This is a genomic window from Pseudomonas sp. NPDC087690, assembly GCF_044743175.1.
Classification (GTDB): domain Bacteria; phylum Pseudomonadota; class Gammaproteobacteria; order Pseudomonadales; family Pseudomonadaceae; genus Aquipseudomonas.
Window position 1 is genome coordinate 115343 of record NZ_JBIUVX010000002.1, and the last position, 113840, is coordinate 229182.

Consider the following 113840-nt stretch of genomic DNA (forward strand, 5'->3'; position numbering starts at 1 on the left):
GATATCCACCGACAGCGAGGCGATGACTTTGCCGTTGACCATCAGCGGGAAAACGATGCTGGTCATCAGCACGTTGTGGCCGTCGATGACATAGAAGTACGGTTCGATCACACATGGCTTGAGCGTGGCGCGCGGGCAGGTGAACCAGGCATTGGCCGCCTGCCCGCTGGGGCCGGTGCTGGTGTCGGCCATATCGCTTTCCGGCAACGCCATCGAGGTGACTTTGCCCGGGGTCGGCTGCGACCAGTACAGCGCGAAGCGGCCTTTGTCGTTGCTGCCCAGTTCCGCCTGGCCGGCAAACAGTTCGTCCTTGCCGTCCAGCGCGTTGGCTTCGAACACCAGCGACAGGCCGAGCAAGTCCGGGTTGGCTTGCAGCGCCGATTTGACCTGACGGGTCATGTCTTCGCGCAGGTCGAAGGCATCGAGGAAACGCTTCTCGGCCTGTTCGCGCAGGAACAGCACCTGCCGCGAGAAACCGTGGCCGTACTGATAGGCGTCCATGAACTGCTGGCGAATGCCGGCGGCTTGCACTTCACCCTGGGATTCGATGCGCGCCTGGGCGGATTCGGTGAGCATTTCCATGCTCGAAGCTTTTACCAGTTCGGAACTGTGCTCCATGCGATACAGCGATAGACCGACCAACAGGGTCACGATACCGGCCAGGCAGAGCCCGGCGAGCAAGGTGATTTTCCATTGGATGGAAAGTTGTCTGAGCGACATGGAGACGTCCTTATTCGATAAATATCTGAGACTTTGCACTGTAACGGCCGCAAATCGGCTTTCTTTATCCTTGAAACACAATTGCCACAGGTTGACCCTGTAGGAGCTGCCGAAGGCTGCGATCTTTTGATCTTGCCTTTAAAAACAACATCAAAAGATCGCAGCCTTCGGCAGCTCCTACAGGGGCGTGGCTTTGACAAGGGGAGTTCGCTGCGGCACAGTGCGCGCCCTTCTAATAAGACCCTCTTTGCAAATCCGCCGATTAAGATTGGCGGACTCATTCTGTCTGGCGGTCGGTTTTCCACCGCGGTGTTTTTCGAGGAAATGAAATGAATGCAGTCATAGCGGCAGTCGGCGTCATGCTGATTCTCAGCCTGTCCCGCGTGCACGTCGTGATCGCTTTGATCGTTGGCGCGCTGGTCGGCGGCCTGACCGGTGGTCTGGGTATCGACGCCACGCTCAAGGCCTTCAACAGCGGCTTGGGCGGCGGTGCCACCGTGGCGTTGTCCTACGCGTTGCTCGGCGCTTTCGCCGTGGCGATTGCCAAGTCTGGCCTGGCCCATGCGCTGGCCGACAAGGCGTTGGCCATGGTTGATCGCCAGCATGCGACCGGCGGCGGCAGTGTCAAATGGCTGCTGATCGGCCTGTTGTGGGTGGTGGCGATCGCTTCGCAGAACATCCTGCCGATCCACATTGCGTTCATTCCGCTGCTGGTGCCGCCGCTTTTATATGTACTGACCAAGCTGCAACTTGACCGCCGCTTGATCGCCTGTGTGATGACGTTCGGCCTGATCACGCCGTACATGTTTCTCCCGGTAGGCTTCGGTAACATCTTTCTCAACGAAATTCTGTTGGCGAATGTTGCGCGCAGCGGCGTCGACATCAGCGGCATCAATGTCACCCACGCCATGGGCATTCCGGCGTTCGGCATGTTGGTCGGGCTGGGCATTGCCTTTATCAGCTATCGCAAGAAGCGCGTGTATGACCTGGCGAAAATCGAGCAGGTCGAACAGGTCGCAGTGCAGTACAACCCGTTGAGCCTGGGGATTGCCGGGGTGGCGATTGCCGCCGCGTTCATTGTGCAGTTGCTGCTGGACTCGATGATTATCGGGGCGCTGGTCGGCTTTTTGATCTTTTCGGCCTCCGGTATCGTCAAGTGGCGCGAGACCGATGATCTGTTTACCGAAGGCATGAAGATGATGGCGATGATTGGTTTCATCATGATCGCCTCTTCCGGTTTCGGTGAAGTGATCAAAGCCACCGGGGAAGTGCAGACGCTGGTGCAAGCTTCGGCAGCGTGGATCAATCACAGCAAGGGCATCGGCGCGTTGATGATGTTGCTGGTGGGTTTGCTGGTGACCATGGGCATCGGCTCGTCCTTCTCGACAGTGCCGATTCTGGCGGTGATTTTCGTGCCGCTGTGCGTGCAACTGGGCTTCAGCCCGATTGCGATCGTGTGCATCGTCGGTACTGCCGGTGCATTGGGTGACGCCGGTTCGCCGGCTTCGGACTCGACCCTCGGCCCGACCTCCGGCCTGAACATCGACGGCCAGCATCACCATATCTGGGACACCGTGGTGCCGACGTTCCTGCACTACAACCTGCCGCTGCTGGCATTCGGCTGGGTGGCCGCGATGGTTCTCTGAACCCCGCGGGTGATCGTTCCCACGCTCTGCGTGGGAATGCCTCTTGTGACGCTCTGCGTCAAGTTGTTGGACGCAGAGCGTCCGGGGCTGCATTCCCACGCAGAGCGTGGGAACGATCCTCATACCGAAGCTCAACTTTTGATCTGGCGTGCCGTTAAAGCCTTTAACCACGCCAATAAAATCAAAAGAGTGAGCCCCAAAATGCGCCTGAGCCTCAAGGCTAAAGTCCTGTCCCTCGCCGTTCTCCCGGTGTTGCTCTTTGCGCTGGTCATCAGCCTGACCACGCTGTTCATCCTCCAGGAACAAGCGCACAAAGAGGTCGAACAGACCCGCGAGCGCCTGCTCGGCGATGCCAAAGCCACTCTGCAAAGTTACGTCGCCGTGGCCATGACCACGATCAAACCGCTGTACGACGCGGCCGCGCCGGGTGACAACGAGGCGCGGGCGCAGGCGATCAAGTTGCTTTCGGGTATTCGCTACGGCAAGGACGGCTACTTCTTCGGCTACGACTCCGAGACCGTGCGCCTGTTCAAGGCCAATGACCCCGAAGGCGTGGGCAAAAGCTTCAAGGACAACCGCGATCCGAACGGCGTTTACGTCAATCTCGGGCTGGTGAAAGTGGCGAAGGACGGCACGCACTATCTGCAGTACAGCTCGCCACTGCCTGGCAATGCCAAGGTACTGGTGCCGAAACTCGGCTACACCGAATACCTGGCGAAGTGGGACATGGCAGTCGGCACCTCGGTCAACCTCGACGGCATTGAAGCGCAAGTCGCACAGGTCGAAGCACAAGTGCAGGAACGCATGCAAGGCGTGGTGCTGAGCATCGTCGGCGTGGCAGTGGTGGTGCTGTTGGTGATCGCGGCGGCGGGGATGCTGCTGGCCAATACCATTCTGCGTCCGTTGACCCTGATGAAAGCCAACCTCGACGACATCGCCGCAGGCGAGGGCGATCTGACCCGCCGCTTGAACATCACCAGCCAGGATGAACTCGGCGAACTGGCCGGTTCGTTCAATCGCTTCGTCGACAAGATCCACGGCCTGGTGCGGCAGATCACCGAAATGACCACGCAACTCACCGGGCTGGTGACGCAGGTATCGGATCAGGCGCAGCGCTCGGATCAGGCGATGGAGCGTCAACGCCACGAAACCGACCAGGTCGCCACGGCGATCAATGAAATGTCCGCCGCCGCGCAGGAAGTCGCCAAGAGCGCACAGAACGCCGCCGTCGCCGCCCAGCAGACCGACGAAGAGGGCCAGAGCGCCAAACGCGTGGTGGCTGGCAGCATCAAGCAGATTCATGCCTTGGTCGATGACATTCGCAGCAGCGGTGTCTCGCTCGACAGCCTGCAGCAGGACGTGACGTCGATTGTCGGTGTGCTCGGGGTGATTCGTTCGATTGCCGAGCAAACCAACCTGCTGGCGCTGAACGCCGCGATTGAAGCAGCGCGCGCTGGTGAGGCCGGACGCGGCTTTGCCGTGGTCGCGGACGAGGTGCGGGCGTTGGCCAGTCGCACGCAGATCAGCACGCAGGAAATTCAGGGCATGATCGATCGCTTGCAGGCTGGCACCCAGCAAGCGGTCGAGGCGATGCGCCGTTCCAGCGAGGCCGGTGACGGTACTTCGCAACAGGCCAATCAGGCCGGCGCTTCGCTGGATGCGATGGCATCGTTGATTGCTACGATCAACTCGATGAACGCGCAGATTGCCAGCGCGGCGGAGGAGCAGACGGCGGTGGCCGAAGAGATCAACCGCAGCGTGCATCAGATTGCGGTGGCGGTGGATAACGTCGCCGATGAAACGCAGTTGGGTGCGCAGACTTCGCGTAGTCTGGCTGAGCTGGGGCAGCGGTTGGGCAAACTTGTGGGTCAGTTCCGTATTTGACCGCTTGAAAAGCCCCTCACCCTAACCCTCTCCCCGAGGGAGAGGGGACTGATTGGGGGATATTTGCAGAAATGCGCCGACCTGAAAGCTCTGCTGTGAATCCATAATCGACTCGATATTTCAGGTCGATGTAAGGCGCGAGACATCTCGGTCAGTCCCCTCTCCCTCGGGGAGAGGGCTAGGGTGAGGGGCTTTTGATTTTCAGCTTTTAGGGAAGATCCCAATAGGGCACTTCACCAAAGCATTCGACAAAGAAATCAATCACCGTGCGCACCTTCACCGACAACCTCCGGCTCCCCGGCCACAGCACTGCAATCTGCTGCGGCTCCAGGCTGTTCGACACCTGATACTCCCCCAGCACCGGCACCAGCGTGCCTTCACGCACCGCTTCACCAATCAACCACGACGGAAACATCACCAGCCCCAAACCTTGCTCGGCGGCTTGGGTCAGGGTGTCGGCGTGGTTACCGGTGATCGGGCCTTTGACCGAGTAGGGCGTCCAGTCCTCGCCCTCGCGGCGGAAAAACCAGCGCTGCAGACCGGCCGCGCCTTTGTAGGCCAGGCACTGGTGCTGGGTGAGGTCGTCGGGGTGTTGCGGTGTGCCGTGGTGCTTGAGATAGGCCGGGCTGGCGGCGACCTGAAAACGGTGCGGCGCCAGAATCCGCGCCTGCATGCTCGAGTCGTGCAGCGCGCCGATGCGAAACAGCAAGTCCGCGCCTTCCTGCAACGGGTCGACATAATGGTCGGTCTGTTGGATATCCAGTTGCAGCTTTGGGTAGCGCGTGCACAACTGGCCGAGCCACGGGGTGAGGTGGCGCTGGCCGAACACCACCGGGGCGTTGATGCGCACCAGGCCTGTGGGTTCGCTTTGCTGTTCCTGCAAGGCCTGTTCGGCTTCCTCCAATTGCACCAGCACCAGCCGCGCATGATGGCCGAGCATGCGCCCGGCCTCGGTCGGCGTCACGGCGCGAGTGTGACGGTAGAGCAATTGCTGATTGAGCGCCTGCTCCATCAACTGGATCTGCCGCGAGATCGACGAGGGCGCCACGCCTTCGCGGCGTGCGACTTCGGAAAAGCTGCCGTGGTCGAGCACCGCGACAAACAGTCGTAGTGCCTTGAATCCGAGTTCGTTGAGCCCGTGCATGGTTTGCCCTGCTGTGCGTGTTGCGCAAAGGTGTTGTCCGGATGCTCCCATTTATCGCACAGCGACACCAGCCGATAATCCGCGCCATCGTTAATCTGTGGAAGTTGGTTATGCAAACATTGGATGAAGTGGCTGTTGAAGCGCCGGTGGCAAGGTCGTGGTTGCGCTTGTTGCTGCTGCCGCTGGTGATCCTGGCGGGCATGGGCTTGTCGGTGGAGGCGGGATTGCTCGGGCCGTTGGGTGTGCAGGTCGGGCACCTGTGGGCGACGTTGAGCATCTTTGGTGTGGGCTCGGCGATTCTGTTTTTGCTGCTTCTATTCGCCGGCCCGCAGAAAGGCCCGGCGCTGAACACGTTGCCGCGCTGGCAGTTGATCGGCGGCTTTCTCGGGCCGATCTACGTGGTGGTCCTGACGCTGGCCACGCCGCACATCGGTATCGCCATGACGATGATCGCGATCCTCTCCGGGCAGGTCGGCAAGAGTGTGTTGATCGACCATTTCGGCTGGTTCGGCGCGGTGCGCAAGAAGGTCAATGCTGAGCGCTGGCTGGCGTTGGGGTTGATTGTGGCGGCACTTGTTCTGATTGCTCGGGGTTGATGATGAGTCTGATTATTTTGTTGGCCGTGGTAGTCGCGGCAGGCGCGGTGTTGAGTGTTCAAGCGGCAATCAATGGTCGTTTGGGTGAATCCGTTGGGGTGTTGCGCAGCAGTCTGCTGACGTTTGCCGTTGGGGCTGTGGTGACCGGGTTGCTGATTTTGTTTTTCGAGCCGGCGCATTCGGTGGGGTTGCTTGATGTGCCGAAGTGGCAGCTCAGCGGCGCGTTGTTTGGCGTGGTGTACATGATTGTCATGGTTGGCGCGGTGCCTCGGGTCGGCACGGCGGTGGCGACGGTGGCGGTGATTGTCGGGCAGTTGGGGATGGGGATGTTGATCGATAATTTCGGTTGGCTCGGCAACCCGGCGATTGAGCTTTCTGGCTCGCGGATTCTGGCGATGGTTTGTTTGGCGCTGGCTTTGGTGTTTATGTATCGGAGTAGTGTGCGTTCGGTTGATTGATTGATTGATTGATTGATTGATTGATTGGGTTTGGGGGGCATATCCGTTGCTGCGGTAACGGCTGCTTGGGGTTCCGCCCTTACGGCGGGTCACTTTTGGCAAACGCCCCAAAAGTAACCAAAAGGGCTTGCTCCTACGTGCGGCCCGCTCGCTGGGGCTCGGGGTTCCTTCGCTGCGGGATCGATCCGGGCGCAGCGCCTACGGTTTGCTTCGCTGCACCTCCTCTCGCTGTGTTTGGCTGCGCCAAACGGTCGCTGCGCTCCCACCCCCGGATCAATCCCTCCACTCAGCCTTCCGACGTCGCCTTACAGATCAAGAGCTGCAGCCGAGCTAACGCTCATCCTGTTGAGTGGTGAAGAGCGGGTGTTCGGCTTTTGATTTGTGGTGTATTTGCCCCTCACCCCAGCCCTCTCCCCGAGGAGAGGGAGCCGATTTGTGGGCTTTTCAAAGCCTGAGTTCACCGCGCTATCGCACGTCGGCGTATCTCTTCCAGTCTACCCGGCCAGTCCCCTCTCCCTACGGGAGAGGGCTAGGGTGAGGGGCTTTTGATCTGTTTCAGAATCTGAATTCGACTCGGTATTTCACGTCGGCGTAGCTCTCCCAAACACCGCGATCAGTCCCCTCTCCCTACGGGCGGTCCGACGTTTCGGGAGGGCTAGGGTGAGGGACTCTTGATCTGGCTTGTGATCTTGATCTGGCTTTGGCTTCGGCTTTTGATTTTTTGCCCCTTCGGCAGGCCGAGCGTAGGTGTTCATCCGGGGGTAGGCGCGCAGCGCCGTTCGACGAAGTCGAACACATCGAGAGGAGGTGCAGCGAAGCAAACCGTAGGCGATGCCCCCGGATGGACACCGTAGCGAGGGAACACTGAGCCTCAGCGAAGTGCCGTACGCAGGGGCAAGCCTTTTTGGTTACTTTTCGCTGGGCCGGCACTCCGGCGTCTGGAAAAAGTGACTCGCTGTAAGAGCGAAACCGCCAGCGGCAGCACCCGCAGCAACGGATATGCCCCCAAACCCAAATCCAAATCCAAACCCAAACCCAAACCCAAACCCAAACAAAATCAAAAGATCGCAGCCTGCGGCAGCTCCTACACTGGTTATCAAGGCTTGCCTATAAAGCCCCAGACAACCACCCAAAAAGGAGTCTGTCCCATGCCCGATAGAAAATGCGACTGCCCCGGCTGCAAATGCACCATCAAGGAAGGCGATCATGCCTACGCCGTCCACGGCAAACACTACTGCTGTGAAGCCTGCGCCCACCACCACAAAAGTGGCGAAGAGTGCTCAAGCAAAGGCTGCCATTGCGCCCATCCGAAATAACCGCGCGCATAAAAAAGTGGAGCCTAATCAGGCTCCACTTCCAGTTTCAAGCTTGCATCATCCATGCGTTCGGTATGCCGCACCGTACCCTGTAACCGCCGGCCCTCAACCTGAACAACCACGGTTTTGGCCTGGTCTAGATCTTGCGGTAAAGGCGCGGGCACTTTCAGGGCAAAGCGATATGGATCATCTTCCACGGCTTCCAGGCCGACGCGACAGTCCACGCTCTTGGTGATTCGCCCGAACAGCGTATCGAGTCCGTAGTCCAGATGCGCCGGGCTGATGATGTTGCTCATGATGATTCCCCCGAATGATACCGATGGCCACGCTGAGCTTAGCTGGTCGGTCGCCACACGACGTTTTCCACGCCGAATTTTTCTGCCATCGGTTTGCTGGTCTTCTGCACCTTTTCCCGGCCAAATCGCGGGATCCGACCGACACCGGCATCGCAGCTAGCCCAGTGCCAAGCCTCGGCATTGTCCATTTTGTCCGAGCGGATAATGAACGACTTGGGCGTGCCGTGAAGGGTGTAGTCGATGACATAGAGTTTTGCGTTGTTCATAAAGCCCGTATTCCTCCCTGTGGTAATAGAGGGATCGCGGCGCTGCGGGAAAATTCACTCGGATTGTCCGACGGTATCTATCGTTGGCGACGTGTGGGTGCACTGGTTACCATGGCGCCTCCGCCAACCTCAATGAATGCTCGTCATGGTTCTTGCCGCGCCCCCCGATCTCAGTGACACCGATGTGCCCGTGCAACGTGTGGCGCGTACCTATCCGCGCGGGTTGTTTATCGAGCCGCATGAGCATGTCTGGGGGCAGTTGCTGTATGCGGTGAGCGGGGTGATGTGGGTCGAGACGCCGCATGAGGCGTTGGTGGTGCCGCCGCAGCGTGCGGTGTGGTTGCCGCCCGGTGTGCCGCACGGGATTCGCGTGGTGTCGGATTTGCAGATGCGCAATATCTACCTGCGCCCGGCGCTGGCGGCGACGCTGGATCAGACGGTGCAGGTGATCGAGGTCGGTGGTCTGCTGCGCGAGTTGATTGTAGGGCTGGTGGAGCAGGGCGACAGTGGTGATCCGCAGTACTACGAGGCGCTGGTCGGGCTGGCGTTGCTGGAGCTGAAGCGCGCACGGCGTTCGCAGTTGAAGATTCCGCTGCCGGATGACTCTGATCGGCGTTTGATGAATTTGTGTCAGGCGGTGATGGCGGCACCGTCGCTGGCGATTCCCTTCGAGCAGCACGCGGAAAATGCCGGCGCCAGCGTGCGCACGCTGGCGCGGTTGTTCAAGGACAGCCTCGGCATGGGCTTCGCCGAGTGGCGGCGGCAGGTGCAACTGGCGACGGCGGTGGCGGAATTGATTCAGGGCGTGGCGGTGAGTGTGATTGCCCGGGAGCTGGGGTATTCACCGAGCAGTTTCAGTGACATGTTCCGCCGCGAACTCGGCGTCGCCCCCTCACAATTCATGACTCACAACGGTTGAGCAGACTGGCGTAATACCTGTAGGAGTGAGCCTGCTCGCGATAGCGGTGTGTCAGCTGGTGCATAGTTGAATGACACAACGCTATCGCGAGCAGGCTCACTCCTACAATGGATTGTGGTGGCTCCAAAGGTTTGTCCGAAATTCAGAAGTCCTTGGCCGATGCCATCCCCGCCGGTTCCCTAAACTTTGCCCATTCCTTTCAACGGGCGGAGTTACCCCCATGAACTACCTGATTTCGCTGGCCATCGGTCTCGGCGTCGGCCTGCTCTATGGCGCGCTGGATTTCCGTTCTCCGGCGCCACCGGCCATCGCGCTGGTCGGCTTGCTCGGCATGCTCGCCGGTGAACAGTTGTGGCCGATGGGCCGGCAATTGGTCGCGGGTTGGCTGTCCTGAGTTTCCTTTTCTCCTTCGGTGGATGTCCCCATGAAAGCACTGCAATTCGATAAAACCGGCGACCTGTCTTCCCTGCGTTACGTCGAGGTGCCGACCCCAATACCCGGCGCTGACGAAGTGCTGGTGCAGATCAAGGCTGCCGGCCTGAATCCCAGCGACGTGAAGAACGTGCTCGGGCGTTTTCCCTACACCACGCTGCCACGGATTCCCGGTCGGGATTTCGCCGGTGTCGTCGTCGAAGGCCCGCAGGCGTTGATCGGTCAGGAAGTCTGGGGCACCGGTCGTGAGCTGGGCTTTTTTGCCGACGGCTCCCACGCGCAATTCGTCAAACTGCCGGCCAATGGTGTGGCGCACAAACCCTCGCATTTGAGTTTCACCCAGGCGGCCAGCCTCGGCGTGCCTTACACCACCGCGTGGGATGCGCTGGAACGCAGTCTGGTAAAGGCCGAAACCCGTTTGCTGGTGATCGGCGGCGGGGCGGTGGCCACCGCTGCTTTGGCGCTGGCGAAAGTGCGTGGCGCGCAGTTGCTGGCGGCGGCGCGGCGCCCGGAGCAGGTGGCGGAGTTGCAGGCGCAGGGTTATCAGACGATTCAGTTGGATAAGCCCGAAGACCTCGGTGCGCAGGTCAACGCGGTGTATCGCGGCGGCGCTGATGTGATTTTCGACACCACCGGTTTCTGGCTGCCGGCGTCGGTGGCGGCATTGGCCACCTTCGGACGGATCTCGATCATTGCCGCGCCGGTGGACGGCCACGTGCAATTGCCCGCGCTGGCGCTGTATCGCAAGGGCGGTTCAGTGGTCGGGATCAATTCGTTGCTATATGGCGTTGAAGCCTGTGCGGCGATGCTGGAGCAGTTCGGGCGGTTCTTCGATGAAGGCTCGCTGCCGTTGCCGCAAGGGTTGGTTGAGGTGCCGTTGGCCGAGGGACTACAGCGTTATGCGGATGTGAATCAGGGCAGCGGTGACAAGGTCATCCTAATTCCCTGACCCACCGCAAAACCCCTGTAGGAGTGAGCCTGCTCGCGATAGCGGTGTGTCAGTTGATACATAGGTAACTGACACACCGCTATCGCGAGCAGGCTCACTCCTACAGTAGATCGGTGTAGGGCTCAGGATTGCGGGACGCCATTTTCCCACGCCGACCAGTTTTTCAGGATGTCCTGCACCAGTGGGTTGCCCGCGCGATAAAGGTTTTCCAGCGCCGGAACGAAGCCGCCCTGATCGGCGTACTTAAGCAGGTTGTCCACTTCACTGCCGCCCGGTTCCGGGCGGTCGAAGTCGGAGCCGGCGCGCACCACGGCCAGGCGTTGCACATCGACCAGACCTTCGCGACTGGCACGCAACAAGGCCTCATAGGTCGAGTTGTCTTCCTGCTGCGTCGTGCAGTATTCGCCCTTGTTGTCGGTCAGCAGTTTGGTCCAGACCTCGGCGCGCTCGCTCAGGCGCGTGCCGGAAAACCAGGTGTTGCCTGCCAGCGTGTCGCAGCGGGTGACGACGGGCGGCTGATTGGCCGGTGCCGACGGATATTTCAGGCGCCACGCCGCCGATTCCTTGCTCTCGCTCAATTCAACCTTGTGGCTGAGGGCGAAGGCTTTGTCCTGCAGCTTCGCATTCAGCTCGAACACTTCGGTCTTGTAATCCAACGGCGGTTTTTCGTTCGGCCCCTTGGTGTTGATGCCCAGATAACCGGTCGGCCAACCTGACGGCGCATCGCGCGAATCGATCTCCCATTGCGTGCCGAATTCCACCAGATAATGCGCCCACGCAGCAGTACCGATGGTCCCGTGCTTCGGGCTGATCCCGGCGATACCGGCGATCAGGAAGTAACTTTTGCGCAGGTCGAATTTCGGCGACAAGGCCAAGGCCAGGGTCGAGGCGGTCGCATTGGTCTGGCCCATGCCGGTGGTCAACAGACACACCTGCTGCGCGTTGCAGCGGATGGTCGGGTACTCGGCAGACAGGCCCGGCACGCGGATTTCCTGTTTCAGTTCCAGGCGATCAATCCAGTTTTGCGCCTCGGGGGCGAACATGGTGATCAACACCACTTTCGGTTGGATCGGCGCTTCGCCCGCCCAAACGGTGGAGGAGAGCAGGGCCACACCGGCCAGGGTCAAACGCATCATTGCTTGCATGGAAAACTCCTTGATTCAGAACTGATAACCGACGCCGGCGTAGTAACCCCAGCCGTTGGAGCGCGCACGGAAATTGCCGTCGCCAAAATTCAGCTCGCTGCCGTCCTCCCAGTTGCCACCGTTGTGGAAATAACGGCCGACCAGGGTGAAGCGCAAGTGGGTGAACGAGTAGAGCAGCACGTTGGTCGCCACCGTGGCGTTAGCGGTACGCGCCGGGTTGTCCTTGTGGATATCCGAGCCGAAATCGAAGTTGGTGAAACCGATGTAGGTCAGCGAAGCACCGTTGCTGAATTTGTCGATGGGGATGATGTACTTGAGCTGTGCGCGGTAGCCGTCCCATGAGTATTCGTTGCTCGCGCCGTAGTTTTCCCACTGATAGCGACCGTAGAGGTTGGCCGATAGATTGACCCGCGAATGGGTGTCGATGTCGGTGCCGAAGCCGCTGTAGAGCGTATTGGCGCGATTTTCCTTGCGGCTGCCGTGATCGTAGATCCAGTCGAACGCGACGTACCATTCCTTGAACGGACCGATGGCCAGGCTACGACCGGCGAGGTAGTCGATGGAGATACGCGGTTCGTGTTCCATGAACACCGGTGAGCCGTGATCCCACACGCCTTTGTCGTGGCTGTTGCCTATGTTGAAGATCTTCGGAATGTCGATGTAGCCGTACAGTTCGAACGGGCCTTTGCGGCCGAAATATTCGTACTCCAGATAGATATCGTCGGCCGGTTGCGGGCCGAAACTGATGTCTTTGCTGCCGATCAACATCAGGTCCTGGTTGTACCAGTCTGACAGGTACGCGCCTTTTTTCGGTGGGCTGGCTTCCGGGCTGAGCGCTTCGCCCTGGGCGGATTCCTCGGCAGGCGACGGTTGCGCCAGAACGCTTTGGCTGAGAAGTCCGGTAACGCCGGTCAGTAGCAAGGAAACGGCAAGCGTGCGCACAAACAGTGCGCGAACAGGAGATGCGGCGTGCATTGAAAGTCCTTTTTTGCGGATCGAGGCCCGTGTTCCGTGGGCTTGTACGGTTTTGTGGTGAAAACGCGGGGATTGACGTTACGCAAACGTTTGCACAAGGCGTACCAGTTTTTTCAATGCCATGAAAAATCGATGAATTCGTAAATTTAACTGACGGACTGATCAGGTATACCTGTTCACCGCAAAACCCTGTAGGCGTGAGCCTGCTCGCGATGGCGGTTTATCAATAAAACGTGGGCTGACTGACACACCGCCATCGCGAGCAGGCTCACTCCTACAGGGAGTTGCGGCAGGCTGAAGGCCCGTGGATATGGGCTGAAACGCTTATTCCAGACCCCTCTAGTATTAAAGTATTAACACCATTTAATCCGTGCCCCATTGCCGGGCGTCTACTAGCTTTGTCCCCAATAACGCGGTTTTGTGATGACCGTCGCAGTCTTGATTCGCGCGTGGAATAAGCACGGCTCTGCGCGCCTTCAAGGAAGAAATTGGCCACGACAAGGAGTAGCCCGTGGAAGCAAGGTTTGGTGTCGCCCTCGTTTCGCGTTTTTCCCCACTTTCCCTTGCTGTGCATCTGAGCGTCGCCGGGCTGCTGTTCGGCGGGGTCAGCGCACCTGCGCTGGCCACGTGCTCCACGGCCGGTTCAATCGTGACGTGTACGGGGGTGCCGCCACTGCCACTGGTTCCCAACGACTTTGCCAGTGCCTCTAACAACCTGACGGTCAACGTCAACAGCGGCGCGCAGATGAACGCGACCCTTGGCGGGCATGTCATGGACCTGACGGGGGTCAACATCACCCTGAACAACTCCGGCATCATCGACCCGGCAGTCCTCGGTCTGGTGTCGGTTTTGAGTGGCGGGGCATTCATCGGCAGCGGCGCTACCAGCACGGTCAGCGTGCTCAACAACGCTGGCGCGATCATGCGGGGCACCGGGATGTTACTGGGGCTCAACCTGACGAGCATCGACGGCCTGGCCCTTTCGGTTAACAACGCGGCAACCGGCACCACCAGCATCACCAACAACGGCACCATCACCTCGACAGGACTCTCGATCGGCGGCATCACATTGGCGGATACCCCGGTGATCGGTGTCTACGGTGGTTCGCAGGTCAACATGACCAACAGCAACACCGGCGTCATCAACGGCCGAATCGCCTTCGAAACGTCGGCGGCGGGCAACACCTTCACTAACGCCGGTGCGATTACCGGCGGTGTGTCGATGGGCGCGGCGAGCACCAACACCTTCACTGCGGTGACCGGCTCCAGCGTCAACGTCGGTGACGGTGTACAGATCAGCGTTGGCCTTGGTGGTCTGGTCAATATCAACCTGACCTTTGCGCCAACCGGCACGGTCGATGGCGGTGCGGGCGGCACCAACAGCCTGGTCCTGCAAAATCCGGCTGGCGTCGGCGGTGGTATCACCGGGACTGGCACGGCATCGAGCGCCACCTACATCAACTTCAACAACCTGACCCTCAACAGCGGCACCTGGACCTTGCAGGGGCCATTGGTCAGTGGCGCGACCACGCTCAACGGCGGTATCGCCAATTTCAACAACAACGCCACCTTCGGCAGCGGTGTGCTCACCTCCAACGGCGGGGTTCTGCAGGCCAGCAATGCCGGGTTGAACATCAGCAACCTGATCTCCCTCGGCGCCGGCGGCGTCACGGTACAAGGCGGCAACGCCACCACCCTGAGCGGGGTGATTTCCGGTAGCGGCGGTTTCACCAAGGCTGGCACCGGCCAACTTAACCTCAGCGCCGCCAACACCTACCTGGGTAACACCACGCTCAATGGCGGCACGGTGCAGATCGGCAACAATCAGGCATTCAGCACCGGCACCCTTAACGTCACCGGCGCGACGACCCTGAGCGCACCGGGCACGATCAGCCTGGCCAACGCCATCAACCTCGGTGGCACCTTGACCGCCGGTGGCACCGGCGCGCTGACCCTCGGCGGCTTGATCAGCGGCAGCAGTGGCTTGACCAAAACCGGCAGCGGCAGCCTGACGGTCAGCGGCGTCAACACCGGGTTCACCGGCACCACCACCCTCAGCGCCGGCAGCCTGTTGGTGACCAATAACAACTCGCTGGGCAGCGGTGCGCTGAACACTGCCGCCGGTACCAGTCTGGACAGCACCACCAACGTCACCCTGGCCAATAACATCGGCATGACCGGCGCGCTCAATGTGCTCGGCAGCAATGCCCTGACCCTCGGCGGCGTGTTGAGCGGCACCGGCGGCATCACCAAATCCGGCACCGCCAGCCTGACGTTGACCGGCAACAACACCAACAGCGGCAACACGCTGCTCAATGCCGGCAGTCTGTTGGTGGGTAGCAACACCGCGCTGGGCACGGGTGCGCTGAATACCGCCGCCGGGACCACGCTGGATGCGACGGCGGCGGTGACCCTGGCCAACGCGGTCGCGGTGACCGGGGCGCTGACCCTTGGCGGCACGCAGGCACTGGGCCTGAGCGGTATCGTCAGCGGCACCGGCAACCTGATCAAGAACGGCACCGCCAACCTGAGTCTCAGCGGCAACAACACCTTCTCCGGCGGCACCGCGCTGAATGCCGGCACGCTGATTGTCGGCTCCAACACCGCGCTGGGCACTGGCGCGTTGACCACAGCGGCGGGCACTACGCTCGACGCCAGCACGGCAGTGGCGCTGACCAACGCGGTCTCGCTCGGCGGCAATCTGAACGTCGGCGGCAGCGCCAACCTGACCCTCGGCGGCATTGTCAGCGGCAGCGGCGGATTAACCAAAAACGGCGCGGCCAATCTGATTCTCAACGGCGCCAACACCTTCCTTGGTGCCGTCGCGTTGAACGCGGGCACGATTACGGCGGGTGCCAACGCCGCGCTTGGTAGCGGCAATATCACCGTCGGCGGTGTGGCAACCCTCGACAGCAATGCGGCGGTGACCCTCAACAACGCGGTCATTCTCAACAACAGCCTGGGCATTGGTGGCAGCAACGCGCTGACCCTCGGCGGGGTGATCAGCGGCGCCAGCCAACTGGTGAAAAACGGCGCGGCCAATCTCACGCTCAATGGCACCAATACCTACAGCGGCGGCACCACGCTGAATGCCGGCAGCCTGACTGTCGGCAACGGCGCGGCACTGGGCACCGGCGCCTTGTCAGTGGAAGGCGCGGGCACCCTCAACGGCAGCTCCGCCGTGACCCTCAACAACAACGTGATTCTCAACGCCAACCTCACCGCTGGCGGCGCCAATGCGCTGACCCTCGGCGGGGTGATCAGTGGCGGCAACGGGCTGATCAAAACCGGCGCTTCGAGCCTGACCCTCAACGGCAACAACACCTACACCGGCACCACGGCGCTGAACGCCGGTTCGCTGGTGGTCGGCTCCAACACAGCACTCGGTACCGGCACACTAAACGCCTCGAACGGCACTTCGCTGGATGCCAATACCGCCGCGACGCTGGCCAACAACGTCAACCTCGCCGGCACCCTGACCTTGGGCGGCAGCAATGCGCTGACCTTGGGCGGCGTGGTCGCCGGTATCGGTGGGCTGACCAAGAACGGCGCTGCCGATCTGACCCTCAACGGCGCCAACACTTATTTTGGCAACACCGTGTTGAACACCGGCAAACTGACCGTCGGCAGTAACACCGCGCTGGGCTCCGGCACGTTGAACGCGGCGGCCAACACCACGCTGGACGCCAACACGGCGGTCAGCCTGAACAATGCGTTGGCACTGGCCGGTGCGCTGAACATCGGCGGTACGGCAAACATGACCCTGACCGGGCTGGTCAGCGGCGCCGGCAGTCTGGTGAAAAACGGCGCGGCCAATCTGATTCTCAACGCGGCCAACAATTACCTTGGCGGCACCACGCTGAACGCCGGCACCCTGACTGTCGGCAACAGTTCGGCACTCGGTTCCGGTGCTCTGACTGTCGCCGGTGCGGCGACGCTGGACAGCAACTCGCCGCTGGTCAGCCTCAACAACGCCGTGGCTCTGAATGCGGCACTGAGCGTGGGCGGCACGCAGAACCTGACCCTCGGCGGCGTCACCAGTGGCACCGGCCAACTGATCAAGAACGGCGCGGCCAACCTGACCCTTAACGGCAACAACACGTTCAGCGGCGGCACCACGCTCAACGCCGGCACGCTGACTCTGGGCAATGCCAACGGTCTGGGCAGCGGCGCATTGGTCGTCGGTGGCGCGGCAACGCTGGATAACAGCGCCTCGTTTGGCATCGGCAACGCCATTACCCTGAATGCCGGACTGACCGTCGCCGGCAACAACGATTTGAGTTTGAACGGCATCATCGATGGCGCTGGCAGCCTGACCAAAAATGGTCTGTCGGATCTGACCCTCGCTGGCAGCAACACCTTCACTGGTGCGCTGAATATCGTGTCCGGCAGCGTCACTACCCTCAACAGCAATGCGCTGGGCAACACTTCCGGGGTCAACATCAGCGCCGGCGCCGGGCTGAATCTGGGCAGCGATGCCAGCCTCGGCGCGCTGACCGGCAGCGGCAGTGTGCAACTGACCGGCAGTAACACCCTGACCGTCGGCGCCGGCAACGTCACCAGCACGTTCGACGGTGACCTCAGCGGCAGCGGCGGCCTGGTCAAAGTCGGCACCGGCACCTTGAACCTCACCGGGATCAACGGCATTACCGGCAACACCGCGATCGATGGCGGTATCGTGAATCTCAGTGGTTCGCTGGGCAGTGCGCAAGTCAACGTCAATACCGGCGGCACCCTGACCGGTACCGGCTCGGCGCTCGGCGCGATCAACATCAACAACGGTGGGCATCTGGCGTTGTCGTCGGGCAACACCTTGTCGGCGAGTGCTCTGACTCTTGGCGCCGGCAGCAACGTTGATGTGGCCCTGGGCACACCGTCGACCGCGTCGCTGATGAACGTCGGCGGCAACCTCACCCTCGACGGCAATCTCAACGTCACCGATGCCGGCGGCTTTGGCGTTGGTGTATATCGCCTGTTCAACTACACCGGCGCCCTGACCAACCTCGGTCTGGACGTGGCCAGCGTGCCGGTCGGTTATGGTCTTGGCGATCTGCTGGTGCAGACCGGCGTGGCCAATCAGATCAACATTCAAGTCTCCGCGCCGAACAGCAACATCCGTTACTGGGACGGCAGCCAGACCATCGCCAACGGCGTGGTCGATGGCGGTAGCGGCACGTGGAATGCGGTCGGCACCAACTGGACCGACGCCAACGGTCTGGTCAACCAACCTTGGGCCGGCGACTTCGCGGTGTTCCAGGGCACTGCCGGCACGGTGACGGTGAACGGCACGCAAGCGTTCACCGGCATGCAATTCCTCACCGATGGCTACAACGTGGTCAACGGCGCGGCAGGGCAACTCACGGCGGTGAACGGCACCGGCGGCACCACTTCGTTGCGCGTCGATCCGGGCGTGACCGCGACCATCAATGCCAATATCGATGGCAGCGGCATCCTCAATAAACTTGACGCCGGCACCTTGGTGCTCGGCGGTGCCAACACCTATACCGGCGGCACGCAACTGGACGGCGGCAAAATCATCGTCGGCAGCAATACCGCGCTCGGCACCGGCACATTGACGGCGAATGCCGGTACGCAACTGGACAGCAACGCGGCGGTGACACTGGCCAACGCCGCGACGCTGAACGGCAACCTGACCATCGTCGGCAGCAATGCACTGACCCTTAACGGCGTGATTGGCGGCACCGGTGGCCTGATCAAAACCGGCACGTCCAACCTGACCCTCGGCGGCAACAACGCCTTCCTTGGCCCGGTAGCCTTGAACGCCGGCGGACTGATTCTGGCGTCGAACTCGGCGCTGGGCTCCGGCACGTTGAACGCGGCGGGCGGCACCACGCTGGATGCGAGCACTGCGGTTTCGCTGAACAACGCAGTCAATCTGGCCGGCAACCTCGGCATCAGCGGCACGGCGGATCTGACCCTGGCCGGTACGGTCAACGGCGCCGGCAGCCTGAGCAAAAACGGCGCAGCCAACCTGACCCTCAGCGGCAACAACAACTTCCTCGGCGGCATCACCCTCAACGCCGGCACCCTGACCGCTGGCAGCAACTCGGCACTGGGCCTGGGCAACCTGACCGTGGCGGGCGCCTCGGCGCTGGACAGCAACAGTGCGCTGAGCCTGGGCAACAATGTGGTGCTCAACGCCAACCTGAGCAACACCGGCAGCAACAACCTGACCCTTGCAGGTGTGGTCAGCGGCGCGGGCGGGTTGATCAAGAACGGCGCGTCGAACCTGACGCTCAATGGCATCAATACCTACTCGGGCGGTACCACGCTGAATGCCGGCACGCTGACTCTCGGCACGGGTGGCTCTCTGGGCAGCGGCGCGCTGACCGTGGCCGGCGCCTCGACCCTCGACAACACCGCGCCACTGGTGCTGGCCAACAACCTCAACGTCAATGCCAATCTGGCCCTGGCCGGAAACAACAACCTGACCCTCGGCGGTGTGATTGCCGGCGCCGGTACGCTGAGCAAAAACGGTCTGGCCGACGTGACCCTGAGCGGCAGCAACACCTTCAGCGGCACCTTCGATGTAGCGTCCGGCAGCCTGACCACGCTGAGTGGCGCGGCGCTGGGCAACAACGCCACGGTCAATCTCGCGAGTGGCGCGGCGCTGAATCTCGGTGCATCGGGCAGCCTAGCCAGCCTCACTGGTAGCGGCACGGCGCTGATCGGTACGGGCAATACGTTGAGCCTCGGTGGCAACAACGTCAGCAGCACCTTCGCCGGCATCCTCAGCGGTGACGGCAGCCTGAGCAAACTCGGCAGCGGCACGCTGACCCTCAGCGGTATCAGCGACCTGACCGGCGACACCAACGTCAACGCCGGCACCCTGCAGGTCAACGGCTCGCTGGCCAGCGGCAATGTGCTGGTCAACAGCGGCGGTACGCTCGGTGGCAGCGGCACCTTGACCGGTGCCGTGACCGTGGCCGATGGCGGTCATCTGGCGGGCGTCACCGGCAGTACGCTGAACGTGAGTTCGCTAGTGTTCAACGGCAATTCCAACTTCGACGTCGGCCTTGGCACTCCGGTGTCCGGCGGCGGCAACGCGCTGGTCAGTGTCGGCGGCAACCTGACCCTCGACGGCACCCTCAACGTCAGTGACATCGGTGGTTTCGGCAGCGGCGTCTATCGCTTGATCGACTACACCGGCGGCCTGACCGACAACGGCATGCTCTTCGGCACGTTGCCGGGTAGCGTCAGCCCGGGCGATCTGCAACTGCAAACCGCACTGGCCAATCAGATCAACCTGCTGGTCACCGCACCGGGCGTCACCGTGCAATTCTGGGACGGCAATCAATTGGTGGCCAATGGTTCGGTGGAGGGGGGCAGCGGCACCTGGGGCACCGGCACCACCAACTGGACCGACGTCAACGGCACCACCAACCAGGCCTGGACCAACAATTTCGCGGTGTTCCAGGGCGCGGCCGGCACGGTCACCGTCAATGGCGCGCAAACCATCACCGGCATGCAGTTCGTCACCGATGGCTACAGCCTGGTGAACGGCACGGCGGGCTCGCTGAATCTGGTCAACGGTTCGCTGGGCAATGCCACGGTGCGGGTTGACCCGAACGCCACGGCAACCCTCGGTGTGGCGATCAATGGCAGCGGCACGCTGGGCAAATACGACACCGGTACGCTGGTGCTCAACGCGGCCAACGGCTACACCGGCGGCACGGCGCTCAACGGCGGCAAGATTGTCGTCGGCAACAACGCCGCGCTCGGCACCGGCGTCCTGACCGCCGCCGATGGTACCGCGCTGGACAGCAACACCGCCGCGACCTTGGCCAATGATGTGCTGGTCAACGGTGGCTTGACCGTCGCCGGTTCCAATGTGCTGACCCTGGATGGCGATGTCAGCGGCAGCGGCAGCCTGATCAAGGCCGGCGCTTCGAGCCTGACCCTCAACGGCAATAACAGCTACAGCGGCGGCACGCAGCTCAACGCTGGCACGCTGATTCTCGGCAACAACAGCGCGATCAGCAGCGGTGCATTGAACGTGACCGGCAATGGCAGTCTCGACAGCACCTCGGCGCTGCAACTGGCCAACGCGATCAATCTGGGCGGGCAGTTGACCCTCGCCGGCAACCAGAACACTACGCTGATCGGCGCTGTCACTGGCGCGGGCAGTCTGGTGAAAAATGGCGCAGGCGATCTGACCCTCAGCGGCGCCAACACCTACAGCGGCGGCACCACGCTGAACGGCGGCAGCACATTCGGCGACACCAGCAGCCTGCAAGGTGCAATCGTCAACAACGCCACGCTGACCTTTGAGCAGAATGCCGATGGCAGCTACACCGGCAACCTCACCGGCGCGGGCACGCTGAACAAAACCGGCAGCGGCGATTTGCTCCTGACCGGCAACAATGGCTTCAGCGGCAACACCTCGGTGCAAGCCGGCAGCCTGCTGGTCTATGGCACGCTCAACAGTGCCAACGTCAACGTTGCCAGCGGCGCAGGCGTCGGCGGCAGCGGCCAGTTCGGCGGCGCTGTGCAACTGGCCGACGGTGCGACGCTGGTCGGTGGCGCTACAGCAACGCCGTTGTCGGTCGGTTCGCTGGCACTGTCCTCGGGGACCAATCTGGACTTCAGCCTCGGCTCGGCGACCAGTTCGACCACCGTGGTCAATGTCGCCGGCAATCTGACCCTCGACGGTACGTTGAACATCAGCAACGCCGGCGGCTTCGGCACCGGGGTTTATCAACTGTTCAGCTACGGCGGCAGCCTGACCGACAACGGTCTGGTGTATGGCAGCCTGCCGGTGTCGGCGGCCAATCTGACCCTGCAAACTGCGATTGCCAATCAGATCAACCTGCTGGTGCAAGGCACCCCGGGTGAGGTGCAGTTCTGGAACGGTGGCACCACCAATCCGGACGGCAGCATCGGTGGCGGCAGCGGTGTGTGGGGGCCGGACACCAACTGGACCGATCCGAGTGGTACTCAGGCCCTGGCTGCAAATGGTCAGTTCGCGGTGTTCGGCGGTCAAGCGGGTACGGTTACCGTGCAGGGCAATCAGAACTTCACCGGTCTGCAATTCCTCGCCGGCGGCTACAGCCTGGTTCCGGGGGCTGGCGGTACGCTGACCCCGGTCAACGGCGCGGACGGCAGCCTCGCGCCAGTGCGGGTCAATGCCGGTGGGAGTGCGGAAATCTCCGCGCCGCTGGTGGGCACGGGGGGCATCGAGAAGCTTGATTCCGGCACGCTGGTATTGAGCGGCGCCAACACCTACAGCGGTGGCACCACGGTCAGCGGCGGTACGCTGGTCGGTAACACCACCAGCCTGCAAGGCAACATCCTCAACAATGCTTCGCTGTTCTTTGTGCAGAACTTCAATGGTCAGTTCAACGGATCGTTGCGCGGACTTGGCGCGATGCTCAAACGCGGTACCGGCACCTTGCTGTTGACCGGCGATAATCCGTTCAGCGGCACTGTGGCGGTCGATCAAGGCGTGCTGCAAGTCGGCAGCCGGTCGGCGCGGGCTTCGCTGGGCGGGCAAGTCACCGTGGCCAATGGCGCGGGGTTGAGTGGTAACGGCAGTGTCGGTTCGGTGGTCAACCATGGCGTTGTCGCCTCGGGCTCCGAAGCAGGCACCCTGAGCGTGGCCGGTAACCTGACCAACGCCAGCGATGGTGTGCTGGCCCTGACGGTCAGCTCGCCAACCGCGACGCCACTGGCAATCGGCGGCACCGCAACGCTGGGCGGCGCCTTGCAAGTGAACTCGCTGGCACCGTTCACCGGCAACACCACGTATTCGCTGATCACCGCGGGTGGTGGCGTGAATGGCACCTTCAGCGCCGCAGACCTGCCGCAATACGCGTTCCTCAACACTGCACTGGTATATGACACCAATGCAGTGAACCTGGTGGTCAGCCGCAATGGCAACTCGTTCGCCGATGTCGCCGCCACCGGCAACCAGTTCAGAACCGCCACCGCGCTGTCGAACAATGGCCCGGCGGGCGCGGCGTTGCAGAACGAGATCGTTAACCTCAGTGTTGCCGGTGCGCGTAATGCCTTCGACAGTCTGTCCGGTGAGATCCACGCCAGCACCGCCAGCGCCATCCTCGAGGATTCGCGCTATGTGCGCGACGCGGTCAACGATCGCATGCGCCAACCGTCATGCAGCGCGGCGGATGATCCACGCCGTGCCCTGGCGCCAGGTGGCAACCAACTGAGCAGCAACGGTTGCCACGGCGAAATGGTTGGCTGGGCCCGCGCTCTCGGCGCCTGGGGTGAGTCGGATGGCGACAGCAATAGCGCCAGCCTCGACCGTAACCTCAGCGGTTTCATGCTCGGCACCGACAAGCAACTCGATGACCAGTGGCGCGTGGGCATGGCCGCTGGTTATACCCGCAGCGACCTCGACGCACATGATCGTCGCTCGGATGCCACCGTCGAAAGCTACCACTTGGCGGCGTACCTCAACTCGCAGTTCGATGCACTGGCGGTGCGCCTCGGCGCGGCTTACAGCTGGCACGACATCGAAACCAAACGCGACGTCAGCGTCGGCAGCTACAACGACCGTCTGAAGGCCAATTACGACGCTCGTAGCGCGCAGGTGTTCGGTGAAGTCGGTTACACGATTGAAGCCGGCGGCATTGCCCTTGAGCCTTTCGCCGGGCTGGCCTACGTCAACTACGACAGCGACAAGGCCAAGGAGAAAGGCGGAGTAGGGCGCCTGGAAGCCGATGCCGATCAGGACATCACCTTCTCGACCCTCGGCGTGCGCGCCGGCAAAGTCATCACCCTGGCCAACGGCGGGCAATTCACCCCGCGCGCGGCCATCGGCTGGCGGCATGCCTTCGGCGACACCAAGCCTGACGCCGACCTGACCTTCATCGACGGCGGCGCCTCGTTCAGCACCCAAGGCGTGCCGATTGCCAAGGACAGCGCGATTGTCGAAGCCGGCGTGGACTTCCAGATCAGCCCGACCGGCAAACTCGGCGTCGGCTACTCGGGCCAACTGTCGAACGACAGCAACGATCATGCGATGACCATCAGCTTCAGCCTTGGCTTCTGATTTAGGGTCGAAGCACTTTTAGCCGCCCGTGAGGGCGGTTTTTTTTGCCTTGCCTCAAGCTGCTCGTTCCCACGCTCTGCGTGGGAACGCCTCCAGGGACGCTCCGCGTTCCGGCTCCGTGAAGGGACGCGGAGCGTCCCGGGCTGCATTCCCACGCGGAGCGTGGGAACGATCGGATAGACCCGGCGCGCTCTGCTAGAATCGGCCCCATTAACTGCCTGAGACTCCCCCATGAGCGAGCCGATTCGTCTGACCCAATACAGCCACGGCGCCGGTTGCGGCTGCAAGATTTCCCCGCAGGTGCTGGAAGTGATTCTGGCCGGCAGCGGTGCGCAGAACCTCGATCCGAAACTGTGGGTCGGCAACGCCTCGCGTGATGACGCGGCGGTCTACGAGATCGATGCCGAACGCGGCGTGGTCTCGACCACGGACTTCTTCATGCCGATCGTCGACGACCCGTTCGACTTCGGCCGCATTGCTGCGACCAACGCGATCAGCGACATCTACGCGATGGGCGGTGATCCGCTGATGGCCATCGCGATCCTCGGCTGGCCGGTCAATGTGCTGGCGCCGGAAGTCGCGCGCGAAGTGATTCGCGGCGGCCGCGCCGTTTGCGACGCGGCGGGCATTCCGTTGGCGGGCGGGCATTCGATCGACGCGCCGGAGCCGATTTTCGGCCTCGCCGTCACCGGTCTGGTGGAAAAACGCCACATGAAGCGCAACGACACCGCGACCGCCGGTTGCCTGTTGTACCTGACCAAACCGCTGGGCATCGGCATCCTCACCACGGCCGAGAAGAAGGGCAAATTGCGCGCCGCCGATGTTGGCGTGGCCCGCGACTGGATGTGCACCCTGAACAAACCCGGCAGTCGCTTCGGCAAACTCGCCGGCGTCACGGCGATGACCGACGTCACCGGTTTCGGTCTGCTCGGGCATCTGGTGGAAATGGCGGACGGCAGTAAGCTGACGGCGCGCATCGCTTATGACCGCGTGCCGCGTCTGGACAGCGTCGAGTACTACCTCGATCAGGGCTGCGTCCCGGGCGGTACGCTGCGCAATTTCGACAGCTATGCGAGCAAGGTCGGCCGCGTGCAGGAACTGCACAAACGCGTGCTCTGCGACCCGCAAACCAGCGGTGGTCTGCTGATCGCCGTTACCCCTGAAGGCAATGACGAGTTCCTTGCCGTCGCCGCTGAGCTGGGTCTGAATCTGGCGTCAATCGGCGAACTGGTTGAGCGACAGACGAACGCAGTCGAGGTGATCTGATGCTCCGCGACTGCACTGACTATCGAGACATTTTCCTCAACGACCGGCCGCTGATGGATGCCCGCGCGCCGGTCGAGTTTCACAAGGGCGCATTCCCCGGCGTGATCAATTTGCCGCTGATGAACGACATCGAGCGGCAGAAGATCGGCACCTGCTACAAGCAACACGGTCAGCAAGCGGCCATCGAGTTGGGCCATCAATTGGTGGCCGGCGCGGTGAAAGCCGAGCGCATCCAGGCCTGGGCCGATTTCGCCCGGGTCCATCCTGATGGTTTTATCTATTGTTTTCGTGGCGGTCTGCGGTCGCAGATCACCCAGCAATGGCTGCGTGACGAGGCGGGCATCGACTATCCGCGCGTCGGTGGTGGTTACAAGGCCATGCGTAACTTCCTCATCGATACCACTGAACAGGCCATCGCGCAGTGTGATTTCGTCCTGCTGGGCGGCATGACCGGCACCGGCAAGACCGAAGTGCTGGTGCAGTTGCGCAATGGCCTTGATCTGGAAGGCCACGCCAATCATCGCGGTTCCAGTTTCGGCAAGCGCGCCACCGGGCAGCCGTCGAACATCGATTTTGAAAACCGTCTGGCCATCGACATCCTCAAAAAGCGCGATGCCGGGATCGAGCAGTTCGTGCTCGAGGACGAAAGCCGGGTGGTCGGCAGCTGTGCCTTGCCGCTGCCGCTGTACCAGGGCATGCAGCAATACCCGATGGTGTGGCTGGAAGACCGTTTTGACGATCGCGTCGAGCGGATCCTGCGTGATTACGTGGTCGATCTGTCGGCGGAGTTTGCCACGGTGCACGGGGAGGAGGGCTTTACGCTGTTCTCGGAGCGCCTGCTCGAGAGCCTGAATAACGTGCAGAAACGCCTCGGCGGCGAGCGGCATCAGCGCATGTTGCTGTTGATGGAAGAGGCATTGATTGAGCAGGCGCGCAGCGGCGCAGTGGATCTGCATCGTGGCTGGATCGAGGGCTTGCTGCGCGAGTATTACGACCCGATGTATGTGTTTCAGCGCGAGAAGAAGGGCGGGCGGATCGAGTTCGCCGGGGAGCGTGGGGCGGTGCTTGAGTATCTTCGCGAGCGGGTGAACCAGAAAGATTCATAGTGTTTTTTGCCGGCCTCATCGCTGGCAAGCAAGCTCCCACAGGTATTGTGGGTGGACACAGATATTATGGATATCCACGATAACTGTGGGAGCTGGCTTGCCAGCGATGGGGCCTGTAAAGGCAACGAATGACTCAGGTCGGACAGGTTTCCTTGCCATGATCCAGCCCCTGCTTGTAGCTGTGGCTCTGCAGACTGGCCTTGCCGTTGTGCCAGGTCAGGGTCAGCACATACAGCGAGTCGAAATCATCGCCTGACCAGTCATCGGTAATGTTCTGTTTGCCGCCGACCGCTTTGCCCGCGACCTTGTTGATCAATTCCGGCAGATAGCCGTGCGACCACGCGGTATAAATCGTCGAGTTGTGATACTTGTCGTCGAGCAGTTCGCGGGCCAGGTCGCTGGTGTCATTGGCGGAGAACTCAATGTTCACGGGCAGGCCGAGCTTGATCGCCGCCGGGCTGATGGTCATCAGCGGACGAATGTAGCTGTAGGAGTTGTCCAGTTCGCCTTCCTCGACGTTGCGCGTCGGGTTCGCGGCGAACACGTAATCGGCCTTGCCGAATTTTGCCGGCAGCAGCGTCGACAGGTCGATCGCGCGGTTCAAGCCCTGGCAGTTGAGCTGGCCGAGACCGCCCTCCGGCTTTTCCGCGTGGCGCAGGAACACCAGGGTCTGGGTGCCGTCGACCGGTTGCGCGCGACTTTCGCTGGACTCCAGCGACAGGAACAATGCACTGACCGCCAGCAGCGAGGGCAAGACCACATAGGCGCGATGTTTGAAGCGTTTGGCGAATCTCAAAAGGTTCGTCATGTAATAAAGGATTCTTCAGCAAATTCGGTTAAGGCTGACAAACCTTTGCACCGCGGGCTCCCAGCACCGGGTGATTTCCCTGTCGTGAACGGCTTCCTCTGCGAGAAAGGCATAGCTCAGAGTCCCCTGAGGCCCATTTGGTTCGATCCGGGCGAATGCGCAGCACTTTAACGGCTCGTTCCAACGGCTTGGTTGCAGGTTAACGACAGGATGTTACGGTTCGTGTAGGAGCTGCCGCAGGCTGCGATCTTTTACGCTTGTTCAAAGGCTCAAAATCAAAAGATCGCAGCCTGCGGCAGCGCCTACATTATGATCGGGGTTCAATTTGTGACTGGATGCTTCCCATGCCCGATCTGTCCGCGTTCCCGATCACCCAAAAATGGCCGGCGCAGTTCCCTGACTGGATTCAGCTCTACTCGTTGCCGACCCCCAACGGCGTCAAAGTCTCGATCATGCTCGAAGAGATTGGCCTGCCGTATGAGCCGCACAAGGTCGCTTTCGACGCCAACGATCAGCATTCACCCGAGTTCCTGTCGCTGAGCCCGAACAACAAGATCCCGGCGATCCTCGACCCTCACGGCCCGCAAGGCCAGCCACTGCCGTTGTTCGAGTCCGGCGCGATCCTGATTTATCTGGCCGACAAAAGCGGCCAATTGCTCGCTCAGGAAGGCGCGTTGCGCTACGAAACCATTCAGTGGCTGATGTTCCAGATGGGCGGTATCGGCCCGATGTTCGGCCAGTTGGGGTTCTTCAACAAATTCGCCGGCAAGGATTACGAAGACAAGCGCCCGCGTGATCGTTATGTCGACGAAAGCAAACGCCTGCTCAAAGTCCTCGACGGTCGCCTGGAAGGACGCGACTGGATCATGGGCGAGCGCTACACCATCGCCGACATCGCCACGTTCCCGTGGGTGCGTAACTTGATCGGCTTTTATGAAGCGGGTGATCTGGTCGGCATCAGCAACTTCCCCAATGTCACCCGTGTGCTGGAGCGCTTCCTCGCCCGCCCAGCAGTTATCCGAGGGCTGACCATTCCCTCCTGACTAAACACAAACCCTTGTAGGAGTGAGCCTGCTCGCGATAGCGGTGTGTCAGTCAACATTGATATCGACTGACACACCGCTATCGCGAGCAGGCTCACTCCTACAAGAGATGTGCACAATCCGGTGAGATTATTGCGCACTCAGTAACGCTCTCTTGATTGATCCAGGTTTGTACCCCAACCCCCGCAAGGCATAAGCTTCGCCCCCTACGACTTTCGTCTCATCTGCCGATTTCAGGAAAGCCCCATGTCCAGCCAGTTCCCCGAAGCACGTCCCCGCCGTCTGCGCCGCAATGCGAGCCTGCGCAGCCTGTTCCAGGAAACCGAATTCAGCCTGAACGATCTGGTCCTGCCGATCTTCGTCGAAGAAGAAATCGACGATTTCGTGCCGATCAAGAGCATGCCCGGTGTGATGCGCATTCCCGAGCGCAAACTGGCCAGCGAAATCGAGCGCTATGCCCGCGCCGGCATCAAGTCGGTGATGACCTTCGGCGTGTCGCATCATCTGGATGGCAACGGCAGCGACACCTGGCGCGAAGACGGTCTGGTTTCGCGCATGTCGCGCATCGCTAAGGACGCCGTGCCGGAAATGATCGTGATGTCTGACACCTGCTTCTGCGAATACACCGATCACGGCCACTGCGGCGTGATGCATAACCATGAAGTCGACAACGACCAGACCCTGATCAACCTCGGCAAACAAGCGGTGGCAGCAGCCAGCGCTGGCGCTGATGTGATTGCGCCCTCGGCAGCGATGGACGGTCAGGTGCGGGCGATTCGCCAGGCGCTCGACGCCGCCGGGTTCACGCAGATTCCGATCATGGCGTATTCGACCAAGTTCGCTTCGGCGCTCTATGGCCCGTTCCGCGAGGCCGGTGGCAGCGCGCTGAAAGGCGACCGCAAAAGCTATCAGATGAACCCGATGAACCGCCGCGAAGCCCTGCGCGAGTCACTACTTGACGAACAGGAAGGTGCCGATGCGCTGATGGTCAAACCGGCCGGCGCCTACCTCGACATCATCCGCGACATTCGCGAGGCCTCGAACCTGCCGCTGTCGGCGTACCAGGTCAGCGGCGAGTACGCGATGATCAAGTTCGGCGCACAGGCTGGTGCGATTGATGAAGATCGTGTGGTGCGCGAAAGCCTCGGCGCGATCAAGCGTGCGGGTGCTGATTTGATCTTCACTTACTTTGCGATGGATCTGGCCTTGGCCGGGATCTAAAGACCAACGCACAACCCTGTGGGAGCTGGCTTGCCAGCGATAGCGTCAGCACAGTCAAAATCAATCTTGACTGATCCACCGCTATCGCTGGCAAGCCAGCTCCCACAGGTTCTTGTGGTTTCCTTGGGTCAGAGGCAGGCAAAGAACGGGCGGATCCCGTGATCGCGTAAGTAACGTTCGATCACCTTCGGATCTGCACTGTTATCCGCAATCGCCACATAGGTATCCGGGCGCAGCAGGTAGAAACCGTTACGCCCCAACCCCGCCGTTTCAAACGCTGGGCGCCAATCGAACACATGCAGCGGCAAGTGATGTTCGTGGCACCAGGCGATCATTTCGTCGCTGGTGTCGCCGTACACATGCACCTGCCAGCACGGCTGGCGCAGCGGTTCGTAGTTATCCCCCTCACCATCATGCGCCCACGGCAAGCGGTCGCCGCCGTGCACGTGGCCGGCGGTGCCCTGGCTGAGCGGCATGCCGCGATAGTTGAGGGTAACTTGCGAGACCGTGCGAAAGAGAAATTCGCGGCTGGCTTCGAACGAGGCCATTTTCGGGATCAGAAATGGCGCCACGCGCATGCGCAGCAGATCAGCCATGCGTCCCTCGGCGGTGACGAAGCTGAAGACTTTATCGGTGGTCGAAACCAGTCGGCGGGCAAAGGCAATGCGCTCGGTTTCATAGCTGTCGAGCAGGTTTGATTCAGCGCCGCCGCTGAGTACCGCGGCGAGTTTCCACGCCAGATTGATCGCATCGCCGATCCCCGTGTTCATCCCTTGTCCGCCGGCCGGGCTGTGCACATGGGCGGCATCGCCGAGCAGAAAGGCGCGACCACTGCGAAAGTGCTCGGCCACGCGATGATGCACGCGGTAGGTCGAAAACCAGTGCACGTCTTCGATGTGCACTTTCAGGTGTTCGATGGCGCGGCTGCTGACGTCGGAAAATTCCAGAGTTTCGGCGCGATCCGCGCGCTCGTCACGCACTGTGCCGATCAACCGCGCGCGGCCGTCGCCGGCCAGCGGAAACACGGCGAGAAAGTCCGCTTCATCCAGATCCAGATGCAACTCGCCGTTCATCGCCGGGCCGCTGGCCTTGACGTCGGCGACGTAGAAAATCTGCTGATAGGTGCCACCGGGAAACCCGGCGTCGAGGGTTTTGCGCACCACTGAGCGGGCGCCATCGCACCCTGCGAGGTAGCAGGCCTGACAGATTTCCTGCTCGCCATCGGCCAGGCGCAAATGCGCGGTGAGACCGTCGCCGCTTTCTTCGAAACTTTCCAGCGTGGTGTTGCGTTCAACCGTCACGCCATAGTCTTCGAGGCGCTCGATCAGCAGCCGTTCGTGCTGATCCTGCGGGAAGATTTCGACGAATGCGTAAGGCGTGAGGCCTTCGCCGATGCGATTGAGCGGCAACTGCGCGACCGGTTTGCCATTGACCCAGAAATTCGCCGCTGCGACCCGATGGCCGTTGCGTACCACGGTGTCGGCCAGATCGAGTTGCCGATACAACTCAAGGGTGCGCGCCTGCACTGCCAGCGCCCGTGAGGTGGTGCCGGGCGCGGCGGTTTTATCGATGATGCGCGCGCGCACGCCGAGTTTGCTCAGCCACAGGGCCAACACCAGTCCGGTCGGGCCGGCGCCGATGATCAATACGTCGCTGCGGTGCATGGGCCTGTCCTCCGTTTGCTGTGCAGCAAGTATGGATCAGAAGGCGAGGGTGGCCAGTGGATCGGCCAGACGGAACAAGGCCCCGCAGCGGTGAGGCTGTGGGGCCTTTTTTCGGGTGTTCGGCAGGAGATTTTGGTGACAGTGAAATTTACCCCCTCACCCCAGCCCTCCCGAAACGTCGGACCGCCCCCAAGGGGGCGAGGGGAAAGGGAGCCGATTGGGGGCCTTTCAGAACCTGAGTTCGACGCGATGGTACACGTCGGCGTAACTCGAAAGAACACCGCAATCAGTCCCCTCTCCTTTGAAAGGTGAGGGGGAAAGGGAGCCGATTTGGGTGCCTTTCAGAACCTGAGTTCGACTCGATGGCACACGTCGGTGTAACTTGCAAGAACACCTCGGTCAGTCCCCTCTCCCTTTGGGAGAGGGTTAGGGTGAGGGGCTTTTCAGCCTTAGAAATCAATAGTCCCGGACAACTTCGCAACCCGCGGCTCACCCTGAGTCAGATATCCACCCTGAGCCGATTCCCAATACTTCTTGTTCGCCAGATTCTCCACGCCCAGACGCACGGTCACGTCCTTCTCCGAGACCTTGAACGCATAACGCGCACCCGCATCGAAGCGGTTCCAGGTCGGCAGGCTCAGGTTGTTCGCCGCATCGGCGTATTGGCCACCGGTGCGCAGCATCCGCGCATTCAGCGCTACGCCTTGCAGGCCCGGTACATCCCAATCGGCGCCGGCGTTGAACTGGAAGGTCGGCACGCCGATGGCGTGGTTGCCGTCATTGGCGCCGTTGAGGGTATTCTTCAGTTCGGTGTCCATCAACGTCAGGCCGCTGATCAGGCGCAGGCCCTGGATCGGCTCGCCGAAGACGTTCATTTCCACGCCTTTGTTGACCTGCTCGCCTTCACGCACGTAGGTGCAGGTGGTGGCGCTGTCGATTTCGCAGTAACCATCGCTCGGCTGTTCGATGCGATAGACACCCAGGCTCGCGCCGTAAGTGCCCATGTCGACCTTCACCCCGGCCTCGGTTTGCTTGGAGCGGGCCGGTGCGTAAACCTCGTTGCCGTTGGTCACGCGGAAACCGCCGGAACTGGTCGGCGAGGTTGGGCCTTTCGCCAGACCCTCGATGTGGTTGGCGTAGAACGACACGTGTTCCCACGGTTTGAACACGATGCCGTAGACCGGCGTGGTGATCGATTCGTCATAGCTCGAAGAACGCGGGCCGCTGCCGTAGCTGGCGTAGCTGTAACCTTGCACGACCAGTTGCTGGCGACGCAGACCGGCGGTGATCAGCAGGCGATCATCGAAGAAACCGAGGGTGTCGGAAATCGCCACGCTGCGGTTGAAGGTCTTGCCGACGATGCCCGGATCGCTGTTGTCGCCACCGGCGAAGTTGCCGACCGGCGATGGTGTTTCCACCGGGTGGTAGATGTTGTTGGCGTATTTGGTCAGGTCAAAATCGTAGGCACTGCGCTGCTCAGCCCAGATGCCGGTCAGGCCGAAGTTCAGCTTGTGGCTGACCGGGCCGGTATTGAACTTGCCATTGAGGCCCGCCATGACGCTGGTGTTGTCCTCATCGTGAGGAATGAACGAGCCAGTGGTGAACGACGCGCCGTTGTTGCCGACCAGTGTGGTCGAGTTGTAGCGACCGACTTCACGGGTGTGCTTGGCGCCGCCAGCGGCGTAGGCAGTCCAGTTGTCGTTCAGGTCGTATTCGGCGCGGAGCATGCCGAAGGTGTCTTCGATGTCGGTGTAGCCCCACTTCGGCGCATAGTTGGTATCAGCCGATGGCGCATCCGGAATGTGCGTGGCGGTGCCGAGGTTGACCGAGTTGCGGCCACCGTTGACGCGTTCTTTCTGATAGGCGAAGTCGCCGGAAACACGCAGAGCGTCACCGCGATAATCGAGGCCGATGGAGAACAGTTTCGAGCGCTGGTTCTCGTGATCGATGGCGGTATCGCCTTCGCGCTGGGACAGGTTGACCCGCGCACCGAAACGGTTGTCTTCGCCGAAACGCTGGCCGATGTCGAAGTGCTGACCGACGCGGCCTTCGCTGTTGATGTCGGTGGTGAAGCGACGCAGCGGCTCGTCGCCAGCGCGTTTTGGCTGCAGGTTGACGCCGCCACCGATGCCCGAGCCGGTCGGGGTCACGCCGTTGATGAAGGCGTTCGGGCCTTTGAACACTTCCACGCGCTCCAGGGCGTCGGTGGAAATGATCTGCCGTGGCAGCACGCCGTAGAGGCCGTTATAGGAAATGTCATCGCCGGTCAGCGGCAGACCACGGATCATGAAGATCTGCGCCTGGTTGGAGAAACCGGACGCCTGACGCACCGACGAATCGTTGAGCAGCACGTCGGCGACGTCTTCGGCCTGCTGGTCCTGGATCAGTTGTTCGGTGTAGGACGCGGCGCTGAACGGCACGTCCATCATGTCCTGATTACCCAGCACGCCGAGCTGGCCGCCACGGGCGACCTGGCCACCCGAGTAAACCGGGGGCAGGGCGTTAGGCGTCGGGGCCTGGGCATTGACGTTGACGTCGTCCAGCACCAACGCCTTGGTATCGCCGTCGGCGGCGTGGGCGGTGACAGTCAGGGAGCACAGCAGGGCGATAAGCGTCGGGCGAAACGGGACGGCGAGTCGAGCTGAAGCGGGCATGTGGGGACCTGGAGGCGCGCGGCCGGTTGGAAAAAGTAAGGGCGGCGCGGAACTCCTTGCGCAAATGCGACTCCAGGCGCAAATGATAGATTTTCTCAGTAACGTTTTGCAATCAGTTTGTCATCACTCTCTCAAAACACACATCACCTGTAGGAGCTGCCGCAGGCTGCGATCTTTTGATCTTGTTTTCTAGAATCAAAAGATCGCCGCCTGCGGCAGCTCCTACACGGATTGTGTATGGTGGTTTGGGCTTAACGGACTGGATAAAGCTTCATGCACAACTTTCAATTACCGATCACCATCGCCGCACTGCTGGTGCTCGCCGGTTGCGCGGGCCAGCGCAGCAATGAACCGGTACCGCGTCCGCCTGCCGAAGTGAAGGCAGAAATCATCCGGTTGATGCCGACGAAAACCGCCGACCGCCAAGGCTGGGCCACCGATATCTACGCCGCATTTGCCGCGCAGAACATCAGCCCGACCACGCAAAACCTCTGCTCGGTACTGGCTGTCGCCGAACAGGAATCCACCTTCCAGGCCGACCCCACCGTGCCCGGCCTGGGCAAAATCGCCCGCGACGAAATCGACCGTCGCGCCGCCAAAGTGCACATCCCCAGCCTGTTGGTCAGTGGTGCCTTGCAAGTGCGCTCCACCACCGGCAAGACCTACAGCGAACGCCTGAATGCCGCGCGCAGCGAGAAAGAGTTGAGCGCGATCTTCGATGATTTTATCGGCAGGGTGCCGATGGGTCGCACCTTGTTCGGCGGCTTCAACCCGGTGCACACCGGCGGGCCGATGCAGGTCAGCATCGAGTTTGCCGAACAGCACGCCAAGGATTATCCGTACCCGGTGGACGGCACGATCCGCCGCGAAGTGTTCAGTCGGCGTGGTGGCATGTATTTCGGTATCGCCCACTTGCTTGGCTATCCGGTGAGTTATCGCGAGCCGCTGTATCGCTTCGCCGACTTCAACGCCGGTTGGTACGCCAGCCGCAATGCGGCGTTCCAGAATGCCGTCAGCCGCGCCTCGGGCATCCCGCTAGCGCTTGATGGCGACCTGATCCGCTACGACTCGATCATGCCCGGCGGCACCGAACTGGCAGTGCGTACCCTCGGCAAGTCGCTGGGCATGCGCAACCCGACGATTCGCGATCAACTGGAGAAGGGCAAAACCCTGGAATTCGAGGAGACCAAGCTCTATCAACGAGTGTTTGAATTGGCGGAGAAAGCCGAGGGCAAAACCCTGCCGCGTGCGGTGTTACCGGGGATCGTTTTGCAGAGCCCGAAGATCACTCGCAAGCTCACCACCGCATGGTTCGCCAAGCGTGTGGACGAGCGCTACAAACGCTGCATGGCCAAGGCCGGTTGACGCTTGCTCACAGCACTTTGACCGCGCGGCCGATCGCCTGAATCGGCCCGGTCGGTTTGCCGATCGGCGAGCCGTTGGCACCCTCTAGCGTCAGTTCGAACAACTGGTTCGGTTGCAGCGGCGGCAGTTTATCCAACGGCACTGACAGCGCCTGCCCAGGCTTGACCAGACCCAGCGACACCGGGCCTTGCCAGCCGTCAGCCTTGGTCCAGAACTCCAGCGCCTTGTCTGCCGGCACCTCGACCACGCCCAGCGGAATCAACTGAATCTCCCGCGAATTGCTGGCCTGGATCACCCAGCCCGGCGCCTTGTCCTGCGGCGCGACCAGCACCACCAGATAACTCGGCTTCGGCGTGGTCTGGGTCAGCAGGATCGAGCCCAGTATCAAGGTCGCGGCCAACCCGGCAGCACTCAGCCCGCGCCAGAGTGGCAGCAGGTTCCACCATGAGGTCGACACCGTTTCAGGTGTGAGTCGTTCGAGGCTGCGTTCGATGCGTGGCCACAGCAGCGCCGATGGCTGTTGCGCGGGCGCCAGATCGCTCAGCTCGAGCAGACGCCGCTCCCAGGCATCCACCGCTGCGCGCAGTTCTGGATCATTGGGTAAGCGCCGTTGCACCTCGATTCGCTGCTCGGCAGGCAGGGTGCCGAGCACGTATTCGCCGGCCAGTTCATCGCGTTCCTGCGCCGATTCAGTGGTCATCCCATGCACTCCCGCAAGGCGTTGAGGCTGCGTTTGATCCACGCTTTGACGGTGCCCAGCGGCGTGTCGAGGCGTGCGGCAATCTGCGCGTGGCTGTAGCCGTCGACGTAGGCGTGGAGGATGCAGTGGCGGCGTTGCGGCTCCAGTTGTTCGAGGCAACGATGAATGCGCGCCGAATGCGCGTGGGCGTCGAACTCGTCAGCATCGCCGGCCGTTTCGTGTTCAACGCCGAGCGACGTCTCACGACTCTGATCACGCAGCAGATTCAGCGCCAGATGCCGCGTCACCGTGAACATCCAGCCGCGCGCCGAACCCCGCGTCGGATCGAAACCCGCCGCGCCGTTCCAGATCTTGATAAACGCCTCATGAACAATGTCCTCCGCCAGTGCCGTATCGCGCACCAGCCGCTTGGCCACGCCGAGCAGACGCGGGCCTTCCTGCACATACAAATCGCGCAGGGCCGAGCGCTCACCACGGGCACAGGCGGCGAGGCGGGCTTCGTAATCGAAAGCGGATTCGGCTAAAGGCATGTCGTGCAATCTAGCTCACATTCTCCAAACATCCACACTACCCAATTCCCCTTGTAGGAGTGAGCCTGCTCGCGATAGCGGTGTGTCAGTCAAGAAATATGCCGGCTGACACTCCGCTATCGCGAGCAGGCTCACTCCTACAGGGGGTTAGGATAAGTCTTAGGGATCAGTTCGCTGCCCAGAAAATGTAATCGGCCTGGTACTTCACCACTTCCTGCTTGCCCTTGTTCGCCGCGGTGCATTCACTGCCCGGCGCGACGCCGCCCTTGAGCGCGACGCGCTGGATGTAGCTGACGCCCGTCATCGCGCCTTTGCCCTCGGCGGGATTGGCCTTGACCAGTTGATAGGGCAGGTTGCCCGGCGTCGACGGTGCCACCGCCAGTTGCGTACCGGTGACTTTCGAACCGTCCTTGGCCTGCCAGGTGGCCGGCGGACCGAAGTAGGTGCCGACCTGTTTGCCGCTGCGGTCATTGAGCACCGCTTTCGGGCCGACGAAGGTCCACTCGGTCTGCCCCGGCGTATTGGCTTTATCGCGGCATTCGTAAGTGATCTCGCCGACGCCGGTGGTCTCCATCGCGATCTTGTGGCCATCCGGGACTTTGATCGCGTCGGGATAGTTGCTTTGGGCGAAGGTTGTCGACGACAGGGCGAGCAAACCGGTGAGGCCAATCAGCTGGGTGATGTTCATCAGTATGTTTCTCCAAAAAGGGTAAACCGCTGACAGCCGAAGGGGGCTGTTATAAGGACTACCCGTGGTGGAGGCGTTTGGATGCAGTGCCTGAAAAATAAATTTCAATGACCCACCCCAATCCCTTGTAGGAGTGAGCCTGCTCGCGATGGCGGTGGGTCAGTCAAAACTTATGTCACCGGGATACCGCTATCGCGAGCAGGCTCACTCCTACAGGGGGGGGCGTTGGGCTTGAGGCCGGAGGCGTTCAGCAGTTCCTGGGTGTAGGGGTGTTTGGGCGCGGCGAAAATCTCCCGCGACGAACCCTGCTCAACCACCTTGCCATCCTTGATCACCATCAAGTCATGCGCCAACGCATGCACCACCGCCAGATCATGGCTGATGAACAGATACGTCAGCCCATGCTTGATCTGCAATTGCCGCAACAACTCCACCACCTGCTTCTGCACCGTGCGATCCAGCGCCGAGGTCGGTTCATCGAGCAAAATCAGCGCCGGTTCCAGCACCAGTGCGCGAGCGATGGAAATGCGCTGGCGCTGGCCACCGGAAAACTCGTGGGGATAACGATGGCGGCTCTGCGGGTCGAGGCCGACTTCCTCCAGCACCCGAATCACCGCCGCCTCCCGTTCGGCCTCGGTGCCGATGCCATGGGTCAGCAAGCCTTCGGCAATGATCTGCTGCACCGACATCCGTGGGCTGAGGCTGCCGAACGGGTCCTGGAACACCACCTGAATCTGCCGGCGCAACGGCCGCATCAAGCGCTGATTGAGCAGGCTCAACTGCTTGTTGCCGAAACGGATATTGCCCTCGGACTCGACCAGCCGCAGGATCGCCTGGCCCAACGTCGACTTGCCCGAGCCGGACTCACCGACAATCCCCAAGGTCTTGCCGCGTTTCAGGGTGAAACTGACGCCGTCCACGGCTTTGATGTAATCCTGCTGGCGGCTGAACAGCGCTTTCGGTAAGGGAAACCACACCTTCAAATCATCGACTTCGAGCAGGTTGTGCTCGTACTCACTGGGCACTGGCGCACCGCTCGGTTCGGCCTCGATCAGCAGGCGGCTGTAAGGATGCTGCGGCGCCCGAAACAGCGCTTCGCATTCCGCCTGTTCGACGATTTCGCCGTGGCGCATCACGCACACCCGTTGCGCGATACGCCGCACCAGGTTGAGGTCGTGGCTGATCAACAATAGCGACATGCCGAGGCGCTGCTGCAACTCGATCAGCAACTCGAGAATCTTCTGCTGCACCGTCACATCCAGCGCCGTGGTCGGCTCGTCGGCGATCAACAGTTCCGGCTCGTTGGCCAGCGCCATGGCGATCATCACCCGTTGCCGTTGACCGCCGGAGAGCTGATGCGGATAGGCTTTCAAGCGCTGCAAAGGTTGGCGAATGCCAACCAGCTCCAGCAGCTCCAACGTCCGCTCGCGGGCGGCGCGACCCTTGAGCCCCTTGTGAATCTCCAGCACCTCGCTGACCTGCTTTTCCACCGTGTGCAAAGGGTTCAGCGAAGTCATCGGCTCCTGAAAAATCATTGCAATGCGGTTGCCACGCAAACCGCGCATCTGCTGCTCGCTGGCGTGCAATAGATCCACGCCGTTGTAGCGGATCGAGCCACTGCTGCTGACGCTTTTGCCCGGTAGCAAACGCAGGATCGAATGCGCCGTGACCGACTTGCCCGAGCCGGACTCACCGACCAGCGCCAGGCATTCGCCACGACCAATATCGAGGTTCAAACCGTGCACCACTTCCTGCCCGGCGAAGGCCACGCGCAGATCGCGAATTTCAATCAGGTTGTCGTTCATCTCAGCTCCTTGGCTCAAGATCGTGGATCGAATGCATCACGGCAGGCTTCACCGATGAAAACCAACAACGACAGAATCAGCGCCAAGGCAAAAAAAGCCGTCAGCCCCAGCCACGGCGCTTGCAGATTGCGCTTGGCCTGACCGATCAATTCGCCCAGCGACGCGGTGCCCGCCGGCATGCCGAAACCGAGAAAATCCAGCGCAGTCAGGGTGGCGATGGCGCCGGTCAGAATGAACGGCAGGTAGGTGAGGGTGGAAGTCATCGCATTGGGCAGGATGTGCCGGCACATCAGCTCGTTGTCGGTCAGGCCCAGTGCCCGCGCGGCTTTGACGTATTCCAGATTGCGCCCACGCAGGAACTCGGCACGCACCACATCGACCAGTGCCAACCAGGAAAACAGCGCCATGATCCCCAACAGCCACCAGAAACTCGGCGAGACAAACCCGGACAAAATGATCAGCAGGTACAACACCGGTAACCCCGACCAGATCTCCAGCACGCGCTGCCCGAGCAAGTCGACCCAACCGCCGTAATAACCCTGCAATGCCCCGGCAACGATGCCGATAAACGCACTGATGCCGGTAAGGATCAGCGCAAACAGAATCGAAATCCGCGTGCCGAAGATCACCCGCGCCAACACGTCGCGCGCCTGATCATCGGTGCCCAGCCAATTGCTCGAGGACGGCGGGCTCGGCGCTGGTTCGCTGAGGTCGTAATTGACCGTGTCGTAGCTGAACGGAATCGGCGGAAACAGCATCCAGCCGCCCTGATCCTCGATCAGCTTGTGCACGTAGCCGCTGGCGTAATCCGGTTGAAACGGCAGCTCACCACCGAAGTCGGTTTCCAGGTAATCACTGAGGATCGGGAAGTAGAAAGCGTCGTGATAACGGACCACCAGCGGCTTGTCGTTGGCGATCAACTCGCCGCCAAGGCAAATCAGGCACAGACCGAAAAACAGCCACAACGACCAGCGCCCGCGCCGATTGGCTTTGAATTGCGCAACGCGGCGCTGACCGAGAGGAGACAGTGTGAACATCAGGCAGTCCTCGCCGAGAAGTCGATGCGCGGGTCGAGCAGGGTGTAGCAGAGGTCGCCGATCAGCTTGATCAACAGCCCGAACAGGGTGAACAGGAACAGCGCGCCGAACACCACCGGATAGTCGCGCGACACTGCCGCCTCGTAACTCATGCGCCCGAGGCCGTCGAGGTTGAAGATGGTTTCGATCAGTAAGGAACCGGCGAAAAACACCTCGATCAGTGCCGACGGCACACCGGCCACCACCAACAACATGGCGTTGCGAAACACATGGCCGTAGAGCACGCGGCGCTCGGTCAGGCCCTTGGCCCGCGCGGTGATCACGTACTGGCGGCTGATCTCGTTGAGGAAGCTGTTTTTCGTCAGGATCGTCAGCGTGGCGAAGCCGCCGATCACCAGCGCCGTCACTGGCAACACCAAATGCCAGAGATAGTCGCCGACCTTGCCCAAGGTGCTGAGGCTGTCGAAGTTGTCCGAGACCAGCCCCTGCACCGGAAACCAGTTGACGTAGCTGCCGCCGGCAAACACCACGATCAACAGAATCGCGAAGAGGAACGCTGGCATCGCGTAACCGATGATGATCGCCGTGCTGCTCCAGACATCAAACGCGCTGCCGTTCCTGATCGCTTTGCGAATGCCCAGCGGAATGGAAATCAGGTAAGTGATCAGCGTCGCCCACAAGCCCAGCGACAGCGACACCGGCAACTTCTGCACGATCAGGTCGGTGACCTTGGCGCCGCGAAAGAAACTGCTGCCCAGATCCAGCTGCGCATAGTTTTTCAGCATCAGCCACAGGCGTTCATGCAGCGGTTTGTCGAAGCCGTAGTGGTGTTTGATTTCCTCGATCAGCGCCGGGTCGAGACCCCGGCTGCTGCGCCCGGCACCGCCAATTGCGGCGACCTCGCCACCGCCGCCCATGCTGTGTCCGCTGAAGCCTTGCAGACGGGCGATAGCTTGCTCGACCGGACCACCCGGCGCGGCCTGCACGATGAGAAAATTCACCACCAGAATGCACAGCAGCGTGGGGATGATCAGCAGCAAGCGTCGACTCAGATAACGCAACATGTCACTGGCCCCCTGCAAGCTGGCTGTGCATCTGCTGGCTGGTCAGCGCCTTGGCCGATACCTCCCACCAAGTGCTGAGGCCTTCGTCATACGCCGGTTGCACGGGGGGTATGCCGAAGCGGTTCTGGTACACCGTCGGCGTGCCTTTGGAGTAATAGTTGGGAATCATGTAGTAACCCCATTGCAGCACCCGGTCGAGGGCGCGGGCGTAATGCACCATGGCTTCGCGGGTGTTGGCCTGAACGAGCCCGTCGATCAATTGATCGACCGCCGGATTGGCCAGCGCCATCGAATTGGAACTGCCGACTTGCGTGGCACTTTGCGAGGCATACAGGCTGTACAGCTCGCGGCCGGGGGAGACGATCGGGTCGCCGCTGCGCGGGAAAGTGGCGACGATCATGTCGTAGTCACGGGCGTTGAGGCGGTTGATGTATTGCGCCGAGTCGATCCGCCGCAGGTTGAGGATGATGCCGATCTGCGCGAGGGTGCGTTTGAACGGCAACAGCATGCGGTCGAAGCCGCCTTGGCCGTCGAGAAAAGTGAACTCCAGCGGCTCACCGGCAGCGTTGACCAGACGATTGTGGTGCGGCGTCCAGCCAGCCTCGGCGAGCAGCTTCAGCGCTTGCAGTTGCTTGTCGCGGATGTAGCCGCTGCCATCGGTTTTCGGCGCCTCATACACCTTGGTGAAAACTTCGTCGGGGATCTGCCCACGCAGCGGTTCGAGGATCTTCAATTCCTCGGCATCAGGCAGCGCGGTGGCGGCCATTTCGCTCTTTGGCCAGAAGCTGTTCTGACGCACGTAGAAGCCGCGCATCATCTGCTTGTTGGTCCACTCGAAATCCCACAACAGGCTGATCGCCTGGCGCACGCGGCGATCCTGAAAGATCGGGTTCTGCAGGTTGAAGACGAAACCTTGGGCGGTGGTGGGTTTTTCCGGCGCCAGAATCGATTGCTGCAAACGTCCATCACGCAGTGCCGGGCTGTCGTAGCCGACCACGTAACCGGACGAAGAAAACTCGCGGTTGTAGTCGAACGCACCGGCCTGCAGCAGTTGACGGGCGACGTCGGTGTCACCGTAGAAATTCACCGTGAGCGTGTCGAAGTTGTACATCCCGCGGCTGACCGGCAGGTCCTTGCCCCACCATTCCGGATCGCGTTGAAACCTGATGCTGCGCCCGGCGTCGACCTTGCTCACCCGGTACGGGCCGCTGCCCAGCGGTGGCTCGAAACCGCCGCCATTGGCGAAGTCGCGGGTTTGCCACCAGTGCTCGGGGACGATGCGCATCGTCGCCAGATCCAGCGCCAGGGTGCGGTTGAGGTTGTTCTTGAAGGTGAAACGCACCTGCCGTGGGCCTTCGATTTGCACGTCCTGGACGTCGGCGTATTGCTGGCGATAACTCAGGCTGCCCTTGGTCATCAGCAGGTTGAAGGTGTAGCGCACGTCTTCGGCGGTGATCGGCGTGCCGTCGGCGAAGCGTGCTTTCGGATTGAGGGTGAAACGCACCCACAAGCCTTGCGGGTCGCGCTCGATCTGCTGCGCGACCAGCGCGTAAACGGTGTACGGCTCGTCAAGCGAACGGAACGCCAGCGGCGAGTACACCCAGTCATTGACCTGCACCACGGAGATGCCCTGATCGGCATACGGGCTGATGTAGTTGTACTGGCCGATTTCCATCGACGCGCGACTCAGCGAACCGCCCTTGGGCGCTTTGGGATCAACGAAATCAAAGTGCTGAAAGTTCGCCGGATACTTCGGCGCCTCGCCGTACACCGTCAGCGCATAACTGCCGCCGGCCAACGCCGAGGTGCCGGTGCACAGCAGCGCACTGCCGAGCAGCAGAGCAGCCATGTTGCGCAAAAAACTCATGAAGTCACTCCTTAATTCCTGAATGCACACAGATCAAAACTGTAGGAGTGAGCCTGCTCGCGATGAGGCCAAGTCAGACCCTGCAAGGTTGACTGAATAAACGCTATCGCGAGCAGGCTCACTCCTACAGGAGTTGCGGTGCTCTCGGTTAGAAGTGGTAAGTCATGCGCGCAAACAAAGTACGGCCCAGCGGGTCGGTGTAACGCGGGTCATAGCCGCTCTGGAAGTTGTAGGCCTGGTTGGAGAACGGTGGGTTGCGGTCGAACATGTTTTTCATCCCGGCATCGACATCCAGCACCTTGTTGAAGGTGTAGCCGGCCGACAGATCCCACACCGAATACGACGCCACGCGCGCGTGGGTATCGCGGTCGTAGTCGTTGTAGCCGGTGGTGAAGCGGTTGGTCAGCGACGCCCGCGCCGCGCCGAAGGTCCAGCTGCCGGTGAGGTTGTGTTTCCAGCGCGCGATCACGCCGTCACCCTGGAAGTCGCCGACCTTGTCGGTGAACGGGCCTTTGATCGTGCTCTGGAAGTCGTACTCGTCAACATAGGTGCCTTGCAGGCCCAGACCGAACTGACCGTACGGCGTGTTCGGGAAGCGATAATCCAGCGACACATCGACACCGTTGGTTTCGACGATGCCGAGGTTGGCGTTGCCGGTGACGATGTAGTTGAGCGTACCGTCGGCGTTGCGCACGAAGCGGTCCGGGTAGGAACCGGACTGATCAAACACGGTGGATTCGGGGAACGGCTGGATCTGGTTGGAGATGTGAATCCACCAGAAATCCAGACCCACCGAGAGGTTGTTGATCGGCTGATAGACGAAGCCCAGCGTTACGTTTCGTGCCTTCTCCGGGGCCAGATCTTCGTTGCCGCCAATCTGATTGAGGAACTGCTGACCGCAATCGCGGCCACCGTTGCCGCCCGGTTGCACCACGCCGCCGGTACACAGCACCGGGTCGTTGTAGTAGCCCTGGGTGAAGGTGATGCTGCGCGGCGAATACAACTCATACAGCGACGGCGCACGGAAACCTTCGCTGTACGCACCACGCACCACCAGCTCTTTCAATGGCTGATAACGGAACGAGTATTTCGGGTTGGTGGTGCTGCCGAAGTCGCTGTATTTGTCGTGGCGCACGGCGGCGGACAGTTCGAGGCTGTCGAGTACCGGTACGTTGATTTCCGCGTAGGCGGCTTTCACGCTGCGGTCGCCCTCGACGCTGCCGGCCGGGTCGATACCGAGGCTCTGGATGTCACCGGCGAACGACTCGAAATCCTGGTGGAATTTCTCTTTGCGGTATTCTCCGCCCAAGGCCAGGCCGGACGGGCCTGCACCGAACCAGTCGCCGATTTCACGGCTGATGCGCCCGTCAAAACCGGCGACCCGGCCGACGGCGGTGGTGTAGGCACCGTGGTACGCCGCGTCATCGATATACTGCTGACCGGCAGCGGACTGCGGACCGAACGGGTTGAGCAAACCGCTGGCCAGACCATTGATCATCGCTTGATCACTGACATAACCGCTGGTAACGCTGGAGACGATTTTGTTCTGGTTGTACGAAGCGCCGACGTTGTAGTCCCAGCCGCCAACCAGACCATCGAAACTCAGCAGAAAGCGCTGGCTGGTGTTTTGGTCTTTCGATTCGCGCGGGCCGGCGGCGGTTTCGCGCCAGTTCACATCGACCGGTTGGGTCGGGTCGAGGGTGAAATCGGTCGGCGCTGGAGTGATGCCGTTGCCAGGGTAGTAGGGCGACGAGCCGTCGAGAGTCAGACCGGTCAACGGCGCCGGGCCGACAGCGGTGGCGTTGTTGTTGCGCGACCAGAAGTATTCGAGATTGACGTTGTGGTCGTCGGCGAGTTTGCCGGTGGTCTTGCCGAAGAACGAAGTCTTTTCGGTTTGCGGAATCAGGTCGATGTATTCGCGGGTGCTGAAGCGGCACAAGCCGTCGCGCGCGACCAGGTTCGGCCCGTTGCAATTGCTGTTGGCCAGCGGGTTGGTGGCGTTGCCGTTCTGGCTGTAGTTGCCGGGGAATGCAGTGCCGGAGGTCTGATCGAGGCCGCGACCGGGATCGTAGTCGCGGGCGAAGGAGCGGTCGTTGGCGTCGAGGTTTTGCTGCTTGTTGTAGTTGAACACGCCGAGGACGTTGAAGCGGTCTTCTTGCAGATCGCCGTAGCCCCAACTGGCGCTCATGTCTTTGGTTGCACCGCCACCGCTGTGGGTCGGGGTTTCGCCGCCGAGGGTCAGTTGGCCGTCGGTCATGGATTTCTTGGTGATGAAGTTGATCACGCCGCCGATGGCGTCGGTGCCGTACAAGGCCGAGGCGCCGTCGCGCAGGACTTCCACCCGTTCGATGGCGGCAAACGGGATCATGTTCAGATCCACCGCACCGCCGGCCGAGTTGGTGCCCGACAAGGCGTTGTTGGCCAAGCGTCGACCGTTGAGCAAGACCAGCGTCTTGTTCGCGCCGATGCCGCGCATGTCGGCGAACGAGGCGCCGCCCGTCGCCGCGCCGACCGAGCCGGCACTGTTGTTGATCGACTGGCTGCCGGTGATGCGCTGGACCAGTTCGGCGGTGGTGGTCACGCCCTGTTTGCGCAGCTCGTCAGCCTTGAGAATGGTGATCGGCACCGCTGTTTCCGCGTCGACCCGGCGAATCGCCGAACCCGTCACTTCGACCCGTTGCAGTTGTGTGGTCGGCGCAACCACTGCCGCCGCAGCGGGCACGGCCGCGCTGTCTTCTTCGGCGGCTTGCACGGTCCCGGCGCCCATCCCCATGGCCACCAGATACAACGGAACAAAACGGTGACGAGAAATCGTTGCCACCAAGGGTTTGAGCGTGAAGCGTGGAGTGTTCATCAGCATGGTTATTTCCGACTTTTCAGACGTTATCGAATTGGCCTTGTGAGCCCCTCATTGCTCCGCTATCGGTGATACCGCGTGCGGAAAACCACTTTCTTCAAGCAAGCCGATCCCCTCCGAAGACGCGTGGCGTTTTTTCGGTCGGCTGGTTGCGACAGGATTCAGCGGGCGGTGGCGGGCGCGTCTTTCACTGCGCGCCCGGCACCGCACTCAGTGGGTGGTCATCACCGAAATCTTGGTGATGCCCGAGCGTTCGATCGACGCCATAGCCTTGGCGACCTGGCCGTAATTGACGGCGGAATCGGCCTGCAACTGCACGCGTACTTCGGCGTCCTTGGCCTTGACTTCCTTGAGGCTGGCTTCGAGGGATTCCGGGGCCAGTTCGGTTTTCGCCAGATAGAACTTGCCGTCCTGATCGACGCTGACCACCACCGGGTCTTTTTTCTCGGCGGGGGCGACGGCGTCGGTTTTCGGCAGGTTGACTTTGATCGCGTTGGTCATCAGCGGTGCGGTGACGATGAACACCACCAGCAGCACGAGCATCACGTCGACCAATGGCGTGACGTTCATTTCGCTGAGCACTTCATCGCTGTCCTGAGTAGAAAAAGACATCAGCTGGCCTCCCGCACGGCGGTGGTGGTTTTGCTGGCGATGGCCTGACGACTGATGGAGAACGCGCTGCGCGAGGCGAGGGCGTCGAAGTCGTGGGCGAAGTCATCCATGTCGGCCGAGGCGAGCTTCAAGCGGCGCAGGAAGAAGTTGTAAATCAGCACCGCCGGCACCGCGACAGCGATACCGACGCCAGTGGCGATCAGTGCGTGACCGATGGGGCCGGCGACCGCTTCAAGGCTGGCAGAACCGGTTTCGCCGATGCTTTTCAGCGCTTCCATGATTCCCCACACGGTGCCGAACAAACCAATGAACGGTGCGGTGCTGCCGATACTGGCGAGGATCGCCTGACCGTTTTCCAGCGAACGGCGTTCCTTCTGGATCTGCTGGCGCAGGTTGCGCTCCAGGCGATCCGAACGGTTGATGGTGTGCGCCAGTTGTTGCGTGGTGCGCGGCGAATCTTCCACCAGCAGCGCCTCGAAACCACTGCTGGCGATGCGCGCCAGTGCGCCCGGATACTGGCTGGCGTGTTCGGCGGCGGTGAGCAGATCCGGCGCGCCCCAGAAGGCTTTGCTGAACTGTTTGTTCTGCGCTTTCTGGCGCAGGTACTGCGCCGACTTGACCAGCAGGATCGCCCAGCTGACCACGGAAAACAGCACCAGACCCCAGAGCACGCCGGGGACAATCATCGAAGACAAATCGTTCATGGTGATACCTCGCTTGCGTTATTCGGTTGTGCGTTGATTGAGCGTTCGTTATTGCGGCAATTTGAAATCGATGGTTTGGGTGGCGAAGCCGTCGATCGGCGTGTCACCGCGTTTGGCCGGAATAAACTTCCAGTTCTTCACGGCGGCGACGGCGGCGTCATCCAGTTGTGGCTTGCCGCTGGATTTGGTCACCGTCACCGAACCTGCGCGACCGTTGGCCAGCACCTGAATGCGCAACACCACGCTGCCTTCCCAGTTGCGCCGCAGGGCCAGCGACGGGTATTCCGGCGGCGGGTTGCCGAGGCTGGCGAGGCCGGAAACGGCGGCCGATTCCTTGACCGGGCCCGGCGCGGCTGCAGGCGCTGGCGGCGCGCTCGGAGTGGCCGGTGCAGCGGGTGCAGCCGGTTGCGCCGGCGCGGGTGGGGCTTTCGGCGGCTCGACCTTTTTCAGCGGCTTCGGCTTTTCGACTGGTTTCGGTTTTTCGATCGGCTTGGGTTTCTCCACCGGTTTCGGCGGAGGCTTGACCGCGTCCTCGTCTTCCACCGGTTGTTCAGGCTCCGGTGGGGGCGGCGGCGGTGGTGGCGGTTCCGGGGTGGGCGGTGCCGGTGGCGTCGGGCTGGTCAGCTCGACGGTCATTTCCGGAATCTGCGGCGGCGTTGGCAATGGCTCGGTTCTGGACTGCTGGAGAAACCACCAGGCACCACCATGTATCAGCGCCGACACAGCGACCAACAAGACCATTTGCTGTTTGTTCAAACCACCGGGTTGCGAGGTATTGGCCTTAAAGGCCGGCCTGTCCGAGGGCGACGGGATCGGTGCTTCCCGCAACGGCCCTGGCAGGGTTCTGTGCTTTACCGCATCGTTCATTAAAGCTCCCTCGGGTTGATGAAGGGCAATAAGGTGCCGTCCGAACATCCGGGGGATGTTCGAGTGGGTGGGTGCAACTTTCTTCAAGGTGAGCAGAAGCCGATAGTTAGTTGAACTATCCGGTTAACAAGGCTTGTGCAAACTTACTGGCTTAGCGCCATCGACTTCGTCTGTTCATTACCCAATCCCTGGTGTTGTTCTTATGTAGGAGCTGCCGAAGGCTGCGATCTTTAGATTCTGCCTTTAAAGATCAAGATCAAAAGATCGTCCGATCGCGGCCCGAGCCTTCGGCAGCTCCTGCAATTGATTACTCGAATTCTGTTTTGCAACGGCTGTGCCAGATATTGCCGAAATGTAGAACGCTTATTTCATCAGTGTTACCCATGTCGCATTTATATAAGTTTTGCCAGTGCCGTGGTTTTTCTCTGGCACACGGATTCCCGTTACTCCGGTTAACGGAGCTTTTTCAGAGGCGAGTCAGGCTGTACGCGGTATCCGGCTGATTGGCGGGATAGAGCGGCTGCGTGGCTTGCGGCCTGGGCACTTGCTGGTGCGCGGCGGACCGATTTGGTGCGGGCCAATGTTTTAGCGGGTCACGGGGGAAGTTCCTTGTTCTTGTTTAAATGGAATCAATGTCTGCAATGCTTGATAGTTGAAGTCGCTGGAGCGGTTTTGGTGCATTTGCAAAGTCATTGGAAGTTATTGTTCGACAATCCTCTTTTTGCTCGTTTAATACAGAGGCTGCGCAATAATCTTTCGAATCATATTTAAAAAATAAATAGCACGCTGCCGTCGGCGAATACGTCATCGCCGAATACAGTGCTCGGTGGCTGCGTCAGGTAATAAAGTAAGTGCGTTGGCCGCCGGGACTGTTCAGCTGAACTCGGCGTTGTGCACGAAGAAGCAAAGAGAGGGGCGTATGGCAAAGCGTTTGAAGATTCACGCGGTGAACTCCTTGTTGCCAGCTCGGACACACGAACTTTTGGTTCGGTATCGCACCTTACAAGAACGCGGATAGCGTTCGATGATTGCTCTTGGTGCGGGATGGGCACCATCAGCGCTGTTTTGCGAGGTTTGAATTCGCAAGTCGCGATTGCATGGAAAAAACGTGCCAAAACCGATACACACGCAGATTTTTTCTACATCCTGCCTGCGGCCATCTACCCTTGGCAGAGGCTTAATTCGGGGGATCGGCTATGTACCAGCTCTACGGGCACAGAAACTCAGGCGCAGCCGCCATCGAAGCGGCGCTGGAGCTGTGCCAGATCGCTTACCGCTTCATTGATATCGAAGCCAGCACCGAAGCCGCCGAAGCGTTGGCCAAACTCAATCCGCTGAAACAGATACCGACGTTGCAACTGCCCGACGGCAGTGCGTTGACCGAGAGCGCGGCGATTCTGATTCACCTGGGCCTGATGTTTCCACAGTCGGGCCTGTTGCCGGTGGAGGCGGCCGATCGTGATCAGGCCATTCGCGGCATGGTTTATATCGTCAGCAACTGCTACGCGGCCATCGGCGTGATCGATTATCCCGAGCGCTGGCTGCTGATGCCTGACGAAGCGTCGCGGCAGAACCTGATAGCCGGCGCCCGCGAGCGATTGCACTGGAGTTGGGAGGTGTTCGCCGACCAGTTTTCCGCCGAGTTGTATCTGGATGATGAAACGCCGGGGGCACTGGATGTGCTGGCGGCAGTGGTGACGCGCTGGGCGGGCAGCCGCGAGCATTTGCGTCAGACGCGACCGGGGTTTTATGCGTGGTTGCAGCGCATTGACCGGCATACGGTGTTGGCGCCGGTCTTTGCCCGGCATTGGCCTTCTTGAACACACCGCAGATGATCGTTCCCACGCTCTGCGTGGTAACGCAGCCCGGGACGCTCCGCGTCCCAACGCGTGACGCAGAGCGTCACAGGAGGCATTCCCACGCGGAGCGTGGGAACGATCATAGGGAGGGGGATTTATTCCCCGCGAATGTACTGCTCCAGCTGTTTGATCAGCTCGGCCTGTTCGGCAATCGCTTCCTTGACCAGGTCACCAATCGACAGCAAGCCGATCAACTTGCCGTTCTCCACCACCGGCAAGTGACGCAGGCGTTTGTCGGACATGATGCCCAGGCAGGTGTCGACGGTTTGATGGGTGTCCACGGTGATCACGTTCGACACCATGATGTCGCGCACCGGGGTGCCGACCGATGAACGACCATGCAGCACCAGTTTGCGTGCGTAATCGCGTTCGCTGATGATGCCGACCACTTGCTCGTCTTCGACCACCAGCAAGGCGCCGACGTTTTTCTCGGCCATCTTCATCAGCGCTTCGAGCACCATGTGATCAGGCTTGATCTGATGCACTTCCTGATTTTTCTGATCTTTGAGCTTGAGCAGTTGGGCGACGGTCTTCATGGCGGTTACTCAGGTGTTGTCGTTGTTATCCAAGCATCGTAGACGCAAGCGCGCAGGGCAAGGTGGCAAAGCGGCAGATAACACGCAAAAAACGTCATTTGGCGGATTTTTCCACGACTGCCGACAATTTATCGCCAGGGTCATCCCACGCAATGCTGCGTAGAATGCCCCTCTGTTTCAAATTTCGAGGTTGCAGTGGTGGATTTACCGCAGGGCTTCGTCCTGACCCGGCATTGGCGCGACACCGCCGCCGGCACCGAAGTCGAGTTCTGGCTGGCGACCGACGCCGGGCCACGCCGTGTGCGCTTGCCGCATCAACCGTCGGTGGCGTTTATCCCCGCCGAACAGCGTGCCACCGCCGAGCGCCTCCTGCACGACGAAAAGAACGTCGAACTGCGCCCATTGGCCCTGCAGGATTTCCAGCATCGCCCGGTGCTGGGTCTGTATTGCCAGCAACACGGCCAGTTGATGCGCCTGGAAACCGCGCTCAACCGCAACGGTATCGACGTCTACGAGGCCGACGTGCGCCCGCCGGAACGCTATCTGATGGAGCGCTTCATCACCGCCCCGGTGTTTTTCAGCGGCACTGCCGATGCCGACGGCGTGTTGCTCAACGCTCACCTCAAACCGGCACCGAACTATCGACCGAAGCTGCGACTGGTCTCGCTGGACATCGAAACCACCGAAACCGGCGAGCTGTATTCGATTGCCCTGGAAGGTTGTGGCCAGCGTCAGGTGTACATGCTCGGTGCGCCGAACGGCGACGCCAGCCTCGTCGACTTCGACCTCGAATACTGCGACTCGCGTACCGTCATTCTGAAAAAACTCAACGACTGGTTCGCACAGCACGACCCCGACGCGATCATTGGCTGGAACGTCGTGCAGTTCGATTTGCGCATCCTTCATGAACACGCCCGGCGCCTCGGCGTACCGCTGAAAATCGGCCGTGGCGGCGAAGAGATGCAGTGGCGTGAGCACGGTAGCCGTAATCACTATTTCGCCTCGGCGGCGGGGCGGCTGATCATCGACGGCATCGAATCCCTGCGTTCGGCGACCTGGAGTTTCCCCTCGTTCAGTCTGGAAAACGTCGCGCAGACCCTGCTCGGCGAAGGCAAGTCCATCGACAACCCGTACCAGCGCATGGACGAAATCAACCGCATGTTCGCCGAGGACAAACCGGCGCTGGCCAAGTACAACCTCAAGGACTGCGAACTGGTCACGCGGATCTTCGCCAAGACCGAACTGCTGACGTTTTTGCTCGAACGCGCCAGCGTCACCGGATTGCCGGCGGACCGCAGCGGCGGCTCGGTGGCGGCATTCACCCACCTGTACATGCCGTTGATGCACCGGCAGGGCTTTGTTGCGCCGAACCTGGGCACCAATCCTCCGCAGGCCAGTCCCGGCGGGTTTGTCATGGACTCGCAACCGGGCCTCTACGAATCGGTGTTGGTGCTCGACTACAAAAGCCTGTATCCGTCGATCATCCGTACGTTTCTGATTGACCCGGTCGGCCTGATCGAAGGCTTGCAACACCCGGACGACGCCGACTCGGTGCCGGGATTCCGTGGCGCCAGGTTCTCGCGCACCCGCCATTGCCTGCCGTCGATTGTTTCGCGGGTCGCCGAGGGTCGCGAGACCGCCAAACGCGAGCTCAATGCGCCGCTGTCTCAAGCGCTGAAAATCATCATGAACGCCTTCTACGGCGTGCTCGGTTCCAGCGGTTGCCGCTTCTTCGATACGCGGCTGGCGTCATCGATCACCCTGCGCGGTCACGAGATCATGCTGCGCACGCGCCAGTTGATCGAGGAGCAGGGCCACGCGGTGATCTATGGCGACACCGATTCAACGTTTGTCTGGCTGCGTCGCCCGCACGGGCAGGAAGAGGCCGCGAGTATTGGCCATGCGCTGGTCAAGCACGTCAACGACTGGTGGCGTGAACATGTGCGTGATGAATTTGGGCTGGAAAGCGCCCTCGAACTGCAATTTGAAATTCACTACAAACGTTTCCTGATGCCGACCATTCGCGGCGCGGAAGAGGGCAGCAAAAAGCGCTACGCCGGTCTTGTCACCCGTGCCGATGGCAGCGATGAAATGGTCTACAAAGGCCTGGAAACCGTGCGCACCGATTGGTCGCTGCTGGCCCGGCAATTTCAGCAGGAGCTGTACGAACGGATCTTCCAGCGCAAGCCGTATCAGGAGTATGTGCGCGACTACGTACGCAAAACCCTCGCCGGTGAATTCGACGATCGACTGGTCTACCGCAAACGCCTGCGTCGTACACTCGACGACTACGAACGCAACGTTCCGCCGCACGTACGCGCGGCGCGACTGGCCGATGATTACAACGCGCAACACGGCCGCCCACGGCAATATCAGAACGGCGGCTGGATCAGTTACGTCATTACTTTGGCTGGCCCCGAGCCGCTGGAAGTGCGCCGTGCGGCCATCGATTATGACCACTACATCACCCGGCAACTGCAACCGGTGGCCGACGCGATTCTGCCGTTTGTCGACGACGATTTCTCAACCCTGATCGGTGGGCAACTGGGCCTGTTTTGAGTCGAGCAACTGCAGCGTCCATTCATCGAGGATGCCGTGGAAGTAGCGCTCCAGTGCCTGATTGAACAGGCTGTCGTCAGCGGCAAACTCTGCGAACAGGGTCATCGAGGAATGGAATTTCAGGTCATCGGGATGGCCGAAAATCTGCGCAATCGAGCGCTGCTGCACGTTCAGCACCAACTGCGTACAGATCCGCAGCCGCGCGCCGAGCAGTTCATGCTCCAGATAAGCCCGGGCTTCCTCGGCTGAACCGATGGCGAAGCGCCGGGACATTTCACTGCCGCCCAGACCGGCAAACTGCGGAAAGACAAACCACATCCAGTGGCTGCGTTTGCGGCCGTCGTCGAGTTCGCGTTGCACGCGCTCGAACACCGGATCCTGCGCCTGGATAAAGCGTTGCAGGTTGAACGGGTCATACTGATCAGTGCTTCTCATCGCCAAGCCCGCCAGTCGGCAGCGGCTCAGACCATGGCCAGCCGCTGCTTGCGTTGTGGCGCTTGGAATACGTGGTCCAGCGCCGCCAGATCCCCGGCCTCCAGTTGCAGCTGCGCCGCTTGTGCATTGAGTTGCACGTGCTCGGGTCGCACAGCCTTGGGAATCGCAATCACGCCATCCTGACGCAGAATCCACGCCAGCGAAACCTGTGCCGGGGTCACGCCGTGACGAGCGGCAATGTCTTTCAACACCGGCTCGGCGAGCATCGCACCGCCCTGACCGATCGGACAGTAGGCCATCAGCGGCATGTGCTGGTGCTGGCACCACGGCAACAGGTCGAATTCGATGCCGCGCTCTTCGAGGTTGTAGAGCACCTGATTGGTCGCGCAGGCCGAACTGGAGAGTTCTTCGAGATCGTCTACATCGAAGTTCGACACGCCCCAGCGGCCGATCTTGCCGTCCTCGCGCAGGCGTTCGAAGGCCTCGACGGTTTCTTCCAGCGGATACTGACCACGCCAGTGCAGCAGATAGAGATCGATGTAGTCGGTGTCGAGCCGCCGCAGGCTGCGCTCGCAGGCCTGCGGGATGCCTTTGCGGCTGGCGTTGTGCGGGTAGACCTTGCTCACCAGAAACACTTGATCGCGCAGACCGGTGATGGCTTCACCGACCACGCTTTCGGCGCCGCCCTCGGCGTACATTTCGGCGCTGTCGATCAGGGTCATGCCCAGCTCGATCCCGGTGCGCAGGGCTGCGACTTCACGCTTGTACGCCGAGCGGTCTTCGCCCATGCGCCAGGTGCCTTGGCCAATCACTGGCACCTGCACGCCGGCCAATTCAAGGGTACGCATGCAAACCTCCCATCTGAAAGTGACGATACCTTTTAGTGGGCAGCAGGATAGCTCAGGGGTTCAAAAAGCAAAAAGATCGCAGCGTGCCGCAGCTCCTACAGGAAAACGCTCAACGGTAGGAGCTGCGGCACGCTGCGATCTTTTGATCTTCGCTTTTATTTCGCGCTGAACTTCAACACCACGCTGTGGCTGTAAGTCTGCCCGGGATCAAGCCGAGTGCTTGGGAAATTCGCTTGATTCGGCGAATCCGGATAGTGCTGGGTCTCCAGGGTGAACGCGCCCCAGTGCGGATACACCTTGCCACCCTTGCCCTTGACCGTGCCGTCGAGGAAGTTGCTGGTGTAGAACTGCACGCCCGGTTCCGTGGTGAACAGCTGCAGAACGCGACCGGACTGCGGATCGCTGACTTCAGTGGCGACTTGTTTGATATCGCCCTTGGTGTCCAGCGCCCAGTTGAAATCGAAGCCGCCCTGTTTCGCTTCGGCGAATTTCAGTTGCGGGTGATCCGCCTTGATGTGCGTGCCAATCGCCGTTGGTTTGGTGAAATCCATCGGCGTGCCGGCCACGGGCGCCAGCTCACCGGTTGGAATCAGCTTGGCCGTCACCGGCGTGTAATGGCTGGCGTGCAGGGTCGCGACCTGTTTGAGAATGTCGCCATTGCCGGCGCCGGCGAGGTTGAAGTAGCTGTGGTTGGTCAGGTTGAGCACCGTTGGCTTGTCGGTGCTGGCCTTGTAGTCGATGCGCAGTTCGTTGTTGTCGGTGAGGCGATAAGTCACTTCAGTGGTGAGATTGCCGGGGAAGCCCATTTCGCCATCTGCCGACAGATACGTCAGGGTCACGCCGACCGAATCCTTGTCCTTGGTTTCCTCGGCCTTCCAGACTTTCTTGTCAAAGCCCTGAGTGCCGCCGTGCAGTGCATTGGACTTGTCGTTCTGCGGCACTTGATAGCGCTTGCCGTCGAGTTCGAACGCGCCGTCGGCCAGGCGATTGCCGAAGCGGCCGATGGTTGCGCCAAAGTAGGCGGTGCCTTTCTGATAGCCCTGCACGTCGTCGAAACCGAGCACCACGTCGTCGAACTTGCCGTGCTTGTCGGCGACTTTCAGCGATTGCAGGGTTGCGCCGTAGGTGATGACGGTGGCTTGCATGCCGTGGCTGTTGCGCAGGATGTATTGCTCGACGGGCGTACCGTCATTGGTTTTGCCGAAAGCTTTGTGTTCAGCGGTCAGGCCCGCAGCCTGGGCAGAAAGGGTAGCGATCATCAGGGACAGTCCGAGGCCGGAGAGCAGGTGACGGGATTGAAGCATGGTAGACCTTCCTTCTTGTTGTTGTTTTCAAAATGGCGCCGATGCCATGTAGGAGCTGCCGCAGGCTGCGATCCGTTGATCTTGCTTCTAATACCCAACGTCAAAAGATCGCAGCCTGCGGCAGCTCCTACAGGATAACTAGTCATGCTATTTGTATGTGCAGTGAAGATTTATAGTTGATTAATCGTTTATTTCAACAATAAAGACAGACTAATTGGTTGTGGCGAAGGTGCCGGAGGTCGGCTGGTCATGCGCACCACTGCACTTTTTCGCAATCGGCGGCTCTATCCATGGCCAGGATGCGGTGACTCCCGCCGCACAGGAACGTGCCTGATCGAGAATTCATGCCGAGCGCTTTTCATCTGATTGCCCCTTTTTTTCGTCGTCCGTGCGTACTGCTCGTCTGTTTGTCGTCGCTGCTGTTCAGTGGTTGCAGCCATCAGGACGGCAACGGTTTCTTCAACCAGATGCGTGACGGCAAGCCGCAGGAATTCTTGCAGACCAGCGTCGACCGCATGGCCACCCTGGCGATGCGCGACAACCTCAACAGTCTTTACCGCTTGCAAGCCAAGCTGTACCTGCGCAACCCGGACGAGCTGCGCAAGTCAGGCTTTCTCAACATCCATGCGGCGGTGAAACAGGTGCGCCAGGCCATCGAACAGCAACAGCCGCTGCCGGTGCTGGGCGATCGCAAGGATCTGGCGGCGCTCAGCTATGCGATGAGCCCGGAGTTTCTCGGTGACCGCGTCGGCGCCTTTATTTATGCGATCGGCAGCATGCTCGTCACCGCCCACGGCAATCGCACCGAGTTCTACATGACCGACGCGATTAACCCGACCTTCGTCCACAACGCCGCGCGCAATATCGAAAAAGCCACGTGGATTCTGTCGCAACGGCAGAACACCGCTGGCCAGCCACTGCTGTTTTCCAATGAGATCTCGGAGGAGGGCACCAACCTGAGCTTCGCCACCGAGTTCGGCAAGATCGTTGCGCGACTGGACTTGATCACGCAGATGCTCGATGAGCGTTATCGGCGGATCGGCCTTAACTACGCGCAGAGTTTGCTGTTCCTGAATTTCCTACCCGTCCAATAAAACCCCTGTAGGAGCTGCCGCAGGCTGCGATCTTTTGATCTTTTTTACGATCAACGTCAAAAGATCGCAGCCTGCGGCAGCTCCTACAGGTTAGAGTTGCGGTCGATAAGTTTGTATACAAGTTTTAGTAAAACTAGATCCAAAAGGAGCTGCACCTGTCATGACCGACCCCGCAAGCGCCGATTTCACTCGCGTCGACCGCACCGCCCGTGCGGACAAATTGCCCTACGCCGCGTTACTGGCCTTCGCCATGACCGGTTTCATCGCCATCCTCACCGAAACCCTGCCTGCCGGACTGCTGCCGCAAATCGGCGCCGGGCTCAACGTCAGCGAAGTGCTCGCCGGGCAACTGGTGACCCTGTATGCGCTGGGTTCGATTGTCGCGGCAATTCCGTTGACCGTGGCCACGCGCGGCTGGCCGCGGCGGCGAGTGCTTTTGATGACAGTGGGCGGGTTTCTGGTGTTCAACACCGTCACCACGTTCTCCAGTCATTACGGCCTGACCCTGGCCTCGCGTTTTCTCGCCGGGATGGCGGCGGGGCTGTCATGGGGAATCATGGCCGGTTATGCGCGCGGCATCGTGCCCGTGCATCAGCAGGGGCGGGCACTGGCGATTGCCATGCTCGGCACGCCGGTGGCGTTGTCGCTGGGCACGCCGGCGGGCACGTGGCTGGGCAATCTGATCGGCTGGCGCGCGTCGTTCGGGATCATGTCGGCGCTGGCCCTGGTGCTGGCGGCGTGGATCATCATCGCCGTGCCGGATCGTCCGGGGCAAACCAGCGAAGAACGCCTGCCGTTGCTCGAATCGCTGCGCCTGCCCGGTGTGCGGCCGGTGCTGTTCGTGGTGCTGGCGTGGATGCTCGGGCACAACATTCTCTACACCTACATTGCGCCGTTTCTGATGCAGGCCGGGCTGGCCGATCGCGTCGATCTGGTGCTGCTGGTATTTGGCCTGTGTTCGCTGGCCGGGATCTGGATCATCGGCCTGCTGGTGGATCGCTGGTTGCGCTGGCTGACGCTGATCAGCCTCGCGGTGTTTGCGCTGACGGCATTGGTACTGGCGCTGGCGGCGCCGTCGCCTCTGATCATTTATGCGTGCATGGCGGTGTGGGGGTTGTCGTTTGGCGGTTCGGCCACTCTATTGCTGACCTCGGCGGCGGACTCGGCAGGCGAGCATGTCGACGTGGTGCAGGCGATGCTGACCACTTCGTGGAACGTGGCGATTGCCGGTGGCGGCTTGTTCGGCGGCTTGCTGCTGGACCGGGCAGGGGCGATGTCGTTTCCGTGGGCGCTGCTGATTCTGTCGCTTATTGCTCTGGCCACGGTGTGGATCAACAAAACCCACAGCTTCAAACCAGGCCGAAGGGTGCACTGAATCTGCATCCACCACCTAACCCTGTAGGAGTGAGCCTGCTCGCGATAGCGGAGGGTCAGTCACTGAATCCATCACTGATAGACCGCTATCGCGAGCAGGCTCACTCCTACAGTAAAGCGATGGTGATTGCGATATGGCATAACGATAGACCGCATCGATATATGTGGTTATAAGAAAAATCGCTATGCTGCGGGCCAGATTTTTCCTGTCGTTTTTCTGGACGGTTTAATGGAATTGGCAAATTTCGGCCTGGTGATTGCCGGGCTGGTGGTGGGTTTTATTGTCGGCATGACCGGTGTCGGCGGCGGTTCGTTGATGACGCCGATCCTGCTGTGGTTCGGCATCAACCCGGCAACAGCGGTGGGTACTGACTTGCTGTACGCCGCCATTACCAAATCCAGCGGCGTCCTCGTTCACAGGAAGAACAAGAATATCGACTGGGCCATTACCGGTTGGCTGACCCTCGGCAGCGTGCCGGCGGTGGCCATGACCTTGTGGTTCCTCAGCACCCTGCACACCGCGCCGGACGCGATGAACGCCATCATCAAACAAGCGCTGGGCTTCGTGCTGTTCGCCACGGCGCTGGCGATTTTCTTCAAGAAGCGCTTGCTCGACTTCGCCCACAAACGCGCAGGCGGCAACTACAACCCGAGCGGTTCGCGGCTGAATGTGCTGACGGTGATCACCGGTCTGATCCTCGGCACCATGGTTGCCCTGACCTCGATCGGTGCCGGCGCATTAGGCACGGTCGCGCTGTTCATCCTTTACCCACTGCTGCCAACCCGTCGTCTGGTCGGCACCGAAATCGCCCACGCCGTGCCGCTGACCCTGGTCGCCGGTCTTGGTCACGCGAGCATGGGCAACATGGATTGGGGTGTGCTGGGGTTCCTGTTGGTCGGCTCGTTGCCAGGCATCTGGCTCGGCAGTCACCTGACCGGACGCATCTCCGATGAAGTGCTGCGCCCGTGCCTGGCGACGATGCTGGTGCTGATCGGTTACAAACTGGCGTTCTGAGTGGTGAATTTCATCACCGTCACCGGCAAGTCCTCGTACACCAGCTCTTCAACCACCTGCCAACCCAGTCGCGCATATAGCGACTGTGACGTGTCGGTGTACAGATACAACTCCCGCACACCCAGCGCCGCCGCTTCTTCAACCACTCGATTGACCAGTTGCGAAGCAATCCCGCGGCCGCGCTCCTCTGCCTTCACATAAACCCCGGCCAGCCATGGCGTCAGGTTCGGGCGCAGCTTCAGATCGCTTTCAATCAGCAATGCGCCGCCCAGCAGTCGCGAACCCTCAAGCGCTACCACCACGCTGGGCACTGCACCTTTGCCACAGGATTCACGCATATGCTCGATGCGATGTTCGACGGTTTGTCCGGGCCGAAACTCGCCCCATTCATTGAAGTTGAGCGTGGCCAGTTCTTCGATCAATTCGGGGTGATCGCACAGGTAATCGATGTGCATGGGGGTGAACTCCATTTCATGGGCAGAACCACCACCCTAATGCGGTCATAAAAGGTAATCAAATCCGCGTTGCGATCACCTCGGATATGTTGCGCAATGTCGCGCCTGTCCTAAGCTTCTGACTAGGCGGAAGATATTTGCCGGGTTGTCCCGGAACAATCGCCACGATGCGCAATCATTAGAGCGTGGATATCAAAAGGAGATGCGCATGCTCATCAGGTCACTGACCCTGACACTCTTGCTGGCGATTGCCGGCCCCTTGTTCGCCGCTGACAACGATTCGCCCATCGCCGGGGATATGGGCCGCGCCCGACCGCTGATCGTGATCGCACAAAGCACTGTTGACCCGGTGTGGGTGGCTTTGAAAAAGTCGCTGGAGGATCCCGCCAACAAAAAGGGCGTCGCCGACCGCAACATCAAGGTCTACACCATCCTCAACATGGCCGGCCAGCTCGACGGCAAGGACCTGGGCCAGCAAGACACCATGGCGCTGCTGCGCTCGCTGAAACTGGGTGCCGGGGCGTACCCGAAAGTGTTCCTGGTGGGCAAGGACGGCGAGACCAAGCTTTCGGCCTCGGGGGACGAAGCGAAAGCGGTGGATCTGAAGAAGATTTTCGACACCATCGACGCCATGCCCATGGCCGAGAAGGAAGCGGCCGCTGCGGCTGCCCAAGCGCCGGCGGCTGCCGAACCGGAGCCTGCGAAAGGTGCCAAAAACGCCAAACCTGCCAAGCCTGCGAAACCGAGCAAGCCGCCGGAAATGCCGGATGATTGATTGCATAAGCGAGCACTGAAAAATGGGCGATCTCAGCAAGATCGCCCATTTTTTTCGCCTGCAAAAAGATCGCAGCCTGCGGCAGCTCCTACATTGACCGAGTGAACACCCGATCCTGTAGGAGCTGCCGCAGGCTGCGATCTTTTGATTTTCAGTCAGCGACAGCGCTGAGGATTGTATGGGCGATTTTCACCCGCTCAGGAATCGGGAAGTTCTTGTTGGCCATGATCACGATGCCAACATCCTTGCTCGGCACAAACGCCACGTAAGTTCCGAAACCACCGGTTGAGCCGGTCTTGTTGATCAGCACGTCATGCGGCTGAGGTTGCGGCGGATTCAGCCACTGCACCTTGTGCGCTTCCATGGCCATTTCCGTCGAGTTGCCCGCCAGCAAGCGGTCGAGGCTGATCGGGTAGCGATACATTTCCCAACCCAAGCCTTGAGTCATGTCGCCCACCGTGTAGTAACCGGTGTGGGTGTTGGCGATGGTTTTTTGCAGGGACGCTTCAAGCGTTTCAGGCTTCAGGTTGGTCTGAACGTAACGCAGCATGTCCACCGCGCTGGTTTTCACGCCATAGGCCTGCGAGTCAAGCGCACCGGGCGTGACGCGCACCGGTTTGCCGTTCTTGTCGTAGCCCTGCGCATACAGGTCCATTTGCGCGGCAGGCACGCTGAGGTAAGTGTGCTGCAAACCGAGTTTAGGCAGCAGGTTTTGTGTCATCGCCTGATCAAACGGCTGGCCGAGGCTTTTCGCGGCCAGATAACCGAACAGGCCCAGACTCGGGTTGGAGTACTGGCGATGGCTGCCCGCGGGATATACCGGTTTCCACTGTTGGAAATAGCCGAGCATCTTGTCAGACGAATCCGCGTCGTCCGGGAATTGCAGCGGCAAACCGCCGGCACTGTAGGTGCCCAATTGCAGCACGCTGATGTTGTCGAAGGCGCTGCCTTTCAGATCAGGCCAGAGCTGACTGGCCTTGGTCGACAGATCGAGTTTGCCAGTCGCCTGGGCATAACCGGCGAGGGTGGCGGTGAAGGTTTTGCTCACCGAGCCGATTTCGAACAAGGTGTTTTCGCTGACCTTTTGCCCGGTGTCTTTCGCCGCCACACCGTAGTTAAAGTAATGCGCCTGACCGTTGATGGTCAGCGCTACGGTCAGGCCGGGAATGTCCTGTTGTTGCATCACCGGTGTTACCGCATCGTTGACCAGTGTTTGCAATTGCGCGTCGCTGGGTACCGCGGCCAGGCACGAGGTGGCCCCGAACAACAAGCCGACAGTGGCACAGGAAATGACTTTGCTCGATTGGATGGATGACATGAATGAACCACTCTCCATGAGTGTTGATAGTGTTGTCCCGCTACACTGCGGACGATTTATTCGTTGGGCGGCTGATCAGCGCCGCCAATCTAGTCAGCGCGGCGCCAATCGGCAAACGACGAAAACTCGCACGAGCCATTAGAAAAATTTGGGACTGGACATGATTCGACCTCAATTGCCGCTCAACGCACTGCGCGCCTTCGAAGCCTCGGCGCGACACTTGAGTTTCACTCGCGCGGCGGTGGAACTGTGCGTCACGCAAGCGGCGGTCAGCCATCAGGTGAAAAGCCTGGAGGCGCAACTGAACGTGACCTTGTTCAAACGCCTGCCCCGTGGGCTGATGTTGACCGGTGAAGGCGAAACCTTGCTGCCGGTGCTGAGCACCTCGTTCGATCACATCGCGCAGATGCTCGAGCGTCTCGCCGGTGGCCAGTATCGCGAAATGTTGACCGTCGGCGCAGTCGGCACCTTCGCCGTGGGTTGGCTGTTACCGAGGCTGGCGGATTTCCGGGCGAAACATCCGCTCATAGATTTGCGCCTGTCGACCAACAACAATCGCGTGGATGTGGCGGCGGAAGGGCTGGATTACGCGATTCGCTTCGGTGCTGGCGCGTGGCATGGCATCGAGGCAACGCGGTTGCTTGAGGCGCCGCTGTCGGTGTTGTGCGTGCCGGAGATCGCTCGGCAATTGCAGTCGCCGGGGGATCTGTCGCAGCAAACCCTGCTGCGTTCTTATCGCACCGATGAGTGGCCGCAATGGTTTCAGGCCGCCGGGTTGGCGACGCAGGCTGCACCGCCGCAGAGCATCGTGTTCGATTCATCGCTGGCGATGATGGAAGCGGCGTTGCAGGGCAGCGGGGTGGCATTGGCGCCGCCGCTGATGTTCGCCCGGCAACTGGCGGCGGAGGCGATTTGTCAGCCGTTTGCGATTGAGATTACGACGGGGAGTTACTGGTTGACGCGGTTGCAGTCGCGGCATGAAACAGCGGCGATGTTCGCCTTCAAAAACTGGCTGCTGCAAATCTCTGGTTGAAATAAATGCCCCCTGTAGGAGTGAGCCTGCTCGCGATAGCGGTGTGTCAGTCAACATTTACATCAACTGACACACCGCTATCGCGAGCAGGCTCACTCCTACAGGGGCAGTGGTGGATTGGAGATCAGGTTCAGCGGACGAGACACGGCCGCTTGTTATCGAACTTCCACCCCGGAATCAGAAACTGCATCGCCACGCTGTCATCCCGCGCGCCGAGGCCCATGCCTTTGTACAGTTCATGAGCCTTGGCCACCTGATCCATATCCAGCTCGACACCCAGCCCCGGTTTTTTCGGCACTTGCACCAGACCGTCGACAATTTGCAGCGGCGCCTTGGTCAACCGTTGGCCGTCCTGCCAGATCCAGTGAGTGTCGATCGCGGTGATCTCGCCTGGCGCCGCAGCGGCAACGTGGGTAAACATCGCCAGGGAAATATCGAAGTGATTGTTGGAGTGCGAGCCCCAGGTCAGGCCCCACTCATGGCACATCTGCGCCACGCGCACCGAACCCTGCATGGTCCAGAAATGCGGGTCGGCCAGCGGAATGTCCACCGACTGCAGCTGAATCGCGTGGCCCATCTCACGCCAGTCAGTGGCGATCATGTTGGTGGCGGTTTTCAGCCCGGTGGCGCGGCGGAATTCGGCCATCACTTCACGTCCGGAATAGCCGTTTTCCGCACCGCAGGGGTCCTCGGCGTAGGCCAGAACGTGATGTTGATCGCGGCACAAGCGGATGGCTTCTTTCAGTGACCACGCACCGTTCGGATCGAGGGTGATGCGCGCATCAGGAAAGCGTTCAGCCAGCGCCGTCACCGCTTCGATTTCGGCATCGCCGCTGAGCACGCCGCCCTTGAGTTTGAAGTCCTTGAAACCGTATTTAGCGTGGGCCGCTTCGGCGAGGCGCACCACGGCTTCGGCCGTCATGGCCTTCTCGTGACGCACGCGGAACCAGTCATTGTCGGCGTCCGGTTCGCTGCGATAGGCGAGGTCGGTTTCGCGCTGATCACCGACGTAGAACAGATAGCCGAGCATCTTCACTTCGTCGCGTTGCTGACCTTCACCGAGCAGCGCTGCGACCGGCACATCAAGATGCTGGCCGAGCAAGTCGAGCAGGGCCGCTTCAAGGCCGGTGACCGCGTGAATGGTGATGCGCAGGTCAAACGTCTGCAGGCCACGACCACCGGCATCGCGGTCGGCGAAGGTCTGGCGCACCTGATTGAGGATCTTCTGCCAGGTGCCGATCGGGCTGCCGATCACCAGGCTGCGCGCGTCTTCCAGCGTCTGGCGAATGCGCTCGCCACCGGGCACTTCACCGACCCCGGTGTGGCCAGCGTTGTCTTTGAGAATAACGATGTTGCGGGTGAAAAACGGCCCGTGGGCGCCGCTCAGATTGAGCAGCATGCCGTCGTGACCGGCCACCGGGATGACTTGCATGTCGGTGATGATCGGGGCTTTGGCGGTGTCGTGTGCAGTCATGGTTTTTATCCTTCTTATTCGCAATCTTTAAAAATGGACGTCAGGCGTGCTTTGGCGCGGCGTCGACCACGGCATTTTCAGCAGCGGGTTTCGGTGTGGTGCGCGCGAAGAAAACAATGATCGCGGCGATGATCGAGGTCGCGGCCAGACCATAGAGGCCGCCCTGAATCGAACCGGTGTGTTCTTCGAGCAAACCGAACGTGGTTGGCGCGACGAAGCCGCCGAGGTTGCCCACCGAGTTGATCAACGCGATCACTGCCGCAGCAATGCGCGCATCCAGATACGCCTGCGGAATCGGCCAGAACAGCGACGAAGCGGATTTGAAACCCAGCGCGGCAAAGCAGATCGCAACGAAGGCGAAGATCGGCCCGCCGGTGGTGGACATGAACATCCCCGCAGCGGCGATCAACAATGCAGTGGCGACCCACGCCTGCTGGTGTTTCCACTTGGCCGAGAACGAAGCGAAGGCGTACATGCCGATGATCGACAGCAACCACGGAATCGAGTTGAACAGGCCGACCTGGAAGTCGCTCATCTCGCCCATTTTCTTGATGATGCTCGGCAGCCAGAAGGTCGCCGCGTAGATGGTCAATTGAATGAAGAAGTAGATCAGGCAGAACAGGATGATCTGGCGATCCTTGAGCAGTTTGCCCATCGATGGCCGGATCGGCGTCGCGGCTTCGCGGGCCTTCTGTTCCGCGTCGATGGCGTTGACCAGTGCGTCCTGTTCGGCGCGGGTCAGCCATTTCGCGTCGTGGGGTTTGGCGTCGAGCCAGAACCAGACGAAGACGCACAGGCACACCGAAAACATCCCCTCAATGAAATACATCCATTGCCAGCCGTGCATGCCCAGCCCGTTGATCTGCAGGAGCAGACCGGACAACGGACCGGAGATCAGCGAGGCCACGGCGGAGCCGCTGAGGAAGATCGCAATCGCCTTGCCGCGTTCAGCGCCGGGCAGCCAGCGGGTGAAGTAGTAGATCACCCCGGGGAAGAACCCGGCCTCGGCCACGCCAAGCAAAAAGCGCAATACATAGAAGTGGGTTTCGTTCTGGATGAACGCCATGCCGGCGGCGACCAGGCCCCAGGTGAACATGATGCGAGTCAGCCAGATGCGTGCGCCGACTTTCTGCAGGAGCATGTTGGAGGGGACTTCGAACAGCGCGTAACCGATGAAGAACAGACCGGCGCCGAAGCCATAAGCGGCGGCACCAATGCCCAGGTCATGTTCCATGTGAGTGCGGACGAAACCGATGTTCACCCGGTCAATGTAATTGACGATGAACATGATCACGAAGAGCGGCAGGACGTGGCGTTTGACTTTCGAGATGGCCGACGCGAGTGTCGAATCGACGCCCTCGTTCATCCCGGAGACGGAGGTTTTCACTTGGTTTTCTCCCACTGATTATTTTTATGCGGGGTAGGGGCTGGGTGCTGCGTTGTTGATAGACATCATACAACTGCATTTTTTTGTCCTACAAGTGGGGAGGGCCGATTAATTTTTTCTGGATGGGCGGTTTTTTATTCCTTTTCGCGTTCATGCCTAATGTTTATTGGGTTTTATCGCCTCAGAACTGCTAAGCGCTTCTTTGGCTGCACACGTTTAATAGTCAAGAAGCCTGGAAATTGTGTTGGTTGATTTGAGTGTTGTCATACAAGTTGCAGCGCTAAAATCAATCCCAACCGCCGTGCGCACGATGCTACGATCCGCAAGACCCGATCACCGGAACCGACCATGCAAGAAGACCTCGACGCCCCCGCCCGCAAACGTGCGCACAACCTTGCCCATGACCTGGTGGAGAAACTCACCCAGAGCATCCTGCTCGGCCAGTTATCGCCCGGCGACAAGTTGCCCTCGGAGAATTCCATCGTTCAGGAGCACGGCGTCAGCCGCACCGTGGTGCGCGAGGCGATTTCCAAATTGCAGGCGTCGGGGTTGGTCGAGACGCGGCATGGCATCGGCACGTTTGTGATCGAGCGCGCAGCGGAGCAGGGCTTGCGCCTGAATGTCGACACGGCGCTCGGTGTACGCAGCATTCTTGAATTGCGCCTGGGCCTGGAAACCCAAGCCGCCGCATTGGCCGCGCAACGGCGTAGCGAGCAGCAATTGCTGCAGATGCGTCAGGCCCTGGACGACTATCAACGTTTGCTGGACAACAACGACAGTTGCGTCGAAGCGGATCGACGCTTTCATTTGCTGGTTGCCGAAGCCACCGGCAACGTTTGCTTCAGCGAGATCATGCAGCACTTGGGCAGTGCCATGATCCCGCGCAACCGGCTGAATGCCGCCGAACGCGGCGCGGCGGATCTGAGCAAGCTCGGGCAACTGGCCCATCTGGAGCATGAGGCGATTCTGAATGCGATCAAGCGTCAGGACGCGGATGCAGCCCGGGCAGCGATGTGGCTGCACTTGACCAACAGCCGTGATCGTTTCTCGGCGCAGGGTTGATCGCCGTTGGTCTGTTCGATAGCACGGCGGTCACAGGGGCACTTCCAAGTGATATGGCCCGGGTTTTCCGGACCTCCTTGGTGAGGTGTGTCATGGCTAACGACTTGCTGTTTCAGGGTGGCGTTCTTCCCACCGATCCGACCCGGCCGATGCCCGGAACCGATGAGCCGACATTGGCTGATCATGATTCACCGATGGGTATGCCCCCGGGTCAGGATCCGCTGAGCGATGCCGACCGGCCCGAGGACTGGAAGGATCCGGCGGCGGATGATGAAGACGTGCCGCCGGCGGATGAGCCGACGCCGTTATCGGATGATCGGCGCTGATCGGCGATTGCCTTGGATTAATGTGATGGCTGTGCTGGCCTCATCGCTGGCAAGCCAGCTCCCACAGGTTCTGCGGATGTACCTGAAAATTATGTTCACCATAGAACCCTGTGGGAGCTGGCTTGCCAGCGATGGCGGCATTTGCTTCAACAACAATCCTTGATCAGATCGCCGCCCGAACACCCCCAACCCGTCGCTCCAGATTCAACGCCAACACACTGATCAACACCACCACCGACCCCACCAGCACCAGTAATGTCGGCCGCTCAGCCAAACCAACCGACGCAATCCCCATCGCCGTCGGCGGTATCAGATACAACGTCATTGTCGCCCGGCTCAGATCCACATGCTTGAGCACAAATCCCCACGCCAGATAGGCCAGCGCACTGGGAAATACCCCTAGCGCCAACACCGCCCATTGCGCCCGCAGCGGCGCTTTCATCACGGTGTCCCCCAGCCCTGGCAGATAGATCAGCAGCATCAACGTCCCCGACCACACTGCATAACAGGCCAGACTGAAGCCGTCGTATCGCCGCGCATGATGTTTTTGCAGCGCGAAATAAATGCTCCACGACATCGCTGCCAGCAAGATCAGCAAGCCATGGACATCGATAGCCCCCAAACCCTTATCGCCGCTGACCACGATCACCACGCCAACAAAACCGAGCAACACACAACCCCAACGCCAAGCGCTGACTTGTTCCCTGAACACGAATCGGGCCAGCAGTGTGCTGAACAGCGGGCTCGATTGTGCCAATACGCTGGAGGCGCCGGCACTGACGCTTTGCTGGCCGATGTTCAGTGCGACGTGATGCAGGCTCACGGCGAAGAATCCCAAAGCGAACAACAGCGGCACATCGCGCAGATGTGGCAGGCGAATGCCCTTGAACGCAGCGATCAACGCCATGAACAGCGAGGCCAAAAGAAACCGCAGCAACGCCAAATGTCCGGGTTCATAGGCTTGCAGGCCGATGTGGATGCCGGTCGGCGAATAGGCCCAGCAACCGACGACAAATGCCATCGCCAGGAGGATTTTCAACGGGGAAGGGTGCGGCATGATCGGGCGCTCGGTGGTGTTGATTCGGCCGAGTATCCGGGCGCCCGATCATTCGCCACAACTGACTTATACTGCGCTGAATGTTCACTCAGAGTGATGGGTATGGAGCTGGCACAAATCCGTATGTTCAAGACTGTGGTGGAGGTCGGCAGCATCGCCCGGGCGGCGCAAAAGCTGTTCTGCGTGCCGTCGAACATCACCGCACGGATCAAGGCACTTGAGGCCGAGTTGGGCGTTGCACTGTTTCTGCGTGAGGGTCGCGGGTTGCGCATCAGTCCGGCGGGGCAGACGTTTCTGGTCTATGCGGAAAAGATTCTGGCGCTGACCGTCGAGGCCAAACGCGCGGTGGATCCTTCGGCCGAGCCGTCCGGGCCGTTGCGCATCGGCGCGATCGAATCCTCGGCGACCGGGCGCCTGCCGCGCTTGCTGGCGAAGTTTCACAAGCGTTATCCGCAGGTGGCGCTGGAACTCACCACCGGCACTTGGGGGCAATTGCTCGACGATACCGTCAGCCATCGCCTCGACGGGGCGATTGTCGCGGTGGATGTCGAACGATCACAGCTCAAGCGCACGCCGATGTATCGCGAAGAATTGCTGCTGATCGCATCGACCTCGTTTGGACCGGTGCGCGACATTGATGATCTGCAGGACAAGACCGTGTTCATGTGGCCGCAGGGTTGTCCGTATCGGGCGGCGCTGGAGCATTGGCTGTTGCGTCAGGGGCAAGCGCTGCCGATTGTCAGCCTGGCCAGTTACGGGGCGATTGTCGGGTGTGTGAGTGCCGGGGCAGGAGTGGCACTGGTGCCCAAGGGCGTGTTTGAGCAGTACGCAAAAGGGGCTGGGTGTGTGGGGTACAAATTCCCGGAATTGACCGCCGTCGACAATTTGTTTTATTGGCATGAAAACGCCGGGGTGCATCCGGCGCGGGAGGCGTTTGTGGCGATGTTGCGGGAGGAGTTTAGTGTGTAGGAAAAGCCGACCCTCATCGGAACGCCGCCCGCCCAGCCCTCTCCCGGAGGGAGAGGGGGCCGACCGAGGTGTCTCGGGTTATACGCCGACCTGAACAATCGGGTCGATTATGGATTCGGCCAAGTCTGATTTTCTTGATCAGAAAAGTCGATTGTGGATTCACCGACGAATTTTCAGGTCGGTGGATCTCTCCAATATCCCCCAATCAGTCCCCTCTCCCTCTGGGTGAGGGCTAGGCGGGCGGCGTTCCGATGAGGGCTTCTCAGGCGCCCCGCAGATCCCGCATCAACAACCCAAACCGCAAATCCACCCCCTCCGGAATCGGCAGATAAACCGTATGCCCATCCCCCGGCGCCACCTCGATCGCCTCACCCTTGAGGCTCTGCAACTCATGCAGATCAAAATGAAAATTGCCTTTGGGGGTCATCAGTTCCAGATGATCGCCAAGGGCAAAGCGGTTCTTCACCTTGACCTCGGCCAAGCGATCACGCCGTTCGCCGGTCAGTTCGCCGACGAATTGCTGGCGCTCCGAGACTGAGCTGCCGTTCAGATAGTTCTGGTATTCGTCATGCACGTGGCGGCGCAGAAAACCTTCGGTGTAGCCACGCTGCGCCAGTGACTCCAGATCGGTCATCAGGCTGCGATCAAACTCACGCCCGGCCACGGCATCATCAATTGCCCGGCGATACACCTGGGTGGTGCGCGCGCAGTAGAAATGCGATTTGGTTCGGCCCTCGATCTTCAATGAATGCACGCCCATGCGTGTCAGGCGCTCGACGTGTTGCACGGCGCGCAGGTCCTTGGCGTTCATGATGTAGGTGCCGTGCTCGTCTTCGAACGCCGGCATCAACTCGTCAGGGCGATTGGCTTCCTGCAGCAGGAACACCTGATCGGTCGGCGTGCCGAGGCCCAGGGTCGGCTCGGGCTGAAAGGTCTGGACGATCTCGCCGAGCTGGTTTTGCGTGGCTTCCTGCGCCGAGTATTTCCAGCGACAGGCATTGGTGCAGGTGCCTTGATTGGCGTCGCGTTTGTTCATGTAGCCCGACAGCAGGCAGCGCCCGGAATAGGCCATGCACAACGCACCATGCACGAACACTTCCAGCTCCATGCCTGGCACCTGTTCGCGGATTTCGCCGATCTCTTCCAGTGACAGTTCTCGCGACAGGATGATCCGGCTCAACCCCTGCTGCAGCCAGAACTCGACACTCGCCCAATTCACCGTGTTGGCCTGCACCGACAGGTGTATCGGCATCTGCGGGAAATGCCGGCGCACCAGCATGATCAGCCCCGGGTCGGACATGATCAGCGCATCCGGTGCCATCTCGATCACCGGTGCCAGATCCTTGAGAAAGGTCTTCAACTTGGCGTTGTGCGGAGCGATGTTGACCACCACGTAGAAGCGTTTGCCCTGCGCCTGCGCTTCGCGAATGCCCAGCGCCAGATTGGCATGATCGAATTCGTTGTTGCGCACCCGCAGGCTGTAGCGCGGTTGCCCGGCGTAAACTGCATCGGCGCCGTAGGCGAAGGCGTAGCGCATGTTTTTCAGGGTGCCGGCGGGGGCAAGCAGTTCCGGGGTGGCGAGGGTTGGGGTCATGGCGGTGTCGGTCGCAAAAGCGCGGCAGGGTAATGCGGATTCCGGCGAGCTTTATTGACCTGGATCTATGCTTTGGCGGGGCGTCATATCTGTGCAGAAACAGCACAGATCATGTGCCGGTTTCACGGTGTTCCCAATGCGGGCGCCTGCTTAAGCTTTGTCCATCACTCAATGAACAAAGGTATTTCCCCCATGCAACGCTTGCCCCGTCGATTTCTCAGCGCTTGTGCATTTTCCGCTGTATTGGCCAGCACCACTGCCTTGGCAGACAGCCATCCAACGATCCGTGCAATGTCTGGCTCCACACCGGTCAGCCAGTTGCCCGCCGGCAAATCCGCGTTGCTGGTGATTGATTTTCAGAACGAATACTTCACCGGCAAGATGCCGATCCCCGACGGTGCCGCCGCGCTGGCCAACACCCGTAAGCTGATCGCCTTCGCCGACCGCCACAAGATCCCCGTTTATCACGTTCAACACGTGGCCCCGGCCGGTTCGTCAGTGTTTGCCATCGATGGTGACACGGTGAAATTTCACCCGCAGATGCAGCCACGCGCCAAGGACCTGGTGCTGCAAAAAACCACCGTCAGTGTGTTCGGCAGCACCGATCTGAACGAACGCCTGAAGCAGTCCGGTATCCGCACGGTCATCGTCGCGGGCCTGATGACCCACGCCTGTGTCGCCGGCGCTGCGCGCGATGCAGCGCCGTTGGGGTACAACGTGATCGTCGCGTCCGACGCTTCGGCGACCCGGGCGATCACCCGCGCCAATGGCGTGACCATCGACAAGGATTCCTTGCACAAAGCCGCGCTGGCGGAGGTCGAGGACACCTTTGGCGATGTGCTGAACACCGAGCAGATCGTGCAACTACCGGTTAGATAACCGCCTCATGCCGATCCGCAACTATGCTCCATGAATAAAGATGGCACTCGTGCAGGCCCCGGTTGACTAAGGATCGGGGCGTGCATGACGCCTGACTGAAATGGATCGGACATGAACGAAAAAAGCCTTCAATTCAAATCCCTGACCGTGCTGCTGGTGCTGGTCACGGTGGCCTTTATCTGGATCCTGTTGCCGTTCTACGGTGCGGTGTTCTGGGCGGTGATCCTCGGCATTCTGTTTGCGCCGATGCAACGCAAATTGCAGGCGAAATTCGGCTGGCAACGTAACCTGACCTCGCTGTGCACATTGAGCATCTGTCTGGTCATCGCGATTTTGCCGGTGATCATCGTCAGCGTGTTGCTGGTGCAGGAGGGGGCGACGGTTTACAAGAATATCGAAAGCGGTGAGCTGGACATTGCCGCGTATCTGGCGCAGTTCAAGCACAGCTTGCCGCCATACTTTCAGCACTTGCTCGACCGTTTCGGCATGGGCGAACTCAATGGCCTGCGCGAGAAAATCGTCAAATCGGCGATGCAGGGCAGTCAGGTCCTGGCCACTCAAGCGTTCAGTTTTGGTCAGGGTACGTTCGAGTTCGTGGTGAGTTTTTTCATCATGCTGTATCTGCTGTTTTTCTTTCTGCGTGACGGCGCCGAACTGGCGCGCAAGGTGCGGACCGCCGTGCCACTGGAGGAAGGCCACAAGCGGCGCTTGCAGTTGAAGTTCAACCGCGTGGTTCGGGCGACGGTGAAGGGCAATCTGGTAGTCGCGGTGACTCAAGGCGCGCTGGGCGGAGCGATTTTCTGGTTTCTCGACATCCCCAGCGCATTGCTGTGGGCGGTTTTGATGGGGTTTTTGTCGTTGCTGCCAGCGGTGGGCGCGGGGATTGTCTGGGCGCCGGTGGCGGTGTATTTCCTGCTCAGCGGGATGATCTGGCAGGGCGTGGTGCTGGGCTTGTTCGGGGTTTTCGTGATCGGTCTGGTGGACAACGTGCTACGACCGATTCTGGTGGGCAAGGACACCAAAATGCCCGATTACCTGATTCTGATCTCGACCCTTGGCGGTCTGGCAGTGTTCGGCCTCAACGGTTTTGTGATTGGGCCGTTGATCGCGGCGTTGTTCATGTCGAGCTGGGCGTTGTTCGCCGAGACCAAGCCCAAGGTGCAACTGCCTTAAGCGTGGAACGGCTCGCTGACGATCTTCTGCGACAGTGCCTGCGCAGCGGGCAGGGAAGTGAGCGGGCCGCTGATCGCTTCACCGTCGCGCATCAGATACCAGCAGGCGAGCAAGCCCGAAGCCCTGAGCGAAGCGGGAACGGCGCTGCCGATAACGGACATGATTTGAACCTGAGCCATGACGAATACCTCCATCTATCAATGGAGCTACCTTAGAGATTCGCCGGTTCTACGGACAATCAACGCTTTCGATAGTGGTCATTGACGCCGTTGAGGGCGGGCTCAGTCGACCACCTGATCAAGCATGTGCATGACCTCGCGCTCGTTGAGCAAACCCTTGTGCACAAGATTTTCCGCCAGCAGCGAGAGAAATTTCGCGCAGCGATGGCCTTCCAGGTGCTTGAGTTCGGTCAGCGCGCTGTACACCTTGCTGGAGGTGCACAGGCCGACGATGCGGTGCGGGTTTTGTGTTGGCATACAGTCGTCCTTGTTGTTATCAACCTGTTGTTTACGGACGGATTCAGATTGCAGCTCCGTCATGACAAAAAAGTGACCGTTTTGTGGAAATGTACATAACGGTCACTCAATCATGCCGACTTTAGCCGGTGAAACTGTCCTCACAGCGACCTTGGCGAGATTTTTTCAGACGCTGGCCGACCAACGGTCATAAAAAAGCCCCGCTATAAAAGCGGGGCTTTGTGTTTCGGTTACCAGCGTGGGCCGCCATAGTAGCCATGTGGCCGACCGTAATAGCCGCGAGGCGGGCCGTAGTAGACGGGGGCCTGTTGGATATACACCGGTTGCTGCACATACACCGGTGCCGGTTGGTAGTAGACCGGTGGTGGTGGCTGCTGCACGTAGACCGGTTGTGGTTGAACATAAACCGGCTGTTGTTGCACATACACCGGCCGATCCTGGTTGATCAGTGCCGAGCCGATGATGGCCGAGCCGACGATCGCGCCAAACACCGCAGGGCCTTGCCAGCCGTGGCCACCACCGGCTTCTGCCTGACCTGTGACAGCGAGTGCGCCAATCAACAAGGCCAGAATGGGGAGTTTACGAATCATGATGAGTCCTCGGTTCTTCGACCCGGTGACAGGGCCTGCACCAGGCCCACAGTTGTCGCGGGGATACTTCTAAGACAGCGAAATTGTGAAAATCAGCACAGCCGTTGGGTAAATTTTGTGTAAGGTCTGTACCGGCTTCTTTACCGGGCCGGCGAGGGCCACAAAACACGTTTAAAACAGGCCTCTATGATCGTTCAGAACCCGATGGGCTGGCTAATCCCGTCTATCCGAAAGTGCGTTTGAAGGAGAAGTTTCATGCAGATGAACCCGAACAAAGACACCCAGCTGTGCATGTCCCTGTCAGGGCGCCCAGGCAATTTCGGTCTGCGTTTTCATAACCATTTGTATGAGCAGTTGGGGCTGAACTTTTACTACAAGGCGTTCAGTAGCCAGGACCTGACCGGTGCCGTCGGCGGCATCCGCGCACTGGGAATTCGTGGCTGTGGCGTGTCGATGCCGTTCAAGGAAGCCTGCATTGCGCTGGTCGACGAACTGGACGCGTCGGCAGCGGCGATCCAGTCGATCAACACCATCGTCAACACCAGCGGCCACCTCAAGGCTTACAACACCGATTACATTGCCATTGAGCAGTTGCTGAAAACCCACGCAGTGCCCAAAGAATCGACTTTCGCCCTGCGCGGCAGCGGCGGCATGGCCAAAGCGGTGGCCAGCGCTTTGCGCGATGGTGGTTATAAAAACGGTTTGATCGTCGCCCGTAACGAGCGGGCAGGGCGGGCGTTGGCGCAATCGCTGGGCTATCGCTGGCAGGCTGAGCTGGGCGATGAGCGCCCGCAGATGCTGATCAACGTGACGCCGGTGGGCATGGACGGTGGGCCGGAGGCTGGGCAACTGGCGTTTGCGTCTGAGGTTATTGCAGCAGCTGATACGGTTTTTGATGTGGTGGCGATTCCGTCGGAGACGCCGTTGATCGTGCGCGCTCGGGCCGAAGGTAAAAAGGTGATTACCGGGCTGGAGGTGATTGCGATTCAGGCGCTGGAGCAGTTTGTCTTGTACACCGGCGTGCGCCCGACTGAAGAGCAATTTGCGGCGGCGGTGGCGTTCGCCCGGAGCTGATCAGCGAATTGTGTAAGAGCCTTACCGGCTTCATCGCGAGCAGGCTCACTCCTACAGTTGGAATGCGTTCACCCTGTAGGAGTGAGCCTGCTCGCGATGGCCTCACAACGGATTTAGATCAGAACCTTGCCTATACTGCCTCCCCAGCAAGCCCAGACTTGCCCACCACAAAAAACCGTGACCGAGGCCCCCATGCACCCGCCCATCCTCAACCTGCATCAGGTCGAACTCGAACTCCTGCCCGCAGCCTTGGCACCCGAAGGCGAAACCGCCGGGCGCTATCAGCAGCGCATGGCCCGCGTCGGTCAGCAATTGGGTTCGCAGAAGCTTGGTTATCGGCTGTACGCGTTGCCACCGGGCATGCGCGGCAGTCCGTTTCACAGCCATCGGGTCAACGAAGAAATGTTCTACGTGGTGGCCGGGGAGGGCGAGGTGCGTCTTGGCGCCGAGCGTTTTCCGATTCGCGAAGGCGATGTGATCGCCTGTCCGCCGGGTGGCCCGGAGAAGGCGCATCAGATCATCAACACCAGCTCGGGCGAATTGCGTTATCTGGCGGTGAGCACCCAGCAGCAGCCGGAAATCTGCGAATACCCGGATTCGAACAAATATGCGGTGATGGATAATTTTCAGGTGGATGCCGAAGGTAATACTTCAGGCTTTGTGGCGGTGGCGCGGCAGACGGATGGTGTGGATTACTGGGATGGGGAGTAAAACATAGATCCCTTGCAGGAGTGAGCCTGCTCGCGATAGCGGTGTGTCAGTCACATCATATTTGACTGACACACCGCTATCGCGAGCAGGCTCACTCCTGCATTGGTTCTGTGTGGTTATTCTAGGCGGGCCAGGCGTTCTTCCAGTGCGGCGATCCGCGCCTCGAGCTCTTCGATGCGCTCGACTGACACGCCACTGCTTGCGCCGCGATCCGACGGATTCTGCCGCGCCGCCATGATCGCTTCGATGTCCGCCGGGTCCCCCAGCGCATGGGTGTAGCGATCTTCACGCTGCCCGGCCTGACGCGGAATCAGCACCGCCAGCCCGCGCGCAATCAGGCGTTCAAGCTGATGCACCACCTGTTCGGCATCTTCGAAATCATGCATGCGGCCGCTGCGGGTCAGCAGTTCGTTGACGGTTTGCGGACCACGCAGAAACATCAATCCACTCAAAATCACCTGGGCCGGCACCAGCTCCAGCGCCTTGTCGACCTTGTGCTCCCAGCGGTCGGCGCGACTGCCCATGACAAGCTTGGCGAAACCGCGGCCTTCGAGGGCGCGCAGGCTCTGGCCAACCTGGCCCTGAGTCAGGTTCATCACCGGTTCGCGGCTGGTTTTCTGATTGCACGCGGTGACCAAAGCGTTGAGTGTCAGCGGATAGGTTTCCGGGCTGGTCGCCTGTTTCTCGATCAACGAGCCGAGGATGCGGATTTCCGTGGCATTGAGCCGAGGCTCGTCGAAGGTGGATTCTGGTTCTGTGGTCATCGCGCGTTCCCTCTGCAGTCGAAGGCGCCTAGCCTAATCCTTGCCAAACAAAAGGCAAGCCGTGTGGTCATCAAGCATGGCTATAATCGCCTCCTTGTTCCACCCAGCCACCCACGAGACTGCCATGACCATTTCCCTATACGCCGCATCCGTCCCGGTTTTTCAACAAATGCTCAACGCTTTGAGTGATGTGTTGAAAAAGGCTGAAGCCCACGCCACCGAGAAAAACATCGACCCGAACGCCTTCCTGCAAGCGCGTCTGTTCCCGGACATGTTCCCGCTGACCCGTCAGGTACAGATCGCCGTGGACTTCGCCAAAGGCGTCTCCTCGCGTCTGGCTGAAGTCGAAGTGCCGAAGTACGACGATACCGAAACCACCTTCGCCGAGCTGCAAGTCTTGATCGCCAAGGTGCTGGCCTACATCGGCGAGATCAAGCCAGAGCAGATCGATGGCAAGGAAGGCATCGAAATCGTCACCCGTCCGGGTACACCGAAAGAGAAGCGCTTCAGTGGTCAGGCTTATTTGCTGACTTACGGTTTGCCGCAGTTCTTCTTCCACGTCACCACGACTTATGCGCTGCTGCGTCATAACGGGGTTGAAGTGGGCAAGCGTGATTACATGGGCGCGTTCTAAAACGTCAAAGCCCCTCATCGGAACGCCGCCCGCCTAGCCCTCTCCCAGAGGTAGAGGGGACTGACCGAGTTGTTTGTTCGAGATACGCCGACCTGATCTATCGAGTCGAACTCAGGTTTTGAACAGCACACAAATCAGCTCCCTTTCCCCCTCGCCCCCCTGGGGGGAGAGGGTTGGGGTGAGGGGGAAAAGATCTCAGCCACAAAAAAGCCCGCCAAGGTTCACACCATGGCGGGCTTTTCATTACAGCGAATATCAAGCCGTGCGTTGGGCTTTGGCTTCCTCACCCAGGCACGCCGCAGCGGTGAACAACACGTCAGTCGACGAGTTCAGCGCGGTCTCTGCCGAATCCTGCAACACACCAATAATGAAACCGACCGCCACCACCTGCATGGCAATCTCACTCGGAATGCCAAACAAGCTGCATGCCAACGGAATCAACAGCAATGAACCACCGGCGACACCCGAAGCGCCACACGCACAAATCGCCGCGACAACGCTGAGCAGAATCGCCGTCGGAATGTCCACGGCAATGCCCAGCGTATGCACCGCAGTCAGGGTCAGCACGGTAATGGTGATCGCCGCGCCGGCCATGTTGATGGTCGCGCCCAGCGGGATCGACACCGAATAGGTGTCTTCGTGCAGGCCCAGACGCTTGCTCAATTCCAGGTTGACCGGAATGTTCGCCGCCGAGCTGCGGGTGAAGAATGCAGTGATACCGCTTTCACGCAGGCACTTGAGGGTCAACGGATACGGATTGCGACGCAGCTTCCAGAACACGATCAGCGGGTTCATCACCAGCGCCACGAACAGCATGCAACCGAGCAGGACAGCCAGCAGGTGCGCGTAACCGATCAGTGCGCCAAAACCTGAGGTGGCCAGTGTCGAAGCGACCAGACCGAAAATGCCCAGCGGCGCGAAGCGAATCACTACGCGCACGATCAGGGTCACACCGTTGGACAGATCACCCAGCACTTCGCGGGTGGTGTCACCGGCATGGCGAATCGCGACACCCATGCCGATCGCCCAGGCCAGAATGCCGATGAAGTTGGCTTCGATCAGCGCCTTCACCGGATTATCGACCACACTGAGCAGCAAACTTTGCAAGACCTCACCAATGCCGCCCGGCGCAGTGACCGCAACGTTCTCGGTGGCGAGCACCAAGTGCGACGGGAACGCCATGCTGGCAACGACGGCCACCACTGCTGCGGCGAAGGTGCCCAGCAGATAGAGGAACAGAATCGGGCGGATGTGGGTTTCCTGGCCGTGCTTGTGGTTGGCAATCGAGGCCATTACCAGCACGAACACCAGAATCGGCGCGACGGCTTTCAACGCCGACACGAACACTTTGCCGATGAACGCGGTGTCTTTTGCCACTTGCGGGGCAAACATCGCCAAGGCAATACCGGCGATCAGGCCGATGAGGATCTGTGCGACCAGGCTCAGGTTCTTCAGACGTTGCAATAGAGAAGGGGATGAAGCAGTCATAGCGGCATCTCTGATTTTTTATAGGGTGCAGGGTTGCGTGATAGCGATGGCAAAACGGGGGCAGACCACCGTCACGCACCGAAAGGGCTGACGCGAGATCAACGCCAGTAAACTGGTCGTTGAATAGGCTGTACGTTTTTCAGGGCGCGGACTTTATCACAGCGTAGGCCTTATCCTTCAGGCCTGTGACGATCTGCCACCGGATCAGGCAACAAAGTCGGCAGGTTTGGGCAAGTCAGCCCGGACACACTCTGTTAAGATTGCCCATCCTTATTTTCAAGTCATGCCAGCGGGCCTCCGGGTCAACGCTGGTGTCGTCGTTTTGCTGGAGTTGCGCATGCTGTTGCCCATTCTTCTGTTGTCTGCCGCCGGATTCACGGTGCTGACCACGGAATTCGTCATCGTCGGCCTGTTGCCGGCGATTGCCCGCGACCTTGAAGTCACCATCCCGCAGGCCGGGTTGCTGGTGACTCTATTCGCTTTTACCGTGGCCATGTTCGGGCCTTTCTTGACCGCCTATTTCGCTCGCTTCGAGCGGCGCAAGCTGTTTATCAGCATCCTGATCATGTTTGGCCTCGCCAATACCGTGGCCGCGCTGGCGCCGAACATCTGGGTGATGGCGATTGCCCGACTGATCCCGGCGCTCGGTCTGCCGGTGTTCTGGGCCTTGGCCAGTGAAACAGCGGTGGACATCGTCGGCCCGGATTTCGCCGGCCGCGCGATCGCCAAGATCGGCTTCGGCATTGTCTGCGCCACGGTGTTCGGTATTCCGGTAGGTACGTTGATCTCCGATGCGTTCGGCTGGCGCAGTGCCTTTGGCATTCTGGCAGTCATCGCGTTTGCCAAAGCCTTGCTGCTATTTGTTTACCTGCCGAAAACCAGCCTGCACCAGCATCAGGTCAGCTTCCGTTCGCAGTTCAAGATCTTGCGCAGCCCGTTGATGATCGGCCATATCGTCCTGTCGATTCTGGTGTTCAGCGGCATGTTTACCGCTTACACCTATCTGGCCGACATTCTTGAGCGCCTCGCCGGGTTCAACGGCACTGTCGTCGGTTGGTGCCTGATGGCCTTCGGCGCGGTCGGGCTGATTGGCAACTCGCTGGGCGGTCGTGCGGTGGACCGGCATCCGCTGGGGGCGTCGGTGTTGTTCTGTGCGTTCATGATTTCCGGCATGGTCTCGCTGGTGCCGAACATTCATTCGCCAGTGGGTCTGGCGGTGGCCATGGGTATCTGGGGTATCACCCAGGCTGCATTGTTCCTGGTCAGCCATGTGCGTCTGATGAAAGCCGCGCCAGAAGCGCCGGCCTTTGCTGCTTCGCTGAACATCGCCGGGGCCAATCTGGGCATCGGTCTGGGCGCTATCGTCGGTGGCCGGGTCATCGACAGTGCAGGCCTGGGCTTCCTCGGCTTTGCCGCCGCCGGTTTCATTCTGCTGTCGGTATTCCTCGCCATGGTGCTGATGACGCTCAAGCCGCGCGAAATGTGCGCTGAGGCGTCATAACGCAGTAAACAGCTCGCGTCGGGCACCTTCGGTAATCGCAACGATACCGGGGTGCTTGACCTTGCGTTCCACCGAAATGGCATAGAACGACTCGGTCACTGCGTCGGTCTGGCCTATCAGTTCGACGCCGTACTGGCGCTTCACTTCATCGGCAATCACGCTCGGGCCGATAAAAATCCCGCTGCCGGATTGGCCAAACGCCTGCATCAAGGCACTGTCATCAAACTCGCCGACGATTTGCGGCTGGATCTGCTGCTCGGCAAACCAGCGCTGCAAGCGGCTGCGCACTACGGTTTCCGCGCCAGGAATCAGCAGTGGCGCGCCGTGCAGGCTGCGCGGGAAATCCTGACCGTATCTGCCCGCCAGTTCGGCGGTGGCAAAGAAACTGATCCCGCATTCACCGAGTTTCTGGCTGTAGCCCTTGATGTCCAGATGCGAAGGCATCGGGCTGTCGGAGATCACCAGGTCCAGGCGCTGGATGGCCAGATCGGCGAGCAAGCGTTCGAGTTTGTCTTCGCGGCAGGTGATGCGCAGCGGTTCATTCAGCTCCATGGTCGGTGCTATCAGGCGATAGACGATGGATTTTGGCACCACGTCTGCCACCCCTACACGGAACAGAATCTGCTGTTCGTTGGGCTGGGCGCGCAGCATCAATTCCAGTTCGCCGCCGAGTTGAAACATTTGCTCGGCGTAGGGCAGGGCTTGTCGCCCGGCTTCTGTGAGTTCCAGCTGTCGGCCAACCCGTCTGAATAACTCGATGCCATAAGTCTGTTCGAGCAGTGAAATCTGCCCGCTGATGGTCTGTGGCGTCAGGTTCAATTGTTCGCAGGCGCGCACGATACTGCCGGTCTTGGCTACGACCCAAAAGTAATGCAGTTGTCGGTAATTAAGCATAACGTTCTACAGTTCGTGAAAACCGAAGTATAGCCGCTAAAAATACGAATTTTCCTGAAGTGTTCATCTCCCTAGAATGCCCAGCCATCGACGGCCGGTCTGTGAGCCTGTCTGTTCATTCGAAGGAAACTTTATGAAATACACCATCCCAGCATTGATGTTTACGTCTTTACTGCTTTTGGCCGGTTGCGATCAGGCCGAGAAAAGCGCCCAGCAATTGATGGGTAAGGCTGCCGAAAGCGCCAAGCAAGCGATCGACGACACCCATAAAGCCGCTGAACAAGCGCTGAGCGATGCCACCGGCGGCTTGATCGAGAAAAAAGAAACACCGGAAAAAGACGCGGAAAAATCCGAATCTTCCTCCAAGACCATCTAATTCGTCTTACACAGAGTCAGGACTGACCCATGGAATATCTGTTACAGCTCGCCGCCAGCCCCACCGCCTGGGTTGCTTTGGCCACATTGGTGGTGATGGAAATCGTGCTTGGCATCGATAACCTGATCTTTATCTCGATCCTGACCAACAAATTGCCCAAGCAGTACCAGCAGAAGGCGCGCCGCATCGGTATCGGCATGGCATTGATCCTGCGACTGGCACTGTTGAGCACCATCGCGTTCATCGTGCAGTTGACCGCCCCAGTGATCGAGATTCTGGGTCAGGCCTTTTCCTGGAAGGACATGATCCTGATTGCCGGTGGTCTGTTCCTGGTCTGGAAGGCCACCACCGAGATCCATCACAGCATGGACCCGGCACCGGAAGATCCGAAGTCGGCGACTTCGACGGTTACTCTGGGTTTCGCTGCCGCTATTGGCCAGATCCTGATGCTCGACATGGTGTTCTCGATCGACAGCATCATTACTGCCGTCGGCATGACTGAACACTTGCCGATCATGATCATCGCGGTGGTGGTGTCGGTGCTGGTGATGCTGTTTGCTGCTGAACCGCTGGCCAAGTTCATCAACGACAACCCGACGGTGGTGATGTTGGCCCTGGGCTTCCTGATCATGATCGGTATGACCTTGATCGCTGAAGGCTTCGGCGCCCATGTACCGAAAGGTTATGTGTATGCGGCGATGGCGTTCTCGGCAGCGATTGAAGTGCTGAACATGATGTCGCGTCGGGCCAGGCAGAAGAAGTTGGCTGAGCAGGCGTAATCGCCAATAAGCCAAAAAGGCCGCTTGAACTGAGTTCAGGCGGCCTTTTTTCATTTCAGGTTTTCTATACCCGGTAAGACCAGCCCCTCACCCCAGCCCTCTCCCGAGGGAGAGGGAGCCGATCTGAAGAGTATTTTAGTCTTGAGTTCGGCTCGGTATTGCAGGTCTACGTAATTCGAGTATGCCACTCGGTCAGTCCCCTCTCCCTCTGGGAGAGGGTTAGGGTGAGGGGGCCTTTGCTTTTGCTGTTCAATTTCAGTGCGCGGTCGCGTGGCGAACCCGGTGCTTCTCGGCTTTCTCAACTGCAGCAGGCTGAACCGGATGGTGATGATGGCGCCGCGAAATCCGCAGCACCCCCCACAACATGGCAGCAGCCACGGCCAGCCAGCCGGCAATCAACATTACGATAGTCATGGTCAGGCTCATCAGTGCCTCCTCTTCGCCCTGCATCGGGCGCACACTTTTTCAATTTGCTCTGTTTCAGTGACAGTCTAGACAATGGGGTGTTTCAGGCTATTGACCAAAGGTCGGTGGTGACCAATCAGTTTGCTCTATGCAATCGATGTGTCTGCCGCTTAAGGCTATACCGCAGCCTGGCGCGGCCCTATGATCGCAGGCGTTGCCGGAACACGATGACCGGCGTCTGAACAGAGAGTGACGATGGTGCAGGTATTTTCTCGAATTCGTGTGGCGCTGCTGGTGGCCGGATGCGCGGCCATGTTGGCCGGCTGTGCAGGCAGTGTCGCGCCTGAGGTCAAGCGTCTGCCGGAACGGGTCGAACTCAGCGGCACGTTCTATCGCGGCGAAGCCAATCAGAGCGGGCCGCAAGTGCTGGCCAGCCTGTTGTCGCAGCAGGGCATCGTGATTACCCCGGGTTTGCTGGAAAAGCCACTGCGCTTGCCGGGTGCCGAAGACAAACTGCAGGAGAATATCCAGAACCTTGCCCGTGAATACGGCATGGTGGTTTATCCGCTGGACAGCGACCTGCCCGCGCTGTTGATGCAAGTGGCGGCGGGTTACCCGGTGATGGTGCGCTTCAGCGAGGGCTCGGCGTTCTGGGCGGAGCCGCGTTACGCGATCCTGTCCGGCTACGACCGCAATAAACAGAAGGTTTTGCTGCGTGCCGGCATGAATCGTCGCGAACTGATGAGTTTCAGTGCCTTTGAATCGGCGCTGGAAAAGTCCGGTGGCTGGGCGATTCTGATTCAAAAACCCTCGCAGATCCCGGCAGCCGTCGACCGTCAGCGCTGGCTCAAAGCGGCGGATGAACTGGCTCAGGCCGGTCAGGAAAACGAAGCAGCGCAGGCGCGCAAGGCATTGGCGGCACACTGAGTCTCCGTTCGTCATCTGCCGGGCACGACTGCGCCCGGCAAGCCTCTTACGCCTATAACCCGTTTTTCGGGTGAATCAGGAGGTGAGCATGGCAGATTCCCCATCGCCGAAAGGCCCGCATTCGACCGAGCATTCTTCGGGACATGATCTGGGCTTCGATCCGGATTCGCCGGATCTCGATGATCCGCAAGTCGATCCCGTCGGCCCGGCGAAAGCGCCGAAAGACGTGAAACCCGGCGAGGACGATAAGCAGCCGGCCAAGCCTTATGACCCATTAGCCAATCTGAAACCTTGATGTGAGGTGCGTATGAGTACCGATTCAAGCTTCGACGACCAGAAACCGGACAGCGTGCCTACCACCCCAGAGCCGGAGATTGATCCGGTGCTGGACCCGGATAGCCCGCTGCGCGATCCGATGGCCCGGCCCAATATCATGACGCCCGAACCTGCACGGGATCGGAGTGCAGGCGATGGCATCCCCGATGACGACCAGATGCCGCTGCCCAATGACTGACATACAGATGAAAAAAAGCCCCGAAGATTCGGGGCTTTTCCTTGTGTGGCGGATTACTTGGACGCTTCAACTACGCCACTCTGGCGCGACTTGAGGTTTTTCTCGGCCTTGTATTGTTGCGCCACCGCAGGAACGTTGGCGCTGCGGCCGGTTTCAACCCAGCTGCGGATACGGCTGGCATCGGCAAAATGGGTGTATTTGCCAAAGGCGTCGAGAATCACCAAGGCGACCGGACGGTTACCCATCCTCGTCACCAGTACCAGGCAATGCCCGGCGGGGTTGGTGAAGCCGGTCTTGGTGATCTTGATGTCCCAGTCGGCTTTATTGACCAAGTGATCGGTATTGCGGAAACCCAAGGTGTAATTGGGTTTGCGGAACGACACGGTTTTTTCCTTGGTGGTGGTGAGCTCGCTGAGGAGCGGGTACTTGTGCGCGGCCACCAGCAGCTTGCTCAGGTCGCGGGCGGTGGAAACGTTACGCTCCGACAAGCCTGTTGGCTCGACGAAGTGCGTACTGGTCATGCCCAGTGCCTTGGCCTTGGCGTTCATCGCCGCGATAAAGGCTGCGTAGCCACCCGGATAGTGGTGCGCGAGGCTGGCGGCGGCGCGGTTTTCCGAGGACATCAGCGCAATCAGCAGCATCTCGCGGCGCGGCAGCTCACTCTTGAGTTTGACTCGGGAGAACACACCTCTCATTTCCGGTGTGTTGCTGATATCGACATTGATCCATTCGTCCATGTTTTGCCGGGCTTCAACCACTACCAGTCCAGTCATCAGCTTGCTCACCGAGGCGATCGGCACGATCACGTCAGGGTTGCTGGAATAAATGACTTTGTTGGTCTGCATATCCATGAGCAGGGCGCTGCCGGAGGCGATCTTCAGTGTCGAAGCGTCACGGGGGGCAGCGGTGGTTTCCGCAGCGTTGATCGTTGGCGTGATGAAAGTGCCTGTAAATGCAAAAAACAGGCTCAGAATCGAGAGACGAATTTTCACGCGGGCGAACTCATAAAGGTTGGATATTCCGTTAGTTTGTAACGGGTTATTTCTTCAAAGCGTCGCATTCTAGGAGTATGGCTGAAGATCTGTCGATGGTTGTTTGAAGGGCCTGAAAATCTCGTGAAAAGGCCTGTAAAAAGAGGGGGTTCCGGCGAACGGTTACAGTTTTTTCTCAGGCATGAAAAAACCCGCACAAGGCGGGTTTCTCTTATTGCTGAAAGTACCGGTCAGGCGTGCAGGGTTTCTGCCGCATACAGGGTGTTTTCCAGCAGGCAAGCGCGGGTCATCGGACCGACGCCGCCCGGCACCGGAGTGATCCAGCCAGCGCGGGGCAGGGCGGTTTCGTAGACAACGTCACCGACCAGTTTGCCGTCGTCCTGACGGTTGATGCCGACGTCGATCACGATCGCGCCTTCCTTGATCCACTCGCCCTTGACCAGGCCCGGCTTGCCGGCAGCCACGACCACCAGATCGGCACGACCGACGTGGCCGGCCAGATCTTTGGTGAAGCGGTGGGTCACGGTGACGGTGCAGCCGGCCAGTAGCAGTTCCATCGCCATCGGACGACCGACGATGTTGGACGCGCCGACAACCACTGCGTCCATTCCATAGAGGTCAGCGCCAGTGCTTTCCAGCAGCGTCATGATGCCTTTAGGTGTGCACGGACGTAGCAGCGGAATGCGCTGGGCCAGGCGACCGACGTTATAAGGGTGGAAACCGTCGACGTCTTTGTCCGGGCGAATGCGCTCGAGCAGTTTCGAGGCGTCCAGGTGCTCGGGCAGCGGCAGTTGCAGCAGGATGCCGTCGATCGCAGGGTCGTCGTTGAGACGATCGATCAGATCGGTCAGCGCTTGTTGCGTGGTTTCAGAGGGCAGGTCGTACGCTTGAGAGAGGAAGCCGACCTCTTCACAGTCTTTACGCTTGTGCGAGACATAAACCTGAGAGGCAGGATCGCTGCCGACCAGGATCACCGCGAGGCCGGGAGTGCGCAGGCCTTGCTGGCGACGCTCGGCAACTCGTTGGGCGATCTGCTGGCGCAGGCTGGCGGCGATCGATTTGCCGTCGATTAGTTGTGCAGTCATTGCGCGTGATTAACCATCGAGAGGGGAAAAAATGAGAACGCATTCTCGCATGTCGCGCGGTGAGGGCAAAGGCGCTTGGTCAGCAAATTCCCCTAACCCCTTTAATTAAATGAATTTTTTTCAAAAAGGATTTGACGACCTTTGGAGCGCTCTATACTATTCGTCGCACTTGTCGGGCACAGCCTAGCACTGGTTAAGAAGGTGGAGCGGAATGTATGTTCTGCGACACTGGAAAGCACTTAGTTTGTAGTCCTTTAAGAGTACAGATTAACAAGGCGCCCGTAGCTCAGCTGGATAGAGCATCCGCCTTCTAAGCGGATGGTCGCAGGTTCGAGTCCTGCCGGGTGCGCCATTAGGCAGCTTTGGCACAAGTAACGCGATATGGTGGGCGTAGCTCAGTTGGTAGAGCACGGGATTGTGACTCCCGTTGTCGTGGGTTCGATCCCCATCGTCCACCCCATATTTCGAAAAAACGCCAGATTTAACGGTCTGGCGTTTTTGCTTCAAAGGCTTCATCTGCGGATGTGGTGGAATTGGTAGACACACTGGATTTAGGTTCCAGCGCCGCGAGGCGTAAGAGTTCGAGTCTCTTCATCCGCACCAATTAAAGCTTCATTCGGGTCTTCGGGCTGGTGAGGTTTCAACAAAGAAGTTAATTGGCTTTTTTGTTACGCAATATGGTGGGCGTAGCTCAGTTGGTAGAGCACGGGATTGTGACTCCCGTTGTCGTGGGTTCGATCCCCATCGTCCACCCCATATTTCGAAAGGCGCCAGATTTAACAGTCTGGCGCCTTTTTTGTTTTAGCGGTTTTGAAAACCGGCAATTGCCGGTTTCGGGACGCAAGAGCAGGGCGCTTCGTCGTATTTATGTTGCTCGATGATGCCGCGCTGCTCGCCGGGCTTGCTTGCAAGGCCGGCCGTCAGGGAGTGATTGGCAGTCTCTTCTATATATAGAAGCGGTTGGCGCAGAGCCCTGGCGTGATTGGTTGTATTCGCCTGTGGGATGCGCTGCATTGGTGTAGCGGTCCCGATAAAATGCCTGCTGTTTTTTTACCCGTTTTCAGTAGGGTGACTTCTTGAGTTTGACCCACTAGAATGCATGCCCTTGATTCTGGGGTCGGAAACGGCCGGCTAACGTCTGTGCAACGAGGAATATCCATGCAAGTTTCTGTTGAAAATACTACTGCTCTTGAGCGCCGCATGAGCGTCACTGTGCCGGCTGAGCGCATCGAGAGCCAGGTCAACAAGCGTCTGCAGCAGACTGCCCAAAAGGCCAAGATTGCTGGCTTCCGTCCAGGCAAAGTGCCAATGAGCGAAATCAAGCGCCGTTTCGGTGCTGATGCGCGTCAGGAAGCTGTAGGCGACGTGATCCAGTCCTCCTTCTACGAAGCTGTGGTTGAGCAGAAGCTCAACCCTGCCGGTTCGCCTTCGATCGAGCCAAAGTCGCTCGAAGCTGGCAAGGATCTGGAATACGTTGCAGTGTTCGAAGTGTTCCCTGAGTTCACCGTTGCCGGTTTCGAAGGCATCACCGTTGAGCGCCTGAGCGCTGACGTGGCTGACGCTGACCTGGACAAAATGCTCGACATCCTGCGCAAGCAGAACACCCGTTTTGAAGTGGCCGATCGCGCTGCCCAGAACGAAGACCAACTGAACATCGATTTCGTTGGCAAGGTTGACGGCGAAGTGTTCGCTGGCGGTTCCGCCAAGGGTACTCAGCTGGTGCTGGGTTCCGGCCGCATGATTCCTGGCTTCGAAGAAGGCCTGGTTGGCGCTAAAGCCGGCGAAGAGCGCGTTCTGAACCTGACCTTCCCAGAGGACTATCAGAACCTGGACCTGGCTGGCAAAACCGCCGAGTTCACCGTGACTGTCAACACTGTCTCCGAGCCTAAGCTGCCAGAGCTGAACGAAGAGTTCTTCGCTCAGTTCGGTATCAAGGAAAGCGGCATCGACGGTTTCCGCACCGAAGTTCGCAAGAACATGGAGCGTGAACTGCGTCAGGCGATCAAATCCAAGGTCAAGAATCAGGTAATGGACGGTCTGCTGGCCACCAACCCGATCGAAGTGCCGAAGGCTCTGCTGTCCAACGAGGTTGACCGTCTGCGCGTGCAGGCTGTTCAGCAGTTCGGTGGCAACATCAAGCCAGATCAACTGCCGGCCGAGCTGTTCGAAGAGCAAGCCAAGCGCCGTGTAGTGCTGGGCCTGATCGTTGCTGAAGTGGTCAAGCAATTCGACCTGAAGCCTGACGAAGCTCGCGTTCGCGAAATGATTCAGGAAATGGCTTCGGCTTATCAAGAGCCTGAGCAGGTTGTGTCCTGGTACTACAAGAACGACCAGCAGCTGAACGAAGTCCGTTCGGTTGTGCTGGAAGAACAAGTTGTGGATACTGTTCTGCAGAAAGCTAGCGTGACCGACAAATCGGTCTCTTACGAAGAAGCGGTCAAGCCGGTAGAAGCTCCAAAAGCCGACTGATTGATTTTGCGTTAAGAAGCACACACATAAGCCAGCCTTCGAGCTGGCTTATGCGTATTCAAGACATAACTATTTGGGAGTGACTGCAGAGCATGTTCCGTAATTCGTATATTCAGCAGAACTCAGATATCCAGGCCGCAGGCGGCCTGGTTCCGATGGTTGTCGAGCAGTCCGCTCGTGGCGAACGCGCCTACGACATCTATTCGCGCCTTCTCAAGGAGCGAGTGATCTTTCTGGTTGGTCCGGTAGAGGACTACATGGCCAACCTGATCTGTGCGCAACTGCTGTTCCTTGAAGCGGAAAACCCGGACAAGGACATCCATCTCTATATCAACTCCCCGGGCGGTTCGGTGACGGCTGGCATGTCGATCTACGACACCATGCAGTTCATCAAACCCAACGTGTCGACCACCTGTATCGGTCAGGCGTGCAGCATGGGCGCGTTCCTGCTGACCGCAGGCGCGCCAGGCAAGCGTTTCTGCCTGCCGAACTCGCGAGTGATGATTCACCAGCCACTGGGCGGTTTCCAGGGTCAGGCATCGGATATCGAAATCCATGCCAAGGAAATCCTCTTCATTCGTGAGCGCCTGAACACACTGATGGCCAAGCACAGCGGTCGCACTCTGGAAGAAATCGAGCGCGATACCAACCGCGACAACTTCATGAGTGCAGAAGCTGCGAAGGAATATGGTCTGATCGATGAAGTGATCAACCAGCGTCCAGCTTAAAAATAAGCAGCTCAAAATAGGCTTGGTCGGCTGGTCTGATCAGCGGCGGGCTTGAAAAAGCCCGCAATAGCCTTCATCTTGTGTTGCAAGCCTATTGGATTTGGATCGAACGAATGACTGACACCCGCAACGGCGAGGACAACGGCAAGCTGCTCTATTGCTCCTTCTGGTGCAAAAGCCAGCATGAAGTGCGCAAATTGATTGCCGGCCCCTCGGTCTTTATCTGGGACGAGTGCGTCGACCTGTGCAATGACATCATCCGCGAGGAGGTGCAGGAAGCCCAGGCCGAAAGCAGCGCGCATAAATTGCCTTCGCCTAAAGAAATCAGCGGCATCCTTGATCAATACGTCATTGGTCAGGAGCGTGCAAAAAAGGTTCTGGCCGTAGCGGTGTATAACCACTACAAGCGTCTGAACCAGCGTGACAAAAAGGCTGACGACGTCGAACTCGGCAAGAGCAACATCCTGCTGATCGGCCCGACCGGCTCGGGTAAAACCCTGCTGGCCGAAACGCTGGCCCGCTTGCTGAACGTTCCGTTCACCATTGCCGACGCAACCACCCTCACCGAGGCGGGTTACGTGGGTGAAGATGTCGAGAACATCATTCAGAAGCTGTTGCAGAAATGCGACTACGACGTAGAGAAGGCCCAGATGGGCATTGTCTACATCGATGAAATCGACAAGATTTCCCGCAAGTCCGACAACCCGTCGATCACTCGGGACGTTTCCGGTGAAGGCGTGCAGCAGGCCTTGCTGAAACTGATCGAAGGCACGGTCGCTTCCGTACCGCCGCAAGGTGGTCGCAAGCACCCGCAGCAGGAATTCCTGCAGGTAGACACCCGTAACATCCTGTTCATCTGTGGTGGTGCGTTCTCTGGTCTGGAAAAGGTTATTCAAAACCGTTCCACCAAAGGCGGCATCGGTTTCAACGCAGAAGTGCGCAGCAAGGAAGAAGGCAAGAAAGTCGGTGAATCCCTGCGTGAAGTCGAGCCTGACGATCTGGTCAAGTTCGGTCTGATCCCGGAATTCGTTGGTCGTCTGCCGGTGCTCGCGACGCTGGACGAGCTCGATGAAGCTGCGCTGATGCAGATTCTCACCGAGCCGAAAAATGCTCTGACCAAACAGTATGCCAAGCTGTTCGAGATGGAAGGCGTGGATCTGGAATTCCGTTCCGACGCGCTGAAATCGGTCGCCAAGCGTGCCCTGGAACGTAAAACCGGTGCTCGTGGCCTGCGCTCGATTCTTGAAGGTGTACTGCTCGACACGATGTATGAAATCCCCTCGCAGTCCGAGGTGAGCAAAGTCGTGATCGATGAAAGCGTGATCGAAGGCAAGTCCAAGCCACTGTATATCTACGAGAACAGTGAGCCGGCCGCCAAGGCAGCGCCGGACGCGTAAGCGTCCTCTCTGCCGCAACAAAGAAGGGGCCTTCGGGCCTCTTTTTTTTTATGTCATTTTTTACATCCGCTTTGCGCTTGTTTTTTTTCAAGGCAGCCCCCATCTTGGTTTCAAGCTCAATTCCATCTGATTACGGCCATATGGCCGCCGTAGAGGCGAAATCATGAAGACAACCATCGAATTGCCTCTCCTGCCATTGCGTGATGTCGTGGTTTATCCGCACATGGTTATCCCGCTGTTCGTGGGGCGCGAGAAATCCATCGAAGCCCTCGAGGCAGCGATGACGGGTGACAAGCAGATTCTGCTGCTGGCCCAGAGAAACCCGGCTGACGATGATCCCGGGGAAGACGCTCTCTATCGCGTAGGTACCATCGCCACCGTCCTGCAGCTTCTGAAGCTGCCTGACGGCACTGTCAAGGTTCTGGTCGAGGGTGAGCAGCGTGGCACCGTCGAGCGCTTCAGCGAAGTCGACGGCCATTGCCGTGCGGAAGTTTCGCTGATCGAAGAAGTTGACGCCGCCGAGCGCGAGTCCGAAGTCTTCGTGCGCACTCTGCTGTCGCAGTTCGAACAATATGTGCAGTTGGGCAAGAAAGTTCCGGCTGAAGTCCTGTCGTCGCTCAACAGCATCGATGAGCCGGGTCGTCTGGTCGATACCATGGCTGCGCACATGGCGCTGAAAATCGAGCAGAAGCAGGAAATCCTCGAAATCATCGATTTGTCGGCCCGGGTCGAGCACGTTCTGGCGTTGCTGGATGCCGAGATCGATCTGCTGCAAGTCGAAAAACGCATTCGCGGCCGTGTCAAAAAGCAAATGGAACGCAGCCAGCGCGAGTACTACCTGAATGAGCAGATGAAGGCCATTCAGAAAGAGCTGGGCGACGGCGATGAAGGTCACAACGAAATCGAAGAGCTGAAAAAGCGCATCGATGCAGCGGGCCTGCCGAAAGACGCGCTGACCAAGGCTACCGCCGAGCTGAACAAGCTCAAGCAAATGTCGCCGATGTCCGCCGAAGCCACCGTGGTGCGCTCCTATATCGACTGGCTGGTGCAGGTGCCGTGGAAGGCGCAAAGCAAGGTGCGCCTTGACCTGGCGCGAGCAGAAGACATTCTCGACGCCGATCACTACGGTCTCGAAGAGGTCAAGGAACGCATCCTTGAATACCTCGCCGTGCAAAAGCGCGTGAAGAAAATTCGTGGCCCGGTGTTGTGCCTGGTGGGTCCTCCTGGCGTGGGTAAAACCTCGCTGGCGGAGTCGATTGCCCACGCCACCAACCGCAAGTTCGTACGTATGGCCCTCGGTGGCGTGCGTGATGAAGCGGAAATTCGCGGTCACCGCCGGACTTACATCGGTTCGATGCCGGGAAGATTGATTCAAAAGATGACAAAGGTGGGCGTTCGCAACCCGCTGTTCCTGCTCGATGAAATCGACAAGATGGGCAGCGACATGCGTGGCGATCCGGCGTCGGCGTTGCTGGAAGTGCTCGATCCCGAGCAGAACCACAACTTCAACGATCATTATCTGGAAGTCGATTACGACCTCTCGGATGTGATGTTCCTGTGCACCTCGAACTCGATGAACATCCCGCCAGCACTGCTGGACCGGATGGAAGTCATTCGTCTGCCGGGCTACACCGAAGACGAAAAGATCAACATTGCCGTCAAATACCTCTCGCCAAAACAGATCACCGCCAACGGTCTGAAGAAGGGCGAGCTGGAATTCGACGCGGAAGCGATTCGCGACATCATCCGTTACTACACCCGTGAAGCCGGTGTGCGTGGCCTCGAGCGTCAGATCGCCAAGGTCTGCCGCAAGGCCGTGAAAGAGCATGCGCTGGAAAAACGCTTCTCGGTGAAAGTGACAGCTGATCTGTTGGAGCATTTCCTCGGTGTGCGCAAGTTCCGCTACGGCCTGGCCGAGCAGCAGGATCAGATCGGTCAGGTCACAGGCCTTGCCTGGACTCAGGTTGGCGGCGAATTGCTGACCATCGAAGCGGCTGTGGTGCCGGGTAAAGGTCAGTTGATCAAGACCGGTTCGCTGGGTGATGTAATGGTCGAATCGATCACTGCTGCCCTGACCGTGGTGCGCAGCCGCGCGAAGAGCCTGGGCATTCCCCTGGACTTCCACGAGAAGCGCGACACGCACATCCACATGCCGGAAGGGGCAACGCCGAAGGATGGTCCTAGCGCTGGTGTCGGCATGTGTACGGCACTGGTGTCGGCCCTGACCGGCATTCCGGTACGCGCCGATGTCGCCATGACCGGTGAAATCACCTTGCGTGGTCAAGTGCTGGCGATTGGTGGCCTGAAGGAAAAACTGCTCGCGGCTCACCGCGGCGGAATCAAGATTGTGATTATTCCTGAAGAGAACGTGCGTGATCTCAAGGAGATTCCGGACAACATCAAGCAGGATCTGCAGATTAAACCGGTTAAATGGATTGACGAGGTCCTGCAAATTGCGCTGCAATACGCGCCGGAGCCCTTGCCGGATGTGGCTCCGGAGATAGTTGCCAAGGATGAAAAACGTGAGTCTGATGCTAAGGAAAGAATTAGCACGCATTAGTATGCTTTTGCCTGGGTGGCTTCCTTGACAGCTTTTTAGAGCCCTTGTTATAAAGCGGCTCTTAAGTGTCTGTAGGCCATTCAGCACTCGTTTTTGCTTTCACCAAAAAACTTAGAATCATCTCAAAATAGATATAAGGGGACTTAGAGTGAACAAGTCGGAACTGATTGATGCTATCGCTGCATCCGCTGATATCCCGAAAGCTGCTGCTGGCCGTGCGCTGGACGCTGTAATCGAATCCGTCACTGGCGCTCTCAAGGCTGGCGACTCCGTTGTTCTGGTTGGTTTCGGTACTTTCTCCGTGACTGATCGTCCAGCTCGCGTTGGTCGTAACCCACAGACCGGCAAGACGCTGCAGATCGCTGCTGCTAAAAAACCAGGCTTCAAAGCCGGTAAAGCACTGAAAGAAGCGGTCAACTAAGTCGTTACAAGTTTTTACCCATCCGGGTCGGGGTCATCCCTGACTTGGCAGCGGAGCGGTAGAACAGGTCGCTGAAAGAGCTGCCTGTAACGCCGGGATCGAGGGTTCGAGCCCTGTCCGCTCCGCCAGTTACGAGAAGGCGCATCCTCGGATGCGCCTTTCTTCTATCCGGATTCTACCCACGCTCCACGGTTGCCTAATTTTGAAGTTCAACCGTTTCTGGGGGACGCATGCTGCAGAATATCAGGGACAATTCACAAGGCTGGATTGCCAAGACCATTATCGGGGTCATCGTTGCACTGATGGCGCTGACCGGTTTCGACGCCATTTTCCAGGCCACGACTCACAAGAATGAGGCGGCCAAGGTCAACGGTGAAGAAATCAGCCAGAACGAACTGAGCCAGGCCGTTGATATGCAACGCCGTCAGTTGATGCAACAACTGGGCAAGGACTTCGATGCTTCCTTGCTCGACGAAAAAATGCTCCGCGAATCGGCCCTCAAGGGTCTGATTGATCGCAAGCTGCTGCTGCAAGGCGCAGAACAGGCGAAATTCGCATTCTCCGAAGGCGCACTGGACCAAGTGATCCTGCAGACACCTGAATTCCAGGTCGACGGCAAGTTCAGTTCCGAGCGTTTCGACCAGGTGATCCGTCAACTGGGTTACAGCCGCATGCAGTTCCGCCAGATGCTGGCTCAGGAAATGCTGATCGGCCAACTGCGTGCCGGTGTAGCGGGCAGCGGTTTTGTGACTGACGCTGAAGTGCTGGCATTCGCCCGTCTGGAAAAACAGACACGCGATTTCGCCACCCTGAACATCAAGGCCGATCCGGCTGCGGTGAAGCTGACGGACGACGAGGTCAAGGCTTACTACGACGAGCACGCGAAGGAATTCATGACCCCTGATCAAGTGGTCATCGATTACCTTGAGCTGAAGAAGTCGTCGTTCTTCGACCAGGTTGCCGTCAAGGACGAAGACCTGCAGGCGGCGTATCAGAAAGAAATCGCCAACCTGTCGGAACAGCGTCGTGCTGCGCATATCCTGATCGAAGTGAACGACAAGACCACCGAAGCTCAGGCCAAGGCGAAGATCGAAGAAGTCCAGGCACGTCTGGCCAAGGGCGAGAAATTCGAAGCGCTGGCCAAAGAGTTCTCGCAAGATCCGGGTTCGGCCAACAATGGCGGTGACCTCGGTTATGCAGGCCCTGGCGTTTACGATCCAGCCTTCGAAAAAGCCTTGTACTCGCTGAGCAAAGATCAGGTTTCCGCGCCGGTGCGTACCGATTTCGGTTACCACCTGATCAAGCTGCTGGGGATAGAAGCACCTGAAGTGCCGACTCTGGCCAGCCTGAAAGACAAACTGACGCGCGAGCTGAAAGCGGCTCAGGTCGAGCAGCGTTTCGTCGAAGCGACCAAGCAATTGGAAGACTCCGCGTTCGAAGCGTCTGATCTGGCACAGCCAGCGGCAGACCTGAAACTGACCGTGCACACCTCCAAGCCATTTGGCCGTGAAGGTGGCGAAGGTGTTGCAGCCAACCGCGCCGTGATCACTGCAGCATTCAGCCCCGAAGTGATTGATGAGGGTGCCAACAGCACCGCCATCGAACTGGATCCGGAAACCGTGATCGTGCTGCGCTCCAAGGAGCACCTGAAGCCTGCGCAACTGCCTCTGGAAAGCGTGAGCGCGGCCATCCGCACCCAGTTGACCAAAGAGCACGCCAGCGCTGCTGCCAAGACCAAGGCCGAGAAGCTGATCGCTGATCTGCGCGATGGCAAGGCGCCGCTGGACAAGGCCGTCGAAGGTCAGAGCTGGAAAGCCACCGAAGCGGCCACCCGTGCGCAGGAAGGTGTTGATCCGGCCGTGTTGCAGGCGCTGTTCCGCATGCCGAAACCAGCGGCCAAGGACAAGCCGACGTTCAGCAGCGTGACGCTGCCGGATGGCAGTCTGATGATCGTACGCCTGAACGGCGTCAACGAAGCAGCGGCACCGAGCGATGAAGAGAAGGCTCAATACCGTCGCTTCCTCGCGTCCCGTGAAGGTCAGCAGGACTTCGCAGCGTACCGCAAGCAGTTGGAAGCTCAGGCTGAAATCAAGCGTTTCTGATGCCTGACTGAGCAGCTAGACAAAAAGCCCCGGCCGCAATGCCGGGGCTTTTTTGTGGTCGACTGGCAGCTAATGACGAGATCTTCATTGGTCAGCGATGCTGGCGACTTTTACCTGCCATTCATTGTCGATAGAGTTGTAACTGTTTTAAGACACTAATCCATACGCCGCAGGGCCGCGATCTGTTGCACAATACGCCCCGGACTGTTTTCCCTCAGGATGTTCAATGTTGATTTCCACTCCCATGCGTGTTTTCGGGCTGGCGCTGTTGTTGACCGCTGTTGCCGGCTGTTCGAAGGACAAGCCGATGTACGAGCATGAGAACTTCGATGACTCCGGTACATTTTCGCGCAATTATCCGGTGACTGATGCGGTCAGCTGCGAAGCAGCCCGTCGCGCGTTGCTCAGCCAGGGTTACATCATCACCAGCAGCGATCCGAAAATCGTCAGCGGCCACAAGAGTTTCCAGCAAACCGGCGATACCCATATGGAGATCAGCTTCAATGTGGTCTGCGCCGATGACGGCACCGCCGGGCACCATGCCACGATGTTCGCCAACGCCTTGCAGGATCGTTATGCGCTGAAGAAAACCAACAACTCCGCCAGCCTTGGTGTCGGCGTGTTGGGCTCGGTGTCGATGCCGATCGGTTCTTCGGACGATTCGATGGTCAAGGTCGCCAGCGAAACAGTGACGGCACAAAAGTTCTACGAGCGTTTCTTTACGCTGGTCGAACAGTTCATGCCGGCTGAAGCGAAGAAGGCGGCGCATATCGAAGAGAAGCCGAAGGCCGATCTGGGGATGCCAGAGCCTAAGCCTGCGCCGGCCGCGTTGACGCCGACGCCTGCCGCAACCCCTGCGCCTGCTGCCGAACCGGCGCCAGCACCCGCAGAAGCGGCGCCAGTGAGCTCGGAGCCTGTTGTGCCGCCAACGGAGTCTGCGCCGATCACCCCGGCGCCAACGGCCGAGCCTGCCCCGGCGACCGAAACCATTACGCCGCCGGCCAATCCGGATATTCCACCGCCAACCGAGCCGATTCCGGCGATGCCAGCGTCCGGCCAATAATCGAGTAATACCCTGTAGGAGTGAGCCTGCTCGCGATAGCGGTAGAGCAGTCATTAACGATGTGACTGATCTTGCGCTATCGCGAGCAGGCTCACTCCTGCTTCGTTTGGGGCTGACTTAAAATTTAGTTACATTCCCCGGACAAAAGTCCCGCGATAAATTCCTGACCACCTGCTACGTTTTATTGATGAAGGCCGGGTTTCACTTTTCCTTCATACGGGCAGTTTATGCTCGAGGCACTGGGCATTTGCCCAGGCCCATTCAACAGAGCAGCAGGGGGATAACGCAATGGATGACTATCAAGAAGAGCTGCTCGAGTATCAGGCCTTTGAACTGGATCAACCCGAGCCGGCCGAAGACGCTACCGAGCTGTAAGCTACTGCTCGTAGTAGCTGTTTTACGCTGTTTGGCGATGACTGCGACGAAATTCGCCGGGCGTCTGCCCCGTCCAGCGCTTGAATGCCCGCTGGAAGGCTTCGGCTGAAGCAAAGCCAAGCAAGTAAGCGATTTCACCGAATGCCAGTTCGGTATCGCGGATGTACGTCATCGCCAGATCACGGCGAGTGTCGTTGAGGATCGCGCGAAACTGCGTGCCTTCTTCGGTCAGCTTGCGCCGTAATGTCCAGGTCGGCAGCTTCAGGCGTGCCGCCACTTCTTCCAGATCCGGTTCGCGACCGCCGTTGAGCAACGGCCCGAGCAATTGCGTGATGCGTTCGCGCAGGCTGCGGGTACGCGTCAGTTGCTCCAGTTCCCGTTCACACAATTGCAGCAGATGCCGCCAGGTGCTTGGACAGTGTTCGGGGTTGCGTTGCGCAAGGCTGTGAAGGCTAAGACGCAGTTGATTGCGTTCGGCGCCGAACAGGATCGGACAATCACCCAGCGCAGCGTAGGCCTCGCGGTAAGCCGGCTCGGCGAATTCGATTTCGATGCGTTCGGCGCGCAGTACTTGGCGACTGACGCTGGACAACTGTTGCAGCCAACCGGCAATGATCGAGTCCACCACGAAGCGGTTGTAGGCGTTGTACGGGCTGATCGAATAGAAGCGCAGCCATGCGCCATTGGCATCTTCGTGAAAGCTCGATTGCCCGCGATAGTTGGAGCCGTAAAGTGGTTCGAAACGGATCAGGCAACGGGCGGCTTCGCGCACGGTCGGCGCTTGCGCGGCGGTGACACCGGCCAGTCCGGCCTGGCTCAAACGGCTCATTTGCCCCATCCGCAGCCCCAAAGCAGGGTCGTCGGTCAGCTGGATCGCCGCGTGGCCCAGGCGCATGTAACGCGGAATCGACAGGCGTGCTCCTGCTTCGGCCAGACGTGCGGCATCGAGGCCGTATTGCTCAAGCAGTGGCAGCGGATCGGCAGCATGACTGCGCACCGCGTCGGCGAGGCTGTGAACGAAACCCACCGACAAATCGCCAAGACGCATCGGCAGGGGTTTCATGAGTTACAACCAGACATTCAACAAACGGGCACCACGGGCTTCGCTGTCGGCGAACTGCTGACCGTTGCTGTTGAGGAAGCTTTGTCCTGAACTCGACTTGTCCCAGAACTGCCCGCGCAGGAACACACTCACCCCAGCAATCGCGCGACTGCTCGGCGGTTGCGCGGTGAGTGTGAGGCGATGCCAGGCCTGACCTTCGCTGACTTCGCCGGGTTTGAGGCTGACCGAGCCCGGTGTGCTCGAACCTTTGTAGCCGCCCCACGGTTGGTTCCACACACCATGGCCCACCACGAACGCTGGCACCGCCACCAGTTGCGCAGCTTGCTCGTCGAGTTTGCGGTAATTGTCCGGATACCAACTGTCACTGCCGATGAGGATGCCCAAGCGCCCGGCAGGGGTGTCGACGACGTTGATCGCGTGTTGATCTTCGCCCTCGATCACCTCGCGTTGATCGAAGATCGGGTGCATCTGCCGCTGCGGTTGCCCCAGTGGCACGCCATCGCGGCCAAACACCACGCTGCTGTTGAACAGTGCGCCGCTGCCGGGTTTGAGCTGACCATCGCGGATGATCGGCTCCGGCAAGACGATCGAACCGGCCACGAGCGTCACATGGAATTCCCTGGCCAGGCCACCGAACAGCGCCTGATAGTCCTTGGCCATGGCTTTTGATTTCATACGCAGGTGGGCGTCATCGAGACGGCTTTTGCCCTTGGCGCTGAGCCAGGCACGCGCGAACAACAGCGGGTTGCTCGCGGCCAGCCAGTTCATGGCTTCGGCGAGGGTCGGCGCCTGATACAGCTCGTCTTTCTCGCCGCTGATCATCAACCAGGTTCCGATGTGTTCCGGCAACACCACCACGGTTTTCTCGTTCAACAAGCCTCGATCCTGAGCTTGCTGCAGATACGCCGCGAGTTTGCGGTGCAGGCGTTCGGGGCTTTGATAGTCGGTGGGGAACAGTTCGGGCTGGATGCCCAACAGGTTGCCGCGGCCGGCGGGCGTGCCCTCATCGACCGCCAGTTTGATGCGCAGGTCCGACAGATAATGGCCCGCCGGCCGGTCTGCCGCCCACATGGCGTAGGAAGCAAGGACAGCCACAAGGGCCATGGAAAACGTCAGGTACAAAAGTTTGCGCATGAAATCCAACAACAACCGGGTACAGGGTGTGGCGACTAGGTTAGGGCCCATGGCGCCGGTTGCCAAGGGGCGCTGCGCATTTGGATCAATAAGTTGTCAGTTACGGTCATTGAGTGGCAGCAGTATGACTCTTAGTCTGTGCCACATGACTGACGGGGGACGCAGAGCTCCCGCACTTTTTCCGTGATCGCTCGTTGTGGAGTTACCGATGACCGCCGCTCATTACCCGCACCTGTTGGCCCCGCTGGACCTGGGATTCACCACGCTGCGCAACCGCACGCTGATGGGCTCGATGCACACCGGCCTGGAAGAGAAGCCGGGCGGCTTCGAGCGCATGGCGGCGTACTTCGCCGAGCGTGCCCGTGGTGGTGTCGGCCTGATGGTCACCGGCGGGATCGGCCCGAACGACGAGGGCGGGGTGTATTCCGGTGCGGCCAAACTGACCACTGAAGAAGAGGCGCTCAAGCACCGTATCGTCACCCGCGCGGTGCACGACGCGGGCGGCAAGATCTGCATGCAGATTCTTCACGCCGGCCGTTATGCCTACAGCCCGAAACAGGTCGCACCGAGCGCAATTCAGGCACCGATCAACCCGTTCAAGCCCAAAGAGCTGGACGAGGAAGGCATCGAGAAGCAGATCAGCGATTTCGTTACGTGCTCGGTCTTGGCGCAAACCGCTGAGTACGACGGCGTCGAGATCATGGGGTCGGAAGGTTATTTCATTAACCAGTTCCTCGCCGCGCACACCAACCATCGCACCGACCGTTGGGGTGGCAGCTACGAAAACCGCATGCGCCTGCCGGTGGAAATCGTCCGCCGCGTACGCGAAGCGGTGGGGCCGAACTTCATCATCATTTTCCGTCTGTCGATGCTCGATCTGGTCGAGGGCGGCAGCACCTGGGATGAAATCGTCATCCTCGCCAAAGCCATCGAACAGGCCGGTGCGACCATCATCAATACCGGTATCGGCTGGCACGAGGCGCGCATTCCGACCATCGCCACCAAAGTGCCGCGTGCGGCGTTCAGCAAGGTCACGGCCAAGCTGCGCGGTTCGGTGAGCATTCCGCTGATCACCACCAACCGCATCAATACCCCGGAAATCGCCGAGCAGATTCTTGCCGAAGGCGATGCCGACATGGTTTCGATGGCGCGGCCGTTTCTGGCCGACCCGGACTTCGTCAACAAAGCCGCTGAAGGTCGCGCGGACGAAATCAACACCTGCATCGGTTGCAACCAGGCGTGTCTTGACCACACCTTCGGCGGCAAGCTCACCAGTTGTCTGGTCAATCCGCGTGCGTGCCACGAGACCGAACTCAACTATCTGCCGGTGCAGCAGATCAAGAAAATCGCCGTGGTCGGTGCCGGCCCTGCGGGTTTGTCGGCTGCGACCGTGGCGGCCGAGCGTGGCCATCAGGTGACTCTGTTCGACTCGGCCAGCGAGATCGGCGGTCAGTTCAACATCGCCAAACGTGTGCCGGGCAAGGAAGAGTTTTTCGAAACCTTGCGTTACTTCAAGCGCAAGTTGCAGACGACGAATGTCGAGGTGTGTCTGAACACCCGCGTCGACGTGACGAAACTGGTTGAAGGCGGCTACGACGAAATCATCCTCGCCACCGGTATTGCGCCGCGTCTGCCGGCGATTCCCGGCGTCGAGCATGCCAAGGTGTTGAGCTACATCGACGTGATCCTTGAGCGTAAGCCGGTTGGCAAGCGCGTGGCGGTGATCGGCGCTGGCGGTATCGGTTTCGACGTGTCGGAATTCCTCGTCCATGAAGGCGTGGCCACCAGTCAGGACCGTGCCGCGTTCTGGAAAGAATGGGGCATCGATACGCAACTGGAAGCCCGTGGTGGTGTGGCCGGAATCAAAGCCGCTCCGCATGCGCCGGCGCGCGAAGTGTTCCTGTTGCAGCGCAAGAAAACCAAGGTCGGCGATGGCCTGGGCAAAACCACTGGCTGGATTCACCGCACCGGTTTGAAGAACAAGCAGGTGCAAATGCTCAATAGCGTTGAATACCTGAGCATTGACGACGAAGGTCTGCACATCCGCATCGGCGAAACCGGCGAGCCGCAAGTGCTGGCGGTGGACAACATCGTGATTTGTGCGGGGCAGGATCCGCTGCGTGAGCTGCATGATGGTCTGGTCGAAGCCGGACAGAACGTGCACCTCATCGGCGGCGCCGATGTCGCCGCAGAGCTGGATGCCAAACGCGCGATCAATCAAGGCTCGCGCCTGGCCGCTGAACTGTAAATACCCTCTGTAGGAGCTGCTGCAGGCTGCGATCTTTTGATTCTGTTTTTTCAAGACAAGATCAAAAGATCGCAGCCTGCGGCAGCTCCTACTAGTATGTGTTTTTTTCAGATTGTGCTCTGCTCATGTTTCCCCATGCCCCCCTCGAACACCTTCATCTGGACTGGTTGAGCTCCGCCGGTATTGACGTGGCCATCCTGCGCCTCGACCAGATAGACCCGCTGATCAGTGGCAATAAATGGTTCAAGCTCGCTGAACACCTCAACGCTGCCGAGCGTGCGGGTGCTGAAGGCATCATCAGTCCAGGTGGCGCTCATTCCAATCACTTGCATGCCTTGGCGGCGGCGGGTAAGCGTCTGGGCTTTAAAACGGTCGGGCTGTTGCGCGGGCATGCGCAGGACACTCCGACGGTGCAGGACCTGCAAGCGTTCGGCATGCAATTGCATTGGTTGGGTTACGGCGGCTATCGGGCGCGACACGAGCCGGGGTTCTGGGAGCCTTGGCGCGCACAGTATCCGCAGTTGTATGCGGTGCCCGAGGGCGGTGGGGGATTGGCCGGCGCGCTGGGTTGCGCTGCGATCAAACAGCAACTCGACGCGCAGTTGCACGCGCTCGGCTGGAGCGATTATCACGGCTGGTGGCTGGCCTGCGGCACCGGCACGACGCTGGCGGGGTTAGTGCTGGCCGAGGCGGGGGCGCATCCGGTGTTTGGCGCACTGGCGGTGCCGCAGGATCATGGCGTGGCGACGAATATCGAGTCGATCCTGCAAGCAGCAGGGAGGGCGAATGCGGGCTATGAGTTGATCGAAGCCAGCCGTGGCGGTTTTGCCAAGGTAGATCCGTCGTTGCTGAAGTTTATCGAGCAGAACGAGCAGGCCAGCGGCGTACCACTGGAACCGCTGTACACCGGCAAAGCATTGTTGGCGCTTAAGGAACAGGTCGAAGCGGGCAGGGTTGCCATGGGGACGCGGCTGATCTTCGTCCATACCGGCGGCCTGCAGGGCCGACGCGGGTTCTCTCTTTCTTCCTGACTGCACCTGACCTGGGGTGGGGGTGCACGCCCACTCGGCACAATGGCAACTTCCAACAGTCAACCGCGCTTGGGCATCATCCGCAACAGCGTGTTATCGCCCACCACATAATGGTGATAGATCCCCGCCAGCGCATGCAGCCCGATCAGCCAGTAACCGATCGTGGCGATCAGCACGTGCCAATGCTCTATCTGCTTGGCGAAGTCTTTGTTTTCTGCGACCAGCAGCGGCAGATCAAAGCCATAAAACATCACCTGGTGCCCTTCAGCGCTGGTGATCAGCCAGCCGAGAATCGGCATGCTGATCATGAACAGGTACAGCGCCCAGTGCATCAGTCGCGCCAGTACGGTTTGCCATTGCGGTGAAGCCGGGAAGATCTTCGGCGCCGGACCGAGGCTACGTGCGAGCAGGCGAAACCACACAAGTACAAACACGGTCAGGCCAAGCATGTAATGCACTTCGCGGATCAGCGTGCGGCCGCCACTGCCCTTGGGAAAGAGGCCGCGCAATTCCATGCTGGCATAGACCAGCACCAACAACACCAGCATCAGCCAGTGCAGCAGCACCGACACAGTGCTGTAGCGCGATTCTGAACTTGTCCACGGCATACGGTGTTCCTCTCGGTTCAGGCTCCAGTGCGCCGTTTCTCCGACGGCATGCATTAACTGTAAACGTCCTTGAGCATTTTTGCCTGAATGCATCAGAAGTTTTTTTATCTGCTCTTTTATGACCTGTTTAGTGTCTGTGGAAAGTTTGATCTGTTTCGATGTAACCGGTTGTTGTTTATGTTTTGAATCTGTAGAGCATTTGATTGAAATGGTCGGGGTGGTTAGTGTTGCGGGCAGTTGTTACTTTTGAGCCGGTTGGTTTAGAAGTGATTTCATTAATGACAGGATTTTGTATAAAAGGATTTATAGATGACTTTCAGTATTCTTCTGGATCGTAAACAGAGTAAGAACATTGTAAAAAAAGCGATGGCAAAACCACCGATATCGCGACCCAAACCTGTGCCCGGCAAACCGCCAGTGACGTCGCCCTCCAAACCCGTGGTCAAGCCGCCGGTAGTTCCGGTCAAGCCGCCAGTCAAGCCTGCCCCGGTCAAACCACCGGTCAAGCCTCCCGTGAAACCGCCGGTCAAACCTCCAGTCAAGCCAGTAGCGCCGGGCACCAAACCACCGGTCAAGCCAGTGACGCCAGGCACCAACCCACCGGTAAGCGTCCGTCCGCCAATGCCGTGGCCTACCTTCAACATCAACATTGATCCAGTGGCCCTGATCAATCTGGTGAACGCCCTCGGCAGTATTGGCAAGCCCGACGGGTCGACCACACTGATCGATGGTAGCGTCGTCAATGCTGAGCGCAACCAGATCACCCGACCGGACGGTATCATTCAGCATGCTGACGGCAGGGTAGAGCATCCGGACGGTCGTATTGTCTGGCCGGATGAGACAGTTGAGTTTCCAGATGGTCGTATCGTCTGGGCTGACGGCAGCGAGCAATTGGCGGACGGTTCGATTCGTTATGCGGACGGATTGAAATATGACGCAGAAGGCAATCTTGTTGTTGAGTGAATGTTGTTGTTTGATTTTTAGGATGACTCGGGTTTAACAGCCTGGAATCCGATTGAGTATTTAAGTTGTTCAATAAAAAACCGCCAACTGTTTATCAGCTGGCGGTTTTTTTAGTCGGTCTTAATCGTTCTGCGGCATCTCACCCGCCGCCAGGCGTTTGTTGATGTCGGCAATCACTTGCGGCAAATCGCTGATGGTGTCGATCATGTAGTGTGGGCGTGAGCCTTCAAACAGCGCGTGGATACGCTTGCGTTCAGAGGCCAGTTCATCGCTGCCCAGCGCCCGGAAGCCCTGGTAATCGAGGCCCAGCGCGTTGCCCGAGCAGATCAGCGCGACCGTCCACATCCCGGCGCGGCGACCTTCGAGGATGCCCGGCACGGTGTCGTCGATTTTCACGCACGCAGCGACATCGTCAATGCCCAGCGCTATCACGTTGGCCAACGCCTGAGCCGGCCACGGGCGGCCGTTCGGCACTTCGTCGGTGGCGACCACGTGGTCGGCGACGTAACCGTTGGTGGCGGCCAGTTCGACGACTTTATCCATGACCTGTTTCGGATAGCCGGAGCACGAACCGATCTTGATCCCTTGCTGGCGCAGCTTGGCGATGGTTTCCAGGGCGCCGGGAATCAGCGCCGAGTGCTCGGCGATTTTCTCGATCTGCAGTGGCATGAAACGCTTGTAGATTGCAGTGACATCATCATCGGTCGGCGAGCGGCCGAACACTTTGCGATAGCGCTCGGCGACTTGCGGCTGATCGCACAGGGTACGGATGTGATCCCACTTGCCCATGCCCATCGGCCCGCGAGCTTCTTCGATGGAGACTTGCACGTCGAATTCGGCGAAGGCTTCGACAAAAATCTGCGTGGGGGCGAACGAACCGAAATCGACCACGGTGCCAGCCCAGTCGAGGATCGCGGCTTGCAGTTTGCTTGGATTGACGTAGTTCATGGCAATTAAATTCCTGATTTGAAATGCAGTTCAAACTGTAGGAGTGAGCCTGCTCGCGATAGCGGTTGATCATTCAACATCTTCGTCGACTGACACGGCCTCATCGCGAGCAGGCTCACTCCTACAGGGGATTTGTGTGGGTTTTAGATATCGAGGACTTCCATTTCGCGCAGCACTTCACCAACAGCCGCGACGGCCTGGCGCATTTCGTCCGGGCTGACGTGACCGATACAGCCGACACGGAACGTTTCAACCTGAGTGAGCTTGCCCGGATAAAGGATGTAGCCCTTGGCCTTGACCCGTTCGTAGAAGTCCTTGAACTGATAACGCGGATCTTGCGGAGCATGGAACGTGGCGATGATGGGCGCCTGAATCGCCGCTGGCAGGAAGCTGCGCAAGCCAAGCTTGGCCATCTCTTCCATCAATGCCTGGCAGTTGGCGGCATAGCGTGCATGCCGCGCCGGCAGGCCACCTTCTTCGTTGTACTGCAACAACGCTTCGTGCAGCGCCGCGACCACATGGGTCGGCGGGGTGAAGCGCCATTGACCGGTTTTCGTCATGTAAGCGTGCTGGTCGAACAGGTCCATCGCCAGCGAATGCGAATTGCCGGCAGCCGCAGCCAGCGATTCTTTGCGGGCGAAGACAAAACCCATCCCCGGCACGCCTTCCAGACATTTGCCGGACGCGGCGATCAATGCATCGAACGGGACTTTCTGCGCATCCACCGGCAACGCGCCGAAGGAGCTCATGGCATCGATGATCAGGCGTTTGCCGTGTTGCTCAACGACTTCGGCGATTCCCGCCAAAGGGTTAAGAATCCCGGTGCTGGTTTCGCAGTGGATCAACGCGACGTGAGTGATGTCGCCGTCGGCACGCAGCAGGCGGTCGACGTCGGCGGCGGTGGTCGGTTCGTCTTCAGCGGTTTCGAAGGTGCTGAACGAACGGCCGAGTACTTCGCAGATCTTCGCCAGACGCTTGCCGTAGGCACCGTTGATCAGCACCAGAACTTTACCGTCGCGCGGCACCAAGGTGCCGATGGCGGCTTCGACGGCAAAGGTGCCGCTGCCCTGCAACGGCACGCAGTGGTGAGTCGCGGCGCCGTTGAGGATTGCCAGCAGTTGCTCGCAGAGGCTGGCAGTCAGTTGATTGAAGCGGTCATCCCATGACCCCCAGTCGACCATCATCGCCTGGCGGGTGCGGGCCGAAGTGGTCAACGGGCCGGGAGTGAGCAGGATGGGTTCGGCGATACTCATTCGTGTGTCCTCGGATAGCGCTGGGGGATGAAGCTACGGGGCATACGTTGCAATTCGCCGTTGTATCAATCAAATTGTTTGTTGTTATGCCAGCCATCAGTGAGAGTTATTCATGAACTTGTTTCAGCTGCGCGCCTTCGACGCCGTCGCCCGTGAAGGCAGCTTCACCCGCGCTGCGGCGCGGTTGTTCATCAGTCAGCCGGCGGTCACCGGGCACATCAAGGCGCTGGAGGAGCACTACCAGATCACTCTGTTGCGACGGACTGCACGACGGGTGGAACTGACCGAGGAGGGCACCAAACTCGCGGCGATCACTCGGGCAATGTTCGGCCTCGCGGAGGAAGCGCAGGTGCTGCTCGAGGCCAATCGACAATTGCTCACCGGACGCCTGGAAGTGGCGGCGGACGGCCCGCACATGGTCATGCCGATGCTCGCCAGTCTGCGCGCGCGGTATCCGGGGATCACGGTGAATCTGCGCTTGGGCAATGCCCAGGAAACCTTGGCGGCGTTGTTGTCCGAGCACGCGGACGTGGCGGTGCTGACCGAAGTCGAGCCGCGCAAGGGTCTGCATTTACAGGGGTTGAGCGAGTCGCAGATTTGCGCACTGGTGCCGGCGGGGCATCCGTGGGCGGTGCGTGCCGGTGAAGTGAAACTCAAGGAACTGGATCAGGTGATCATGGTGCTGCGCGAGCCGAGTTCGATCACCCGGCGCACGTTTGATGAGGCGTGTGCGCAGGCGTCGATCCATCCGCGTGTGTTGCTGGAGCTCGATAGCCGCGAAGCCGTAACCGAAGCGGTGGCCGCCGAGCTGGGCGTTGGCGTGGTGTCATCGGTGGAGGTCAGCCACGACCCGCGAGTGGTGGCAATTCCGATTGCGGGGGAAGGGCTGGTGAACCGGCACATGATTGGCTGCATGGAGCGACGCCGGGATTTACGATTGATTCAGGCATTTTTTGCATTGGCGCCGCAATGACCAATAGCGGAGTCGCTGGCAGAACTGCCGTATTTTTTCGCGAAACTTCAATTTTCCGGTAGGTCGCCTGTTTGAGCGGCATTCCTTGCAACTGAATCAAAGCGGCTTCGGGATCATCCAGCGGCAGTGTCTGGAGAGCATTTACATCCACATTCCACCACTCGCTGGCGAGTAGCTTTTCGATGGTGTCCGGGTCATGCCGATACTTGATGATTTTCGCCGGAGTGCCGGCAACGATCGCGTAGGGCGGCACATCCTGAGTGACCAGCGCGCGGGTCGCGATAATGGCGCCGGTACCAATCTGTACACCTTCAAGGATCATCGCGCTGTGGCCAATCCAGACGTCGTGGCCAATCGTGACATCAGCCACTACCGGGTCGAACGTCAATGCCGTTCCGGTGTACTGAAAGGGATGTGAGCTGAGCCAGTCGGTTGGATGAGAACTCTTCTGCTGGCCAATAAAACACCGCGTGCTGATTGAACAAAACCTGCCAATCGAGGAAACAGCAGACAGTACGCAATCACTTCTGATGTAAGTGTGCGCACCGATGGCGAGTTGTTTCGACTCGATCACCACATGGCCAATGCTGACGTGTTCTTCAAGAATCAGCCTCGAACGCTTGTGCAACGAAAAAATGCCGCCGGCGACTTTGCAGTCATGCTGGCGAATCCATTTTTTCCAGAAGTGATCTCGAACCGAATCTATTATTTTCATCGCGATGGGTACTGGATTCCGGCATCGAACAGTGTGAGGTTCGATGCGTCACGGTCAATGATGTTGTGAAATTTCTTGTCACATGTGATGAAGCGCAATTGTAGCTGACGTTGTCGAACTGGATACATTCGTTTTACGACGGAAAAGACCACGTCCTACGGATGGCGTCGCAGGCTCGGTGCTATTGCAGGCTCTCGCGAACCATCTCCAGAAACGTCGCCACCACACGCCGCGAGCTTTGTTCACGCAAGCACACCAGGGTTTCGGTCAAACGCCGGGTGCAGTCGATAATGGGCAGGGCGCACACCCGCGAATCCGCACCAAATTCCGCCGCCGACACCACCCCTACGCCAATCCCCACCACCACCGCCTCGCGCGCGGCTTCGCGGCCTTCAACCTGAATCGCCGGACGAATGCGAAACCCCGCGCGGGCCATTTCTTCTTCCAGGGTCTGCCGTGTCACCGAGCCGTGCTCACGCAACACCAACGGCGTGTCATCGAGGTCCGCCAGGCAGATCGATTCGCGCTCGGCCCATGGGTGATTGCGCGACACGAACGCCACCATCGGATCGTTACGCAGCGGCACACACATCAAGCGCTCATCACTGACATCACGCCCCAGCAGCGCCAGATCCGCCTGATAGTTGAACAGGCGAAACAACGATTCGTCGGTGTTGCCCGTCTCGATCTTCACGCTGATTCCCGGATAGCGCTCGCAGAACCGCGCGATCTGCGGCAACACATGCACCGGTGCATCCACCGCCAGAATCAGGCTGCCGGTCTGCAGGGCCTGGGATTCCTGCAACAATTCCTGCGCCTCCGCTTCAATCACGAACAGGCGTTGAGTAATCGCCAACAGCCGTTCGCCCAGATCGGTGAGGCGCACGGAACGTTTATTGCGGTGAAACAGCAGAACGCCGAAACGTTCCTCCAGTTTTCGCACTTGGTCGGATATCGCCGGTTGCGTGAGAAAAAGGCGCTCGGCGGCGCGGGTGAAGCTTCCATGCACGGCCACCGCATGGAAGGCTTTGAGCTGGGCGTGGGAGACCGACATGATTGCTCCAGTAACAAGCTGAGCTTATGTGTGAAATACGATAAATCGATTTTATTTATTAAACAGTAATTGCTTTGATCCGCTCACGCCATCGCTGACTGTCCGAACGGGCAGCAGGGATGGCGATGAGCCTGTGCGTGCAACAGCAGGACTCATCTGACCGGTATCGCCATAGGGACGGGCTGATATCGCAGTGCTCAACAATAAAAACACAGGCGTTTTTCTTAACGATTCTGCCGGCACACTCACACCCTGAGGTCAGAACCACCATGAACAAGCACATCGGCACCATTGCGCGTTGGCGCGTGCAGATTTTCGCTGTCACCTGGCTCGCGTACGCCGCTTTCTACTTCACCCGCAAAGCTTTCTCGGTGGCCAAACTCGGCATTGCCGAAGACCCCACCTTCATGCTCGACAAAATGGCCATGGCCAACCTTGATGCTATCTATCTGGCGGCTTACGCCGTCGGCCAGTTCACCTGGGGCATGCTCGCCGACCGCTTTGGCCCAAGGGTGGTGGTACTCGGCGGTTTGCTGATTTCCGCCGCTGCCGCGCTGGTGATGGGAAGTTTCGCCACGCTGCCGATCTTCGCCACCTGCATGTTGATTCAAGGTTTGGCGCAATCAACGGGATGGTCGGGGTTGTGTAAAAACCTTGGCAGTTTCTTCCCTGCGCAACAGCGCGGGCGGGTGCTCGGGTTATGGAGTTCCTGCTATGCCTTTGGTGGTCTGGTGGCGTCACCGTTTGCCGGTTGGTGGGCATACACGCTCGTTGGCAGTTGGCACGCGGCGTTTATTTCCAGTGCCGCCGTGGTCGCCGTGGTCGCGGTGTTGTTCTTTATCTTCCAACGCAATAAACCGGAAGACGTCGGCTTGCCGGCAGTCGAGCCGGAGCCCGAACTCACGGCTGAAGAAACCGCAGCCAACAGCAAACTCAGTGTCTGGGAACCGTTGAAGGAAATCCTGCGCAACCGCACGGTACTGGTGTTGGGCCTGGCGTATTTCATGTTGAAACCGGCGCGTTACGCGATTCTGTTGTGGGGGCCGGTGATCGTTTTCGAACAGATGCCCAGCGTCGGCAAGGTCGGCGCGGCAATCATTCCGACCTCGTTCGAACTGGCCGGTTTGCTCGGGCCGATCATGATCGGTCTGGCCTCGGACAAACTGTTCGGCGCCCGCCGCATGCCCGCGTGCGTGATCAGTCTGCTCTTGCTCACCGTGACGCTGGCGCTGTTCATGGCGGCGTTGCAGTCCGGTAGCGTGATAATCGTGGTGGCGCTGTTGTTTGTCATGGGCCTGACCCTGTACGGCCCGGATTCGATGATCAGCGGTGCGGCTGCCATCGACTTCGGCAAGGCCAAGGCTGGCGCCACGGCGGCAGGCTTCGTTAACGGCTGCGGCTCGGTCGGCGCGGTGCTTGGCGGTTTGCTTCCCGGATACTTCGATACGGTCACGGTGTTCATTGTCTTCGCCGGTTGCGCCTTGTTCTCGGCACTGGTGCTGATTCCACACTGGAACAGTCGCCCGGTCGGCGTGATGGAACCGCGCGCATCCATTCCCAATTGCCCGTTGACGATCAAACCCCTGCGTTCCTGAAACCCCTTGCCTCGCGGCCTGCTGCGGCGCTCGCGGCAGGCTGTGTCGTGGCCAATTGACTGGAGAAAACCCATGAGACCGTTTTGGCTGGAGCAGGCCTTGCAGACCGATACTTCTGAAATCTGTGCGCCGCTGCAAGGCGAAGTGCGCACTGACGTGTGCATCGTCGGCGGCGGTTACACCGGTTTGTGGACGGCGATCATGCTCAAACAGCAGAACCCCGAAATCGATGTGCTACTGATCGAAGCGGACATCTGCGGCGCTGGCGCCAGTGGGCGCAACGGTGGCTGCGCGTTGTCGTGGTCGGCCAAGTATTTCACTCTCGAGCGCTTGTTCGGTGTGGAAGAAGCGGTGCGGCTGGTCAAGGAATCGGAGCGCAGCATCCACGCCATCGGCGAGTTCTGCGAGCAGTACGACGTGGATGCCGATTACCGGCTCGACGGCACGTTGTACACCGCGACCAATCGCGCGCAGGTCGGCTCGACCGACGCGGTGATCGCCGCGCTGGAGCGTAACGGCATCAACTCGTTCAGCCAGCGTCCAGTGGCCGATGTCCAGCGCATGGCTGGCTCCGGCAAACATCTGGAGGGCTGGTTTTCGCCGGCAGCGGCGAGTGTGCAACCCGGCAAACTGGTGCGCGGTTTGCGCCGGGTGGCGTTGCAACTGGGCGTGAAAATCCACGAAAACACGGCGATGACCGGGCTGGAGGAGGGCCGTCCGGCGCGTATCCAGACAGCGAACGGCAATGTGATCGCCGACCGTGTAGTGCTGGCGATGAACGCCTGGATGGCCCGCGCTTTCCCGCAGTTCGAACGCAGTGTGGCAATCGTTTCCAGCGACATGCTGATCACCGAACCGCGCCCGGAACTGCTTCAGGAAATCGGCTTGACCAGTGGCGTCACCGTGCTCGATTCACGGATTTTCGTCCACTACTACCACAACACCCCGGACGGCCGGATCATGCTCGGCAAGGGCGGCAACACGTTCGCTTATGGCGGGCGGATGCTGCCGGTATTCGATCAGCCGTCGCCCTATGCGGGGCTGCTCCAGCGCAGTCTTGCCGATTTTTTCCCGGCGTTTGCCGAGGTCAAAGTCGACGCGACCTGGAACGGTCCCTCGGATCGCTCGGTGACCGGCCTGCCGTTTTTCGGGCAGATGAGCAGCAGCGGCAATGTGTTTTACGGTTTCGGCTATTCCGGTAGCGGCGTCGGTCCGTGTCACATGGGCGGGCAGATTCTCGCGTCGCTGGTGCAGGGCCTGGATAACCCGTGGACGCGCTCGCCGCTGGTCAACGGCCCGCTGGGCTACTTCCCGCCGGAACCGATTCGTTACTTCGGTTCGCTGATGGTGCGCAACGCCATCCGGCGCAAGGAGCGCGCTGAAGACCACGGTCGCCGACCACGGCATCTGGACGTGCGCCTGGCAAAATTCGCCGCGGCGGCGGGCAAGGCCGACAAGGCCTGAAAACCCACCACCCTGTGTAGGAGCTGCCGCAGGCTGCGATCTTTTGATCTTGTTTGTTAAAAAACCAGATCAAAAGATCGCAGCCTGCGGCAGCTCCTGCGCGGGTGGGTCAGTTGCGGTAGAGGAGCCAGTCGAGTAGCTGGGGGCAGGCTTGAGTGGGCGGTATTTGTTGCTGCGGCAGTTCGCCTTGCGTGCCCAGGCAGAGGATCGGTCGATCCGGATCGCTGTCGAGAAAACTCACCCATACCTCACTGCCGGCACAGGGCAGTTCATGGGCTGCGATCCGCCCATTGGCGTTGGTCAGGGCAATCGGCAGCCATATTCCATCGTCTGCCTGCACAGTTGAGCCTGGCCACAGGTTGACGTTGATTCGGCCTTGGTCATCGAGGGTGGCTGGCTGCCCGGGCGTGCCGAGTACGCGCGCCTGGTGATAGCCGGGGATCATCGGTCGCGGCTGCTTGAGTGCCGGGCGAAATTCCGTCGACCAGGGCAGGGCAACGAAATCGTTGTGGTAACGGTAAACGCTGGGTGTCGGATCGAGAATCGACGGTTGCTGCCCATGATGGTGCATTTCGGTGATCAACCATTGTTCGTTGAAACTGTTGATCGGATGCTCCGCGACCTGAATCAATTGACCACTGAGCAAATCCGCGCAATTGCTACGGCCATGGATCGAGCGATATTGACAGCGCTGACGCTGCAGATGGCGACGACTGCGTTGTTCGGCATAGCGATGCTGCTTTGACAGCGCCGTTGTCGGGCCGATGACAGTCTGGTTGGCGGCATCCTCGCTGGCGTGTCGGTGTCCGCGATCACGCACATGGCGTAGCGGCGCAACCGGCACCGCGTCATGGCGCTGGAACAACGTGGCGATACACGGCGAGGGAGCATCGTCATCGAGACTGAACGGCAGGAGCGTGGTGTCTTGGGGCAAGCTCAGGCTGTCATCGGCGAACACCACGACATGCCCGTTCAGGTCATGCTCGAAGTGGTAATGAATGCCTTCTTCCTCGCACAGTCGTTGCAGCAATGCCAGGTCGCTTTCCTCATATTGGATACAGAACTCGCGATTGGGGTATTGGTCAACGATCATCTCCATTCGGTAACTGTCGATCGGCAGCGCGTTTTCCTCAAGTAACCGTTGGAGAATCTGCGGCACGCTCAAGTTTACGAATACGCGGCGCTTGCGCGCTGGAGCGAGCTGTTGCAGAGAGGGTACCAGCAGCAGTCGATAGCCGACTCTATGGGCGCCGCGATGTTCGCAACTGGCGCTTTCGATGCGGCCGTGAATCCCGTGATGGTCACTCAGATGCAGAAATGCCGGCTGCTGCAACAGCGTGGCTGGGGCCATGGCCTGGCCGAGGCCGATCAGTTCAATGTCGAAGCGGTAGGGGTGATTGAGCGCTTCCTCACCGCGAAAACGCAACACCGGCATTTGCAACCCACTGTCGGTCAGGGTCAGCGTGAAGGGACTTTCCATGTCATTGAGCATTCGCACAGGCTCTGTCTGGCAATATGGCCCCAGAGGGTACGAAACCGCAGCGCTGAATGGTTATGTCAAAGCGGCTTTTCAGAATCGCCCTACACGTTCTGGTGAAAATGTCGATTCAGCATTACGATTTTTTTGGTCGATTGCCGACTTTAGGCCGTATAAACTTGGCGCCACGCGTCGGCCAATAGATGTCTCGGCGCCACAGATCAAGAGAGTGAGTAATGGGCGCACAGTGGAAGGTTAAACACAAAGAAGCGGCAGCCAACGCCAGGGGCAAAATCTTCGGCAAGCTGGTGAAAGAAATCACCATTGCTGCGCGCAACGGTGCCGATACTGCCACCAACGCACACCTGCGTCTGGTGGTCGAACAGGCCAAGAAAGCCTCGATGCCGAAAGAAACCCTCGATCGCGCGATCAAGAAAGGCGCAGGCCTGCTGGGTGAAGCGGTGCAATACCATCGCGTGACCTACGAAGGTTTCGCCCCGCATCAGGTGCCGCTGATCGTCGAGTGCGTGACTGACAACGTCAACCGTACCGTAGCGGAAATCCGCGTCGCGTTCCGCAAGGGCCAATTGGGCGCTTCCGGCTCCGTGGCCTGGGACTTCAACCACGTCGGCATGATCGAAGCCTCGCCGGACACCCCGGACGCCGATCCGGAAATGGCTGCCATCGAAGCCGGAGCCCAGGATTTTGAAGCGGGTGAAGACGGCGCGACGCTGTTCCTGACCGACCCGACTGACCTTGACGCGGTGCAGAAATCCCTGCCGGAGCAAGGTTTCACGGTATTGTCGGCCAAGCTTGGCTATCAG

At 59.7% G+C, this 113840-nt stretch carries 95 protein-coding genes, 4 tRNA genes and 3 pseudogenes (2 of these 102 running past the window's edge); 54 read left to right on the plus strand and 48 right to left on the minus strand.

What is annotated here, in order from left to right:
• Window positions 1–720, minus strand: a pseudogene (locus ACIPIZ_RS04630) (HAMP domain-containing protein) (its annotated part extends 570 nt beyond the left edge of the window); the annotation flags it as partial.
• Between the two features lie 329 nt (window positions 721–1049).
• Here ACIPIZ_RS04630 and ACIPIZ_RS04635 point away from each other — a divergent pair.
• The 3 genes and pseudogenes from ACIPIZ_RS04635 (at window position 1050) to ACIPIZ_RS04645 (ending at window position 4250) form a co-directional block, all read left to right on the plus strand.
• The gene (locus tag ACIPIZ_RS04635) at window positions 1050–2366 is read left to right on the plus strand and encodes a Na+/H+ antiporter family protein (RefSeq protein ID WP_064388296.1); all 1317 of its coding nucleotides are present in this window, start codon (window positions 1050–1052) and stop codon (window positions 2364–2366) included.
• Window positions 2367–2567: 201 nt separating this feature from the next.
• Window positions 2568–3392, plus strand: a pseudogene (locus tag ACIPIZ_RS04640) (cache domain-containing protein); the annotation flags it as partial.
• Window positions 3393–3494: 102 nt separating this feature from the next.
• Window positions 3495–4250 carry a methyl-accepting chemotaxis protein gene (locus tag ACIPIZ_RS04645; protein WP_401164781.1) on the plus strand — a complete coding sequence of 252 codons (756 nt, stop codon included), beginning with the start codon at window positions 3495–3497 and terminating at the stop codon, window positions 4248–4250.
• A 208-nt stretch (window positions 4251–4458) separates the two neighbouring features.
• Here the strand turns inward: ACIPIZ_RS04645 and ACIPIZ_RS04650 are convergent, their stop codons facing one another.
• Window positions 4459–5394 carry a LysR family transcriptional regulator gene (locus tag ACIPIZ_RS04650; RefSeq protein ID WP_105708032.1) on the minus strand — a complete coding sequence of 312 codons (936 nt, stop codon included), beginning with the start codon at window positions 5392–5394 and terminating at the stop codon, window positions 4459–4461.
• 110 nt (window positions 5395–5504) lie between these two features.
• Here ACIPIZ_RS04650 and ACIPIZ_RS04655 point away from each other — a divergent pair, with 110 nt between their 5' ends.
• The 3 genes from ACIPIZ_RS04655 (at window position 5505) to ACIPIZ_RS04665 (ending at window position 7764) form a co-directional block, all read left to right on the plus strand.
• Window positions 5505–5990: a DMT family transporter gene (locus tag ACIPIZ_RS04655; RefSeq protein ID WP_064388290.1), complete on the plus strand. Its 486-nt coding sequence runs from the start codon at window positions 5505–5507 to the stop codon at window positions 5988–5990.
• Window positions 5991–5992: 2 nt separating this feature from the next.
• Entirely contained in the window at window positions 5993–6448 is a 456-nt protein-coding gene (locus tag ACIPIZ_RS04660; protein WP_064388299.1) for a DMT family transporter, read from the plus strand.
• Window positions 6449–7596: 1148 nt separating this feature from the next.
• The gene (locus ACIPIZ_RS04665) at window positions 7597–7764 is read left to right on the plus strand and encodes a metallothionein (protein ID WP_082355407.1); all 168 of its coding nucleotides are present in this window, start codon (window positions 7597–7599) and stop codon (window positions 7762–7764) included.
• 23 nt (window positions 7765–7787) lie between these two features.
• On the opposite strand, the gene ACIPIZ_RS04670 is transcribed toward ACIPIZ_RS04665, so the two are convergent.
• Both ACIPIZ_RS04670 and ACIPIZ_RS04675 read right to left on the minus strand, forming a co-directional pair.
• A complete protein-coding gene (locus ACIPIZ_RS04670; protein WP_064388286.1) occupies window positions 7788–8060 on the minus strand; it encodes a hypothetical protein in 273 nt (90 codons plus the stop codon).
• 38 nt (window positions 8061–8098) lie between these two features.
• Entirely contained in the window at window positions 8099–8326 is a 228-nt protein-coding gene (locus ACIPIZ_RS04675) for a DUF6555 family protein (protein ID WP_034154602.1), read from the minus strand.
• A 136-nt stretch (window positions 8327–8462) separates the two neighbouring features.
• Here ACIPIZ_RS04675 and ACIPIZ_RS04680 point away from each other — a divergent pair, with 136 nt between their 5' ends.
• The 3 genes from ACIPIZ_RS04680 to ACIPIZ_RS04690 all read left to right on the plus strand — a co-directional run bounded on the left by ACIPIZ_RS04680 (window position 8463) and on the right by ACIPIZ_RS04690 (window position 10626).
• Entirely contained in the window at window positions 8463–9245 is a 783-nt protein-coding gene (locus ACIPIZ_RS04680; protein WP_401164318.1) for an AraC family transcriptional regulator, read from the plus strand.
• A gap of 220 nt (window positions 9246–9465) precedes the next feature.
• Window positions 9466–9639 (plus strand): DUF1427 family protein, encoded by a 174-nt coding sequence (locus tag ACIPIZ_RS04685; protein ID WP_007969534.1) that lies wholly within the window; start codon window positions 9466–9468, stop codon window positions 9637–9639.
• A gap of 30 nt (window positions 9640–9669) precedes the next feature.
• Complete coding sequence (locus ACIPIZ_RS04690; protein WP_401164319.1) at window positions 9670–10626, plus strand: zinc-binding alcohol dehydrogenase family protein; 957 nt, start codon at window positions 9670–9672, stop codon at window positions 10624–10626.
• Between the two features lie 122 nt (window positions 10627–10748).
• Here the strand turns inward: ACIPIZ_RS04690 and ACIPIZ_RS04695 are convergent, their stop codons facing one another.
• On the minus strand, window positions 10749–11771 hold the full coding sequence (locus tag ACIPIZ_RS04695; protein WP_401164321.1) for a purine-nucleoside phosphorylase: 1023 nt from the start codon (window positions 11769–11771) through the stop codon (window positions 10749–10751).
• Between the two features lie 15 nt (window positions 11772–11786).
• Complete coding sequence (locus ACIPIZ_RS04700) at window positions 11787–12746, minus strand: nucleoside-specific channel-forming protein Tsx (RefSeq protein WP_401164323.1); 960 nt, start codon at window positions 12744–12746, stop codon at window positions 11787–11789.
• Window positions 12747–13257: 511 nt separating this feature from the next.
• On the opposite strand from ACIPIZ_RS04700, the gene ACIPIZ_RS04705 reads away from it, so the two are divergent.
• From ACIPIZ_RS04705 to mnmH, 3 genes are all read left to right on the plus strand, one after another.
• On the plus strand, window positions 13258–23781 hold the full coding sequence (locus ACIPIZ_RS04705; RefSeq protein WP_401164325.1) for an autotransporter-associated beta strand repeat-containing protein: 10524 nt from the start codon (window positions 13258–13260) through the stop codon (window positions 23779–23781).
• 231 nt (window positions 23782–24012) lie between these two features.
• Complete coding sequence (selD, locus tag ACIPIZ_RS04710; protein ID WP_105704814.1) at window positions 24013–25047, plus strand: selenide, water dikinase SelD; 1035 nt, start codon at window positions 24013–24015, stop codon at window positions 25045–25047.
• Window positions 25047–26153, plus strand: a complete 1107-nt coding sequence (gene mnmH, locus ACIPIZ_RS04715; RefSeq protein WP_122660734.1) for a tRNA 2-selenouridine(34) synthase MnmH — start codon at window positions 25047–25049, stop codon at window positions 26151–26153. Before selD ends, mnmH begins: the two co-directional genes overlap by 1 nt.
• A 133-nt stretch (window positions 26154–26286) precedes the next feature.
• On the opposite strand, the gene ACIPIZ_RS04720 is transcribed toward mnmH, so the two are convergent.
• Window positions 26287–26961, minus strand: a complete 675-nt coding sequence (locus tag ACIPIZ_RS04720) for a hypothetical protein (RefSeq protein ID WP_064388270.1) — start codon at window positions 26959–26961, stop codon at window positions 26287–26289.
• 344 nt (window positions 26962–27305) lie between these two features.
• Here ACIPIZ_RS04720 and ACIPIZ_RS04725 point away from each other — a divergent pair, with 344 nt between their 5' ends.
• Together ACIPIZ_RS04725 and hemB are read left to right on the plus strand one after the other, a co-directional pair.
• Window positions 27306–28004 carry a glutathione S-transferase family protein gene (locus ACIPIZ_RS04725; protein WP_105704816.1) on the plus strand — a complete coding sequence of 233 codons (699 nt, stop codon included), beginning with the start codon at window positions 27306–27308 and terminating at the stop codon, window positions 28002–28004.
• Window positions 28005–28250: 246 nt separating this feature from the next.
• Complete coding sequence (gene hemB / locus ACIPIZ_RS04730) at window positions 28251–29225, plus strand: porphobilinogen synthase (protein WP_064388265.1); 975 nt, start codon at window positions 28251–28253, stop codon at window positions 29223–29225.
• Window positions 29226–29353: 128 nt separating this feature from the next.
• Here the strand turns inward: hemB and ACIPIZ_RS04735 are convergent, their stop codons facing one another.
• The gene (locus ACIPIZ_RS04735) at window positions 29354–30889 is read right to left on the minus strand and encodes an FAD-dependent monooxygenase (RefSeq protein ID WP_105704818.1); all 1536 of its coding nucleotides are present in this window, start codon (window positions 30887–30889) and stop codon (window positions 29354–29356) included.
• A 449-nt stretch (window positions 30890–31338) separates the two neighbouring features.
• Entirely contained in the window at window positions 31339–33543 is a 2205-nt protein-coding gene (locus ACIPIZ_RS04740; RefSeq protein WP_064388259.1) for a TonB-dependent siderophore receptor, read from the minus strand.
• A gap of 273 nt (window positions 33544–33816) precedes the next feature.
• On the opposite strand from ACIPIZ_RS04740, the gene ACIPIZ_RS04745 reads away from it, so the two are divergent.
• A complete protein-coding gene (locus ACIPIZ_RS04745) occupies window positions 33817–34908 on the plus strand; it encodes a DUF1615 domain-containing protein (protein WP_122660732.1) in 1092 nt (363 codons plus the stop codon).
• A gap of 7 nt (window positions 34909–34915) precedes the next feature.
• On the opposite strand, the gene ACIPIZ_RS04750 is transcribed toward ACIPIZ_RS04745, so the two are convergent.
• The 11 genes from ACIPIZ_RS04750 to ACIPIZ_RS04800 form a co-directional block, all read right to left on the minus strand.
• The gene (locus ACIPIZ_RS04750) at window positions 34916–35608 is read right to left on the minus strand and encodes an anti-sigma factor domain-containing protein (protein WP_105704821.1); all 693 of its coding nucleotides are present in this window, start codon (window positions 35606–35608) and stop codon (window positions 34916–34918) included.
• On the minus strand, window positions 35605–36138 hold the full coding sequence (locus ACIPIZ_RS04755) for a sigma-70 family RNA polymerase sigma factor (protein WP_401164329.1): 534 nt from the start codon (window positions 36136–36138) through the stop codon (window positions 35605–35607). Before ACIPIZ_RS04755 ends, ACIPIZ_RS04750 begins: the two co-directional genes overlap by 4 nt.
• Before the next feature lie 166 nt (window positions 36139–36304).
• Entirely contained in the window at window positions 36305–36826 is a 522-nt protein-coding gene (locus tag ACIPIZ_RS04760) for a DUF3455 domain-containing protein (protein ID WP_105704823.1), read from the minus strand.
• A 170-nt stretch (window positions 36827–36996) separates the two neighbouring features.
• Window positions 36997–38631 (minus strand): ABC transporter ATP-binding protein, encoded by a 1635-nt coding sequence (locus ACIPIZ_RS04765; RefSeq protein WP_401164331.1) that lies wholly within the window; start codon window positions 38629–38631, stop codon window positions 36997–36999.
• A 14-nt stretch (window positions 38632–38645) separates the two neighbouring features.
• The gene (locus ACIPIZ_RS04770) at window positions 38646–39668 is read right to left on the minus strand and encodes an ABC transporter permease (protein ID WP_064388247.1); all 1023 of its coding nucleotides are present in this window, start codon (window positions 39666–39668) and stop codon (window positions 38646–38648) included.
• Window positions 39668–40732 (minus strand): microcin C ABC transporter permease YejB, encoded by a 1065-nt coding sequence (locus ACIPIZ_RS04775; RefSeq protein WP_105704826.1) that lies wholly within the window; start codon window positions 40730–40732, stop codon window positions 39668–39670. The genes ACIPIZ_RS04770 and ACIPIZ_RS04775 overlap by 1 nt, the downstream gene beginning before the upstream one ends.
• A 1-nt stretch (window position 40733) precedes the next feature.
• Window positions 40734–42599 carry an extracellular solute-binding protein gene (locus ACIPIZ_RS04780; RefSeq protein WP_401164333.1) on the minus strand — a complete coding sequence of 622 codons (1866 nt, stop codon included), beginning with the start codon at window positions 42597–42599 and terminating at the stop codon, window positions 40734–40736.
• 148 nt (window positions 42600–42747) lie between these two features.
• On the minus strand, window positions 42748–45459 hold the full coding sequence (locus ACIPIZ_RS04785) for a TonB-dependent receptor (protein ID WP_401164334.1): 2712 nt from the start codon (window positions 45457–45459) through the stop codon (window positions 42748–42750).
• Window positions 45460–45666: 207 nt separating this feature from the next.
• The gene (locus tag ACIPIZ_RS04790) at window positions 45667–46068 is read right to left on the minus strand and encodes a biopolymer transporter ExbD (RefSeq protein ID WP_007918272.1); all 402 of its coding nucleotides are present in this window, start codon (window positions 46066–46068) and stop codon (window positions 45667–45669) included.
• On the minus strand, window positions 46068–46754 hold the full coding sequence (locus ACIPIZ_RS04795) for a MotA/TolQ/ExbB proton channel family protein (protein WP_401164783.1): 687 nt from the start codon (window positions 46752–46754) through the stop codon (window positions 46068–46070). Before ACIPIZ_RS04795 ends, ACIPIZ_RS04790 begins: the two co-directional genes overlap by 1 nt.
• Window positions 46755–46820: 66 nt before the next feature.
• Window positions 46821–47639 (minus strand): energy transducer TonB, encoded by an 819-nt coding sequence (locus ACIPIZ_RS04800; RefSeq protein WP_401164337.1) that lies wholly within the window; start codon window positions 47637–47639, stop codon window positions 46821–46823.
• 1196 nt (window positions 47640–48835) lie between these two features.
• On the opposite strand from ACIPIZ_RS04800, the gene ACIPIZ_RS04805 reads away from it, so the two are divergent.
• Window positions 48836–49459, plus strand: coding sequence for a glutathione S-transferase (locus ACIPIZ_RS04805; RefSeq protein WP_401164340.1), 624 nt, complete (start codon window positions 48836–48838; stop codon window positions 49457–49459).
• 134 nt (window positions 49460–49593) lie between these two features.
• On the opposite strand, the gene ACIPIZ_RS04810 is transcribed toward ACIPIZ_RS04805, so the two are convergent.
• A complete protein-coding gene (locus ACIPIZ_RS04810; RefSeq protein WP_064389193.1) occupies window positions 49594–50034 on the minus strand; it encodes a CBS domain-containing protein in 441 nt (146 codons plus the stop codon).
• 198 nt (window positions 50035–50232) lie between these two features.
• On the opposite strand from ACIPIZ_RS04810, the gene ACIPIZ_RS04815 reads away from it, so the two are divergent.
• The gene (locus ACIPIZ_RS04815; protein WP_253484766.1) at window positions 50233–52593 is read left to right on the plus strand and encodes a DNA polymerase II; all 2361 of its coding nucleotides are present in this window, start codon (window positions 50233–50235) and stop codon (window positions 52591–52593) included.
• Here the strand turns inward: ACIPIZ_RS04815 and ACIPIZ_RS04820 are convergent.
• The 3 genes from ACIPIZ_RS04820 to ACIPIZ_RS04830 all read right to left on the minus strand — a co-directional run bounded on the left by ACIPIZ_RS04820 (window position 52558) and on the right by ACIPIZ_RS04830 (window position 55180).
• On the minus strand, window positions 52558–53028 hold the full coding sequence (locus ACIPIZ_RS04820; RefSeq protein WP_401164344.1) for a DUF1810 domain-containing protein: 471 nt from the start codon (window positions 53026–53028) through the stop codon (window positions 52558–52560). The genes ACIPIZ_RS04815 and ACIPIZ_RS04820 overlap by 36 nt on opposite strands.
• A gap of 26 nt (window positions 53029–53054) precedes the next feature.
• Window positions 53055–53876 (minus strand): aldo/keto reductase, encoded by an 822-nt coding sequence (locus tag ACIPIZ_RS04825; protein WP_401164345.1) that lies wholly within the window; start codon window positions 53874–53876, stop codon window positions 53055–53057.
• A gap of 155 nt (window positions 53877–54031) precedes the next feature.
• Window positions 54032–55180, minus strand: coding sequence for an aldose epimerase family protein (locus ACIPIZ_RS04830; protein ID WP_064389197.1), 1149 nt, complete (start codon window positions 55178–55180; stop codon window positions 54032–54034).
• Between the two features lie 344 nt (window positions 55181–55524).
• Between ACIPIZ_RS04830 and ACIPIZ_RS04835 the strand changes: the two genes are divergently transcribed.
• The 3 genes from ACIPIZ_RS04835 to ACIPIZ_RS04845 all read left to right on the plus strand — a co-directional run bounded on the left by ACIPIZ_RS04835 (window position 55525) and on the right by ACIPIZ_RS04845 (window position 58663).
• Complete coding sequence (locus ACIPIZ_RS04835; RefSeq protein WP_401164349.1) at window positions 55525–56274, plus strand: hypothetical protein; 750 nt, start codon at window positions 55525–55527, stop codon at window positions 56272–56274.
• Window positions 56275–56434: 160 nt separating this feature from the next.
• Window positions 56435–57649, plus strand: a complete 1215-nt coding sequence (locus ACIPIZ_RS04840) for an MFS transporter (protein WP_401164350.1) — start codon at window positions 56435–56437, stop codon at window positions 57647–57649.
• A 228-nt stretch (window positions 57650–57877) separates the two neighbouring features.
• On the plus strand, window positions 57878–58663 hold the full coding sequence (locus ACIPIZ_RS04845) for a sulfite exporter TauE/SafE family protein (RefSeq protein WP_253484762.1): 786 nt from the start codon (window positions 57878–57880) through the stop codon (window positions 58661–58663).
• On the opposite strand, the gene ACIPIZ_RS04850 is transcribed toward ACIPIZ_RS04845, so the two are convergent.
• Window positions 58645–59118 (minus strand): GNAT family N-acetyltransferase, encoded by a 474-nt coding sequence (locus ACIPIZ_RS04850; RefSeq protein ID WP_105704834.1) that lies wholly within the window; start codon window positions 59116–59118, stop codon window positions 58645–58647. The genes ACIPIZ_RS04845 and ACIPIZ_RS04850 overlap by 19 nt on opposite strands.
• A gap of 208 nt (window positions 59119–59326) precedes the next feature.
• Here ACIPIZ_RS04850 and ACIPIZ_RS04855 point away from each other — a divergent pair, with 208 nt between their 5' ends.
• Window positions 59327–59893, plus strand: coding sequence for a DUF4174 domain-containing protein (locus ACIPIZ_RS04855; protein WP_064389202.1), 567 nt, complete (start codon window positions 59327–59329; stop codon window positions 59891–59893).
• A 151-nt stretch (window positions 59894–60044) separates the two neighbouring features.
• On the opposite strand, the gene ampC is transcribed toward ACIPIZ_RS04855, so the two are convergent.
• Window positions 60045–61211: a class C beta-lactamase gene (gene ampC, locus ACIPIZ_RS04860; RefSeq protein ID WP_122854315.1), complete on the minus strand. Its 1167-nt coding sequence runs from the start codon at window positions 61209–61211 to the stop codon at window positions 60045–60047.
• Between the two features lie 160 nt (window positions 61212–61371).
• Between ampC and ACIPIZ_RS04865 the strand changes: the two genes are divergently transcribed.
• On the plus strand, window positions 61372–62244 hold the full coding sequence (locus ACIPIZ_RS04865; protein ID WP_401164352.1) for a LysR family transcriptional regulator: 873 nt from the start codon (window positions 61372–61374) through the stop codon (window positions 62242–62244).
• Between the two features lie 130 nt (window positions 62245–62374).
• On the opposite strand, the gene gudD is transcribed toward ACIPIZ_RS04865, so the two are convergent.
• Together gudD and ACIPIZ_RS04875 are read right to left on the minus strand one after the other, a co-directional pair.
• Window positions 62375–63718: a glucarate dehydratase gene (gene gudD / locus ACIPIZ_RS04870; protein ID WP_064389205.1), complete on the minus strand. Its 1344-nt coding sequence runs from the start codon at window positions 63716–63718 to the stop codon at window positions 62375–62377.
• Between the two features lie 40 nt (window positions 63719–63758).
• The gene (locus tag ACIPIZ_RS04875) at window positions 63759–65105 is read right to left on the minus strand and encodes an MFS transporter (RefSeq protein WP_064389206.1); all 1347 of its coding nucleotides are present in this window, start codon (window positions 65103–65105) and stop codon (window positions 63759–63761) included.
• Window positions 65106–65453: 348 nt separating this feature from the next.
• On the opposite strand from ACIPIZ_RS04875, the gene ACIPIZ_RS04880 reads away from it, so the two are divergent.
• Both ACIPIZ_RS04880 and ACIPIZ_RS04885 read left to right on the plus strand, forming a co-directional pair.
• Complete coding sequence (locus ACIPIZ_RS04880) at window positions 65454–66167, plus strand: FadR/GntR family transcriptional regulator (protein WP_064389207.1); 714 nt, start codon at window positions 65454–65456, stop codon at window positions 66165–66167.
• Window positions 66168–66259: 92 nt separating this feature from the next.
• A complete protein-coding gene (locus ACIPIZ_RS04885) occupies window positions 66260–66493 on the plus strand; it encodes a hypothetical protein (RefSeq protein ID WP_064389208.1) in 234 nt (77 codons plus the stop codon).
• A 163-nt stretch (window positions 66494–66656) separates the two neighbouring features.
• Here the strand turns inward: ACIPIZ_RS04885 and ACIPIZ_RS04890 are convergent, their stop codons facing one another.
• On the minus strand, window positions 66657–67550 hold the full coding sequence (locus ACIPIZ_RS04890) for a DMT family transporter (protein ID WP_122662041.1): 894 nt from the start codon (window positions 67548–67550) through the stop codon (window positions 66657–66659).
• Window positions 67551–67652: 102 nt separating this feature from the next.
• On the opposite strand from ACIPIZ_RS04890, the gene ACIPIZ_RS04895 reads away from it, so the two are divergent.
• Entirely contained in the window at window positions 67653–68519 is an 867-nt protein-coding gene (locus ACIPIZ_RS04895) for a LysR family transcriptional regulator (RefSeq protein ID WP_401164355.1), read from the plus strand.
• Window positions 68520–68781: 262 nt separating this feature from the next.
• Here the strand turns inward: ACIPIZ_RS04895 and yegQ are convergent, their stop codons facing one another.
• Window positions 68782–70113 (minus strand): tRNA 5-hydroxyuridine modification protein YegQ, encoded by a 1332-nt coding sequence (yegQ, locus tag ACIPIZ_RS04900; RefSeq protein WP_401164357.1) that lies wholly within the window; start codon window positions 70111–70113, stop codon window positions 68782–68784.
• A 192-nt stretch (window positions 70114–70305) separates the two neighbouring features.
• Here yegQ and ACIPIZ_RS04905 point away from each other — a divergent pair, with 192 nt between their 5' ends.
• Entirely contained in the window at window positions 70306–70992 is a 687-nt protein-coding gene (locus tag ACIPIZ_RS04905; protein ID WP_401164359.1) for a cysteine hydrolase family protein, read from the plus strand.
• Between the two features lie 111 nt (window positions 70993–71103).
• Window positions 71104–72165, plus strand: coding sequence for an AI-2E family transporter (locus tag ACIPIZ_RS04910; RefSeq protein ID WP_064389213.1), 1062 nt, complete (start codon window positions 71104–71106; stop codon window positions 72163–72165).
• Here ACIPIZ_RS04910 and ACIPIZ_RS04915 read toward each other — a convergent pair.
• The 3 genes from ACIPIZ_RS04915 to ACIPIZ_RS04925 form a co-directional block, all read right to left on the minus strand.
• Window positions 72162–72344 (minus strand): hypothetical protein, encoded by a 183-nt coding sequence (locus tag ACIPIZ_RS04915; RefSeq protein ID WP_007917359.1) that lies wholly within the window; start codon window positions 72342–72344, stop codon window positions 72162–72164. The two genes, ACIPIZ_RS04910 and ACIPIZ_RS04915, sit on opposite strands and share 4 nt — an antisense overlap.
• 102 nt (window positions 72345–72446) lie before the next feature.
• Entirely contained in the window at window positions 72447–72641 is a 195-nt protein-coding gene (locus ACIPIZ_RS04920; RefSeq protein ID WP_016984641.1) for a hypothetical protein, read from the minus strand.
• Between the two features lie 230 nt (window positions 72642–72871).
• Window positions 72872–73231 carry a hypothetical protein gene (locus ACIPIZ_RS04925; protein WP_007917357.1) on the minus strand — a complete coding sequence of 120 codons (360 nt, stop codon included), beginning with the start codon at window positions 73229–73231 and terminating at the stop codon, window positions 72872–72874.
• Between the two features lie 255 nt (window positions 73232–73486).
• On the opposite strand from ACIPIZ_RS04925, the gene ACIPIZ_RS04930 reads away from it, so the two are divergent.
• On the plus strand, window positions 73487–74305 hold the full coding sequence (locus ACIPIZ_RS04930; RefSeq protein WP_401164360.1) for a shikimate 5-dehydrogenase: 819 nt from the start codon (window positions 73487–73489) through the stop codon (window positions 74303–74305).
• Between the two features lie 192 nt (window positions 74306–74497).
• On the plus strand, window positions 74498–75016 hold the full coding sequence (locus ACIPIZ_RS04935) for a cupin domain-containing protein (protein ID WP_122854307.1): 519 nt from the start codon (window positions 74498–74500) through the stop codon (window positions 75014–75016).
• 116 nt (window positions 75017–75132) lie between these two features.
• Here ACIPIZ_RS04935 and ACIPIZ_RS04940 read toward each other — a convergent pair whose 3' ends face one another.
• Window positions 75133–75780: a YceH family protein gene (locus ACIPIZ_RS04940; protein ID WP_064389216.1), complete on the minus strand. Its 648-nt coding sequence runs from the start codon at window positions 75778–75780 to the stop codon at window positions 75133–75135.
• Window positions 75781–75904: 124 nt separating this feature from the next.
• Here ACIPIZ_RS04940 and ACIPIZ_RS04945 point away from each other — a divergent pair, with 124 nt between their 5' ends.
• Window positions 75905–76414, plus strand: a complete 510-nt coding sequence (locus tag ACIPIZ_RS04945) for a DUF1993 family protein (RefSeq protein ID WP_401164363.1) — start codon at window positions 75905–75907, stop codon at window positions 76412–76414.
• A 255-nt stretch (window positions 76415–76669) separates the two neighbouring features.
• Here ACIPIZ_RS04945 and sstT read toward each other — a convergent pair whose 3' ends face one another.
• Window positions 76670–77902 carry a serine/threonine transporter SstT gene (gene sstT, locus ACIPIZ_RS04950; RefSeq protein ID WP_401164366.1) on the minus strand — a complete coding sequence of 411 codons (1233 nt, stop codon included), beginning with the start codon at window positions 77900–77902 and terminating at the stop codon, window positions 76670–76672.
• A 337-nt stretch (window positions 77903–78239) separates the two neighbouring features.
• On the opposite strand from sstT, the gene ACIPIZ_RS04955 reads away from it, so the two are divergent.
• Window positions 78240–79403, plus strand: a complete 1164-nt coding sequence (locus tag ACIPIZ_RS04955; RefSeq protein ID WP_064389219.1) for an MFS transporter — start codon at window positions 78240–78242, stop codon at window positions 79401–79403.
• Here ACIPIZ_RS04955 and nhaR read toward each other — a convergent pair.
• On the minus strand, window positions 79398–80297 hold the full coding sequence (gene nhaR / locus ACIPIZ_RS04960; RefSeq protein ID WP_064389220.1) for a transcriptional activator NhaR: 900 nt from the start codon (window positions 80295–80297) through the stop codon (window positions 79398–79400). The two genes, ACIPIZ_RS04955 and nhaR, sit on opposite strands and share 6 nt — an antisense overlap.
• Window positions 80298–80430: 133 nt before the next feature.
• On the opposite strand from nhaR, the gene ACIPIZ_RS04965 reads away from it, so the two are divergent.
• Window positions 80431–80673 carry a hypothetical protein gene (locus ACIPIZ_RS04965; protein WP_007917343.1) on the plus strand — a complete coding sequence of 81 codons (243 nt, stop codon included), beginning with the start codon at window positions 80431–80433 and terminating at the stop codon, window positions 80671–80673.
• 29 nt (window positions 80674–80702) lie between these two features.
• Window positions 80703–81452, plus strand: a complete 750-nt coding sequence (locus ACIPIZ_RS04970) for a TerC family protein (RefSeq protein WP_007917342.1) — start codon at window positions 80703–80705, stop codon at window positions 81450–81452.
• A gap of 255 nt (window positions 81453–81707) precedes the next feature.
• On the opposite strand, the gene ACIPIZ_RS04975 is transcribed toward ACIPIZ_RS04970, so the two are convergent.
• Entirely contained in the window at window positions 81708–81878 is a 171-nt protein-coding gene (locus ACIPIZ_RS04975; protein WP_163024176.1) for a hypothetical protein, read from the minus strand.
• Window positions 81879–82112: 234 nt separating this feature from the next.
• On the opposite strand from ACIPIZ_RS04975, the gene ACIPIZ_RS04980 reads away from it, so the two are divergent.
• The 3 genes from ACIPIZ_RS04980 (at window position 82113) to ACIPIZ_RS04990 (ending at window position 83298) form a co-directional block, all read left to right on the plus strand.
• Complete coding sequence (locus ACIPIZ_RS04980) at window positions 82113–82784, plus strand: peptidase C39 family protein (protein WP_122662051.1); 672 nt, start codon at window positions 82113–82115, stop codon at window positions 82782–82784.
• Between the two features lie 88 nt (window positions 82785–82872).
• A complete protein-coding gene (locus tag ACIPIZ_RS04985) occupies window positions 82873–83079 on the plus strand; it encodes a DUF6021 family protein (protein WP_064389223.1) in 207 nt (68 codons plus the stop codon).
• 12 nt (window positions 83080–83091) lie between these two features.
• Window positions 83092–83298, plus strand: coding sequence for a hypothetical protein (locus tag ACIPIZ_RS04990; protein ID WP_064389224.1), 207 nt, complete (start codon window positions 83092–83094; stop codon window positions 83296–83298).
• Window positions 83299–83351: 53 nt separating this feature from the next.
• Here the strand turns inward: ACIPIZ_RS04990 and pbpG are convergent, their stop codons facing one another.
• Together pbpG and folD are read right to left on the minus strand one after the other, a co-directional pair.
• Complete coding sequence (gene pbpG / locus ACIPIZ_RS04995; protein ID WP_064389225.1) at window positions 83352–84290, minus strand: D-alanyl-D-alanine endopeptidase; 939 nt, start codon at window positions 84288–84290, stop codon at window positions 83352–83354.
• Between the two features lie 230 nt (window positions 84291–84520).
• Window positions 84521–85375 carry a bifunctional methylenetetrahydrofolate dehydrogenase/methenyltetrahydrofolate cyclohydrolase FolD gene (gene folD / locus ACIPIZ_RS05000; RefSeq protein WP_064389226.1) on the minus strand — a complete coding sequence of 285 codons (855 nt, stop codon included), beginning with the start codon at window positions 85373–85375 and terminating at the stop codon, window positions 84521–84523.
• 275 nt (window positions 85376–85650) lie between these two features.
• On the opposite strand from folD, the gene ACIPIZ_RS05005 reads away from it, so the two are divergent.
• From ACIPIZ_RS05005 to ACIPIZ_RS05020, 4 genes are all read left to right on the plus strand, one after another.
• Window positions 85651–85727 (plus strand) — tRNA-Arg (locus ACIPIZ_RS05005).
• Between the two features lie 32 nt (window positions 85728–85759).
• Window positions 85760–85835 (plus strand) — tRNA-His (locus tag ACIPIZ_RS05010).
• A gap of 58 nt (window positions 85836–85893) precedes the next feature.
• Window positions 85894–85978 (plus strand) — tRNA-Leu (locus tag ACIPIZ_RS05015).
• A 77-nt stretch (window positions 85979–86055) separates the two neighbouring features.
• Window positions 86056–86131, plus strand: a tRNA-His gene (locus tag ACIPIZ_RS05020).
• Between the two features lie 45 nt (window positions 86132–86176).
• Here the strand turns inward: ACIPIZ_RS05020 and ACIPIZ_RS05025 are convergent.
• Window positions 86177–86389, minus strand: a complete 213-nt coding sequence (locus tag ACIPIZ_RS05025) for a hypothetical protein (RefSeq protein ID WP_122854304.1) — start codon at window positions 86387–86389, stop codon at window positions 86177–86179.
• 144 nt (window positions 86390–86533) lie between these two features.
• Here ACIPIZ_RS05025 and tig point away from each other — a divergent pair, with 144 nt between their 5' ends.
• The 7 genes from tig to ACIPIZ_RS05060 all read left to right on the plus strand — a co-directional run bounded on the left by tig (window position 86534) and on the right by ACIPIZ_RS05060 (window position 96115).
• The gene (gene tig / locus ACIPIZ_RS05030) at window positions 86534–87844 is read left to right on the plus strand and encodes a trigger factor (protein ID WP_064389227.1); all 1311 of its coding nucleotides are present in this window, start codon (window positions 86534–86536) and stop codon (window positions 87842–87844) included.
• Window positions 87845–87936: 92 nt separating this feature from the next.
• Window positions 87937–88572, plus strand: a complete 636-nt coding sequence (clpP, locus tag ACIPIZ_RS05035; protein WP_007951559.1) for an ATP-dependent Clp endopeptidase proteolytic subunit ClpP — start codon at window positions 87937–87939, stop codon at window positions 88570–88572.
• Window positions 88573–88685: 113 nt separating this feature from the next.
• Window positions 88686–89969 carry an ATP-dependent Clp protease ATP-binding subunit ClpX gene (gene clpX / locus ACIPIZ_RS05040; protein ID WP_401164373.1) on the plus strand — a complete coding sequence of 428 codons (1284 nt, stop codon included), beginning with the start codon at window positions 88686–88688 and terminating at the stop codon, window positions 89967–89969.
• A 163-nt stretch (window positions 89970–90132) separates the two neighbouring features.
• The gene (gene lon / locus ACIPIZ_RS05045; RefSeq protein WP_064389228.1) at window positions 90133–92529 is read left to right on the plus strand and encodes an endopeptidase La; all 2397 of its coding nucleotides are present in this window, start codon (window positions 90133–90135) and stop codon (window positions 92527–92529) included.
• Window positions 92530–92677: 148 nt separating this feature from the next.
• Window positions 92678–92950 carry an HU family DNA-binding protein gene (locus tag ACIPIZ_RS05050; RefSeq protein WP_008077714.1) on the plus strand — a complete coding sequence of 91 codons (273 nt, stop codon included), beginning with the start codon at window positions 92678–92680 and terminating at the stop codon, window positions 92948–92950.
• Window positions 92951–93180: 230 nt separating this feature from the next.
• Window positions 93181–95052: a SurA N-terminal domain-containing protein gene (locus ACIPIZ_RS05055; RefSeq protein ID WP_401164376.1), complete on the plus strand. Its 1872-nt coding sequence runs from the start codon at window positions 93181–93183 to the stop codon at window positions 95050–95052.
• A gap of 226 nt (window positions 95053–95278) precedes the next feature.
• The gene (locus ACIPIZ_RS05060; RefSeq protein ID WP_064389230.1) at window positions 95279–96115 is read left to right on the plus strand and encodes a DUF2242 domain-containing protein; all 837 of its coding nucleotides are present in this window, start codon (window positions 95279–95281) and stop codon (window positions 96113–96115) included.
• Between the two features lie 397 nt (window positions 96116–96512).
• Here the strand turns inward: ACIPIZ_RS05060 and ACIPIZ_RS05065 are convergent, their stop codons facing one another.
• Together ACIPIZ_RS05065 and ACIPIZ_RS05070 are read right to left on the minus strand one after the other, a co-directional pair.
• A complete protein-coding gene (locus ACIPIZ_RS05065; protein ID WP_064389231.1) occupies window positions 96513–97553 on the minus strand; it encodes an AraC family transcriptional regulator in 1041 nt (346 codons plus the stop codon).
• A 3-nt stretch (window positions 97554–97556) separates the two neighbouring features.
• Window positions 97557–98687: a nitrilase-related carbon-nitrogen hydrolase gene (locus ACIPIZ_RS05070; protein ID WP_401164381.1), complete on the minus strand. Its 1131-nt coding sequence runs from the start codon at window positions 98685–98687 to the stop codon at window positions 97557–97559.
• Between the two features lie 208 nt (window positions 98688–98895).
• Here ACIPIZ_RS05070 and ACIPIZ_RS05075 point away from each other — a divergent pair, with 208 nt between their 5' ends.
• On the plus strand, window positions 98896–100935 hold the full coding sequence (locus tag ACIPIZ_RS05075; protein ID WP_105704852.1) for an NADPH-dependent 2,4-dienoyl-CoA reductase: 2040 nt from the start codon (window positions 98896–98898) through the stop codon (window positions 100933–100935).
• A 125-nt stretch (window positions 100936–101060) separates the two neighbouring features.
• A complete protein-coding gene (locus ACIPIZ_RS05080; protein WP_150647217.1) occupies window positions 101061–101966 on the plus strand; it encodes a 1-aminocyclopropane-1-carboxylate deaminase/D-cysteine desulfhydrase in 906 nt (301 codons plus the stop codon).
• 59 nt (window positions 101967–102025) lie between these two features.
• On the opposite strand, the gene ACIPIZ_RS05085 is transcribed toward ACIPIZ_RS05080, so the two are convergent.
• Entirely contained in the window at window positions 102026–102574 is a 549-nt protein-coding gene (locus tag ACIPIZ_RS05085) for a cytochrome b (protein ID WP_064389235.1), read from the minus strand.
• Between the two features lie 309 nt (window positions 102575–102883).
• Between ACIPIZ_RS05085 and ACIPIZ_RS05090 the strand changes: the two genes are divergently transcribed.
• Window positions 102884–103537 (plus strand): hypothetical protein, encoded by a 654-nt coding sequence (locus ACIPIZ_RS05090; RefSeq protein ID WP_064389236.1) that lies wholly within the window; start codon window positions 102884–102886, stop codon window positions 103535–103537.
• 120 nt (window positions 103538–103657) lie between these two features.
• Here ACIPIZ_RS05090 and phnX read toward each other — a convergent pair whose 3' ends face one another.
• Entirely contained in the window at window positions 103658–104485 is an 828-nt protein-coding gene (gene phnX, locus ACIPIZ_RS05095) for a phosphonoacetaldehyde hydrolase (RefSeq protein ID WP_401164383.1), read from the minus strand.
• A 143-nt stretch (window positions 104486–104628) separates the two neighbouring features.
• The gene (locus ACIPIZ_RS05100) at window positions 104629–105738 is read right to left on the minus strand and encodes a 2-aminoethylphosphonate--pyruvate transaminase (protein WP_064389238.1); all 1110 of its coding nucleotides are present in this window, start codon (window positions 105736–105738) and stop codon (window positions 104629–104631) included.
• A gap of 112 nt (window positions 105739–105850) precedes the next feature.
• Between ACIPIZ_RS05100 and ACIPIZ_RS05105 the strand changes: the two genes are divergently transcribed.
• On the plus strand, window positions 105851–106711 hold the full coding sequence (locus ACIPIZ_RS05105; RefSeq protein ID WP_064389239.1) for a LysR substrate-binding domain-containing protein: 861 nt from the start codon (window positions 105851–105853) through the stop codon (window positions 106709–106711).
• A gap of 19 nt (window positions 106712–106730) precedes the next feature.
• Here ACIPIZ_RS05105 and ACIPIZ_RS05110 read toward each other — a convergent pair.
• Together ACIPIZ_RS05110 and ACIPIZ_RS05115 are read right to left on the minus strand one after the other, a co-directional pair.
• Window positions 106731–107426, minus strand: a pseudogene (locus ACIPIZ_RS05110) (CatB-related O-acetyltransferase); the annotation flags it as partial.
• 181 nt (window positions 107427–107607) lie between these two features.
• On the minus strand, window positions 107608–108480 hold the full coding sequence (locus ACIPIZ_RS05115) for a LysR family transcriptional regulator (protein ID WP_064389242.1): 873 nt from the start codon (window positions 108478–108480) through the stop codon (window positions 107608–107610).
• Window positions 108481–108749: 269 nt separating this feature from the next.
• Here ACIPIZ_RS05115 and ACIPIZ_RS05120 point away from each other — a divergent pair, with 269 nt between their 5' ends.
• Complete coding sequence (locus ACIPIZ_RS05120) at window positions 108750–110075, plus strand: MFS transporter (protein ID WP_064389243.1); 1326 nt, start codon at window positions 108750–108752, stop codon at window positions 110073–110075.
• Window positions 110076–110147: 72 nt separating this feature from the next.
• The gene (locus ACIPIZ_RS05125) at window positions 110148–111539 is read left to right on the plus strand and encodes an FAD-dependent oxidoreductase (protein ID WP_064389244.1); all 1392 of its coding nucleotides are present in this window, start codon (window positions 110148–110150) and stop codon (window positions 111537–111539) included.
• A gap of 109 nt (window positions 111540–111648) precedes the next feature.
• Here ACIPIZ_RS05125 and ACIPIZ_RS05130 read toward each other — a convergent pair whose 3' ends face one another.
• On the minus strand, window positions 111649–113031 hold the full coding sequence (locus ACIPIZ_RS05130) for a type VI secretion system Vgr family protein (RefSeq protein ID WP_401164388.1): 1383 nt from the start codon (window positions 113029–113031) through the stop codon (window positions 111649–111651).
• 221 nt (window positions 113032–113252) lie between these two features.
• Here ACIPIZ_RS05130 and ACIPIZ_RS05135 point away from each other — a divergent pair, with 221 nt between their 5' ends.
• Window positions 113253–113840 carry the 5' portion of a YebC/PmpR family DNA-binding transcriptional regulator gene (locus tag ACIPIZ_RS05135; protein ID WP_064389246.1) on the plus strand. Its footprint extends 117 nt past the window's final position, so the window shows 588 of its 705 coding nt (coding positions 1–588); it begins with the start codon at window positions 113253–113255; its stop codon lies off the right edge, out of view.

Bases quoted from the DNA above. Each gene is read 5' to 3' on its own strand.
- ACIPIZ_RS04905 (WP_401164359.1), top strand. From the start codon at position 70,306: ATGCAACGCTTGCCCCGTCGATTTCTCAGCGCTTGTGCATTTTCCGCT.
- ACIPIZ_RS04820 (WP_401164344.1), bottom strand. From the start codon at position 53,028: ATGAGAAGCACTGATCAGTATGACCCGTTCAACCTGCAACGCTTTATC.
- ACIPIZ_RS05090 (WP_064389236.1), top strand. From the start codon at position 102,884: ATGACTTTCAGTATTCTTCTGGATCGTAAACAGAGTAAGAACATTGTA.
- folD (WP_064389226.1), bottom strand. From the start codon at position 85,375: ATGACTGCACAACTAATCGACGGCAAATCGATCGCCGCCAGCCTGCGC.
- ACIPIZ_RS04930 (WP_401164360.1), top strand. From the start codon at position 73,487: ATGCAGATGAACCCGAACAAAGACACCCAGCTGTGCATGTCCCTGTCA.
- ACIPIZ_RS04740 (WP_064388259.1), bottom strand. From the start codon at position 33,543: ATGCCCGCTTCAGCTCGACTCGCCGTCCCGTTTCGCCCGACGCTTATC.
- ACIPIZ_RS04785 (WP_401164334.1), bottom strand. From the start codon at position 45,459: ATGCTGATGAACACTCCACGCTTCACGCTCAAACCCTTGGTGGCAACG.
- gudD (WP_064389205.1), bottom strand. From the start codon at position 63,718: ATGACTGCACACGACACCGCCAAAGCCCCGATCATCACCGACATGCAA.
- ACIPIZ_RS05070 (WP_401164381.1), bottom strand. From the start codon at position 98,687: ATGCGCAAACTTTTGTACCTGACGTTTTCCATGGCCCTTGTGGCTGTC.
- ACIPIZ_RS04990 (WP_064389224.1), top strand. From the start codon at position 83,092: ATGAGTACCGATTCAAGCTTCGACGACCAGAAACCGGACAGCGTGCCT.
- ACIPIZ_RS04770 (WP_064388247.1), bottom strand. From the start codon at position 39,668: ATGTTCACACTGTCTCCTCTCGGTCAGCGCCGCGTTGCGCAATTCAAA.
- ACIPIZ_RS04800 (WP_401164337.1), bottom strand. From the start codon at position 47,639: ATGAACGATGCGGTAAAGCACAGAACCCTGCCAGGGCCGTTGCGGGAA.
- ACIPIZ_RS04880 (WP_064389207.1), top strand. From the start codon at position 65,454: ATGCAAGAAGACCTCGACGCCCCCGCCCGCAAACGTGCGCACAACCTT.
- yegQ (WP_401164357.1), bottom strand. From the start codon at position 70,113: ATGACCCCAACCCTCGCCACCCCGGAACTGCTTGCCCCCGCCGGCACC.
- ACIPIZ_RS04940 (WP_064389216.1), bottom strand. From the start codon at position 75,780: ATGACCACAGAACCAGAATCCACCTTCGACGAGCCTCGGCTCAATGCC.
- ACIPIZ_RS04765 (WP_401164331.1), bottom strand. From the start codon at position 38,631: ATGAACGACAACCTGATTGAAATTCGCGATCTGCGCGTGGCCTTCGCC.
- ACIPIZ_RS05130 (WP_401164388.1), bottom strand. From the start codon at position 113,031: ATGCTCAATGACATGGAAAGTCCCTTCACGCTGACCCTGACCGACAGT.
- lon (WP_064389228.1), top strand. From the start codon at position 90,133: ATGAAGACAACCATCGAATTGCCTCTCCTGCCATTGCGTGATGTCGTG.
- ACIPIZ_RS04695 (WP_401164321.1), bottom strand. From the start codon at position 11,771: ATGCAAGCAATGATGCGTTTGACCCTGGCCGGTGTGGCCCTGCTCTCC.
- ACIPIZ_RS04720 (WP_064388270.1), bottom strand. From the start codon at position 26,961: ATGACGAACCTTTTGAGATTCGCCAAACGCTTCAAACATCGCGCCTAT.
- ACIPIZ_RS04965 (WP_007917343.1), top strand. From the start codon at position 80,431: ATGAAATACACCATCCCAGCATTGATGTTTACGTCTTTACTGCTTTTG.
- ACIPIZ_RS04660 (WP_064388299.1), top strand. From the start codon at position 5,993: ATGAGTCTGATTATTTTGTTGGCCGTGGTAGTCGCGGCAGGCGCGGTG.
- clpP (WP_007951559.1), top strand. From the start codon at position 87,937: ATGTTCCGTAATTCGTATATTCAGCAGAACTCAGATATCCAGGCCGCA.
- ACIPIZ_RS04830 (WP_064389197.1), bottom strand. From the start codon at position 55,180: ATGCTTCAATCCCGTCACCTGCTCTCCGGCCTCGGACTGTCCCTGATG.
- ACIPIZ_RS04790 (WP_007918272.1), bottom strand. From the start codon at position 46,068: ATGTCTTTTTCTACTCAGGACAGCGATGAAGTGCTCAGCGAAATGAAC.
- ACIPIZ_RS04655 (WP_064388290.1), top strand. From the start codon at position 5,505: ATGCAAACATTGGATGAAGTGGCTGTTGAAGCGCCGGTGGCAAGGTCG.
- mnmH (WP_122660734.1), top strand. From the start codon at position 25,047: ATGCTCCGCGACTGCACTGACTATCGAGACATTTTCCTCAACGACCGG.
- ACIPIZ_RS04895 (WP_401164355.1), top strand. From the start codon at position 67,653: ATGGAGCTGGCACAAATCCGTATGTTCAAGACTGTGGTGGAGGTCGGC.
- ACIPIZ_RS05105 (WP_064389239.1), top strand. From the start codon at position 105,851: ATGAACTTGTTTCAGCTGCGCGCCTTCGACGCCGTCGCCCGTGAAGGC.
- nhaR (WP_064389220.1), bottom strand. From the start codon at position 80,297: ATGCTTAATTACCGACAACTGCATTACTTTTGGGTCGTAGCCAAGACC.
- selD (WP_105704814.1), top strand. From the start codon at position 24,013: ATGAGCGAGCCGATTCGTCTGACCCAATACAGCCACGGCGCCGGTTGC.
- ACIPIZ_RS05125 (WP_064389244.1), top strand. From the start codon at position 110,148: ATGAGACCGTTTTGGCTGGAGCAGGCCTTGCAGACCGATACTTCTGAA.
- ACIPIZ_RS04840 (WP_401164350.1), top strand. From the start codon at position 56,435: ATGACCGACCCCGCAAGCGCCGATTTCACTCGCGTCGACCGCACCGCC.
- ACIPIZ_RS04855 (WP_064389202.1), top strand. From the start codon at position 59,327: ATGCTCATCAGGTCACTGACCCTGACACTCTTGCTGGCGATTGCCGGC.
- ACIPIZ_RS04690 (WP_401164319.1), top strand. From the start codon at position 9,670: ATGAAAGCACTGCAATTCGATAAAACCGGCGACCTGTCTTCCCTGCGT.
- ACIPIZ_RS04795 (WP_401164783.1), bottom strand. From the start codon at position 46,754: ATGATTGTCCCCGGCGTGCTCTGGGGTCTGGTGCTGTTTTCCGTGGTC.
- ACIPIZ_RS05025 (WP_122854304.1), bottom strand. From the start codon at position 86,389: ATGCAGCGCATCCCACAGGCGAATACAACCAATCACGCCAGGGCTCTG.
- ACIPIZ_RS05115 (WP_064389242.1), bottom strand. From the start codon at position 108,480: ATGTCGGTCTCCCACGCCCAGCTCAAAGCCTTCCATGCGGTGGCCGTG.
- ACIPIZ_RS04735 (WP_105704818.1), bottom strand. From the start codon at position 30,889: ATGCACCGCAGCGACGTATTGATCATCGGCGCCGGCCCGACCGGACTG.
- ACIPIZ_RS04835 (WP_401164349.1), top strand. From the start codon at position 55,525: ATGCCGAGCGCTTTTCATCTGATTGCCCCTTTTTTTCGTCGTCCGTGC.
- ACIPIZ_RS05065 (WP_064389231.1), bottom strand. From the start codon at position 97,553: ATGAAACCCCTGCCGATGCGTCTTGGCGATTTGTCGGTGGGTTTCGTT.
- ACIPIZ_RS04945 (WP_401164363.1), top strand. From the start codon at position 75,905: ATGACCATTTCCCTATACGCCGCATCCGTCCCGGTTTTTCAACAAATG.
- ACIPIZ_RS04670 (WP_064388286.1), bottom strand. From the start codon at position 8,060: ATGAGCAACATCATCAGCCCGGCGCATCTGGACTACGGACTCGATACG.
- ACIPIZ_RS04810 (WP_064389193.1), bottom strand. From the start codon at position 50,034: ATGAAGACCGTCGCCCAACTGCTCAAGCTCAAAGATCAGAAAAATCAG.
- ACIPIZ_RS04910 (WP_064389213.1), top strand. From the start codon at position 71,104: ATGAACGAAAAAAGCCTTCAATTCAAATCCCTGACCGTGCTGCTGGTG.
- ACIPIZ_RS04980 (WP_122662051.1), top strand. From the start codon at position 82,113: ATGGTGCAGGTATTTTCTCGAATTCGTGTGGCGCTGCTGGTGGCCGGA.
- ACIPIZ_RS04925 (WP_007917357.1), bottom strand. From the start codon at position 73,231: ATGATTCGTAAACTCCCCATTCTGGCCTTGTTGATTGGCGCACTCGCT.
- ACIPIZ_RS05060 (WP_064389230.1), top strand. From the start codon at position 95,279: ATGTTGATTTCCACTCCCATGCGTGTTTTCGGGCTGGCGCTGTTGTTG.
- ampC (WP_122854315.1), bottom strand. From the start codon at position 61,211: ATGTCATCCATCCAATCGAGCAAAGTCATTTCCTGTGCCACTGTCGGC.
- ACIPIZ_RS04955 (WP_064389219.1), top strand. From the start codon at position 78,240: ATGCTGTTGCCCATTCTTCTGTTGTCTGCCGCCGGATTCACGGTGCTG.
- ACIPIZ_RS04635 (WP_064388296.1), top strand. From the start codon at position 1,050: ATGAATGCAGTCATAGCGGCAGTCGGCGTCATGCTGATTCTCAGCCTG.
- ACIPIZ_RS04645 (WP_401164781.1), top strand. From the start codon at position 3,495: ATGGAGCGTCAACGCCACGAAACCGACCAGGTCGCCACGGCGATCAAT.
- hemB (WP_064388265.1), top strand. From the start codon at position 28,251: ATGTCCAGCCAGTTCCCCGAAGCACGTCCCCGCCGTCTGCGCCGCAAT.
- ACIPIZ_RS04850 (WP_105704834.1), bottom strand. From the start codon at position 59,118: ATGCACATCGATTACCTGTGCGATCACCCCGAATTGATCGAAGAACTG.
- ACIPIZ_RS05075 (WP_105704852.1), top strand. From the start codon at position 98,896: ATGACCGCCGCTCATTACCCGCACCTGTTGGCCCCGCTGGACCTGGGA.
- ACIPIZ_RS04775 (WP_105704826.1), bottom strand. From the start codon at position 40,732: ATGTTGCGTTATCTGAGTCGACGCTTGCTGCTGATCATCCCCACGCTG.
- ACIPIZ_RS04650 (WP_105708032.1), bottom strand. From the start codon at position 5,394: ATGCACGGGCTCAACGAACTCGGATTCAAGGCACTACGACTGTTTGTC.
- ACIPIZ_RS04970 (WP_007917342.1), top strand. From the start codon at position 80,703: ATGGAATATCTGTTACAGCTCGCCGCCAGCCCCACCGCCTGGGTTGCT.
- ACIPIZ_RS04975 (WP_163024176.1), bottom strand. From the start codon at position 81,878: ATGAGCCTGACCATGACTATCGTAATGTTGATTGCCGGCTGGCTGGCC.
- ACIPIZ_RS05100 (WP_064389238.1), bottom strand. From the start codon at position 105,738: ATGAGTATCGCCGAACCCATCCTGCTCACTCCCGGCCCGTTGACCACT.
- ACIPIZ_RS04700 (WP_401164323.1), bottom strand. From the start codon at position 12,746: ATGCACGCCGCATCTCCTGTTCGCGCACTGTTTGTGCGCACGCTTGCC.
- ACIPIZ_RS04780 (WP_401164333.1), bottom strand. From the start codon at position 42,599: ATGAGTTTTTTGCGCAACATGGCTGCTCTGCTGCTCGGCAGTGCGCTG.
- phnX (WP_401164383.1), bottom strand. From the start codon at position 104,485: ATGAACTACGTCAATCCAAGCAAACTGCAAGCCGCGATCCTCGACTGG.
- ACIPIZ_RS04890 (WP_122662041.1), bottom strand. From the start codon at position 67,550: ATGCCGCACCCTTCCCCGTTGAAAATCCTCCTGGCGATGGCATTTGTC.
- ACIPIZ_RS04755 (WP_401164329.1), bottom strand. From the start codon at position 36,138: ATGCCTTTAGCCGAATCCGCTTTCGATTACGAAGCCCGCCTCGCCGCC.
- ACIPIZ_RS04935 (WP_122854307.1), top strand. From the start codon at position 74,498: ATGCACCCGCCCATCCTCAACCTGCATCAGGTCGAACTCGAACTCCTG.
- ACIPIZ_RS04985 (WP_064389223.1), top strand. From the start codon at position 82,873: ATGGCAGATTCCCCATCGCCGAAAGGCCCGCATTCGACCGAGCATTCT.
- ACIPIZ_RS04845 (WP_253484762.1), top strand. From the start codon at position 57,878: ATGGAATTGGCAAATTTCGGCCTGGTGATTGCCGGGCTGGTGGTGGGT.
- ACIPIZ_RS04760 (WP_105704823.1), bottom strand. From the start codon at position 36,826: ATGAACATCACCCAGCTGATTGGCCTCACCGGTTTGCTCGCCCTGTCG.
- ACIPIZ_RS04745 (WP_122660732.1), top strand. From the start codon at position 33,817: ATGCACAACTTTCAATTACCGATCACCATCGCCGCACTGCTGGTGCTC.
- ACIPIZ_RS05120 (WP_064389243.1), top strand. From the start codon at position 108,750: ATGAACAAGCACATCGGCACCATTGCGCGTTGGCGCGTGCAGATTTTC.
- ACIPIZ_RS04685 (WP_007969534.1), top strand. From the start codon at position 9,466: ATGAACTACCTGATTTCGCTGGCCATCGGTCTCGGCGTCGGCCTGCTC.
- ACIPIZ_RS04865 (WP_401164352.1), top strand. From the start codon at position 61,372: ATGATTCGACCTCAATTGCCGCTCAACGCACTGCGCGCCTTCGAAGCC.
- ACIPIZ_RS04805 (WP_401164340.1), top strand. From the start codon at position 48,836: ATGTACCAGCTCTACGGGCACAGAAACTCAGGCGCAGCCGCCATCGAA.
- ACIPIZ_RS04885 (WP_064389208.1), top strand. From the start codon at position 66,260: ATGGCTAACGACTTGCTGTTTCAGGGTGGCGTTCTTCCCACCGATCCG.
- ACIPIZ_RS05055 (WP_401164376.1), top strand. From the start codon at position 93,181: ATGCTGCAGAATATCAGGGACAATTCACAAGGCTGGATTGCCAAGACC.
- ACIPIZ_RS04825 (WP_401164345.1), bottom strand. From the start codon at position 53,876: ATGCGTACCCTTGAATTGGCCGGCGTGCAGGTGCCAGTGATTGGCCAA.
- tig (WP_064389227.1), top strand. From the start codon at position 86,534: ATGCAAGTTTCTGTTGAAAATACTACTGCTCTTGAGCGCCGCATGAGC.
- ACIPIZ_RS04920 (WP_016984641.1), bottom strand. From the start codon at position 72,641: ATGCCAACACAAAACCCGCACCGCATCGTCGGCCTGTGCACCTCCAGC.
- sstT (WP_401164366.1), bottom strand. From the start codon at position 77,902: ATGACTGCTTCATCCCCTTCTCTATTGCAACGTCTGAAGAACCTGAGC.
- ACIPIZ_RS05085 (WP_064389235.1), bottom strand. From the start codon at position 102,574: ATGCCGTGGACAAGTTCAGAATCGCGCTACAGCACTGTGTCGGTGCTG.
- ACIPIZ_RS04915 (WP_007917359.1), bottom strand. From the start codon at position 72,344: ATGGCTCAGGTTCAAATCATGTCCGTTATCGGCAGCGCCGTTCCCGCT.
- ACIPIZ_RS04665 (WP_082355407.1), top strand. From the start codon at position 7,597: ATGCCCGATAGAAAATGCGACTGCCCCGGCTGCAAATGCACCATCAAG.
- clpX (WP_401164373.1), top strand. From the start codon at position 88,686: ATGACTGACACCCGCAACGGCGAGGACAACGGCAAGCTGCTCTATTGC.
- ACIPIZ_RS05080 (WP_150647217.1), top strand. From the start codon at position 101,061: ATGTTTCCCCATGCCCCCCTCGAACACCTTCATCTGGACTGGTTGAGC.
- ACIPIZ_RS04680 (WP_401164318.1), top strand. From the start codon at position 8,463: ATGCTCGTCATGGTTCTTGCCGCGCCCCCCGATCTCAGTGACACCGAT.
- ACIPIZ_RS04675 (WP_034154602.1), bottom strand. From the start codon at position 8,326: ATGAACAACGCAAAACTCTATGTCATCGACTACACCCTTCACGGCACG.
- ACIPIZ_RS04750 (WP_105704821.1), bottom strand. From the start codon at position 35,608: ATGACCACTGAATCGGCGCAGGAACGCGATGAACTGGCCGGCGAATAC.
- ACIPIZ_RS04725 (WP_105704816.1), top strand. From the start codon at position 27,306: ATGCCCGATCTGTCCGCGTTCCCGATCACCCAAAAATGGCCGGCGCAG.